The following is an 89,425-nucleotide window of genomic DNA, read 5'->3' on the forward strand; positions in this document are numbered from 1 at the left end:
TGCTCACCTCTTGATAGCTACGCTCGCCATTCCCGTAAAACTCAACAACAGACTGCTTGAAAGCCAGGCTGTATTTGGACATGCAAAACCCCCGAAGGTGGATGTCCAACTTTCGGGGGTCAGTTCAATCGCGGGGCAGGTCTTAAGTGGAAAGGCGGATGGGAACTAAGGAACCCGCATCCTCGCGTCGAACTCACCGCGTGGAAATAAGTTCGACCTTCACATGAGCAGCCGCATCAGAGCATCCTCGTCCTTCACGCCGTGCTGGAATGACTGAAGAATTCGATTGGCTAGTTCCTCGCGCTTCGCCTCCGAATGAATTCGCTTGGCAGCAACGAGGTGGTGGAACACCCTCTGGCACAAAGCCAGATCAGCGCTGTCGAGGGCATTTGCAGCTCGGGAATTATGCCACGGGAACATGATTAGCCTCATTATCCCTTCATCAAGGATAGACCTGCATGGCATCATCTTCAATCGGCTGGGTAAAAGGTCGCCTCCGGGTTGGCTTCATGGTGGTGATCGCTATTGCTTGGTTGATCTCGCGTTCAGGCCTGCTATGTTCTCTTTTTGTTTCGGACTCAATCTTGAGATGCCGATTCCATTGAGATCGCCGAAGCCGTCATGAATGAGATGAGTGCATCTTCCGTCCGAAAAATCGTCCACATCGACATGGATGCGTTTTATGCGTCGGTTGAGCAGCGAGACAATCCGGAATTGCGGGGCAAGCCGATTGCCGTCGGTGGATCAGCCGCCCGCGGCGTGGTGGCGGCGGCGAGCTATGAGGCGCGCAAATTCGGCGTGCACTCGGCGATGCCGTCGGTCACCGCCAAGCGGAAATGCCCGGAGCTGATATTCGTGGCACCGCGGTTCGACGTCTACAAGGCGGTGTCGCAGCAGATCCGTGAGATCTTCGCCGAATACACGGCCGTCATCGAGCCGCTTTCTCTCGATGAAGCCTATCTCGACGTTACCCATAATCTCAAGGGCATGGAAATCGCCACGGAGATCGCACTGGAGATCCGTGCCAAAATCAAGCAGGCCACTGGCCTCAATGCATCGGCGGGGATTTCCTACAACAAGTTCCTCGCCAAGATGGCGAGCGACCTCAACAAGCCGAATGGCCAGGCGGTCATCACCCCGAAGAACGGTCCGGCCTTCGTCGAGGCCCTCCCCGTCAAGAAATTTCATGGCGTCGGCCCGGCAACGGCCGACAAGATGCACCGGCTCGGAATCGATACCGGCGCCGACCTCAAGGGGAAGACACTGGAATTCCTGGTGGAGCATTTCGGGAAGTCAGGACCCTATTTCCATGGTATCGCGCGCGGCATCGATGAACGCCAGGTAAAGCCGAACCGAGTGCGTAAATCGGTCGGCGCCGAAGATACCTTCTCCCACGACCTCCATGCTTATGAACCGGCTCGCCAAGGTCTTCAGCCGCTGATCGAAAAGGTGTGGGCCTATTGCGAGGCCAATGGCATCGGCGCCAAGACGGTGACGCTCAAGGTCAAATATGCAGACTTCCATCAGATCACCCGCAGCAAGACAGTTCCGACCCTCTTGCGGGGGATCACGGAGCTTGAAGAGATAATCAGCCTGATGCTGGCGCCGATCTTTCCGCCCCGAAAGGGCATTCGGCTGCTCGGCATTACCCTGTCCTCGCTGGAACGGCGGGCCTCTGGGACGGAGCCACAGCTGCGGTTGGCCCTCTAGACGCCAGCATCGGCTGGAGGAGAAGCTTCGGACCCGATGTGACCCACCGCGCTCGTGTGTCACAACCGCTTCATTGGAAGGCTGGGAGCTCCGCGTCGACTGGGAAGCAAGCCGAGGAACTTCTTACTCTGCTGGAACAAAGCCCGAAGATCGCGGTTCGGCGCCCACGAACATTCCAAGTCAGGGAGGCCTCGATGGCTGACGAATTTTCCGCGCCGGAAGGAGAACGCAGCCGGTCTGCGAGCGCCTCTCCGACCACTGAGCTGAGAGATAAGATCCGCGACGATATCAGTTCGACCAGGAAGCTGGTGAAGGAGACATCCGCAGCCGGCCTGGAAGAGGCAAAGGAAGCGGTTTCCGAGCAGGCGCACTTTGCCGCTCGCCAGATGAGCGGTGTTGCAACGGCACTCGAAAAGGTCGGGGCGGAACTGGAGCGCTCAGACCAACGGCAGGTCGGCCGCTACGCTCGGCAGCTCGGCCGCAGCGTTGCCAGTGCGGCAAGGCGGGTAGAGGGCAAGAACCTCGACGAGATGGCTGTGCTGGCTGAGGATTTCGGCCGCAGGCAACCGATCGCATTTCTGGGGATTGCGGCCCTCGCTGGGCTGACCGCGAGCAGGTTTCTGACTGCCTCCGCGAAACGCGCCGAGAAAGCTCGGACGCCTGCTCCACCGGCACAGGCATTCGCTTCGGCAAGCAAGGATAACCAAAATGGCTAGGCCATCAGAAAACACACCATTGGCCGAACTGATCGGCGGCCTTTTGAATGACGTTGCTGGTCTTCTGCGCAAGGAGATCGACCTCGCCAAAACCGAAGCATCGGAGAAGCTGTCGGCTGCTTTGAGCGGCATCGAAATCCTCCTCATCGGAACGATCCTGGCGATCGGAGCCATCGGCGTGCTGTTGAGCGCCGTCGTCAGTGGTGTCGCCGCATTGTTTGTGGCGCAAGGATTCAGTGAACCTACGGCCAATGCGCTCGCTTCAATCATCGTCAGCGTGGTGATCGGTCTCATTGCATGGATCATGGTCAGGCGAGGCCTGGCCAGCTTCCGTCGCAGCAATCTGACGCTTGCACGCACAACGACGTCGCTTCGTCGAGACGTGCAAATTGTGAAGGACAAACTCTGATGAAAACGTCTTCTGACAAAACGTCGCTGGAGCTTCAGCGAGAAATTGATCAAGATCGCCAGCGTCTTGGGGAACGGATCAACGCGATCCAGGAGCGAATGTCGCCTGGCCAACTGGTGGATGAGGTTATTGCTTACGCCAAGAACAGCGGGGGCAGCGAGTTCGTCGGGAACCTCGGCCGAGCACTGAAGGAAAATCCGCTTCCGGTGGCGCTGATGGGCGTCAGTCTCGCTTGGCTGATGGCCAAAGGCAATCCTGCAGCAGCGATTGGACCAACGACGTCAACCGAGCCGGAATATGACCTCTATCCCGTTCAGGGGCCTGTGCGGCGTCTTGGGCCGCCGACTTCTGTCGAGGGCGTCCGCTACAGCCATTTTTCCGATAGCACCGGCAGGACACTGAAGGCCGTGACCGACGAAACCGGACGCCGGGCAGGTCATTTTGTCGATGAGACTGGCAAGACCTATCGCGGTTTCGTCGATGCCAGCGGCAAGCGGGTCGACCAGATTGTCGATGAGACGGGAGCTATGCTGGACGCTGCATCCGGTTGGGCCGCCGAAAAGTGGGAGCAAGCAAAGACTGCTGTGCAAGGCGCTTCCGATCGCGCGACTGGGACGGCGAATGCACTCGCCGACCAGGCCTCTTCTGCTGTGACGAACCTGCATGAACAGACAAACCGGCTCAATTCAATGATCCTCCACCAGTTTCGCGATCAGCCGCTGGTCGGCGGCGCATTGGCTTTTGCGGTCGGAGCCGCGATCGGCGCAGCGCTTCCGAGCACCGAAATTGAAGATGAACTGGCCGGCGAAGTTTCGGATGCTACCAAGGAAGCGATAAGCGCAGAGACTTCTGAACTTGTCGACCAAGGCGCCGCTATCGCTTCAAACGCCTACCAACGCGTGGTCACGGTCGCATCGGACGCTCACGACGACATCAAGGATCGCCTTTCTGAAGAGGTCGAGTCCCTACGCAAGCCAGGAGCAGCCCGAGATCCCATGGTATCCGGCTGACCCGCAAACCGGGACCCCTGGCCGGAGTTCGGCAGCCGGATCGAGCGGTCCGCCAACGGCGAGACGATTGCCCGTCATCATCTGTCCAGCCCAAGGCCTGCCGAAACTCTCGATAAGCGCGGCAGGCGGTCGGCGGATAAACAGACCGCTGCGGCGACGATCATCAGTACCATCCCGATGAACCTCTGCGGGTCAGCCGGCTCATTGGCGAAGATCACGCCGACTGATACCGCGATGGCAGGGGACACGAAAGCAAAGCTGCCCGCTCTTGCGGGGCCGATGTCCCGCAAGAGTTGCATATAGATATTGTAGCCGAGCAGCGAACCGAAGATGACGAGAAAGAGCCAGCCGGCAACCGCTTGCCATTCCCAGAGCGTGACCAGGCTCTCGGCCGAGCGAGGCTCTATTGCCAGCGAGGCAATCAGCAACACGGTACCGCCGACCGTCGTCGTGAACCCGGAAACAGGCGCGCTGCCGTAGTTTGATATCAGAGGTTTTGCCAGCACGGATCCCCAGGCCGACGAAATCGCCGCCCAGGCGATGGCGATGAGCCCGACCAATGGCATCCCTTTTCCAATCCCTGTCAGATCGACGGACGGCGCGAAAAGGAGACCAAGGCCAAAAGCTCCGAGCAGCATCGCCAGCGCGCGAAGGCCATTCCAACTCTCTTCGCCCATGGCAATTCCGAATGCGAGAAGCGCAAGTGGCGTGAGCGACATCTCGAGCACAGCCGCGGTTCCGGAAGGTACGAACTGCATGCCCCAGAACAAGGGCCCGTAGCAGAGCGTGATCATCAGCAGACTGACGATGACCAGGCGTATCGTATCCGCCTTGCTGAGGCCTTTCCTTTGACCTCTCGCCCACGCCAATGCGAGGAACACGCCACCCGCCACGATGAACCGCGTTGCTGCAAACATTATCGGTGGCACCGTCTCTACGCCAATTTTGACGGCAATCCAGGTCAGCCCCCAAACGAAGCATAAGACGAAAAATTTCAGTAGATTGCGCTTAGACGACATGTTCCGGCCTTGCTAATGTAACGGTTAAACCCATTTTATACCGTTACAACTTGTCTCTGAGGGAGTTGTTCCAGGCATGGCCACCTCGACAGCTGACATGCGCCTGAGCGGCGGTCATCCGGCCCTCGACTTCACTAATACCGTCGACAGCAGGCGTGGCCGCTGGGGGCCGGATTTTCTGCGGTCATTCGCAGACCTGGTTGTTCTGGCCGACCGGCTAGACCTTGTCGATCAGCAAGCGGTGGCGTGTCTTCGCAAGCAGGCGGAAGATAATCCGTCGAAGGCCGCCGCAGCGTTGGCAGACGCTCTCGCGCTGCGTGAATCGATGTACCGACTCTTCCTTTCAGAGGATGCCGCAGAGCCCCATCCGGTCGCAGATCTTCGCCTGGTGGAGGATTGGGCACGACGTGGCCGAGCCCAACAGGTCCTCGTCGCAAATGAAGCTGGTTATGCGTGGACCTCGCCCTTTGACGACCTTTCCCAGCTGGTTCAGCTCTTTGCGATCAAGGCGGTCGATCTGTTGATGGAGCGCGATCGGCGGCGAGCAGTGCGTGAGTGCAAGGGCAGTAATTGCGGGTGGCTATTCATTGATCATTCGAAGAGCGGGCGACGAGTGTGGTGCTCCGACGCGAGCTGTGGCAGCCGCGCTCGCATCAGACGCTTCCGATCCCGAGTGAAAGGCACGTAGTTCGTCCAGGTGCCGGACCTCGGCTCAAAGATAAGCCCGCGAAAAGAACACCGCAGTCGTCAACAGGGCGACCGCGAGTGTTAGCATCCGGACGATCGGTGATGGCAACCTGCGTCCGACGTGAGCTCCGATCCAGCCGCCAATAACGGCTCCGAACGTCATGGAAATGCACTGTTGCCAGACGATTGCCCCGGCCAGCACGAAGACCACTACGGCGACCGCGTTTGCGGCGGTTACCATCACCATTCTTGTCGGATTGAGGCTCTTGATCTCCCCGCCCCCAAGCACGCTCCATGCCGCCAGCATCATAAGGCCAACTGCGCCGCCAAAATAGCCGCCATAAAGACCGAGAAAAAACTGAACCGTTGCGAAGGCCAAAGCATTTGGGTGCGCTTGCGTCCGAAGCTTGACACTGAGCCTTGGACCTGCAGCCAGCATCATCGTCGCCACCAGCAAAAGCCATGGCAGGAGACCGTCGAAAATCCTGGATGGGGTCAGAAGCAATAAGACGCTTCCGGCCACGCCGCCCGACACCGTCACGATAGCAATGGCCGGGACATTGATGCCGCACACACTCTGAACGCCATCACGATAGACCCACGAGCTCGCCAGGCCGCCGGGAAACAAGGCTAAAGTGCTCGTCGCGTTTGCGGAAACCGACGGCACTCCGACCGATATCAGCGCAGGCAGGGACACGAAAGACCCGCCCCCCGCCAACGCGTTCATGCTGCCTGCCAACAAGCCGGCGAGGAAAAGAAGAACGATATCGTACATGTTCGGGTCGCCTTAGCACTCAAGCTTCGCTCAGAGACTTGTCTGCAATCGCGGCCTAAGGCAATCGCGCCAGTTTAAGTCCTGTGGAAAAGCCGGCGCGTTCGAGGGGAAGCAACTCACCCAGTGACCTTGGTCAACCGATGCAGTGCGAAGTCGGCAAAATATTCGCCGACGCCGCTCGCCTGAAATCGTTGCATGGCGGCACCCTCCATATGCGCGCGCCATTGCTGTTCGCTTGCCCAACTCTCGACGAAGACGCGAACGCGTCCATCATCGAGCGACTGATGCAACTCGTAACGAAGGCAGCCGTCCTCAATCAACGTCTCTGCGACGAGCTTTTCCTGGGCGGCACCCAGAGCCGCCTCCTTGCCGGGCTTTGCCGTGGTGATAGCAATGATGGTTAGAGGTACATTCGACATGGATACGCCTCTCTCAAGCGATGGTGTTGACGAGACCGCCCTCGGCGCGCAGAGCCGCGCCGTTCGTGGCGGATGAGCGGGGGCTGGCGAGGTAGGCGACGAGGTTTGCCACTTCTTCCGCTTCGACCATGCGCTGCAGGATCGAAGCCGAGCGAGCCGTGGCGAAGAATTCAGCCTCGATCTGCTTGATTGGCGCGGATGGATCGCTTGCCTGACTGCGCAGGAAGGTCTCGATGCCTTCCGAACGAGTCGGTCCCGGCAGCACGGAATTGACCGTGACATTGGTGCCGCGGGTCAGCTGCGCCAATCCACGCGAGACCGACAGCTGAGCCGTCTTGGTGGTCGCGTAGTGGATCATATCCTGGGGAATGGCGAGGCCCGATTCACTGGAAATGAAGACAATGCGGCCCCAGTTGCGTTCCAGCATCCCGGGAAGATACGCCCGTGACAGACGCACGCCGCTCATGACATTGACCTCGAACAGGTGGCTCCAGTCTGAATCCGTGATGTCGCCGAAGGCCTTGCTTTCGTAAATCCCGAGATTATTGACGAGGATATCGACCGAAGGTGCGGCCTCGGCGATGATCGCAGCACCCTCTGCGCTGGCGGCGTCGGCGAGAACGCCGCTGATCTCCCCTCCCCCCGATGTCCTGACGGCCGCGATCGCGCTGTCGAGCTTGGCGCGCTCGCGTCCTGTGATGATGACGCGCGCGCCTTCAAGCGCAAGCGCACGGGCGATTTCCAACCCAATGCCTGCCGTGGCGCCAGTAACGAGGGCGGTTTTTGCGGTGAGTTGCAGATCCATGTCTTTTCTCCAGATTGTTGCTGGAGAGAATTTATGATTAAGCAAGGCGAGGAACTATTGCCTGCGAGAGACATGCACCTGTGAATGAGGGTCATCAATGCCGCCTATTGTGATGGAGCGTTCCGGTGAGATGGAAGTGTTCGCGCGCGTTGTACAGGACGGTGGTTTCTCAGCCGCCGCCCGCAATCTCGACATCACTCCGTCGGCAGTCAGCAAACTGATTGCACGCCTGGAAGCGAGGCTGGGCACGCGCCTTCTGGTACGGACGACCCGCGCTCTGACACTGACGGAGGAGGGCGAGGCCTATCACCATGCCGCCCTGAAGATTCTGCAGGAGCTGAATGACGCCGATCAGGCGGCTGCTGGAGGAGCGGTTCGCGGCCGGCTGAGGATCAACACGACAATCCCCTTCGGGACCATGTTCGTCGCACCGGTTATTCCTGATTTCATCGCACGCAATCCGGATTTGATCGTCGATCTCAGCTTCACCGACGGCATTGTCGATCTGGTTGCGGAAAAAACCGACGTCGCCATCCGTATGGGCGACCTGCCGGACAGTGGGCTGATCGCTCGCAAGCTGGGGCAGAGTCGACGGGTGGTCTGCGCATCAGCCGACTACTTGGTGCGCTGCGGTTCCCCGATCACTCCGGCGGATCTTGAGCATCACGACTGCCTGACATTCAATTTCCGGCGCGCAAGACCTTCCTGGCCGTTTCGTTGCGGCGGCCAGGACGTCGCGCAACCCGTCAAGGGGAGCATTATCGTGAACAACGGCGAGACGATGAAACAGATGGCACTGGCTGGTGCCGGCATTGCCAGGCTCGGTCTGTTTCATGTGGCCGATGAGATTGCGACGGGACGGCTTGTTCCGCTGCTCGAAGAATATAATCCGGGCGATCTGGAACTGGTTCACGCCGTTTACGTCGGTGGCGGACCCTTGCCACACCGTGTTCGGGACTTCATCGAGTATATGGTCGTCACCTTGGGTGCATCACCGCTTTTGCGAGCGGATTCCTGATCGCGGCGGTGGAAAGGAAGCGAACTTCTGCGTCGCGGCGATCGTCCCCACCTCATCGTTTCTCCTTCCCCAAATTCTCTGCCGGCATCGGAACTCCAGCTTTGGCGGAACTCCTCACTTTCAATGAAGTTGGTTTCGGAGAAGGAGGACATCCAATGTCGAAAATTGCGGACCGAGTCGGCGACCGAGCCAAGGACGAAACCATCGATCGCTCGGGAAGCGGCAATCCCGACGGATCCGGCACGCCGATCAATGCATCCGACGATGAAATCGCAGCCATACGAAACAAACGTGGCGCCGTCGACGGGGAGAAGAAGAGAGACCTGGAGAGGCAGCTCGCACGTCCGAAGCATGGCACCGCATGACCCTTTTGCGAGGCGCTTCATGAGCTATCTGGTCAAGGTGCTTCTCCCCGTTGGGAACGATGCCGGTTCTATCCTGGAGCCGATCAGCCACAAATTGACCGAAATCTTTGGCGGCGTCACGATGCATGTCAACGCCCCTGCGGAGGGTCTCTGGAAAAACGAAGGCGACGTCGATTGGGACAGGATTGTCGTCGTTGAAGTGATGACCAACAATCTTGATCGGGCGTGGTGGGCGGCTTTTCGGAAGGAGCTGGAACTCGCGCTCGAGCAGGAAGAGATCGTGATCAGGGCGAGCGAAGTTGAGCGCCTCTAGCGCGGTCGCCGCGGAATCGGCCGAGACTGCCTCAGCCTGATTCCTACGCTACTCCTCGAGCCATCTCCGGTGTACTTCGAGGGCGGCCGTTTGATTCTGGTTTCGTCCGCGTCTAGCAGTAGCCGACCAGCTTCCTGGATTTCGGTCATCTGAAAACGGACGCCGATTCCAGAAATCCCACCAATCACTGATGGTGCCAGACATTCGTCGCAGATGCCGCAGCCGTCGTCGTCGAAGGCCTGAGCGGGTCGCCCACAGCACAGACATTGGAAGCCGGCCCGTTTGTTGTCTTCCCGCTCGGGCGGCAGGATTTCGACGTCATGGACAGCGATCCGTGCTATTGGCAGATTTTCCATCTCGAGTTCTCCAGGTTCGAGGACATAACTGAGATAGTGAGGCCGGGGAGCCAGACAAGATCCCCGGCGGACCTCTTCGATCACTTCTGAAGGGGTTATTGGTCGCGAAAACCTCGACTGGAACACGGGATGACAGGGCGGTATTCGGGACACTCGGGCCGCGGACAGCGATCTGAGTGCTCAAGCTGCCCGTCCGTCATGAGAACAAGCGGTTTGGTCTCTGCCTAGTTGCGCCTAAACAAGCGACGTCTTGACGACGGACAGCGCTTTCCGGGCGCCGGCGGCAAGTTCCACTAGCCATTGGCTTTCGTCCGATAATCTGAATACTAATTTGCAAAGTTTTGTTGGAGCTTGTGATGACGCTTTCCGGTTTTTTGGCCTATTCCGGCGCGTTGGCCATTGCCGCGATCATACCGGGACCGCAGATCGTTGCCATCGTCGCGCAGGCGCTGCACTCAGGCTATCGCAAGGCTGCATGGATGACTGCCGGCATGGTGGTTGGCGACGTGATCTATCTTTCGGCCGCACTGGCAGGGCTTGCCTATATCGCAGCAACCTTCACTACGTTGCTAGTCGTCATCAAATGGGCTGGCGTCGTCTATCTCTGCTGGCTCGCCTATCAATTTTGGATCGCTCCCAACTCGCTGCAGCCGCAGCATGGACCCTCCACCGCAGGCGGCGTGTTCGCCTCCGGCATTCTGGTGACACTGGGCAATCCAAAATCGGTGTTGTTCTACGTGTCCATTCTGCCGACAGTCGTGGACGTGAACGCGCTATCAGGCTTGGATATCACCCTGCTGCTTGTCATGACCGCCGTGATCCTCGCCGTTGCCCAGTACCCCTTCGCTCTCGCGGGCACCCGGGTGCGAATGGCCCTGAGATCGCCGAGGGCGATGACTATGATTAACCGGAGTGCTGCTTTTTGCATGGGAGGCGCAGCGGTGGCTATCGCGACCCGCAGCTAGTCCTTGAACGGGGGACTCGAAGCTATGTCGCAACGACATCCATAGGCTAGCCATCCGATCGTCCCGCGTCTAACAGTTCGCCCTCAGGAAACGCGGACGTTCCAATCTCGCACGGCGTCGCAGACGTCGGCTCTGGTCGGCGCGCCGGTACGTCCCCCGAAGACTTGGCATTTGAGAGCTGCGGCCATCGACGACAAGCGCATCGTTTCTTCGATCGTCAGGCCTTCGGCGATCGCCAGAGCGAAAGCGCCGTGGAAGATGTCTCCTGCTGCAAGTGTGTCGACCGCTCTCACCTTCGGCGCGGCAAGATGACGGATGTTGCCGCTTGGTTCATCGAACCACAGGCAGCCGGTTTCGCCGGCGGTCACGCTGATGAAAGCATGTTCGAATTTCCGCTTCAGCAGGCCGACGCTTTCGACGAGACCTGCCGTTCCGGCAAGTCGCTCGGCGGCCGGCTGCGAAAACACGATGTGACTGGCCGCCGGCGCAAGCATCTCGATGATGCCCCCGCCCGCAACATCGCCGTCGAGAATGGCCGGTATGCCCGCCTCTCGCGCTGCTGACAAAGTTGCCAATGCAAGCTTTGGCCATCGGACGTCGACGAGCACCGCGTCGAAGGATGAGACGTCGCGTTCGGTCACCTGCCTGACCGTATCGTGCAGCCGCGCATCGTAGAAGGGCACGATCAGCCGTTCGCCCTGATCATCGACGAGGATCGTCGAGACGGCCGATCGGGCGCCGTCTATCCGCAGCATCTCGCTCGTATCGATGCCGCTCTTGCCGAGGTCGGCAATGATGCGTTCGCCGGCGGCATCGTTGCCGACCGCACCCCAGAGGCTGGCAGCGCCGCCAAGCCGGACGATGGCATAGGCCGCACTCGACGCCATGCCTTCGGCAACCTGCAGCATCTCATAGGGCAGGATCTTGCCCTGGCCGGCGGGCAATGCACGGACACGAAATAGCGTGTCCAGAACCGCCGCGCCGACACACAGGACGCGGCGGGGCGGATTGAAGTCGGAAGAAGTGGTCAATCGTCGTCTCGCCCGTTCACTTGACGGCTCCGGCCGTCAGCCCTGCCACGATCTGCCGTTGCGCAAACACGGTCAAGATCAGCACGGGCAAGGTAACGATCAACGCCGCCGCTGCAAGCGGCCCCCAGCTGACCTGTTCGAAGGAGAGCATGTTATAGACGGCGACGGGAAGTGTGCGCGTCTCGCGACTGGCGAGCACGATGCCGAAGACGAAATTGTTCCACGAGAAGATCACCGACAGGATGAAGGCGACGACGATGCCGGGTCTTGCAATCGGCAAGGCGACCAGGCGGAAGACCTGCCAGGGTGTGGCGCCGTCGATGCTTGCCGCCTCTTCCAGCTCCATCGGCGTCGTTTCGAAATAGCCGATCATGATCCAGACGACGATCGGCACGGTGACCACGAGATGGATGATAATTTGCGGCATCAGCGTGCCGAGCAGGTTCAGCCATTGGAACAGCAGGAAGAGCGGGATCAGGAAGGACAGGCCCGGCGTCATGCGCGCGATCATGATGACCATCGCCGACTTCTCCGCCTTCAGGCGCGCAATGCCGTAGCCGGCGGGCACGCCGATCACGAGCGCCAGAAGTGTGGCACTGCCTGTCACCAGCAGCGAATTCCAGAGATAAAGGAAGAAGTTGTTCTCCTCGAAGACCTTCAGGTAGTTCGTCCAGGCGAAACGCTCCGGAATGAAGATCGGTGGATAGGCGCCATTGTCGATTTCATATTTCAGCGACAGCGAGATCATCCAGAGGAAAAACAGAATGACCGGCGAGATCATCACCAAAGCGACGAACAGCAGTCCGATGCGGTCGAGCGTCTTGCGCTTCATCAGCGTCCCTCCGCATTGGACCAGTTCGCTCGCTGCCGAACCATCAGAAGGACGAAGGAGAGCAGCACGATCAGGATGAAAAAGACGACCGCCATGGCCGAGCCATAGCCAATATCGTAGTAAGCGAAGGCGGTGTTGTAGAGGTAGATATTGATCGTTTCGGAGGCCGTGCCCGGGCCGCCCTGGGTCATGGCGTAGATAATGTCGAAGCTCTTCACCGCGTCAATGCTGCGGATGATCACCGCGATCATCAGAAATGGCGCAATCATCGGCAACGTCAGATAGCGGAATTTCTGCCAGACATTCGCACCGTCAATCTCAGCACTTTCATAGGGCTCGCGCGGAACCGCCGCTAGGCCGCCGAGCACGATCAGCATGACGAGCGGAGTCCATTGCCAGGTTTCGACCAGGACCAGCGAGGGGATGACGCTGCTCTGATTATAGATCCACTCCTGCGGTCCAATGCCGATGAAGGACAGGAGATAGTTGAGAACGCCGAGCTGCGGATGGAACATCATCGTCCACACCAGCGCGATGGCGACAGGCGTCGCCATCATCGGCATCACGAATATACCACGGAGGAGCCCGCGCAGCGGAAATTGGGCATCGAAGATCAGCGCGGCGAGCGTCCCCAGAAACAGGGGCGCCGCCACGGAGAGGACAGTATAGAGCACCGTGTGCCAGAGCGACTCCCAGAAACGCATATCGACTGCCAGGCGGGCATAATTGTCCAGCCCCGCAAAGATTTGCGATTGCCCGAGCGTCCAGCTGTTGACGCTCATCCACAGGGTAAAGACCCATGGAAAAACGATGACGGCTGATATGACGATCAGCGCCGGGATGACAAAGGGCCAGTAGTTGGGAGCAAACCGATCCGGTTTGCCCCTTCCTTTGGAGGCGGCCTTGGCCGCTGCGGCCGTTTCGATGCTCGCCGAAGCCATTATCCCTCGCTTTTCGCCAGCACGGGTTCGAACTGGGCCGTTGCCGCCTTCAGCTCGGTTTCCGGGTCGGCGCCGCCGATCATGTTGGTGAGACCGACGCCATAGATGTCGCGGAACTCGGTGACCGGAATGATGACCGGCAGCGCGAGCTGCGATATCTTGCCGGAGCCGGCGACCGCATCCAGCCATGCGCCGGGCATCTTGACACCTTCGCGGACCTTTGCATCCTCAAGAACGGACTGGCGGAAAGGAACGCCGGCGCCGGCCTGCAGCAGGCGAGCCCCCATGTCGTGCGAAATTGCCCATTGGCAGAAGAGGTAGGCTGCTTCCTTCTTCTGGCTTGCCGCGACGACACCAAGGCCGTCGCCGAAGGTTCCCGCGGCTTGCGCCTTCGGGCCTTTCGGCATGATGCCATAGCCGACCTGGCCGACGACACGCGATTTTTCCGGATTCTCGATCGGCGGCGCAAAGCCGACGCCATCCAGCCACATGCCGATCTTGCCCTGCAGGAAGGCCGACTGTGCTTCGGCCCAGTTGAAGCCGGAGACGCCGGGAGGGGCGGTCTTGGTCATCAGCTTCTGGTAAAGCTTTGCGGCATCGACTGCTTCCTGCGATGTCGTACGCAGCTTGCCGTCCGGGCCGAGCGGGCTCGAACCGTAGCCGAGCAGCAACGTCGTCCAGACCGGGGTGTTGGCGTTCTTCAGGCCGCGGGCGACGAAGCCGTAGGTGTTGGTCGAAGGATCGGTCAGCGCTTCGGCTGCACTTGCCAGCTCGTCGAAGGTCGATGGGTAGGCAAGTCCCTTCTTCTCGAACAGAGCCTTGTTCCAGTAGATGATCCAGTAGTCGACTGAAAAAGGCAGCGAACGCAGAACGCCGTCTGCATCCTTGGCGAAGGCGAGGCCAGCTTCCGCAAAATCGCTTTCAGTGAGCGACGGATCGGTCAGAGCCGGATCCTTCAGAAAGCCGCTGATATCGGCAAGCCAGCCGCCCTTTTCGAACTGGCGTTTCTGGACGTGGTAGCTCATGTGCACGACGTCGAAGCTCGGCTTGCCGGAGCTCAGCTCGATCGTCGTTTTCTGGCGCTGCTGCTGTTCAGGGGTTGCTTCCGCATTGACCTTGATGCCGGTGAGTTCCTCGAACTCGGGCAGGTACTTGGTCAGGATCTCACTGCGTGGGCTCTTGACCAGATTGACTTCGAGTGTGGTGCCGGCGAAGCGCTTCCAGTCGACGGCAGCAGCAGCCTGCCGCATGCCGAGCATGCTGCTGGCCCCAAGCGCGGCCGTCCCCGCCAGAAAACCGCGTCGCGTCGGATTGAAGAATGATGGCATGTTGATCCTCCTCGTTATGCCGGCGATCTCCTCATCCCCGGCTGTTCATTCCCGATTAGATCCTGAGCGCACGATCCCTTGCGTGATTGATGTGTGCGACAAGGCTGTTGACGGCATCCTCCGCCGATCGACGTTCGATTGCTTCGAGCACTTTCAGATGCTCACCCATGACGGGCCCGACGTGACCGTCGATGCGAAAGCGATCCTGGCTGATCAGCCGCATCTTGATTGAGTTCACGCGGTAGGCGTTCGAAATGATGGTATTTCCAAGGGCATCGATAAAGGAATCGTGCATGCCCCAGTCGACCGCCTGGGCGCGTAGCTCCAATTCGTGCGAGCCATCGCCGTTTCGAATGGCGTCGGCAATATCGCGATGCTGCTTCAACAACCCGGCGATCGTCTCGTCCGAGGCAGAGCGGGTGAAGAGCGCTACGGCCTCCTTCTCCAGGAACACACGCAGCTGGAACGCTTCGCGAATGAGGTTCAAGTCGATGTGGGCGATCTGCAAGCCCCGCTGCGGCACGGTCTTGATCAGCCCTTCGGCTTCGAGCCTCGGGATGAGCTCGCGGATGGCGCCGAGCGTCAATCCCGTCAATTCCACGAGACGGCGCTGCGAAACGAACTGGCCGGGACGCACGCCACGCGCAAGAAGGTGGCGCGTGAAACTTGCATAGGCCTTTTCCCGCAGCGTCGGCTGCTCGTCCGTACCGTCCATCGCCTCCTCCAGCACCATGTCCGACCTATGCTGCTTTCGACCGGAAAAGACTGTCGAAAGCGCGGGCGAGTTGGGCCTGCCCCTCGCCGGATATTGAAACGAGCGGCGGACGAACCGCAAGCCAGATTTCATCCGAGGTCTGGTGTGCCACCATGGCCTTCACGGCTGGCACGACCGGATATTTGAGCAGTTCGTCCACGAATGCCTCGATGCGGGGATCGTCCTTGCCGTCTTCGGCCATCAGCTTGACGTAGCGGGGTACAAAATTCGCCATGCCCGAGATCGCGCCTTGGCCGCCCAGCCGAACGCCCCTGGCGAGATGACGCTCGTCGCCGATCAGGATGATGAGGTCGCCATGTGTCTTGAGCAGGCTTTCCGTGAAGGGCCAGTCGCCGGAAGAATCCTTGACGCCTGTGACGATGTTCGGAAAGGCGGTCCGTAAGCGGCCGATCAGCGACACGGTCAGTGGAACCATTGTGATGGAGGGAATATTGTAGACGATGATGTCCCGCGCCCGATCGCCCAATATGGCGAAGACGGCCGCAAACCACTGGAAGACGCCGTCGTCACCGACATTTTTGAAATAGGACGGCGGAGCCAGCAGGATATTCCTCGCTCCGAGCGAAAGGGCATGACCCGCCTGCGTCGCCGCATCCTCGACCGAGTCGACCAGCACGCCGACGATGATCTCCTCTGCCGCGATCCCTGCATCCAGGAAGGCTGCGAGCACGCGCTCGCGTTCCCGGCTTCCGATGGAGGAGCCCTCGCCCGTGGTCCCGAACAATGTCACGCTGCCGCAGCCAGCCGCCAGGCACCGCCGCCCCTGAGCAATCATCGCATCGAGGGCGATCTCGCTGTTGCTGTCAAACGGCGTGGCAAGGGCGACAGAAAGCCCGAATTTTGGTGGCAAAATCATTCCTCCCCCATCTGGTGGATCAGATCTAGCAGACTAACATGTTAGCTGTAAAGACCTGGCGCGGGAAGTTCCTTCATCCGGGAGCAGCGCGGCGGCAAGGGGCAATAACTTCCCTCGCGGCCATGGCCCGCTTCCGCTGCGAGGTTCGCGATAGCTATTGCCGGCTATCTGGCAGTTATTCGGAACTTAAAGAGCAATGGCAAATCTTCTGGGGCGTTCTCCAAGGCATCCATGCTCCTCGCGTGCGCCAACTCGCTCATACGCATCTGCATGTCGGCCAACTGCGGGCCTAGGACTTTCTCTCGATTTCACAGTAGACAATGCTGCGGTTTGAACCGGACCAAACAGACACCTCCGCATCTGTCCCTCTCACGCTTTCATGGGCGATCGCGCCCATTTCGCGTTCTGACCGCAACAGCAGCGCCCAGTTCATGAACGTCTCCATATAACCATCGACGTCCGTTTCCGGGGAGAAGTTGGCGAACAGGAATGTCCCGCCGGGCTTAAGCATACCGAGGCACTTTCTGGTCAGTTTGACGGCGACCGCGTCCGGCAAATAGTCATAGAGCCCTGCCGCATAGACGAAATCGAACATTCCCAGCGCTTGCCTTCCCCCCAGCAGGGATTTGACCGAACCGTTCACAGCCTCGACGGACGTGCCGGCGAAATCGCGGGCCACGGTTCCAACGCTCATTGGGTCCTGATCCAAAGCTACCCAGCGTTTGATCGAACCGGTGCCGAGCGCGCGCGACAAAGGCCCTTCCCGAAGATGCCCCGACGCGATGGCCAGGATTTCGGTGGAACCAGGCTGAACCGAAGCGATTTGGTCGACGCGGCGCGCCAGAATATCTCGACGCTCCCTTACCGCCACGGATGACGAAGCATTTCGGGTATAGGCGTAAATCGAACGTCCCAAGTGGCTTGATGAGGCGACTGCGTCCTCGATCTCAGGCCTGCCGTAGATGAAGTCGAGAAGACGTGCGTCGCCGGAATAGCCGCGCGGCTTTTCGAACGACCAGCGGGTCAATGGATCCTGATGCAGATAGTGAGCAACCGGATGAGATTGCGCGATCGGAACGATGACGTCCCACACGTCGGCGTGAAAGCGGCGCCGCAACTGATGCAGGGCGTCGGTGAGACGCTCGATTATCACGCCAGGCTCGACGCCGGATTTGAATTGACGCATCGACACGTCAAGGCTGAGGGCAAGCTCGGCTTTGGCAACAACAAGCTCGCCGGGCTTCGGCGCAGCAAACCTCCTTGCCGCCCGACGAATTTCACCGGGCGCGACGAGACTTTCACCATCCAAGACAAGACTTCGTGCCATTTCGAGACCCCTTGACCTAGCGTTAAGCATAATCAACCTCGAAATAGGATGCGACTGGAATCTACACGGGATAAGGGTAATTCTACTGTTGCGGGTGGGAGCCTGCTTCTCTACGAATGTTAAATAACAAGACCAACCCGTTGCAGGTTGCCGAACGAAATTTTGGAGGGCGCCGAAGCATGGCTTGCAGTTTATTTTCGGTAGATCGTGGCCGGGCTGGCATCGTTACATGAGCGCGGCGTACCCTACTGTGCGGCGTGATGAATCAACCGACAGCTTTTCATTTTCCGAGGCTTGCAAATCTCTGGAAGTCGAAAATGATGCTATCAGAAGGCAAAGCTCACGGCATGGTCTTTGGATCGCAGTCTCCGTTTATGTGTCCTTCGCACTTCCCGACCGGTGGCTTATCCCCGACGTTGCGCCTGCGACGATCACCGCGCGATTCGTCGTCGCGGCGATGGCGCTGCTGGCTTTTGAAGTCTTGCGACTGGCGAAAGCGAAAACCGTCTGGCTGGACATCACATGCGCCCTTGCGCTGCTTGCGGGCTATTTGGCCTGGCTTTGCCCGGCGATCGGCACCCGTGACGTCACTGCCATGTCTTACTACATGATTTTCGGCGCCATCTTCATGATGGGCGCCAATCTCTTTTTCAGTTTCCCGTTTCGGCTGTCGGTGATCACGTCAAGCTTCGTGCTCTGCGCATTTTTCGTGACGATCGAGGCGTATTTTCCGTCAAGTCAAATCTACAAGCTTGCCTTCGGGATGTTCTACGTTTCCTGCTTTGTCTTCACGTCTTCCATCAATTGGCGATTGAATGTCGAGCGCCGAAACGTGTTACTGAACGCGGCGGAGGCCCGCTATCAGCACTGGGAAGCGTCCGAACGCGGAAGGTCGCTGCTCGAGCTTTCGAATACCGACTACCTGACAGGCATAAGCAACCGGCGTGCGCTCGATCGGCGACTCGACGAATGCTGGGCCGCCTGGAAGGACGAAGGCCGCGACTTTGTCGTGTTCCTCATCGACGTCGACTTCTTCAAACGCTTCAATGATCGCTACGGGCACCAGGAAGGCGACCGATGCCTGACTGTCGTCGCCAATGTGCTGAAGGCGGTGGTAGAATCGTCGGGTGGCATGATCGGCAGGTACGGCGGCGAGGAGTTTATCGTGGTCATGCCGGCCGAAACTCCCTCGATTGCAATGAGTCTCGCCGAAAAGATCAGAATGGAAGTCGAGTTTCTTGCGATTGCTCATGACGAGCGACCAGATGACAGCCCGATCGTCACCGTCAGCATTGGCGTCGCTTTCACCCGCGAGGACGTTGGAGAGAAAGTTGAGCGGATAGTGCGTGAAGCCGATCTTGCTCTCTACAATGCCAAAGCAAGCGGCCGAAACTGCATTCGTCGGTTTGATCCCTCGTTGCCTCGCCCCGACGACAACGCCGGTAAACTCGTCCCGCTGCTGACGGCCGCCATTGACCGCAAACTGGTCTCGCTCGTTTACCAACCGATCTTCGACCTGACGAATGAGAGAGCAAAAGCTGTCGAGGCTTTGATGCGCCTCAGGATGCCCGATGGCACCGCGGTTTCGCCGAGAACGTTCATTCCGGTTGCGGAGCGAACGGGCGCTATCCTCGAATTGGGTAAGTGGGCGATCGAGACGGCATGCCGCGATATACTGATGACAGATCGGATGGCTACCGTCAGCGTCAACGTGTCGCCGATACAGCTGCGCTCCCCCGGCTTCGCTGCGAGTGTCGGTGATATTCTTGCACGGTGCGGGGTCAGCGGGTCGCGGCTGGCCCTGGAAGTCACCGAAGGCCTGGACATGGATATGCAGTCGGAGGTGCTGAAATGCGTTGCCGACCTGCGGGCTCTCGGCGTCGAAATTTGGCTTGACGATTTCGGCTGCGGCTTCGCGGGGCTCTCTTGGCTGAGGGCGATCGAGTTTCAGACGGTCAAGGTCGATCGAACCTTCCTGCACGATTGCTCCGACCCACGCGGATTGACGATGCTTCAGGACATGATCTCTCTCATCCGCAATCGTGGGAATACGATCCTGGTGGAGGGCGTCGAAACTGCCGCACAATTGTCCCTGCTCAAGGATCTTCGCATTGATCGTGTCCAAGGCTTTCATATGGGCATGCCGGTGAGCGCCGAGCGGCTGAACGCGGCATAACTCGAGCTCAACTCTTCCGGAAGACGGCTATCTTTTGCCGATCGGTTGCGAATGTGTTGCCGACGCTTCGAAGGCGAAAGGGTCAGTTTCGCTGATCACTTTTGTTCAAGAAGCGTCGGGGAAAAACTGCTATATCCGCCCGATGCAGAGCATTTCACAGGAACAGGCGACCGAAGCCATGCCGCTCGCAGGAGCGGAGACGACGCGCTTTTGGCGCGATCCGCGCTTCGGCGGCATGGAATGCCTGAGCGCGACCTTCCTGACGCATGAGTTCGCGCCGCACGCCCATGATACGTTCAGCATCGGCGCCATCGAGAGCGGCAGCCAGATTGCCACGATCTGCGGCGCCCGCGAGGCCTCCGGCCCCGGCGATCTCTATTTGATCAATCCGGGCGAGACGCATGACGGCGCGCCGACCGATGGCGGCTATCGCTATCGCATGATCTATCCCGACCTGTCGCTGTTTCGCGAAATACTGGAGGATATCACCGGCCGCGTCTTTCACGGCACGCCGGCCTTCGGCAAGCAGATCCTGCATGATCCCAAACTGGCCGCGGCGTTTCTTGGTGCGCACCGGACCTTGGAGGCGGGAGCCGGGGCGCTGGAGACCAGCCAGAGCATGTTCCTGGTGCTTGACGCGATGTTTCGCCAGCATGGAAGTTCGATCATCGTGCCGACCGATACCGCGGAGCGTTCAGCGGTTCGGCGGGCGCGGGATTACCTGACGCAGCATTACGCGACCGATCTGGGTCTGGAGGAGCTCGCCGCGGTTGCCGGGCTCAGCCGCGCGCATCTGATCCGCGCCTTCCGCAAGGAATTCCATATCACGCCGCACGCCTTCCTTACCGATATCCGCATCAGGAGCGCGCGCCGCAGGCTGCAGGCCGGCGAGTTGCCGGCAGAGGTCGCATTGGAATGCGGTTTTGCCGACCAGGCGCATTTCACCAGGCACTTCAAGGCCCGTACCGGATTAACGCCCGGCCAGTATCGGGCGCGATAATCACTTTCGTTCAAGACGTCCGTTCGGCCCGGCTCTATGACCTCGGCATCAAGCGGAGGTTTGAACGTGCACAACAATGAAATCTGGGCGGAGTTTTCAGGCGGAATGCGGGCGATCGCGCCACTCGTTGCCGCCGTCATTCCGATTGGGCTTGTCTTCGGCGCCGTCGCCGCAACGAAGGGGCTCTCGCCGCTGGAAACCGGGCTGATGAGCGCGCTCGTCTTTGCCGGCGGTTCGCAATTCGTGGCGATGGATATCTGGACGCATCCCGCCTCCTGGACGAGCCTCGGTTTCGCAGCCCTTCTCGTCAATATCCGCCACGTATTGATGGGAGCATCGATCGTCACAAAGATGCAGGCGTTTTCACCGCGCGCCCGTTATCTCTCGGTGCTTTTTCTGGCCGACGAAATCTGGGCAATGGCGGAATTCCGCGCCGGTGTGGCGAGGCTGAAGGCGGCATGGTTTGCCGGGCTGGCAGCGCCCTTCTATCTGGCATGGGTTCTTTCCGGGCTGGCGGGCGCCACGCTCGGCGCTTTTCTCGGCGATCCCGCAGCGCTTGGGCTGGATTTTGCCTTTCCTGCCGTTTTCATCGTGCTCGTCATGGGATTCTGGAAAGGACGAGAGACTGGCGCCATTCTGCTTGCGAGCGCGGCAGCGGCCGTGCTGACCCACCACTTCGTACCCGGCGTCTGGTACGTCGCGGCCGGCGCTCTCGCCGGTGTCGCGGCCGCGACCTTCAGCGGTATGCGCCGCTTGGAGGTGACGCCATGACGTTCGACCTGCAGACCCTGCTCGCCATTCTGGCCATGGCGGCTGCGACGATCCTGACGCGTGTCAGCGGGCTCTTTCTGCTGCGGTATGTGTCGCTGGACGGCAGCAGGCGCAAGGCGATCGAATCCATACCGCCCGCCGTGCTCATGGCCGTGGTGGCGCCGACCGCTTTTGCGACAGGTATCGCAGAGAGCGCCGCCTGTGCGGTTACCGCACTAGCTGCCCTGCGTTTGCCGATGCTGGTCGCTGTCGCCACCGGCGTCGTCTGCGTGGCGCTGCTCAGGGCGATCGGCTTCGGCTGAGCCGATGCCGCCGCATCTGGCTACTCCTTCACCGCACCCGTCATCGAGGACACGTAATAATCCACGAAGAAGGAATAGAGGATGACGACCGGCAGCGAGCCGAACAGCGCGCCCGCCATCAGCGATCCCCATTCGAAGACGTCGCCGCGCACCAGTTCGGTCAAGACGCCGACCGGAATCGTCTTGTTCTCCGAGGACTGGATGAATGTCAGCGCGTAGATGAATTCGTTCCACGACAGCGTGAAGGCGAAGATGCCGGCCGAGATCAGGCCGGGCACGGCGAGCGGCAGGATGATCTTCACCAGGATCTGCCAGCGGTTGGCGCCGTCGACCAGCGCGCTCTCTTCCAGTTCGAAGGGGATCGAGCGGAAATAGCCCATCAGCAGCCAGGTGCAGAAGGGAATGAGGAACGTCGGATAAGTGAAGATCAGCGCCAGGCGCGAGTCGTAGATGCCGAGCTTGAAGACGATGAAGGCGAGCGGGATGAAGAGGATCGACGGCGGGATGAGATAGGCGAGAAAGATGACGAGGCCGATCTGCCGCGAGCCGGTGAAACGCACCCTTTCGATTGCATAGGCGCCGAACACCGAGGCTACCAGCGACAGCGCCGTCGAGCCGACCGCCACCAGCATCGTATTCCACAGCCAGCCCGGATAAGACGTCTCCAGGAACAGATATTTGATGTGATCGAGCGTTGGCTTGACCACCCAGAACGGGCTGAAATTGTTGTAGTCGGTCAGCTGCTCGTTCGGCTTCACCGCGGTGATTGCCATCCAGTAGAAAGGAAAGAGCAGCACGAAGACGAAGACCGCCATCGGCAGGTAGAGCATCACCACGCGGCGCGGCAGCCGGTTGAGATAGCTCATGCCCTCGGCATTGTCCGTCAGGACCTCATTGGCGGTTTTGAGATTGGTCGACATTGTTTTCCCCTAATCCTGGCCGCCCTGCTGCCATTTGCGGCGTTGCAGGCCGAAGAAGCTGAACATGATGGCGCCGAGCAGGAAGGGCACCATGGCGACGGCGATGGCCGCCCCCTCGCCCAGCTGGCCGCCCGGAATGCCGCGCTGGAAGGAGAGTGTCGCCATCAGATGCGTGGCGTTGACCGGGCCGCCCTTGGTCAGCACGTAGATCAGCTGGAAATCCGTGAAGGTGAAGAGCACCGAGAAGGTCATGACGACGGCGATGATCGGCGTCAGCATCGGCAGCGTCACATAGCGGAAGCGCTGCCAGCTGGTCGCGCCGTCGAGCGAGGCGGCCTCCTGCAGCGAGGCCGGAATGGTCTGCAGGCCGGCGAGCAGCGAGATCGCCACGAAAGGAATGCCGCGCCAGACATTGGCGACGATGACCGAGATGCGGGCATTGGTCGGATCGCCGAGGAAGTTGATCGGTCCGCTGATCAGCCCGAGTTTCATCAGTGACCAGGAAACGATCGAAAACTGGGAATCGTAGATCCACCAGAAGGCGAGCGCCGAAAGCACCGTCGGCACCACCCAAGGCAGGAGCACGATCGCCCGGAAGAAGGATTTGAACGGAAGGTGCTGGTTCAAAAGCAGCGCCAGCCAGAGACCGAGCGCGAATTTCAGCGCCGAAGCGATAACCGTATAGAGAATGGTATTGAAGACCGACAACCAGAAGACGGCGTCGTCGGCGAGGAACTGATAGTTTTCCAGGCCGATGAAGATGCCGTCGCGGCCGATCCGCGTATCGGTGAAGCCAAGCCAGACGCCCAGCCCCAGAGGGTAGGTCAGGAAGCAGACAAGGAACACCGCGGCCGGCAGCATGAACAGGAAGCCGAGCACATTGTTGTTCTGCATAAGCGAGGAGATCGGTCCACGCCTATCCCCGGATTTCAAGGTCGACATTGCTTGCCTCCAGATTGCATTCAGTTCTTGAGAGACGACGGCATGCCGGCTGCCGGCATGCCGTCTTCCTGACTCTGGATCAGACGCGGTAGTAGCGGTTCGCCCGGCGTTCGGCTTCCTTCATCGCATCCTCCGGCGACATCTGGCCGGTGACGGCGGCGGCATACATGTCGACCAGCACATAGTCGGCCATGGTCGCGGCCGAGGCATAACCGAGCGGGCCGGCATAGCCGTTCGGGCGCAGCCTTTCCGAGGCGCGGGCATAGGGCGCGTGGACCGGATCGGCGGTCCAGATCGGGTTGTTGGCGAAGGCCTTCAGCGGCTGGCAGCAATAGGCGCTGGAGCCCTGGATCCAGGCATTCATCTGGTCGGCCTCCATCATGAACTTGATATAGGCCTTGGCCGCTTCCGGATATTTGCTGTGTTTGAAGAGAAGCAGCGAGCTCGTCTGGAAAAGCTCGACGCTCTTGCCGACCGGTCCGATCGGGAAGTTCGTCGTGCGGATGTCCTTGGCGATCTCGGCGAGCTTCGGGTCGTTCTTCGCCGTGTAATAGACCGAGACGCCGTTGGCGATCAGCGATACCTGGCCGGCCAGGAAGGCGCGGTTGTTATTGACATCCTGCCAGCTTTCCGTGCCCGGAATGAAGGTCGCGTAAAGTTCCTTGGCATAGTTGATCGACGCCAGCGTCTCGGGGCTGTTGATCGTCACCTTGCCACCTTCGTCGACCATCTTGCCGCCATGGCTCCAGAGCAGCCAATGCGCATAGTTATTGCCGTCGCCGACCGCCTTGCCGTGCGGAAAGCCGGCGGGCGTGCCCTTTGCCTTCATCGCCTTGCAAAGCTCGAGGAAGCCTGCGGTATCGTTCGGGAATTCGTTGAAGCCGGCGGCTTTCACATGGGTGTCGCGATAGACGACGGCATTGCCGATCGCCGTCAGCGGCATGGCGATGAAGGTGTCGCCGCGGGTGGCATAGCCCTTCACGCCGTCGTACCAGCCCTCGTACTTGTTGCCGAGATAGTTGCCGAGTTCGGTGAGATCGACCAGCTTGTCGGGATATTGGTGGGCGTCGTCGAACCAGCACATGATGAGATCGGGTCCGGAGCCGACATTGGCGGCAACGGCTGCCTTCGGGCGGATGTCCTCCCAGCTTTCCTTGTCGATGCGCACTTCCACGCCTGTGGCTTCGGTGAACTTCTTGGTGTTGGCGATCCAGGCCTCCTCGTCGCCCTTCACGAAAGGCGTCCAGCGCAGCAGCCTGAGGCTTGCGCCGCTTTCCGGCGTGTAGGTCGGCTCGGCCTGCGCAAAGGATGGCTTGATGCCGAGACCGGCAACGCCGGCAACGGCTGCCGATGCGGCAAGAAATTCACGTCTCTTGATCCTCATGAGATTCCTCCTCATTGAAACAGCGGGAGCATTCTCCGACGTCCACCTCCCGCTTGGTGAACGGCGGTCTGGCATCCCGGGAGCGCTAGCTACCCCGATGCTTGCTGTCCGGCGGCAGGGAAGACTCCTCCTCTCCCGGGCCGCCGCCGGATGGCGTCAGTCGGTCAACCTCTTACCGCCTTCGGCATCGAAGAGGTGGACATGCGCGGCGTCGATCGCCACGCGGATGGCTTCCCCCGGGCGGGCATCGACACGCTCGCGGAAGACGCAGCTGACTTCGCTGCCGCCAAGTCGGACGGTCAGATGGGTCTCATAACCGGTCGGCTCGATCACCACGATTTCGGCAGGCAGGCCGTTCGGATCGAGCGAGATGTATTCGGGGCGCAGCCCGTAGACGAGGTCGCGGCCGACAGCACTTGCTGGCGGGTTGGCGACCGGCAGCCGCGTACCGTTGGCCGCAACGAATTGACCGGGATTTTCCGGATCGAGCCTGCCGTGGATCATGTTCATCGCCGGCGAGCCGATGAAGCCGCCGACGAAGAGATTGGCGGGACGGTCGTAAAGCTCGAGCGGCGAGCCGATCTGCTCGACGATGCCGTCATGCATGACGACAATCTTGTCGGCCATCGTCATCGCCTCGATCTGGTCATGGGTGACGTAGACGGTCGTCGTCTTCAGGCGCTGGTGCAGTTCCTTGATCTCGGCGCGCATGGCGACGCGCAATTTCGCATCGAGGTTGGAGAGCGGCTCGTCGAACAGGAAGACCTCGGGATCGCGCACGATGGCGCGGCCCATGGCGACGCGCTGGCGCTGGCCGCCGGAAAGCTGGCGCGGATAACGGTCGAGCAGCTTGTCGAGGCCGAGGATGCCGGCCGCATATTTCACCCGTTTCTCGGCTTCCGCTTTGGGCGCCTTGTTGAGCATGAGCGAAAAGCCCATGTTCTGCTCCACGGTCATGTGCGGATAGAGCGCATAGTTCTGGAAGACCATCGCGATGTCGCGGTCCTTGGGCGGCAGTGTGTTGACGACCCGCCCGCCGATCTTGATCTCGCCGCCGGAAATATTCTCGAGACCGGCCAGCATTCTCAGAAGGGTCGACTTACCGCAGCCTGACGGGCCGACGAGGATGACGAATTCGCCATCGGCAATATCGATATCCACCCCCTTGATGACGGGATGCGCGCCGAATGATTTCCGGACGTCTTCAAATTGAACGTTTGCCATACTCCCTCCTCCCAGATCATGAGCATTACGCAAGCAATATATCTATGTCGTTTTCAGCCGGCGGCAGCCCGCCTTCTCACCCCCGCCCGACGAAGGGCATCTTCGTCGCCATCACTGTCATGGTCAGCACATTGGCGCTGAGCGGCAGGCCCGCCATGTAGACGACGGCATCGGCAATATGCGCGGGGTCGATCGTCGCCTCCGCCGCGATACTGCCGTTTGCCTGCAGCACGCCGGCCGCGATCTTCGTCGTCATATCGCTTGCGGCATTGCCGATATCGATCTGGCCGCAGGCGATGTCGAATTCGCGCCCGTCGAGGGCGGTGGATTTCGTCAGCCCCGTGATGGCGTGTTTCGTCGCCGTGTAAGGCGCGGAATTCGGACGCGGCGTCGTGGCGGAGACGGAGCCGTTATTGATGATGCGCCCACCGCGCGGGTTCTGGCTCTTCATCAGCCGGAAGGCCTGCTGGGTGCAGAGAAAGGCGCCGGTGAGATTGGCGGCGACGATGGCGCTCCACTGCTCGAACGAGACCTCTTCCAGCGCCACGCCCGGCACAGTGACGCCGGCATTGTTGACCAGGAGGTCGAGCCGCCCGTATTTTTCGGAGATGGCGTCGAAGAGCCCGCGAACGGAGTCGGGATTGCCGACATCGGCGGAAACCGCGAAGAACTCCGCGCCGGTTTCGCGGCCAAGCTCGCTTGCGGCCTTTTCAAGCACGTCGGCCCGCCGTCCTGAAATGACGACCGTGTAGCCGGCAGCGCCGAGCCCCCGCGATATGGCCCGCCCGACGCCGGTGCCGCCGCCGGTGACAAGCGCGATCCTTGCCGCTCCGCTGGCCGATATGCTCATGCGATCCTCCCGTCGAGTTCATCCTCGATATGCACCTGCAGGATTTCGTCGAAGCTTGTCTCCGCCTTGAAGCCGAGCGAAGAAGCGCGCTCGGCATCAAACTGGGTCGGCCAGCCGGCGACGATGCGTTCGATGACAGGATCGGGCACGCGTTTGATGAGCGCGGCCGCCTTGTCGCCGGCCACGCGGCGCAGAGCTTCGATTTCTTCGGAGACCAGCGCCGAGAGGCCCGGCATGGTGAGATTTCGCCGCGCGCCGATCCGTGCCGTATCGATCGTCGCGGCATGGACGAAGAAGCCGACGGCGGCGCGCGGGCTTGCGAACCAGTGCCGCACGTTGTCGCTGACCGGCAGGATCGCTTCCTTGCCGACCAGCGGTTCGCGCAGGATGTTGGAGAAGAAGCCCGATGCCGCCTTGTTCGGTGCGCCGGGCCGCACGCAGATGGTCGGCAGCCGGATGCCGATGCCGTCGAAAATGCCGCGGCGGGAATAGTCGGCGAGCAGCAGTTCGGCGATCGCCTTCTGCGTGCCGTAGCTCGTCAGCGGCGTGGTGAAGAATTCGTCCGGAATGACCTCGGGGAACGGTGTGCCAAAGACGGCGATCGAGGACGCGAAGACGAGGCGCGGCACATAGTTGCTGGTGAGACCGGCCTGACGGACCGCATCGAACAAAGCGCGCGTGCCGTCGAGATTGACGGCGTAACCCTTGTCGAAATCCGCTTCCGCCTCACCCGATACGATGGCGGCGAGATGGAAGATCAGGTCCGGCCGGCCTTCGATCAGCCTGTCGGCGGCGCCGGCCCCGGCGAGGTCGACCGTCAGCGCCGTCGAGACCGGCCGGAGCGGTTCCGGCACCGGCGGCTGAAAGGCGTCCGCCAGCGTCAGCCGGGTGACGGGCCGGCCGAAAGCCAGCGGCTCGCGCGCGATCTTCTCAACCAGCTTGCGGCCGACCATACCGGCCGCGCCCAAAATCATCACATGCATAGCGGCTCTTCCTCCCGTTCGGCCGGCGTCTTCGGCAAGATCGCGCTGCTCGTCGCCTTCTGTGATGCAGCCGGCGGCGCGATCGGAATATGTCCGATCGAATTCAGATAGGTCTGCAACCTGCAGGTCAAGCCGGCTTGGCCGATCCGCAGATCTTCGCAGTCAAACATTCGTACGATGCGGGACGCCCGAAGCCTCGTCCGTCCCGTTTCTGCTCCAGAATTTTGTCGTTGGTATCGATACCGGTATCGGTAACAACGCCTATTTTGGTCGCATATGTCAAGTAGTGCGTGTTTTCCTTTTTTGGAAAAGAGCCTATGAATCTGGTGTTGGCCGCTGGCGAGGCAATTCGACTAAGGAATCGGTTCGATGCGTAAATCCACATTGGAAGAGGTTGCCGCCGCGGCCGGCGTCAGCAAGATGACGGCATCGCGTGCCCTTCGCGGTGCGGCCGACGTCTCCAACGAGACGCGCGAGAAAGTGCTCCAGCAGGCCGAGCGGCTGAGCTATGTCGGCAACCGGCTGGCGTTATCGCTGTCGTCACAGCGCACGAACCTCGTCGCCGTCGTCGTTCCGAGCATGTCCAACATCGTCTTTCCCGAGATGCTGGCGGGCATTTCGGCCGGATTGCGGGGATCCGGCATGCAGGCGGTGTTCGGCATCTCCGACTACGACATGGCGAAGGAGCGCGAGATCATCCGCGACATGCTCTCCTGGCGGCCTGCCGCCATCATCGTGACAGGCCTCGACCAGCCGGCAGAAACGGTCAAAATGCTGCGGAATGCGGAGATCCCGGTCATCCAGCTGATGGACCTCGACGGCACCCCCATCGATTTCAACGTCGGGCTGTCTCACGGGAAGGCGGGAGAGGAAATGGCAAAAGCGCTTTTGGCCGGCGGCCGGCGGCGGTTTGGCTATATCGGCAGCGCGATCGACAGGGACTTGCGGGCGGGCAAACGCAAGGCCGGTTTTGAGAAGGCCCTGCGCGAAAGCGGCCTTTCCTTCGTCGATGAGCGGTTCAACGCCGCCTTTTCCTCGGTGGCCCACGGCAAGCGGCTGACAATGTCCATGCTCGCGGAGACGCGCGATCTCGATTGCATTTACTATTCCAACGACGACATGGCGACCGGCGGCGTCTTCGCGTGCCTGGAACTCGGCGTTTCCAGCCCCGCCGACATTCTGATTGCCGGGTTTAACGGGCTTGACGTCGCCCGCGCCCTCCCCGTCAGGATTGCGACCTCGATCTCCCCGCGCCGTCAGATGGGCGAAGTCGCCGCCGCACTTCTGCTGGCTGCGAGCAGACGCGACGGAAATCCGCCTGCAGAAAAGATCATTGCTTTCGATCCCGAGATTACCGGCGTCGATTAGGCTCCGGGAATCCCGTCAACAAAGCCGCTCCACCCCGCTTGTGGAATGGCTGATGGCGTCGTCTTCGAAATCATTCGGCCGACTAAAGATAAATTCAAAAGCGATTTGCCTGTCCGCAGCGCCATTGTCGCGATCATGGGCGCGATGGCGATAATCACCGACCTGATCGGTGTGCACACGGTTCTCGGTGCCTTCGTCGCCGGCATCGGGATCAAAGTGTCACGAAACGCGCGCAAACACACTCATCGCAGCAGAAAGCTATCCGCCAGCCACCTTTTCGAGGGCGTACAGGCAAGGGCAGACCCAAAGGAAGACGCCCGCCGGAGAGAAGGCTTCGTTTACGGCTGGAAATACTGTCCGGGAGAGACCCCGAAGGCCGTCCTGAACACCGCAATGAAGGCGCTGGGGCCCGAGTAGCCGAGCGAGAAGGCGATATCGCTGACGCTTCGACCGGCGGCGAGCCACTCCACTGCTTTGAGGAGTTTCGCCTGCTGGCGCCAGGCGCGGAAACTCACGCCTGTCTCCGCTTGGAAATGGCGCTGGAAGCTTCGGGGGGACATGGCCGCCCGTGACGCAAGTTCATCGAGAGGCCAATCTGCACCCGGTTCGTTCCGGATATCCGAAGCGATTCTCCGGAGGCGTTCGGATGCCGGCGAGAGAAGGGACAGCGGCGCGACCGGACTCGTCTCAAGCTGGTCGAGAATGACGGCGACAAGCCGTTCGGCACGGGCACTGCCGGCGTCCGCACGAGGTATCTCGAGGAACGCCAGGATCAGTTCGCGCAGGAGCGGTGTCGTACCGATCACGCAGACCTGGGAGCTGAGGTTCACGACCGCGTCGGGGCGAAAGAAGAGGTAGCTGCGCTCCGTCTCCTGCAGGTATGTCACTTCGTGGAGGACGCCGGACGGCACGAATACGGCACGTTCAGGCGGAACGATGAAGTAGCCCCGCTCGGTCTCCAGTCTTAGCGATCCACGTACGATCTGGAAAAGCTGAGCGCGGTGGTGCGTGTGGAAAGAATAGGTTCGCCCGGCCGGCTCTGCTCCACCCTGGGCAACGGCCGTGTGCGGATAGTCCCCGAACTCGTCTTCCGGCAGATGAACATTGGTCAGGTTGTCACGGGCAATCATGGCGTCTCACAGACACAATTTGACAGACTGCCGATAACACGTCGGACGACATTTCACTAGATTGATATCACCGCAGAACAACTTGGACGTAAGTTATGACATTCGAACTCCGACAAACTGAATTTTCGGATCGCTTTGCTCCGAGCTTGTTGACGAAGCTGGCAGCTTTGCGAGCGCCCGTCATCTTTAGCTGGTGGCAACGGCGCGAGACGGAAGAGGCACTACAGTGGCTATCGGACCGTGATCTGGCCGATATAGGTGTCGCGCGCCATGAGATCCGCGAGGTGGCGCGGTCGCAAGCGCCAACTTTTGCGATGCCCGCGAAGCGGCGGGCAAGGTGATGGCGAAACCGGTCCTCAAGCAACCGCATTATCAGCGAGGTAAGCAAGATGCACGACGACGGGCTTTTTGACGAAGAGATTGCAGCAACCTATGACGACGAGGGTGGCATCTCGGCCCCGGAGGTCGTTGATCCGGCGGTCAATCTCCTGGCCGAGTTGGCAGGAGGTGGGCGGGTCCTGGAGTTCGCGATCGGTACGGGCCGCTTGGCGCTCCCTCTCGCGCGGAAAGGGGTTCAGGTGGAAGGCATCGAGCTTTCGAGAGCGATGGTGTCTCGCCTTCGCGCCAAAGAGGGCGGCGCGGAAATTCCGGTGGTGATCGGCGACATGGTCATGACCCGTGTCGAGCGGCGCTTTTCCCTCGTTTATCTGGCCTTCAACACGATCAACAACCTGACTTCGCAGGAAGCGCAGGTCGCTTGCTTTTTGAACGCGGCCGCGCATCTGGAAACTGGTGGGTACTTCCTGATCGAGGTTGGTGTACCGCCGCTTCAGCGGCTTCCGCTCGGTGAGGCGCTCCTGGCGTTCGACCGCTCCGAGACGCATTGGGGCATCGACGAATACGACGTGGTAAACCAAAACTTCTCGTCCCATCACATCTGGTTCCGGGACGGAAGCTATAGGCATTTCTCCGTCCCATTTCGTTATGCATGGCCAGCGGAATTCGATCTTATGGCGCGACTGGCCGGCTTGAAACTCAAAGACCGATGGGGTGGCTGGAAAAAGGAGCCGTTTACAAAGGTCAGCGATCGACATGTTTCCGTTTGGCAGAAGATCGCAAATAGGGAACACGCTCAAGGCCCTGGACCGTGACTTCTACTATGGTGACCCCCGCTGCATGCACCGACTTTCCGACGGCTTTGATCTGCACTTCTGCGATAGGTGCATCGGGAAAACTCTCGGTCCTGATAACGGATAAGGGTGCGGGAAACTCAAACCGGATTATGCCTTCCGACCGCAGCGTCCGAATCACCCCCATAAGTCCGATAATGGCCGAGGGGTTGGGACGCTTCAAAAGGCCGCGACGTATTCGCTGCCCCAGATGTAGATTTGACCAACGCTCATACGTCATGAAAGCGTAACCTTAACCGATCGGTCGCGGAGAACGAACATGACCAAGGTCGCTTTCAATATCAGCATGTCGCTCGACGGCTTCATTACCGCAGGAAACCAGACCAGGGAGGAACCACTCGGCAAGAACGGCGAATTTCTTCACGAATGGTTCTTCAGCAGCGGTGCAGAGGGCGATGCATATGTCCAGCGCCTCACCAGCAATATTGGCGCCGTGATCTGCGGGCGCAAATGCTATGACGACTCGATCCCATACTGGGACGAGAACGGGCCGACGGGTGCGCTAAGGCTGCCGCTTTTCGTCGTCACCCACCGGCCGTTACTCGCCTCGCACAGCACTGGAATCTATCACGCGGTTGGGACAATTCCCGACGCGGTGAAGCAGGCGACGTCGGCGGCCAGAGACAAGGATGTGAGCCTCATGGGCGGAGCCGATATCTTTCGTCAAGCTCTGGCCGGCGGGCTCGTCGACGAGATCGAGTTGCATATCGTGCCGGTGCTCTTTGGCGCTGGGACTCGCCTGTTTGACACGCTGCCCGAGCAAATCAAGCTTGAGCCCACCAGCATGCTCGAGACGCCGCTCGCTCGGCATATCGCGTATCGCGTTGTGAAGTAAGAGAAGGCAACTGCCATGCCACATTAGTAAATAGTCGTCAAAAGGATAGGTGCTGGAACAGCAGGGTCGCCGGTTCGAATACCACGCCTTGAACAGGATTGAACCATTGACCCCCACATAGCGCTTCTAAATTATACCGCGGTACAGATGCTGGTGACACCGCAGTCGCCGAATGGCAAGAGAACTGCTAAGACCCACGTAATGCGCGTAGACCGTCACTCACCTCTGCGCGTGGAGCGCACGAGAGACAGGGGGATTAGCTTTGAGTTTAGAGGGTCAGCTCCACGACCAAAAATCCATGCGCGCAGTTATTGGGAAAACTGCTGATTGGGGCGAAGTGGCGAAGGACTGCGTGGCGTTTGCCAATGCAGCGGGCGGCACACTAAGCATCGGAATTGAGGATGGCGAGAATCTGCCGCCACCCGAACAGCGAATTCCCCAAGATCTCCCGGATCTGATGCGGCGCAAGCTCACGGAGAGGACCGTTAACGTAACCGTGTTGCCAAATGTCGCAACCGCGGCAAACGGCGGCCAGTACATCAAGCTCACTGTTCCGCGGTCAACTGCAGTCGCCTCAACTACGGATGGACGTTATTACCTTCGCGTGGCTGACCAAAGCAAACCGGTAACAGGTGATGACGTTTTGCGTTTAGCATCCGAACGCGCGGCGCTGCCTTGGGAAACGCAAACATCCTTGAGTGTGCCTCGATCCGACGCCGAGCCCTCGAAACTCCAGGCCGTCGTAGCGGCTCTGCGAGGCTCAGACCGGGTCAAATCCTCGGTGAAGGAGAAGACCCCCGACGAGTTACTGGATCATTACCAAATGACCCGAGGGGCCCTTCTCACCAATCTTGGTATCCTTTGTGTGGGACAACAGTTTCAGCGAGCGCACTTGACAACCGCTCCTGTGGTTCAGTTCATTAAATACGACGAGCATGGGCAAAAGGTGAACAAGCTGGTCTGGGATGATCACCTTCTGAACCCCATGGAGCTTATTGAGGTGGTTTGGCAGGAAGTACCTGATTTCAAAGAGTCCTATGAACTGCCCGACGGGCTCTTTCGTCAGAATGTGCCGGCGTTTGACGAAGTGGTGGTGCGCGAACTGTTGGTCAATGCGCTAGTTCACCGACCCTATACGCAACGAGGCGACATATTCCTGAACTTGCATCCGGATCGACTGGAGGTCGTGAACCCGGGGCTGCTTCCTCTCGGCGTCACACCACAGAACGTGCTCCATACGACCGTACGACGCAATGAGCATTTAGCACGACTTTTCCACGATCTCAGGCTGATGGAGCGGGAAGGCAGCGGTTACGACAAGATTTTTGAGGTGCTGCTGTCTCATGGTCGCCCGGCACCCGAACTGCTCGAAGGTCACGATCGAGTGCAAGTCACCATACGCCGGCGTATCCTGAAGCCGGAGATTATCGACTTTATCGCCAAAGCAGACGATACTTTCCAACTCACACAACGCGAGCGCATTGCTCTCGGCCTGCTTGCCCAACATGATGCACTGACGGCTCGCGAGCTTGCCGCACAGCTTGAGCTTCCTTCAATCGAGGCGCTGCAGCCGTGGATCAAGCGGTTGTCAGAATGGCAATTGGTGCAAAGCGCCGGGCGAACCCAAGCGACCCGCTATTTTGTCGATCCAGCTCTGTTGCGCCGACATGATTTCATAGGGGACACGACCCTGAAACGTATCGAACCGCATAGGCTGCTTGCCCTTATCATTGAAGACGTCAGGCGGTATCCAGGGTCAAAGATTGGAGACATTCACAAACGGGTTGGCCTGGAAATCCCACGGTCCCGGATTCGAAGAAGTGTCGAACAGCTGGTAAGGGACGGCAATTTGCAGCCGAAGGGCATTCGGAGTGGTACACGTTACAGCCTCACGTAGTTTGGCGCAAAAAGGAGCCTATCCGGCAATCATGAGCCAAAATCTTGTGCCAAATCGCTCGACGTATCACACTAACGATCTGAAAAATCGATGCATTTTGTTTGGCTCAATCAGCTTCTTGAACCAAGAATTGAGCCAAACGCGGCAAGGCCGCAGCCTCCCGACCCGCGTTTCTACATGGAAAGTTGCAAAAGCTGGAGGAGTGACGACGCTGGGGCACCTTGAAGACACAGTTTTCCCTGTTCCTGACGATCCATTATGCGATCTTCTTCGCCCACAACGTGAACGCCACAGCAACAAGCAGGGCACTCGCAAGCGAACGTTCTAGTCAGATGGCTTCGTGAAGCAGCAGCTGAAGCCAGTTGACATGTACGGACACGTCCCACGCCTTGAACAGATCAGAACCAGCGGCCCCGGTACCTACTTGGAGCGTGCTGCCGCGGCGGGGAAAGAGAGCGCATGTGCAGTCATTCCAAAGGCGGAGGCCACCTGCCCATTAAACAATCCATTTATCGAGGGCTGCACAATTTTCGCGCAAATGCATTTGTCGGCGATTTCGAAAGCAAATGGCAATCACCGCCTCATGTAAAATCAACAAGTTACGATCTGGCACACCACTTGCTTTGATTCCTGCGAGTTGGTGGCTAGGGTTCCGGCGCTCTCTTTGGGAGCGTGCTGGTCCGAGAGCCACCACCGGCTGGGCGAGAAATCCCACCGGATGCACGGCGGGATAAAAGCCCGGGAGACCTCGTAAGCCAAGGGATTGGCGGCGCGATGGTCTTTGCCGATCCCTTTTTGAAAAAGCAAAAAGGGGAATTTCTATGCAGACTTTTTCGAAGATTCTTTCCATAGCGGCCCTTTCGGTATCGTTGGCTTTCGGGTTCGGCTCTGCCGCCGGGGCGGCGCCGAAAACCAGCTTCAAGGTCGCCTGGTCGATCTATGTCGGCTGGATGCCCTGGGGCTATGCGAGCGACCACGGCATCGTCAAGAAATGGGCCGATAAATATGGCATCAACATCGAAGTCACCCAGTTCAACGACTACGTCGAGTCGATGAACCAGTATACGGCGGGCGCCTTCGATGCCGTGACGCTCACCAATATGGACGGTCTCTCGATCCCGGCCGCCGGCGGGGTCGACACGACCGCCGTCATCGTCGGCGACTTTTCGAACGGCAACGACGCCGTGATTCTGAAGGACAAGGCGAGCCTCAGCGACATCAAGGGCCAGAACGTCAATCTCGTCGAGTTTTCCGTCTCGCATTATCTGCTTGCCCGTGCGCTAGAAAGCATCAAGCTCAGCGAGCGCGACGTGAAGGTGGTCAATACATCAGATGCCGACATGGTCGCGGCCTACAAGACGCCTGATGTCAGTGCCGTCGTCACCTGGAATCCACTCGTCTCCACGATTCTGGAGGATCCCAGCGCCAAGAAGGTTTTCGACAGTTCGCAGGTCCCGGGCGAGATCATCGACCTGATGGTCGCCAATACCGACGTGCTGAAGGACAATCCGAATTTCGGCAAGGCTCTCGCCGGCATCTGGTACGAGACGGCCGCGCTGCTGCGGGCCGATACCGCCGAGGGCAAAGCCGCCCGCGAAGCCATGGGCGCAGCATCCGGCACCGATCTCGCCGGCTTCGAGGCGCAGCTGGCCGCGACCAAGCTCTTCGATAAACCGGCCGACGCCGTTGCCTTCACCGCCTCGCCCAGCCTGCCGAAGACCATGGATCTCGTCCGCGGCTTCCTCTTCGAGAAGGGCCTGCTCGGCAATGGCGCGCCGTCTGCCGACGTCATCGGCATCGAAATGCCTGACGGCAAGGTGCTGGGCGATGCCGGCAACGTGAAGCTGCGATTCACCGAGACCTACATGAAGGCAGCGGCCGACGCCTCGCTCTGATCACAGCAGGGGCGCGGTTCGGCCGCGCCTCCTTTCTCTCCCAGCGGAGCAATTCCCATGCGTTGGATCAACACCAGGCCAAGCCGGGGCGCGCAGCTTGCCTTGACGCTGCTGCCCTTCGTGCTGCTCGCCCTTGCCTATGCTTTCGGCTCGGCTGCGCGATTGGCAGAAAACGCCAATGACAAGCTTCTGCCGAGCCTCGCGGGCTTCGCCGATGCGATCAACCGTCTTGCCTTCGTTGCCGACCAGCGCACGGGCGAATATCTGCTCTGGTCGGATACCGGAGCGAGCCTCATCCGGCTGCTCTCCGGACTCGGAATCTCGACGGCGATCGCGCTTCTCATCGGCATGCTGATCGGCATGCTGCCTTATCTCCGCGCGCTGCTCGCTCCTTTCATCGCCGTGATCTCCATGGTGCCGCCGCTCGCGCTTTTGCCGATCCTCTTCATTGTCATGGGGCTCGGCGAAACCTCGAAGATCGCCCTCATCTTTATCGGCGTTGCGCCGACGATGATCCGGGACCTGGCATTGAAAGCGCTGGAGCTGCCCCGCGAACAGATCGTCAAGGCTGAAACGCTCGGCGGCTCCTCCTGGCAGATCGGGCTGCGCATCGTGCTGCCGCAGATCCTGCCGCGGCTGATCACCTGCCTTCGACTGCAGCTCGGTCCCGCCTGGCTGTTCCTGATCGCCGCCGAAGCAATCTCGTCTGATTCCGGCCTCGGCTACCGTATCTTCCTCGTCCGCCGCTATCTCTCGATGGATATCATCTTTCCCTATGTCATCTGGATCACGCTGCTTGCCGTGGTCATGAACGCCCTGCTCGACCGCTTGCGGATCGCCGTCTTCCCCTGGTCGGACCTGGAGAAGCAGGCATGAGCGAACTGAAGATCGAACGGGTCTGGAAGGAATATGGCGACCAAATCGTATTGGAAGACGTGTCGCTTGCCGTCGCTTCGCGCGCATTCGTCGCCCTCGTCGGCCCCTCCGGCTGTGGCAAGACGACCTTTCTGCGCATGCTGCTCGGCCAGGAGCAGCCGACGAAGGGCAAGATCCTGCTCGACGGCGAACCTCTGCCGCCGGAGCCGGGGCCGGATCGCGGTGTCGTCTTCCAGCGCTACTCCGTCTTCCCGCATCTGACCGTGCTCGGCAATGTGCTGCTCGGCCGGGAGTTTTCCGCCGCCCGCTACAGGGCCAGGCTCTTCGGCGCGGCCCGCCGCAACGCGCTCGAGGAAGCGCGCCGGCTGATCGCCGAGGTCGGCCTTGGCGGTTCCGAAGGCAAATATCCGGCCCAGCTTTCGGGCGGCATGCAGCAGCGCCTTGCGCTCGCCCAGGCTCTGATCATGAAGCCGAAAGTGCTGCTGCTCGACGAACCCTTCGGCGCGCTCGATCCGGGCATTCGGGCCGAGATCCACACGCTGATGAAGCGGCTTTGGCACGAGACGCAGATGACCGTCGTCATGGTCACGCATGACATGCGCGAAGCCTTCACGCTTGCGAGCCGCGTCGTGGCTTTCGAACGCCGCCGCAACCGGCCGGAGGAAAGGGAGCGCTACGGCGCCACCATCACCAAGGATATTTCCATCTGGCCGCCGCGCCTTGCCGGCCAGCCGTCGATCTTCAGCCCCGACCGGGACGGCCCGGTCGCTTCCCTGGGGCACAGCCGGGACGACCTGGCACCGTCAGGAGAGATGCAATGATGCATGTGGGACGCTCACCCGAAGAAATCGCCGCCAACCGCGCACGATATGAGGAGCATCAGAAGAAGGGGCTGGAATTCGCCCCCAAGGCGCTGCCCGGCCCCAGCCCCTTGCCGGCGCCGGCGATCGACGCCGCCGCCGTCATCCACCAGGAAACCGTCCCCGGTGGCTGGTACTGGTCGACGAAAGTCTCGCGCGGCGAGGCGATCCGCATCGATCAGGCGGAGGGTAATTCCACCGTCGCGCTCGTCGCCTGGAGCGCCGCCGATACCAGCGAACGGATCAATCTCGTCGATACCGCCAAGATCCAGTGGACGACGGCGCTCGGCAAGGGGCGGGTGATCTTCTCCGACATGGGCCGTATCATGTTCTCGATCATCGAGGACAGTTCCGGCGCCCATGACTGCCTGATGGGCGGCTCGACTTCTGCCTCGAACGCAGCAAAATATCCGGGTGAAAAGACGCGCAACACCCGCGACAACCTGGTCCTCGTCGCCGGCAAGCTCGGTCTTATCCGTCGCGATATTCCCGGCATCCTCAATCTCTTCGCGCCCGTGCGCCTTGCCGAGGCCGGCGGCTTCGGCTGGCAGGCCAAGCGTTCCAACAGCGGCGATTATGTCGAACTGCGTGCCGAGATGGACATGCTGGTCGGCTTTTCCAATTGCCCGCATCCCCTCGATCCGGATCCGAACTACCCGCCGAAACCTGTTGTCATCACGCGCTACAAGGCGGCAGCCCCGGCTGCGGACGATCTTTGCCGCACGGCAACCGCCGAAGCGGTGCGCGGTTTCGAAAATAACGCCTTGATGCAGGCCTGAGGAGAAGACGATGTCCGATTTCATCCAGACCTCCCCTGCCCGCGCCGTGGAAAATGCCGCGCAGCATCACTTCATCGCAGCCGAAGCGCCCTGGTCCGGCATCGTGCGCAAGGGCCAGATCATCCGTATCGAGGATAGCTACGGCCAACAGGCGATCGACACGCTCTTCTATCGCGCCGATGATTTCTCCGAGCGCTATTCCAACCAGGACACGATGCGCATCCAAGGCGCCGCCTATGTCGGCATCGGCACGAAGATCATGTCGAGCGAAGGCAATGTCATGCTGACCATGACGGCCGACAGCTGCGGCCGTCACGATACCTCGGCCGGCGCCTGCTCCTGCGAGAGCAATACGGTGCGCTTCGGCCACGGCACGAAATACCTGCATGCCTGCCGCGACAACTTCCTGCTCGAAGTTTCGAAACACGGCATGGATAAGCGCGATATCGTGCCGAATATCAACTTTTTCATGAACGTGCCGATCCAGCCGACCGGTGAGATGACGATCGTCGACGGTATTTCCACAGCCGGGGACTATGTCGAACTCGTCGCCGAGATGGATGTGCTCTGCGTCATCTCCAATTGCCCGCAGGTCAACAATCCGTGCAACGGCTTCGATCCGACGCCGATCCGGGTGCTGATCTGGGATGGCGAGGCCTGATCATGTTCAAGAAAATCCTGATCGCGAACCGCGGCGAAATCGCCGTGCGGGTCATCAAGACGCTGCAGCGCATGGGCATTGCCTCGGTCGCCGTCTATTCCGATGCCGACCGTTTCGCCAAAGCGGTGATGATGGCCGGCGAAGCCGTTCGTCTCGGTCCGTCGCCGGCCGGCGAAAGTTACCTGAATGTCGATGGCGTCATCGCCGCGTGCAGGGCAACGGGAGCGGAAGCCGTCCATCCCGGCTATGGCTTCCTTTCCGAAAATATCGGTTTTGCCGAGCGGCTTGCCGCCGAAGGCATCGCCTTCATCGGTCCTCGGCCGGAGCATCTATCAGCCTTCGGCTTGAAGCATACCGCACGGGAGCTCGCCAAGGCGAGCGGCGTACCGCTTCTGCCCGGTTCGGGCCTGCTGTCTGGCGCCGATGAAGCGCTTTCCGCAGCCGAAGCGATCGGCTACCCGGTGATGCTGAAAAGTACGGCCGGCGGCGGCGGCATCGGCATGCAGCTCTGCGCCGATCCGGAAAGCCTGAAGGCTTCGTTCGAGAGCGTGCAGCGGACGGCCCGCGCAAGCTTCGGCGACGCACGCGTCTACATAGAGCGTTTCGTGGCGGATGCCCGGCACGTCGAAGTGCAGATCTTCGGCGACGGCAGAGGCAATGTCATCGCGCTCGGCGAGCGGGACTGCTCGTTGCAGCGGCGAAACCAGAAAGTGGTCGAGGAGACCCCTGCCCCCGGTCTTTCAGCTGCAACCCGTGGCCGCCTTCACAAGGCAGCCGTCGATCTCGGCGCTTCGGTTTCCTATGAATCGGCAGGCACGGTCGAATTCATCTACGATCCGCTGCGCCAGGAATTCTATTTCCTTGAGGTCAACACTCGCCTTCAGGTCGAGCATCCCGTCACGGAAGCCGTGTTCGGCATCGACCTCGTCGAATGGATGATCCGCCAGTCCGCGGGCGAAGACGTGCTCTCCGGCGCCAAAACACTGGAGCCGAAAGGTGCAGCGATCGAAGTCCGGATCTATGCCGAGATGCCGCATGCCGACTTCCGCCCGAGCGCCGGGCTGCTGACGGAGGTCGTCTTTCCCCAGGATGCGCGCATTGACTGCTGGATCGAATCCGGCACGGAGGTGACGCCCTTCTACGACCCGATGCTCGCCAAGATGATCGTCTCCGCCGCAGACCGCCCGACGGCAATCGAAAAGCTGAAGAAGGCTCTTGCGGAAACATCGATATCAGGGATCGAGACCAATCTCGATTATCTCAGCGCCATTGCTGGCTCCGAACTCCTCGCCGGCGGCAAGGTGGCGACGACGGCGCTGCGCGATTTTTCCTTCGTGCCTGACGTCATCGAGGTGATCGCGCCCGGCGCCCAATCGAGCATTCAGGAACTGCCGGGCCGGCTTGGCCTCTGGCATGTCGGCGTGCCGCCAAGCGGCCCGATGGACGAGCGCTCCTTCCGCCACGCCAATCGCCTCGTCGGCAACGGCGACACGGTTGCAGCACTGGAGCTGACGGTGTCCGGCCCGGTGCTGAAGTTCCATACCGATACGGTGGTCGCGCTTGCCGGCGCGAGGATGGCGATGAGCGTCGACGGCGAGACAATGCCGCATGACGTGGCCGTGATGATCCGCGCCGGTCAGATCCTCTCGATCGGCACCATCGATGGACCGGGGCAGCGCGCATACCTCGCCGTCGCGGGCGGTTTCGCCGCTCCGGTCGTCCTCGGCTCGCGCGCCACCTTCGGCCTCGGACAGTTCGGCGGCAACGCCACCGGCACGCTGAAGACCGGCCACGTTCTGCACCTTGCCCGCAAGGCCGCGGTCGAGCCGCCGATGCCGGCGACGGAGCCCGCTGAACTGACGCGGGAATGGGATGTCGGCGTTGTCTACGGTCCGCATGGGTCGCCGGATTTCTTTCAGGACAGCGACATAGAAACGCTGTTCTCGACGAGCTATGAGGTGCATTTCAACAGCGCCCGCACCGGGGTGCGCCTCATCGGCCCCGCGCCGAATTGGGCGCGTAGCGACGGCGGCGAGGCTGGCCTTCATCCCTCCAACCTGCATGACAATGCCTACGCCATCGGCGCGATCGACTTTACGGGCGACATGCCGATCATCCTCGGGCCCGACGGACCGAGCCTCGGCGGCTTCGTCTGCCCGGCAGTGATTGCCCGTGACGAGCAATGGAAGATGGGGCAGTTCAAGCCTGGCGACCGAATCCGCTTTCATCCCGCCGCGCGGCCCGGAGATCCGGTCGCCGGCCCAGTCGTGCATCGGGCCAGGGAGGAGGCGGGCTCGCCGATCATCGGCAAGCGCGACGACGGCCCGGTCTCCGTCGTCTATCGCCGCCAGGGCGACGACAATCTGCTCGTCGAATATGGACCGATGACGCTCGACATCGCCCTGCGGCTGAGGGTGCACCTGCTGATGCAAGCCGTATCGCAGGCACGACTACCAGGGATCATCGATCTCACGCCCGGCATCCGTTCGCTGCAGATCCACTATGACGGCACGTCGCTGACCCGCAAGCGCCTGCTCGGCCTCCTGGCAGAGATCGAGGCGGGCCTGCCGGCCGCGCAGGACGTCAAGGTGCCGAGCCGCATCGTCCATCTGCCGCTTTCCTGGAATGATCCGGATGCCGAGCTCGCCATGCGCAAATATCAGGAACTCGTGCGGCCAAACGCGCCCTGGTGCCCTGATAACATCGAGTTCATCCGCCGCATCAACGGCCTTCCCGATGAACAGGCGGTGCGCGATATCGTCTTCGACGCCAGCTATCTCGTGCTTGGGCTCGGCGATGTCTATCTCGGCGCACCGGTCGCGACACCGGTCGATCCGCGCCATCGGCTGGTGACGACAAAATACAATCCGGCCCGCACCTGGACGCCGGAAAATGCCGTCGGCATCGGCGGGGCCTACATGTGCATCTACGGCATGGAGGGCCCTGGCGGTTACCAGCTTTTCGGGCGTACCATCCAGGTCTGGAATACATGGAGGCAGACGCCGGTGTTTGCCAAGGACAAGCCGTGGCTGCTCGACTTCTTCGATCAGGTCCGCTTCTTCCCCGTCAGCCACGAAGAGCTGACCGAAGCCCGCGCCGCCTTTCCGCACGGAGGATATCCGGTCAGGATAGACGAAAGCGAGTTCTCCTATGGCGCCTATGAGACCGGGCTTGCCCGCGAGGCAGTCGCCATAGGCGCCTTTAAATCGAAGCAGCAGGCGGCCTTCGAAACGGAGCGGCAACGCTGGAAGCAACTCGGCCTCGACAGCTTCACCGTCGATGAAGGCGCCGGCGCCAGCCTTGCCGGCGACATACCGCAGGGTTGCTTCGGTGTCGAAAGCGCCGTGCCGGGCAACGTCTGGAAGGTCCTCGTCGAAGAAGGGCAGCCGGTGGCCGCCGGCGACACATTGGCCATCATCGAATCCATGAAGATGGAAATCAACGTCACCGCGCATGCCGACGGCCGCGTCCGCGATCTGCGCGCCGGCCCCGGTCGCAATGTCAAAGCCGGCGATGTGCTGGTCATTCTGGAGGAAATCTGATGCTCCCCACCATCCTTGATCTTGCCTCGCTGCGGTCCGCCTATGCGGCGGGCCTGTCCCCGTTCGAGCTGGTGGAAGAGATCATCGCAAGATGCAGTGCGTCCGACGATCCGGCCATCTTCATCACCACGACGCCCGAAGAGGAATTGCGCGCCGCTGCCCGCGAGCTGGTGGCCCGCGCGCCCGAACCGAACAGCCTGCCGCTCTGGGGCATTCCCTTCGCCGTCAAGGACAATATCGACGTCGCCGGTCTGCCGACGACGGCTGCCTGCCCGGCTTTCGCCTATCACCCGCAGGCGGATGCGGCAACGGTCGCGCGGTTGCGGGCGGCCGGCGCCATCGTGATCGGCAAGACCAATCTCGACCAGTTCGCAACGGGGCTGAACGGCACGCGCTCGCCGCATGGGGCGCCGCGTTCGGTTTTCGACCGCGACTATGTCTCCGGCGGCTCCAGCTCGGGTTCGGCGGTCGCCGTGGCGGCCGGCCTGGCAAGCTTCTCGCTCGGAACCGACACGGCCGGTTCCGGCCGCGTGCCGGCCGCTTTTAACAATCTCGTCGGCATCAAGCCGACGCCGGGGCTGGTGCCCAATGTCGGCGTGGTGCCGGCTTGCCGCAGCGTCGATGTCGTCACCGTCTTCGCCGCGACGGTCGGCGACGGCATTGCCATCCGCCGGATCATGGAAGGCTACGACGCCCGCGATCCGTTTTCACGGCAAGCCACACCCGCGAGCCTGCCCGCGACGCGCCCGCGCATCGGCGTCCTCGGTGGTGCGGAACGGGAATTTTACGGCAACAGGCAAGTGGAGGCCCTCTATGACGCGGCAATCGAAAGGGCGCGATCGCTGGGTGCGGTGATCGTGCCTTTCGACTACGCGCCATTCCGGCAGGCGGCCGAACTTCTCTACAACGGCCCCTGGGTCGCCGAGCGGCTGGCGGCGGTCAAGGAATTCCTGGCAACGAATGGCGGCGACTTCGACCCGACGGTGCGAGCCATCATCGAAGGGGCAAAGGCCTACGATGCCGTCGACGCTTTTGAGGGCCGCTACAGGCTGGAAGCATTGCGGCAGAAAACAAAAGCCGAATGGGAGAAGGTGGATTTCCTGATGCTGCCGACATCCCCCACCACCTACAGCGTCGAAGAAATGCAGGCGGACCCGATCGTCAAGAACAGCCATTTCGGCCGCTATACCAATTTTGCCAATCTGCTCGATTGCGCCGCGATCGCCATTCCCGCCGGTTTTGACGCAGACCGTCATCTGCCTGCAGGCGTGATGCTGGTCGGACCCGCCTTCACCGACGATGCGCTGGCGCCCTTTGCCGACGCCCTGCACCGCGCGGCGGAAGCGGGAATGGGCAAGGACCGCCACATGGCGCTGCCAGAGGAAAGCCGCGTTTCACCGCCGGCCGACGACTTCGTCCCGATCGTCGTCGTCGGTGCCCATCTGACTGACATGCCGCTGAACCACGAACTGACGCGGCCGGGCGGATACAGGTTGAGAACGGGACGAACGGATGGCAGCTACCGCCTCTTCGCCCTCAGCGGCACGATCCCGCCCAAGCCCGGGCTGGTGCGCGATCCGGCCTTTGCCGGCGAGGGCGTGGAGATCGAGGTCTGGGCGCTGCCACCGGCCGCGTTCGCCCGTTTTGTCCAGAACATTCCGGCGCCGCTTGGCGTCGGCAAGATCATGCTCGACGACGCGAGCTGCATCACGGGATTCCTGTGCGAGGCGCACGCGGTCAAGGATAGCCGGGAGATCACCGAATTCGGCGGCTGGCGCAACTATGTTCGCTCAATTAGTCCGGCGGCGTGAAGGACGAGAGGATGCGAGGATTTCTGTCGAAGGCAGCACAGCTTCTTCTGAGGGGTCTCATTGCCAGGACCTGCGCGATCTCGGCGAACAAGCCTCAAAAAGGCATCGGTCCGGCCGCAAATTGATGCTTTTCGCGCGCAATAATTTTCCCTACTCACTGCTTGAAAGCAACGAGAGGTGCGGCGATGGCGATGCCATTCTACTGGAACGAACTCAATACCGGCGATTTCGCCGGCCTTTCGCCCGACACGACCATTGCCATCCTTCCGATCGCCTCTACGGAACAGCACGGTCCGCACCTTCCGATCGCGACCGATGTTGCGATTGCCAATGGAATGCTGGCGGAGCTTCGAAAGCAGAAGCCCGCCGATCTCGATTTCCTTGTTCTGCCGACGCAGGAGATCGGCAAGGCGAATGAACATGTTTATGGGCCGGGAACGCTGTCGCTCAGCGCGGAACTCTTGATTCCGGTCTGGACGGCGATCGGCGCCAAGGTGGCCGAAGCCGGCATCCGCAAGATGGTGATCGTCAATTCGCACGGCGGCAACGTCGATATCATGAGCATCGTCGCGCGCGAACTGCGCGTGCTTCACCAGATGGCCGTCGTCTCCACGCAATGGGGCCGCTTTGGACACCCGGAGGGGATGATCGGCGAACACGAGCTGAAATACGGCATCCACGGCGGCGAGGTGGAAACTTCGCTCATGCTCCATTTCCGGCCTGACCTAGTGCGAATGGACAAGGCGGAGAACTTCACCTCGAAGGCGGAGTGGATGCGCGGGCAATCGAAATACATCCAGCCGCTGCCGCCGCATTCGCTCGCCTGGATCGCCCACGATCTCAATCCCAACGGCGTCGTCGGCGACGCGTCGCTCGGGACTGCCGAAAAGGGGGAAGCGATCTGCCGCCACCAGGTCACAGGGTTCATCGAACTGCTCCATGACCTGAAGCGCTACCCGCTGTCCAATCTCTATTCGAGATAGGTCTCCGCCGCGGCACGGCTCATATCGCTGCGGGTTTTTCCGCCGCGATGTGGCCTTTGGCCTGCAATTCCTCCACCAGGCCGGCGAGTTCAGCCAGGAGATATTCGACGAAGAGGCTGGTCGCGGAATCGAGCGGCGCGCGGGCGCGGGCAAAGAGCTTCATCGGCTGGTGGCGGGCATGCGGCTCCGCGATTGGCCGGAAGACCAGCTCGCCCTGGCGGCATTCGGTGATGACGTCGAGCGGATTGAGGATCGTCAGCCCCGCGCCCGACTTGACCAGCTTTTTCAGCATCTCCGAGGCATTGGTTTCGAGCACCGGCTCGACATGCACGTCGAGGCGCGCGAGCGCCAGGTTGATCACATCGCGCAGGCTGGTGCCTTGCTGCGCCAGCACCAGGCGCTCCTGGACGATATCCGCGAGGTTGATCGCGCCGGGCCCGATCAAATGATGGCCGGGTGGTAGGACGACGCCAATCGGGATATCGAAATTGCCGAGCGTGCGAATGCCTGGCGTTGCCGGAATATTGAAACCAAGGCCGATATCCACCTCGCCTGAGATCACCGGGTTGACCGTCATCGTGCCGGCGTCGTTGCGCAACTGCATGAAGACACGCGGATGCTCCGACTGGAACCGGGCAATGATGTCGGGCAGCGGACCTGCCGCCAGGCCGACCGTGGTGACGATGCGGACCTTGCCGGCCTGCTGCATCTTCAGGCTGCGGATGCGCCCTTCCAGCCGCTCGTAATTCTTCAGCACCTCGCGAATATGTTCGATGCAGAGTTCGCCGGCGGCCGTCAGCCGCAGACCGCGCGGCAGGCGCTCGAAGAGCGGCGCGCCCATCTCCTCCTCCAGCGCAAGAATTTGCCGGTTGATCGCCGACGACGCCACGTTCAGTCGCGCCGCCGCCTTGCGGATTGAGCCCGTGCGGGCGATCTCATTGATGTAGATAAGCTTTCTGGAATGCAGCATCGCAACCTCGTTGCACAAAAACAAAGCAGACGCACAAATTAGACACAGGCTTTCCCTGAGATGCCGAAAAGGCATCGTTGCGCACGAAATTTGATGCTTTTCAAAGAGCAACGCAACCGCTCCTATGAAGAAAATGGAACGTCGCGATGGGCGTTCCGCGCTCAGAAGGGGAACGCTGATCATGGCCGATGCACTGAAGAACTGGGGCCTCTCCGCACTTGCCGGTCTTGGCGGCACGCTTGCCGCCATGGCCTCCACCCATGCGGCCGACAAGGTGAGTTACGGCACGAACTGGCTGGCCCAGGCCGAACACGGTGGATTTTACCAGGCTGTCGCCGATGGGACCTATGCGAAACACGGCCTCGACGTCACCATCGTCCAGGGCGGCCCGAACGCGGCAAACAGCGCGCTTTTGATCTCGGGCAAGATCGACTTCTACATGGGCGGTCCGCAGGGCGAAATCTCAGCCGTCGAACAAGGCATTCCGCTCGTCGATGTCGCGGCGATCTTCCAAAAGGATCCGCAGGTGCTGATCGCCCACCCGGACGCCGGCATCGAGAAATTCGAAGATCTCGCCAAGCTGAAGACGCTGTTTCTCGGCAAGGACGGCTACCTCACCTATTTCGAATGGATGAAGGCGAACTTCAAAGGCTTCAAGGACGAGCAGTACAAGCCCTACAATTTCAGCCCGGCTCCGTTCCTCGCGGACAAGGAGTCCGCGCAGCAAGGCTACCTCACCTCGGAGCCCTATGAGATTGAGAAGCAGGCCGGCTTCGAACCGAAGGTCTTCCTGCTCGCCGACAACGGCTACTCTCCCTATTCGACGATGATCACCACGACGCAGGCGATGATCGACAGCAAGCCGGACGTGGTTCAGCGCTTCGTCGATGCCTCCATCGAGGGCTGGTACAACTATCTCTACGGCGACAACAGCAAGGCGAACGAACTGATCAAGAAGGACAATCCTGAAATGACGGATGGTCAGATCGCCTATTCGATCGCCAAGATGAAGGAATACGGCATCATCGAGTCCGGCGACAGCCTGGACAAGGGCATCGGCTGCATCACCGATGCCCATTACAAGGCGTTCTTCGAAGAGATGGTCGCGATCAAGGTCTTCAAGCCGGAGACGGATTACACTAAGGCGTTCACGACGAAATTCGTCTGCAAGAGCACCGGCATGGCGATGAAAAAGTAAGCCGGCCGCAAACCCTATCGTCCGCCGCGGGTCGCGGCGGATTGCATCTCCCCGCATGAACGAGACAGGCAATGGCGTTAGCAGAAGCCCAGGCCAAATCCCCGCAAGAGACGCGCAAGCGGCCATTGGTCGCCATGCGCTCGGTTTCGAAGGTCTTTTCCAGCGGAACCGTCGCACTTTCGGACATGTCGCTCACCGTCGAAAGCGGCGAATTCGTCAGCCTCCTCGGCCCGTCCGGCTGCGGCAAGTCGACGGCGCTACGCATCATCGCCGGCCTCGGCGACGTGACATCGGGGGCGATCGACTGGCCGAGTTCGCGCATCAATTCGAAAGGCCTGCCGGAGGGCGACATCGGCTTCGTCTTCCAGGAGCCGACGCTGATGCCCTGGAAGAACGTATTCGACAATGTCCACTTGCCGCTGAGGCTGAGGGGTGTTTCGAAAGCCGCGGCCGCCGACCGGATCATGGATGTACTGACGACGGTCGGTCTGCAGGATTTCGCCAAGGCCTATCCGCGCGAACTTTCCGGCGGCATGAGGATGCGGGTCTCGATCGCCCGCGCGCTGGTGACGAACCCGAAGCTTCTGCTGATGGACGAGCCCTTCGCCGCACTCGACGAAATCACCCGCCAGAAGCTCAACGACGACGTGCTGCAGCTCTGGAAGACGACCGGCATTACCGTCATCTTCGTCACTCATTCCGTCTTCGAGTCGGCCTATCTCTCGAACCGCATCGTGGTGATGAAGGCAAGGCCCGGCCGCGTCCACGCAGATGTCCCGCTAACGACCAGCCTGGAGCGCGATGCCTATTACCGCAGTTCCGAAGAATACAGGAAGGCCTGCGAGACGGTCTCCCATTCGCTCATCGGCGCAATCAATTCGGCGGGAGATCATTGATGAGTGACGAGACCGACGCATCGCCCCATCCGGACGCCGCCGGCGCCAAGCGCCGCGATCTTGCGTTGCGCATCGCCGTTCCCATGCTCGTCATCGCCCTCCTGGTGCTGATCTGGTACGCCTATGTGAAACTGTCAGGGGTGCCGTCCTATATCCTGCCGGGTCCGGCGGCTGTGGCGAACGCCTTCGTGACCGACTGGGCCACGCTTGCGCCCGCATTCTGGGTCACGACGAAAATCACCTTCCTGTCGCTGATGCTGGCGCTTGTCGGCGGCGTCGGCTTTGCGATCTTCCTCGTGCAGTCGCGCTGGATCGAACTCGCTTTCTATCCGCTCGCGGTCATTCTGCAGGTAACGCCGATCGTCGCGATCTCGCCGCTGATCCTGATCTATGCGCCCTCGACGCAGGTGGCGCTGCTGATCTGCGCCTTCCTCGTCGCCTTCTTTCCGATCCTGTCGAACATGGTCCAGGGGCTGAAGAGCGTCGACCACAATCTCATCAACCTCTTCGAACTCTACGGCGCCTCCCGCTGGCAGACACTGCTCTATCTCAAGCTGCCCGCCGCCCAGCCCTATTTCATGACAGGCCTCCGGATCGGCGGCGGCCTGGCGCTGATTGCCGCCGTCGTCGCGGAATTTGCGGCAGGATCGGCGGGTGCGGGATCCGGGCTCGCCTTCCGGCTTCTCGAAGCTCAGTACCGGCTCAACATCCCCCGCCTCTTCGCCGCGCTGCTGATGCTTTCGCTTCTCGGCGTCGCGATCTTTGCCGTCACCTCGTTCATTTCCTGGCTTGCCCTGCACCGCTGGCATGAGAGCAGCCTGAAACGGGAAAACTGATGACCTATCCCTTCATCTCCCCGCCCAATGCCGGCCGCTTCGCACTGTGCAACGCGACGCTTCCCGCCGCCGCCACCGTCGGATTTGACGCGCCTGCCGTCGAAGGTCTGGTCAACGCCGATATCGTCATCACCAATGGCGTCATCTCCGCACTGCTGCCGGCGGGCGAAACGCCGGCAGAATTCGCGAGATCCGACCTGAAGGGGGGCATGGTCTGGCCGTGTTTTGCCGACATGCACACGCACCTCGACAAGGGGCATATTTGGCCGCGCAACGCCAATGCGGACGGCACTTTCATGGGAGCGCTGGAGGCCGTGCGCACTGACCGCGAAGCGAACTGGTCAGCGGCAGATGTCTGGAAACGCATGGAATTTTCGCTGCGCTCGGCCTATGCGCACGGCACCAGCCTGATCCGCACGCATCTTGATTCGCTCGCGCCGCAGCACCGCATCTCCTTCGAGGTTTTTGCCGAGATGCGCGAGGCATGGAAGGACCGGATCGCGCTGCAGGCAGTCGCGCTCTTCCCGATGGAAAACATGGCGGATACGGCCTTTTTCGCCGACCTGGTTGCTGTCGTGCGCGAAAAAGGCGGACTGATCGGCGGCGTCACCCGGATGACCGCCGATCTCGACAGCCAGCTCGACGTGCTTTTCAGGGCTGCCGCCGACAACGGCCTCGATGTCGACCTCCACGTCGACGAGACCGACGATCCCGCTGCCGAGACCTTGAAGGCGATTGCCGAGGCCGTGCTGCGCAACCGGTTCGAAGGCCAGGTAACGGCCGGCCATTGCTGCTCGCTCGCCCGCCAGGACGAGGAGGCCGCAAAGCGCACGGTCGAGCTCGTTGCAAAGGCCGGCATTTCTATCGTCTCGCTGCCGATGTGCAACATGTATCTGCAGGACCGCTACCCCGGCCGCACGCCGCGCTGGCGCGGCATTACCCTTTTCAAGGAACTGGCCGCGGCCGGTGTGGCAACGGCGGTCGCCTCCGACAATACCCGCGACCCCTTCTACGCCTACGGCGATCTGGACCCGGTCGAGGTGTTCCGCGAGGCGGTGCGCATCCTGCATCTCGATCACCCATTGGATACGGCCGCGCGCATCGTCACCACTTCTCCCGCCGATATTCTCGGCCGGCCCGATATGGGCCGCATCGCCGTCGGAGCCCCGGCCGATCTCGTGCTCTTCAGCGCCCGGCGTTGGAGCGAATTTCTTTCCCGTCCGCAGTCAGACCGCATCGTCCTTCGCCGCGGCAAGGTGATTGACCGCAGCCTGCCGGACTATCGTGAACTCGACAGCGTCGTTGGAGCCTGACATGCCGGATTATCAGACGATCAAGAAGGAACTCGAAGGCATCGCCGTCGAGGACAATCCGGCGCTGGTGCGCCAGAAGAGCCGGGACTTCTACTGGTATTCGCCGATCCTGAAGGCGCAGCTCGACAATGTGACGGCCGACCTCGTGGTCACGCCGAAGACCGAGGAAGAGGTCATCCGCACGCTGAAGGTGGCCTTCGCCCATGGTGTGCCGGTAACGCCGCGCGGCGCCGGCACCGGCAATTACGGCCAGGCCATGCCGCTTTCCGGCGGCATCGTCCTGAACCTTGCCGGCATGGACAAGGTCAAGGAAATCCATCCCGGCCGGGTGATCTGCGAACCGGGCATCGTGATTGCGCAATTAGACAGGCAAACCAAGGCGCATTCCGGCCAGGAGCTGCGCTTCCATCCATCGACGGCGCAGACGGCGACTGTCGGCGGTTTCATCGCCGGCGGCTCCGGCGGCGTCGGCTCGATCACCTGGGGCGGCCTGCGCGATCTCGGCAATATTCTGCGCCTGCGCGTCGTCACCATGGAAGCCGAACCGCGCGTGCTCGACCTCACCGGCTGGGACCTGCAGAAGGTCAGCCATGCCTACGGCACCAACGGCATCATCACCGAGATCGAAATGCCGCTGGCGCCCGCCTATGGCTGGGTCGACGTGCTCGTCGGTTACGACGACTTCATGGCGGCCGTGCGCTTCTCGGATGCGCTGGCCAAATGCAACGGCATCCTCGTGAAGGAGATCGCGCCGATCGCCGCACCCATTCCGCATGATTATTTCACGCGCCACAAGCCCTATATTCGCAAGGGCCAGTCGGTGGTGGTGCTGATGATCGCGCCGCATTCCATGGACGCGTTCCTGGCCTTCGCCGCCGCGCACAAGGGCGAGGTCATCTTCCGCTCCGATACGGTCGAAAGCATGAAGGGCATTCCGCATGCTTATGAGCTTGCCTGGAACCACACGACGCTGCGTGCCCTGAAGGTTGAACCCAACTTCACCTATCTGCAGGTTCAATATCCGGGGCCGGATCACGTGGCCAAGGTCGCCAAGATGGTCGAGATCTTCGGGGACGAAGTGCCGGGCCATCTCGAATTCATCAGGTTCGACGGGCAGATCCAGTGCTCCGGTCTGCCGCTGGTGCGCTATACCTCGGAGGAACGCCTCGAGGAGATCATCAGGATCCACCAGGACCACGGCTGCCCGATCTTCAATCCGCACCGCTACACGCTCGAGGAAGGTGGCATGAAACGCACCGACAAGGTGCAGCTCGCCTTCAAGCACGAGACCGACCCGAGGGGGCTCCTGAACCCCGGCAAGATGATCGCCTGGGAGAACCCGGATTTCGATTTCGATGCCGGCAAGAACTATCTCTTCCCAGGACTTGCGAGCGTCATGGAGGCCTCATGAGAGTTCTCGTCCTTCACTCGCATCCGGTCGAGGAAAGCTACGGCAAGGCGCTTTACAAACAAACGCTGGAAAGCCTTCGCAAAGCCGGTCACGAGGTGGATGCCTGCGATCTCTATGCCGAGGAATTCGATCCCGTTCTCTCACGCCACGACCGGCTCGCCTATCACCACTATCCCGGCAATACCGCGCTGGTGAAGCCCTATGTCGATCGGCTGAAACAGGCCGAAGGGCTGGTGCTGGTGACGCCTGTCTGGAATTTTGGGTTCCCGGCAATCCTCAAAGGCTATTTCGATCGCGTCTGGCTCCCGGGCGTCTCTTTTGAACTTGTCGACGGCAAGGTGGAATCTAGGCTACGCCATATCACGAAGCTCGCCGCCGTACTGACCTACGGAGCAACCCCATTCCGCGCCTTCGTGGCCGGTAATCCACCGAAGAGGATCGTCAAGCGCGTGCTGCGAGCGCAGATCAATCCACTGCGGCCGGTCACCTTCCTTGCCCATTACGACATGAACAATTGCACGCCTGAAACGCGGGCCCGGTTTCTGGAAAAGGTGCAGATGGCGATGGAACGGTTCTGAAACGCGTCATCACAATATTTTGGCGGCGGTGACCTCGACTTCGACGAGGAATTCCGGCCGGGTGAACCCGCCGACGATGATCAACGTCGAAACCGGCTTCGGATCGAGCGTATAGCGATCGCGCACCGCCATATAGGCCGGAAAATCTTCACGCTTCGTCACGAACCCGGAAATGCGGATGACGTCCGCAAAACTCATCTGCGCATCCGCAAGAATGGCCTTGATCGCTTCGAAACAAAGCTCGGCCTGCGCGCTGATATCTTCCGGCACCTTCTCGTCTAGACCGATGCCGAGCTGGCCCGAGACGACGAGTAGCGAAGCGCCCGGCGGCACGAGCAGCCCGTGATTGTAATTTCCAAATGGACGGCGGACGGACGGCGGATTGAAAATCTTCTTCATCGGGACTTCCTGCTGAAGCGGAACACGACGCATCGTTCCATCTGATTGAATAACAAGGACAGGAAAGGATGCATAGCGCGGTTTCCCCCAGCTCCTGGGCAACCCCTGTCCGACTTCAGGCGCCGTGCTCTTTCCGCTCGGCGGCCGCAAAGACGGCGCTGGCGTCGCTGACGATTTCCACATGCGCATAGGCCGCGCGCGCGGCCGCCGCGCCATCCGCCCGCATGATCGCCGTCACGATCACGTCATGCTCGTCATAGGATTTCGCCAGCCGGCCGGACAGCCGGAACTGCGCGCGGCGAAAAGGTGCAAGCCGAGCCCTGCTCTGCGTTACCAGCTCATAGACGTGTTCGTTGTGCGCACCGCGATAGAGCCGGCTGTGAAATTCGGTGTTATAGGCAGCATATTCTTCGTCAGCGCCCTGACGCACGAGCCGGGCCGAGGCGCGATGCTCGATTTCCAACAGGCGCCGTTCCTCGATCGTCATCCGCTCGGCGGAAAGCCGCGCGCAAATGCCCTCGAGCTCCGCCATCGCCTCGAACATGGAATGCAGATAGGTTTCCGTCACATTGGTGACGACGGCGCTACGGTTCGGTTCGCGCTCGACAAGCCCCATCGCTCCGAGTTCCCGGAGCGCCTCGCGTACCGGAGTACGGGACACTTCGAAACGGGCAGCCAGCGAAATTTCGTCCAGCTTGTCACCCGGCAGCATCTGCCCGGTCACGATCATGTCGGCGATTGCCCGCACCATCTGCTCGACGGTCGTTCCTGCCCGGATGATCTCCCTGCGCCGGCTCTGCTTCGATGCGTCACTCTGGTCCTTGGTCATGCTGCATACACATGCATTGTCGGCGATGCAAAGTCAAACGTGGAAACAATTCCTTGTTTTCATTTGAACAATTTAATTCCTCCCCATCTGGAAACAAGGTTCCGTTCTTTAGAATGCAGAACCTTCGCCAACTTTATAGGCTTTGCATAAATTTTATACTTTAAACCGTTCAAATTGCATACACTTACGACACCCATCAGACGGCTTCAAAATTCCTATCGTGAAATCAAATATTTAATATTTGGCACGTCCATTGCATACACTTCCCCGTAACCAATGAACCGGCAGAACCGCCATAAGGGAGCATTCCAATGACCAAACTCCTTTCCATGAACCGCCGCAATTTTCTTCAGGCTTCTGCCGCTGCTGCCCTTGTCGGCGCCGCACCCGGCCTCCTCTCCTCGCGCGCCCTTGCCCAGAGCGCCCTTACCGTCGGCTTCATCTATGTCGGTCCGAAGGACGACTATGGCTACAACCAGGCGCATGCCGAGGGTGCAGCCGCCGTCAAGGCGCTGCCCGGCGTCATCGTCGTTGAGGAAGAGAACGTGCCGGAGACGGTGGACGTCCAGAAGACGATGGAATCGATGATCAACCTCGATGGCGCGGCTCTGCTTTTCCCGACCTCCTTCGGCTATTTCGATCCGCACATGCTGGCGATGGCCGCCAAATATCCCGATACCCAGTTCCGCCATTGCGGCGGCCTCTGGCAGGAGGGCAAGCACCCGGCCAATACCGGCTCTTATTTCGGTTACATCTTTCAGGGCCAGTATCTGAACGGCATCGCCGCCGGCCATACGACGAAAAGCAAGAAGATCGGCTTCGTCGCCGCCAAGCCGATCCCGCAGGTGCTGCAGAACATCAATGCCTTCCTGCTCGGTGCACGCACCGTCGATCCGACGATTACCTGCCAGGTGATCTTCACCGGCGAATGGTCGCTCGCCGTCAAGGAAGCCGAAGCCACCAACGCATTGGTCGATCAAGGCGCCGATGTCATCACCTGCCATGTCGACAGCCCGAAGGTCGTGGTCGAGACGGCCGCCGGCCGCGGCGCCTTCGTCTGCGGCTATCACGCCAACCAGAGCCCGCTCGCCCCCGAGAAATACCTGACCGGCGCCGAATGGGCCTGGGGCAATGTCTACAGCGATTTCGTCAAGAAGGCGCAGGCCGGCGAAAAGCTCGGCAACTTCGTGCGCGGCGGCCTGAAGGACGGGTTCGTCAAGATGAGCGCACTCGGTCCTGGTGTTTCCGACGGTGGCCGCAAGGCTTTCGAGGCCACCCATGCCGAGATGATGAAGGGCGGCTTCTCGGTCTTCAAGGGACCGCTCAAGGACAACAAGGGCAGCACGGTCGTGACCGCCGACAAGAGCTACGCCGAAGACGCGATCGAACTCGAAAGCATGAACTACCTGGTCGAGGGTGTTGTCGGGTCCACGGCGTAAACCGCGAAGGGAGAAGCGCCATGACCGTCCAGGCCAACGATCCCGCAATATCCATCGCCGAAACCCCGGCTTCGCTGCGCCACATCCTCGAATGGATCGCGCGAAAAGCCGAACCTCTTCTCATCGGCCTTGCCGCCATCCTGATCGGTCTTGCGCTCTTCTCCCTGTTCATCCTGGCGATCGGCAAATCGCCGGCAGTGCTTTTTGGGCTCATGTATACCGGCAGCTTCGGCAGCTGGTTTTCGGTGCAGAACAGCTTAAGCCGTGCCGCACCCCTGCTCCTGACGGCACTCTGCGTCGCCCTGCCCGCCCGCCTCGGCCTCGTCATCATCGGCGGGGAAGGAGCGGTCGTGCTGGGCGGCGTTGCCGCCGCGGCCATGGCCATGCCGCTCGCGGGTTCGGCGCCGGTCTTGCTGACGCTCATTCTCATGGGAATTGCCGCGATGGCGGTCGGCGGCATCTGGATCGGCCTTGCCGGTTTCCTGCGCCATTACCGCGGCGTCAACGAGACCATCTCGTCGCTGCTGCTCTCCTATATCGCCATCGCCTTGATGAACCAGTTCGTCGAAGGGCCGCTGCGCGATCCTGCAAGCCTCAACAAGCCGTCAACCAAACCGCTGCCGGCCGACTACATGCTCGGCAACATCCCCGGCATGGACGTGCATTGGGGCCTTGTCATCGGCGTTGTCGCCTGCATTCTCTCCTGGATTCTGATCGAAGTGACGAGCTACGGCTTTGCCGCCCGTATTGCCGGCGGCAATGTGCGCGCGGCACAGATTCAAGGATTGCCCGTGGGTCGGCTGATCGCCGGCTTCACCGCGATCGCCGGCAGCTTCGCCGGACTTGCCGGCATGATCGAGGTCGCAGCCGTCCAGGGCAGCGCTAATGCTTCGCTCGCCGCCGGCTACGGCTATACCGGCATCCTCGTCGCCTTCCTTGCACGCCACAATCCGCTGGCGATCATTCCGGTCGCGATCCTGCTCGGCGGCATCGACGCCTCGGGCGGCCTGATCCAGCGCCGCATGGGCCTGCCCGATGCCACGGTGCTGGTGCTGCAAGGCATGCTCTTCCTCGTCATCCTCTTCTGCGAGACCTTCTACGGCCGCTTCAAGATATTCAATCCCGACCTCTGGAAAAGGAGCCTCTGATGGAAGAGACCGGCATCGGCGCCTGGGGCGTGCCCCTCGCCATCCTTGCAGGCGCCATCCGCGTGTCCACCCCCTTCATCTTCGTCAGCCTGGGAGAGACGATCACCGAGCGCTCCGGCCGTATCAATCTCGGCCTCGAAGGCACGCTCGTCTTCGGCGCGATGACGGCCTATGCCGTCGCCGTGATGAGCAATTCCCCCTGGCTTGGCGTGCTTGCGGCCATGGCGACAGGCGCGATCTTCGGCCTCGTCCATGGCTGGATCTGCAAATGGCCGAAGGTCAACGATATCGCGATCGGCATCGCCATGATGCAGTTCGGCCTGGGGCTCGCCTTCTTTTTCGGCAAGCCGTTCATTCAGCCGGCAGCGCCGCATCTACCGGCAATTCCACTCGGCTTCTGGTCCAGCCTGCCGCAAATCCAGGCGGCGTTGAACATCAACGTGCTGTTCCTCCTCGGAGCCGCCCTCGCCTTCGTCCTCTGGTGGGCGTTCAGGAATACCCGCGTCGGTCTCGTCCTGCGCGTCGTCGGCGACAGTACGGATGCAGCGCGGGCAATGGGCATCGATCCGGATCACGTGCGACTGCTCGCCACCGCCGTCGGCGGTTCGCTGGCGGCGATCGGCGGCGCCTATCTGTCGCTCTATTATCCCGGCTCCTGGAACGAGGGCATTTCCTCCGGTCAAGGCCTGATGGCCGTGGCCCTCGTCATCTTCGCCAGATGGAATCCGATCGGCTGCTTCCTTGCCGCCCTGCTCTTCGGCGGCGCCGGCGCGCTCGGGCCGGCGCTGCAATCGGTCGGCGTGACCGAGGGGTATTATCTCTTCTACGCCGCACCCTACGTGCTGACCCTCGTCATCATGATCGCCACCTCCTCGCCCACCCGCTCACTATCGGGTGCGCCGGGCGCGCTGTCGCTGACGAAATGAGAGAGGAGCAGCGCATGTCCGGCACCGGCGCATCGGACCGATCGGAACAGCCGCACCACCACCGCGACACCTTCAAACTCGCAGGCGATTAGGAGACGAAGACGATGGACGCCATGGTCGAAACCAAAGGACATTATATCGATGCGGACCCCTATGCCTGGCCGTATAACGGCGATCTGAGACCGGAGAACACGGCCCTCATCATCATCGACATGCAGACGGATTTCTGCGGCAAGGGCGGCTATGTCGATCACATGGGTTATGACCTGTCGCTCGTCCAGGCGCCGATCGAGCCGATCAAACGCGTGCTGGCCGCCATGCGCGCCAAGGGCTATCACATCATCCACACGCGCGAGGGCCATCGGCCCGACCTTGCCGACCTGCCGGCCAACAAACGCTGGCGCTCGCAGCGGATCGGCGCCGGGATCGGCGATCCGGGTCCTTGCGGGCGTATCCTGACCCGCGGCGAACCCGGATGGGACATCATCCCCGAACTCTATCCGATCGAAGGCGAAACGATCATCGACAAGCCGGGCAAGGGTTCCTTCTGCGCCACCGACCTTGAATTGATCCTCAACCAGAAGCGCATCGCAAACATCATCCTGACCGGCATCACCACCGATGTCTGCGTCTCCACCACGATGCGCGAGGCCAATGACCGCGGTTTCGAATGCCTGCTGCTGGAAGATTGCTGCGGCGCGACCGATTACGGCAACCATCTTGCCGCCATCAAGATGGTGAAGATGCAGGGCGGCGTCTTCGGCTCTGTCTCCAATTCGCAAACGCTTGTGAGCCAGCTGCCATGAGCACCGTCCGCGACACGCCTCTCCCGCACGCCGGTAAAGCCGTCGGCATCGATACGCTCGACATGACGATGCGCTTCGGCAGCTTCACGGCCCTCGACCGCGTCTCGATCAAGGTGCCCGCCGGCAGCTTCCATGCGCTTCTCGGCGAAAACGGCGCCGGCAAATCGACCCTCGTCAAATGCATCATGGGCTTCTACCACGCCACGGCGGGCGCGCTTTCCGTCGACAGCCGCGAAGTGGCCATCGCCTCACCCAAGGACGCCGCGATCTATGGCCTCGGCATGGTCTATCAGCACTTCACACTCGTCCCGTCGCTGACCGGCGCCGAAAACCTTGTCATCAGCCGCGCCGAAGTGCCCGCCATCATCAACTGGGCGAAGGAGCGGACGGACCTTGCCGCCTTCATGGAGCGCATGCCGTTCAGGATCCCGCTGGACCGCCCCGTGAGCGAGCTTGCCGCCGGCGAGAAGCAGAAGCTGGAGATCGTCAAGCAGCTCTATCTCGGCCGCTCTTTTCTCGTTCTCGACGAACCGACCTCGGTGCTGACGCCTGCCGAAGCCGATGAGATGCTCGGTCTCATCAGGGGGATGACCGAGCGCGGCGAATTGACCGTGCTGATGATTTCGCACAAGTTCCACGAGGTGACGAAGTTCGCCGATGCCGTCTCGATCCTGCGGCGAGGCAGGCTGGTCGGCACCGGCAAGGTCGGCGATCTCTCGACATCGGATATGGCCGCGATGATGATCGGCGACGTGAAGCTTGCCGAGCTCGACAGCCGTGTTCCCATCTCCGAAAACGCCAGGCCCGTCCTTGCGGTGGAACAGGTCAAGGCGCCGGACCGCTCTGGCCTCAAGACCATCGCGATCGATAATCTCATGGTCCGATCCGGCGAGATCGTCGGCATTGCCGGCATTTCAGGCAACGGTCAGAAGGAGCTGACGGAAATTCTCGCCGGCCAGCGGCCGACCGACACCGGCCGCGTGAGCGTCAATGGCGAGGTCTATGGCGCGACGCGCTCCGAGACCCGCAGAAACAACGTCCGTTTCATCCCCGAGGAACCGCTGCAGAACGCCTGCGCCCCGCGCATGACGGTCAGCGAAAATCTCGCCTTCCGGACCTTCGACCTGAAGGCGGATGGCAAGGATGCGATCTGGCTGAACAAGGGCAAGATGAAAAAGCGGGCGGCGGCGCTGATTTCGGATTTCAAGGTGAAGACCGCCTCCTCATCCTCGCCGATCGCGGCACTTTCAGGCGGCAACGTGCAGCGCGCCGTGCTCGCCCGCGAACTGACCGGCGAAGTGGACCTGCTGATCGTCTCCAATCCCTGTTTCGGCCTCGACTTCTCGGCTGTCGCCGAAATCCGGGCCCGCATCATGAAGGCCCGCAATTCCGGCACGGCCGTGCTGCTGCTGTCCGAAGATCTCGACGAACTGCTCGAGATGTCCGACCGCATCATGGTCATTTCCGAAGGCAGGCTGGTCTACGAGACACCGGCGCGTGCGGCCGATATCGCCGTGATCGGCGCCCACATGGCGGGGCATCATTGATGGCCGAGATCAAGGCAGAACCCTTCGCTTTCCCGGTAAAGCACGACCAGCTCGCCCTTATCGTCATCGATATGCAGCGCGATTTTGCCGAGCCCGGCGGCTTCGGCGCAAGCCTCGGCAACGACGTCAGCCGCATCGGCAGGATCGTCCCAGATGTCAAACGCCTGATCCAGGGCTTCCGCTATGCCGGGCTGCCGGTCATCCATACGATGGAATGCCACAGACCCGACCTTTCGGATCTGCCGCCGTCAAAACGCGACCGCGGCAATCCCATGCTCAGGATCGGCGACGAAGGCCCCATGGGCCGCATCCTCATAGCTGGCGAGCCGGGAACGGCGATCCTGCCGGAGCTTGCTCCGATCGATGGCGAAGTGGTCATCGAAAAGCCCGGCAAGGGCGCCTTCTATGCCACCGGACTCGCGGAGGCGCTGCAGCGAAAGGGCATCAGGCAACTGGTCTTTGCTGGCGTGACCACCGAGGTCTGCGTTCAGACGACCATGCGCGAGGCGAACGACCGCGGCTATGAGTGCTTGCTCGCCGAGGAGGCGACGGAAAGCTACTTTCCCGAGTTCAAGGCCGCCGCCATCGCCATGATCCGCGCCCAGGGCGCGATCGTCGGCTGGACCGCCCATGTCGACGACATTCTGGAAAGCATTGCCCATGCCTGAAACCACCCGCGAACTTATGACATCCGGCGGCTGGAAGGAATTGGCATTCGGCCCCTTCCGCGATCAGGTGACCATCCATTGGATCCGTCCCTTCGAGGACGACCACCCGGGCGTGGCGCTTCTGAAATACGAGGCCGGCGCCAGCGTTCCGCGCCATCGGCATGAGGGACTGGAAACAATTCTCGTTCTTGATGGCGTACAATCCGACGAGGCGGGCGATTATGGTCGCGGCAGTTATATCGTCAACGCTCCCGGTACCGAACATTCGGTCTGGAGCGAAACCGGCTGCGTCGTGCTCATCCAATGGGATCGGCCGGTGAAAATACTGGAATAGGACGTCGCATAAAACCGGCGATTCCGGCCTTCGACATTGCCCCGTTGCGCCAGTCTGTCGCAATGACGTCAGCACGCCGCGATCGTTGCATTATTCCTGGCCGCGTGACCGATCCCGGCATGAAGCGGTAAGATCCACGTAGGTTTTTCAAATCGGTTGCCTTGATGAGATCCAAACCTACAACCTCCCACCGACAGTATAAAGCTTTTGTATTACAACGTCTCCAGCATGAAGCGGCGCTACACGGGCGGCGGCTAGTACTAGCAAGAGCCTGATGACTCGATGGGAATTATCATTCTCTTTGTTGATGCTGCGCGGTCGCATCTGCGAAGGGTAGATGAGCCTTAAATCTGGTAATGCATTATCGTTTCCGGCCCATCGCCCAAGCAACAGGCGGCCGCAGCCGCCCTGCGCCTTTATGAATCCGTTAGGCCACACTTGGCCGATCGATCGTCAGGAAGTGACGGACGACAGGCTTGTCCGCTCCGGCATGATAGGCGAGAACCTTGCCTTGGAGATCGGCGTCGGCGTTCGACACCCGCTTGTGCTGGCGAAGATGCTCGGCCCACGATTCCACCATGAACCACTCGACGATCTTCTCCGGATCGGCCGAGTCTTCGGTGACGCCCCAGCCATAGGCGCCGTCGCGGCGACGTTCCTGGGATAGCTGGTCGAGGGCGTTCAGGAAGGCAGTGCGGTGATGCTTCTCGACCTTGTATTCGATCAGGATCAGAACCGGTCCGCGGTCATGGGCGACGGGTTGGGCGACCAGCGGCTCCGGCCAGTGGTTCGAAGGGACGAGGTCGGCTTCGCCTGCCGGTAGCTTCACCCGGTGCATGATGAAGCCCGCGACAAGCAGACCTCCCGCGCCAATGAGCAAGGTGGACTGGACGCCAACGGCCTCGCCGACCGCGCCCCAGCCGAGGCTGCCGGCCGTCATAGCGCCATTGAACACGGTCAGATAGACGGCGAGACCGCGGCCGCGCACCCAGTTCGGCAGAACGGACTGCGCCGTGCCGTTCAGCGTCGTCAGGGCGGTGATCCACGCGGCGCCGAGGAACAGGAGGACGACGATGGCGACGATCTTCGGAGGCGCGAGCGCAAGGATTCCCATGACGACCGCGGCGACGATTGCCGCGCCGAGAAGCAGACCGTCGGAGCTCAGGCGTTCGCGCAGCTTCGGCATAACCAGGGCACCGCCGATGGCGCCGGCGCCGACTGCGCCAAGCAAGATGCCATAGAAGCTGGCGTCGCCGCCGAGCAGTTGCCGGGCCACGAGAGGCAGGAGCGACCAGACTGCGCTGGCGAAGGCGAAGAAGATCGTGGCGCGCAGAAGCACAACGTGGAGGGGTCTACTGGAGCGGGTGTATCGAAGTCCTGCACGGAAGGCGCCGAAGAAGTTCTCCTGAAGGGCATCGCTGGCGTTCCTTTCCCGCGGCCACCAGAGCAGCGCGGCGATGACCACGATGTAGCTGGCGACGTCCGCCCCGTAGGTGACCCCTGCTCCAAAAGCGGCGAGAAGCAGGCCGCCGGCGGCCGGGCCTATGGATCGGGCGATGTTGATGCCGAGCGAGTTCAGGGCGACCGCGCTCTTCACGTCTTCCCGCTTTACCAGTTCCGGAACGATCGCCTGCCACGTCGGGCCCATCAGGGCGGCCCCGATGCCACCCAGGAAGGTCAAGCCGACAAGTGCGCTGACCGAAAGCATGCCAGTCTGCGAAAGGACCATCAGGGAGATGCTCACCGATGCCAGCAGGAGCTGCACGGCGATCAGGAACTTGCGGCGGTCGAGGATGTCGGTGAGGACGCCCGCCGGAATCGCGAGCAGGAAGATCGGCAAAGTCCCTGCCGCCTGAACCATGGCAACCGCGGCCGGCGACGCCGAGAGATCCGTCATCAGCCAGGAGCTTGCGACGTCGCGCATGAAGCTTCCGGTATTGCCGAGGACGGTGGCCGCCCAAAGGACGGCAAAGACGGGCTGTGCAAGAGGCGCGAAGGTGCCTCCGGACGACTTGGTGGTGCTCATTTGCCTGCTCCTCTCGTGAGATCGTATGCGGCGACGAAGACGAATGCGCCGGCGAGGCCAAGGTGTTCGAAGAAGGCGTTGGTCGCCATTATGCGCTCCAAACCAGGAGCCATCTCCCAGAAGCGCAGCGCGATGAACGTCGCAAGGATGGTAAAGCCCGCAAGCGCCAGAGCGCCTGCCCAGCGCAGGAAGCCGGAGACGACCATCGTGGACGCCGTCAGTTCGAAGGCGATGACGGCCACCGCAAAGAAGGCTGCGGGGTGCAGACCAAAATGATCCATCTCGGCGAGCGCACCGTCGAAGTCGGCGATCTTCGTGAGAGGTCCCTGGATATAGGCGGCGCAGAGCGCAAGAAGTGCGGCCGTCCGCAGGGCAGGTGCCGATGCGATGTCGGCGAGAAGCCCGCGAGTTGTCGGATGTGAGTTGCTGGTCATTGTTGCTCCTGCAGTCTTGCCGGTCCGTTCGAGCGGCTTTGGTGTTCGTCTGATGGAGCGATTTTTACGGGAACGACTTGCTCTAACAATTGCATCAATAGTTTCGAGTTAATTGCGAATGCCGCAATTGTCACCGCTGGCGGAAACGGAGACGGGCAGCGGTCGCCACCGCTGCCCGTTTGTTCATTTATGATGAGATCGCCTCAGACTGACCAGCAGGAGCATCCAAGAGCGCCGAAGAATCCCTTGAGGTCCGATATCGGCAGCTTCGACGTCCAGGCGCCGGCATGGTCGTGACCATGCACGCCACAATCGCTGGCGCAGCCACATGTGGAGATCGCCGTGCGCTGCAAGGATCGCGCGCCTGCACCATCCGGCTCGCCCCACGCGGCATATCCGCCAAACCTGCGAACCGGCGACCAGTCCGGCATGGCAGGCGGGATATCGTTCTCATCAAGGGCCTTGAACTCGCCCGCTGCGTAGACGATCTTGCCGCCGACCATGGTCAGATCGGAGACGAGGAAGGAGATCTCGTCTTCAGGGCAGGAGAAGAAGTCCTTGTCCGGCACGATGAGGTCGGCGAACTGTCCCTTCTCGATGCGACCCTTCTTGCCTTCCTCGTTGGAGAACCATGTGACCTTCTCGGTCCACATGCGAAGCGCTGTCTCTCGGTCGAGGCAGTTGGCGCGCGGATAAAGCTGCATGCCGCCCACCGTCTTGCCTGTCACCATCCAGGACAGCGAGACCCATGGATTGTAGGAAGCAACACGCGTCGCATCGGTGCCGGCAGAGACATGCACGCCCTTGTCGAGCATCTTCCTGATCGGTGGCGTCGCCTCCGCCACGCCATGGCCGTAGCGCTCCACGAAGTACTCGCCCTGGTAGGCCATGCGATGCTGCGTGGCGATGCCGCCACCAAGCGCTGCGATCCGGTCGATGGAGCGGTCGGAGATCGTCTCGGCGTGGTCGAAGAACCAATTCAGTCCTTCGAGCGGCATGTCCTTGTTGACCTTCTCAAAGACATCAAGCGCGCGGCTGATGGTCTCGTCATAGGTGGCGTGCATGCGCCAAGGCCATCGGTTTTCCGCTAGGACTCGAACAACCTCCTCCAGTTCGCCTTCCATCTCCGGGGCCATCTCCGGACGCGGCTGGCGGAAATCCTCGAAGTCAGCGGCCGAGAAGACCAGCATCTCGCCGGCACCGTTATGACGGAAGTAGTCGTTGCCCTGCTTGTATTTGACCGAGGACGTCCATTTGAGAAAGTCCTCTTTCTCTCCCTTCGGCTTCTGGGTGAACAGGTTGTAGGCCAGACGAACCGTCATCTGGTTTTCGTCGGAGAGCTTCTGGATCACCTCGTAGTCGTCGGGGTAGTTCTGGTAGCCGCCGCCCGCGTCGATCACGCCCGTAACGCCTAGGCGATTGAGTTCGCGCATGAAGTGGCGGGTCGAATTAACCTGATAGTCGAGGGGCAGCTTGGGCCCCTTGGCGAGCGTCGAATAAAGAATGCCGGCATTCGGCTTGGCAAGCAGCAGGCCAGTGGGATTGCCGTTCGCATCACGGGTGATCTCGCCGCCCGGCGGGTTGGGCGTATCGCGCGTGTAGCCGACCGCCCGCAGCGCCGCCCCATTGAGGAGGGCGCGGTCATAGAGATGCAGAAGGAACACGGGCGTGTCGGGTGCGACCGCATTGATCTCCTCAATCGTCGGCAGGCGCTTCTCGGCGAACTGGTGTTCGGTGAAGCCGCCAACGACACGCACCCATTGAGGCGCCGGGGTGATCGCCACCTGGCGCTTCAGCATGTCCATCGCGTCGGCCAGCGAGCGGACGCCATCCCAGCGGAGTTCCATGTTGTAGTTCAGCCCGCCGCGCACGACATGGGTGTGGTTGTCGATCAAGCCCGGCAGAACGCGCTTGCCCTTAAGGTCGACGATCTTCGTATTCGATCCAGCGAGAGCCATGATCTCGGCATCTGTGCCGACTTCCAGAAACAGGCCGTCCTTGATGGCGATCGCGGTGGCGTTCGGATTGGTGCGGTCGAGCGTGGTCACGCGCCCGTTGTGGAGGATCAGGTCGGGATACATGGTGTCTACTCCGGTCTGCTTGGGATCGGCGGCTTTCGCCGGGGAGAAGAGATTCGAGAACGCCAGACTAGACGCTCCGCCCAGAAAGGATCGACGCGTCGTCATCAGCTCCGCCCCTCTCTATCCGCCGCTGCCCGACGGGCAACCTCGGCTTGCTCGCTGCCCTTGGGGAGGTGACCGAACATATGCGGCTTGATCTGGTTGATCCACGACACCGCCGCGGGCTCCTGCGCCAGCAGCGTCTTTGCGAACGGGATGAGCTGCTCTCCGACCAGAATGCCGAGCAGACCGACGAGCGCGATGACGGGTGGCGCCGGCGAGCGGACGTTCAGAAGGCTGTAGACGATGCCGACAATCAAGCCCGCGCCGAGCGACATGAGATACATTTTCATGGGACACCTTTGGGATCTGAAGCCGCTCCGACGGGTTGCCGGAGCGGCGGGGAGAACATTACTTCGCCGGGTTCGGGCCGATGCGCTTGCCATGTTTGACGCGTTCTTCCGCGCCATGAACCATCGTGTAGGCATAGTCGATGCCCATGCCGTAGGCGCCCGAATGCTCCTTCACCAGCGTGGTGACCGCGTCGTAGGTCTCCTTGCGTGCCCAGTCGCGCTGCCATTCGAGCAGGACCTGCTGCCAGGTGACCGGGATCACGCCTGCCTGCACCATGCGGTCCATGGCGCGGTTGTGGGCCTCCAGCGAGGTGCCGCCGGAAGCGTCGGCTACCATGTAGATCTCGTAGTCCGAAACGTCGTTGAGAGCGGAGAGAGCAAACGTGGTGTTGCAGACTTCCGTCCAGAGGCCGGAGACGACGATCTTCTTGCGGCCGGCGGCCGCATTCTTCGCCAGCGCGTCGCGGACGTTCTGGTCGTCCCAGGAATTCATCGAGGTCCGTTCGAGGATGTCGTTCTCAGGGAAGACTGCGAGCAGCTCGGGATATGTGTTGCCGGAGAAGGACAGCGTCTCGACCGTGGTGATGGTGGTCGGAATATCGAAGATCTTTGCTGCCTTGGCGAGGCCGACGACGTTGTTCTTCAGTGTCTGCCGGTCGATCGACTGGACGCCGAACGCCATCTGCGGCTGCTGGTCGATGAAGATGAGCTGGCTGTTTGCAGGGGTCAGGACTTCGAGCTTGGACATGGTTCTCTTCCTCTTGGTTGCGGCCCGCGAACGGTGCCAGAAATCGCTAGCGGCTGTCGGGAGCTTCCGGGCCTGCTTGCCGGTTTCGCTTGCCCTCTTGGCTGCTGAAATCAAACCTATCGCGACATGCGCCGACGAGGAATTGTAATAAATATGTCGAATGAATTACGGAAAACGAAATAGTCAGAGCTGCCAGGCGCGCCTCCCCGCACGGCAAGAAGGGCCGCAACCCTTTCGGATCGCGGCCCTTCTTCTGCAGTAGGTCTGCAGGCGCGGCTACGCAGCCAGCGGGACAAGGCTGGACTCGATCTCAGCGCGGAATTCCTCATACCGGCTCGGCAGCTTGAGCGCCTCTCCGAGGTGGGCGGTGTCCTCGTCGCGATCGAAGCCCGGCTCGTTGGTGGCGATCTCAAACAGCACACCGCCCGGCGTGCGGAAGTAGATGGCCCAGAAGTAGTCCCGGTCGATCACGGGCGTGACCTGGTAGCCGGTATCCATCAGCGCCTTGCGGACTTCGAGCTGCGTCTCGCGGTTGTCGACCGCGAAGGCAATATGGTGGACCGAACCCGCGCCCTGCCGGGCGAAGGGCCTGTTGGGCAAGAGCTGCAGATCGATCGTGTCGGCGCCGTTTCCGTTCGGAATGACGAAGCGCGTCACGTCGCCCTCCTTCTCGGCGCGCTGATAGCCCATGAAGCCGAGCAGTTCCTCGGTCGCGGCCGTTTCATGCAGACTGAAGCGGGCTCCTGCGAAACCGCGGATTGCCGCGTCGTCCGGGATGCCGCCGGCCAGCCAGGGAGACGAGCGGCGATCGTCGGCCGACTCGATCAGCGCGAGGCTGTCGCCGTCCGGCCCCATGAACCGAAGCCGGCCGGCGCCGAAGACGGTGTCGCCGTCCAGTCCGTCGACGCCTTGCGACGAGAGGTGGTCCTGCCAGAACTTGAGCGAACCCTTGGGCACGGAGAACTGCGTCTCGCCGACCTCGCCGACGCCCGGACGTCCGAGCATCATGTTCTGAAAGGGGAAGTAGGTCATCACCGTCCCCGCAGATCCCGTCTCGTCGCCGTAGTAGAGGTGATAGACGCTGGGATCGTCGAAGTTCACGGTCTGCTTGACGCGGCGCAGGCCGAGCGTCTCGGTGAAGAAGCGGTTGTTCTGCCGCGCGTCCGACGCCATCGACGTCACGTGGTGCAGTCCCTTGATGTCCTTGATCATGTCGATGCCTTTCAGTCAGCACTGGTCTTTGTTGTGTGAACTGAATGTAGACCGGTTGCTCACAGCGCTGAATTGCAATACTTCTTTCGACAGAATTGCAAGAAGTGAAATAATAGCCATGAACGACTATAAAGCTCTCCGCACTTTCCTCCTCGCCGCTGAGAAGCGGAACTTCGCGCAAGTCGCGCGCGAACTCGACATGACGCCTGCGGCCGTAACGCGAGCCATCGCTGCCCTTGAGGCGGAGCTCGGCGTCCAGCTCTTCGTGCGCACCACGAGGCAGGTGTCCCTGACGACGGACGGCGCGATCTTCGCGGCGCAGGTCCAGCCCGCGGTGAAGACGCTCGAGGACGCGCGGCGCGAGATGATGAACGCGCACAAGGCTGAGGAGGGGCGCCTCAGGATCAGCGCGCCAACCTGGTTTGGAAAGGTCGTGCTGCCGCCGATCCTGTCCGGCTTCAAGGAGAAGTATCCGAAGATGAGCTTCGAGATCTCCCTCTCTGATGGGCTGGTGAACATCGTTGACGACGACTACGATCTGGCGATCCGCATCTCCTCCCAGCCGTCCGATAAGTTCACCATCTGGAGAAAGATCCGCGTCGTGCCGCGCATTCTCGTCGCCGCGCCCGGCAGCCGCTTCGTCGACATGTCGCATCCTCACGAGCTGACGCCGGATGACTGCCTTGCCTATAGCGGGGAAAGCCGGCGGGAGAACTGGATCCTGTCGGATGGCGGATCGAGCATTGCGATCTCTGCCGGACGGGCGTTCAGTGCGAACAGTGGCGAGGTTCTGGCCGACATGGCCGCAGATGGAGCGGGCGTCGCCTTGTTGCCGGGGTTCAATATTGCCGAGCACATCCGTAGCGGTCGCCTTGTTCACGTCTTTCGTGGATGGGCGCCGCCGGATCTATGGCTGACGCTCTATTATCCACCATACCAAGCGCTACCGCCGCGGATCGCCTCGTTCTCCAAGTTCTTCGAGGAGCAGGTGGCAGCGCACATGGTCATGCTTGATTGACAGGCAGTGGACGGTCAACGTCGGCGCTTGATCGACTGTTTACAGTCATTGCTTGCAGCCTTGCGGCGACAAGCTTTTGCAACTGCCACAGGTTCCGATCGTAGATGTTTCGATCCGCCAGATCTGAGACCGTGCGATGCAGATATTCGGCACAGGACCCCGCAGGACCGCACGCCTGTGCGATCAGCAGTGCGGCTTCATCCAGAGGCACCTTCTCCGTGAGTGGAGATTGCTTCGGGCTTGCCCAAAAGGTCAGGGCACGGCGTGGCCCTGATGGCGTCTTTACCGAAACCCATCTGACCATGTCACAAACTTCGACATAGCGGATTTCTCGGGCGAGAAGCGTGCGAAGGTCTTGTTTCTTCGTCACGCAAGGAAGCTTCAGGACCAGACCGGAACAGCTGCCGCCAGGTTGAAGAGCAAGCATTAGCCCTGGCGCATCGGATGTCGCCCTAAGTCGTTCTATCCTAAGTGAGAATGCACGGTGCCACCCGTAGGCGACAGCATCTTCACTGGCCGTATAATCAAACCCCGGATTCCACATCAGGGAGCCATAGGCGAATATCCAGATCTCCCCGTCGCCCGCTTCCTCCTCGACATGGCTGACGAGTTGATCAAGCTGTGTGGTTGAGATCGGTGTCCAGTTCGGTTCCGGACCCTGCTCTTCGACAACCCTGAGGGATTTGGTCACGAGTTCGGCGGTCAGCTGCAACGAAGTCGGAAGGCGCGTCCTGATTTTTGAACGTCTTGGCATCTTCTGGTCCATTCAAAAGTTTGGCCGCCGGCGCCTTGTCGCATCCGATGGCCCTTGGCATGGCTGTTGCCGTATCAGGCAGCGTTGCGGTCGATGACGGCGCGGAACGTGATCTCGACGATCTGCTCCGGAAAGGCCAACGCGTTGACGCCAATCAGATTACTGGCGACCGGCGGCATGTCCGTGCCGTACATTTCCTTGCGGACCCTGGATCCCGCCGCAAAGGCGCTTGGAATGTCGAGAACAAAGAGTGTCTCTTCTACGACATCGTCAAGCGTGGCCCCAAATTCGGCGAGAAGCTTCTTGGCGTTGACGTAAGTCTGACGGATCTGTGCTTCCATCTGTGTGAAGTCGGCAGGCCGGCCTTTGCCGTCGAGTGTTGCGGGAGCAATAAGCTTACCTTCTTCATCATGGCTCAACTGGCCCGAGATATAGATGGTATCTTTCACCTGCAGGGCCTGCACGTATCCGAATGCGCCTTCCCAGGCGACGCCGTAGTTTGCAATCTTTTTGCTGTAGTTGGTGTTGGTCATGGTGATTTCCTGAATTCGAGACGCCCTATCGGCGCTGAGGACTGTTGCAACTAGCGAGGCGACGGAGGCCACACCCGCCGCCAATGCCGATCAAGCCTGGACGAAAGCCAAGAGGTCGGCGTTGAGGACATCGGCATTGATGGTCAGCATGCCGTGTGAGAAGCCCGGATAGGTCTTCAGCGTCCCGTTCTTCAGGAGCTTAACCGACTTGTGAGCCGAGTCGGCGATCGGAACGATCTGGTCGTCTTCACCGTGCAGAACAAGCGTCGGAACGCTGATGGCCTTGAGGTCCTCGGTCTGATCCGTTTCGGAGAAAGCCTTGATGCCATCGTAATGCGCCTTCGCGCCGCCCATCATGCCCTGCCGCCACCAGTTCTGGATAACGCCTTCATGCACTGTCGCACCATCGCGGTTGAAACCGTAGAACGGGCCGGCGGGCACATCGCGGAAGAACTGGGCGCGGTTTGCGGCAAGCGCGGAGCGGAAGCCGTCAAAAACCTCCATCGGCAGCCCTTCGGGATTGGCCTCGGTCTTGAGCATGAGCGGCGGTACGGCAGAAACGAGAACGGCCTTGGCAACACGCCCGGCCTTCTGGCCAAACTTCGCGACATAACGGGCAACTTCACCGCCGCCGGTGGAGTGGCCGATGTGAACGGCATTCTTCAGGTCGAGCGCTTCGACGACGGCAAAGGCGTCGGCGGCATAGTGGTCCATATCGTGACCATCGGCCACCTGGCTCGATCGGCCATGGCCACGGCGGTCATGGGCAATGACGCGATAACCCTTGGAGAGAAAAAACAACATCTGTGCATCCCAGTCGTCCGACGACAGCGGCCACCCATGGTGGAATACGATCGGCTGGGCATCCTTCGGACCCCAGTCCTTATAAAAGATTTCGACTGCATCCTGGGTGGTTACGTATGCCATGGTCTTGTTTCCTTCGGTTGGGTTGGCGGCGGGAGCGGCATTGCCTGCGACGCTGAAAGGAGGTGAAATCGCGACAACCGCTGCGGCGGCGCCTGCGGACAGCAGCGCAACTCTGCGTGTCATGGAAGAAAGGTTCAGGGTCATCTCGCATCCTGCGATTTCGTGAATGAAAACTTCAGGCGACGCTGTGTTCGTCTGACAGGGCGATATTGCAGTCACATGCATCCACTCACAATTGCGAGAATAATTTCGACTTTATTGCGAATTCTGAAATACTGGGCGTCGTAGAGCTGACGGCCTTGCCCGCATCAGCGGACTCGCAGGAACCCCGCAGATATCTGAGATGAGTTCGGCTCGGTGAGCGCTTTCGCCTTGAAAAGAATCGAACCGGCGACAGGTCTGTCAGATAGGTTAAGTGCCTGAAAAGCTATAACGACTTGTCTGGCGAACTCTGGCCAGCGAGGACGAAAAATTCGGTCCTGCCCCGCACGACATAGCCACCGGGCATCTGGCCGCCTTCAGGAAAACCGATGAGATAGCCAGCTATAGCGACATCTCGGCGCGCAGGGGCAGGTTCAACCTCATCATCCCTCGGGATCAGCCGACGGGCCGGCGAAACACTATCCTATGGGCTGATTGCCGATACCTTGCTTGAGGTCGCCGACTGCTCCTTCATTCGTGTCGAAACGGAGCGATCTCTCATCGGCCTCGGTCGAGCTGCCTTGCAAGATCTGCAACCATAGCGACCTGCCCCTTGACAAGCTTGATCTCAGCCTCGGCGGTGGGAAACCACTTTGCGCGGTCGACTTCGGGAAAATTCTGGAAACGGCCCGATCGCGGCGGCCATTCGAGCTGAAACTCTGAACTGCGCACCGTCTCGACATCAAGCTCCGCCTCCACCGACCAGACGACCACCATTTTTCCGCCGGGTTGGCGATATTCGCCGAGCGGCGCGAAGGCGCCCTCAATTTCCACGCCGAGCTCTTCGCGCGCCTCCCGGATTGCTGCCGACAGTTCGTCTACACCGGCTTCGATCAATCCCTTGGGGATCGACCAGGCGCCCTGGTCCTTCTTCGCCCAGAATGGACCACCGGGATGGACGAGCAGAACCTCAGGCCCCGTCTCGAAAAGACGATAGATGAGAAGTCCGGCGCTACGGACCGGCATCGGCAACTCCCGGCATGAGCTTGGCCTTGTCCTCGACGACAACTTTCCGCGGGATGGCGCGTTAGGGGTGACAGTCACATGGATGCGCGGAGTATATCATGCCCAAAGGATTTCGTTTCGACCTGCTTGCCAAGAGCGGCTATGTGGCGCGCGGCGTCGTCTTCCTGCTCGTCGCAGGCCTGGCCCTGTTCTCCGGTGTAGCCGGCGGAAGGCCTGAAACGAAGTCGGCGCTTTCGACGCTGCTCGCACAGCCTTTCGGCCGCGTCTGGGTGGGGCTGATCGGCATCGGCCTTCTCGGTTTCGTCGCCTGGCGGCTGGCCCAATCCCTAGCCGACTCCGACGGGCATGGCACCGGCGCCAAGGCAGTCGCCATCCGCACGGTTCTCTTCGGGAGCGCCGTCGTCTACCTGGGGCTTGCCGGATACGCGCTGGCCCACGCGTTGTTCAGCGGCGGGGGCAGCCAAGGCCCGGGTGAGAAGGGATTGGCTCAATGGATCATGTCGCAGCCGTTCGGCGCCTATCTCGCCGTTGCCGTCGGCCTCGGCTTCATCATCGGCGGTGTCGGGACCGCAGCCAAGGGCATCACCAGGAAATTCGAGCGCTATCTCAGGCTCGCCGACGCCAGCGGCGTGGTCGCCACGGTCTGCGTCTACGGCCTCGTCGCCCGCGGCGTCGTCTTCGTGATCACGGGAATCTTCTTTGCCTATGCGGGTTTTCGCGTCGACCCGCAGCAGGCAGGCAGCATGGCGGACGCGCTTGAATGGGTGAGACAGCTTCCTTTCGGCGCGATCCTTTATCTCGCCGTCGCGGTCGGACTGGCGGCCTTCGGGATCTATAACCTCGTCGAGGCACGCTATCGCATCGTGCGCAGTCCGTCCCTTGCCGATGTCAAACATTCGATCCCGACAGCTGGCCATTAGCAAAAACACCGGCTTTCCAACCAAGCGAGCTGCGCCATCTCTGTCAGATGATTTACTTCACCGGCGATACCCATTTTGCAGATCCGCGCGTCCTTCGCATCGACCGACGCCCCTTCCCCGACATGGCCGCGCATGACGTGACGCTGATCCGGAACTGGAACGAGATCGTTGGTCCGCAGGACGACATCTGGCACCTCGGCGACGTCATGTCTTTCCGTGGCGGGGATTGTGATCAGCTGCTTTCCATGCTGAACGGGCGCAAGCACCTGATCATAGGAAATAATGATCCGCCGACGACGACGGAGGCGAAAGGCTGGACAAGCGTTCAGCACTATCGGGAGATGACGCTGGATGATCATCTGCTGATCCTGTGCCACTACCCGTTCCGCACCTGGAACAAGATGGGCAAGAAATCGATCAATCTGCATGGACATTCGCATGGCCGTCTGAAGACCCTGCCCCGCCAGTACGATGTCGGCGTCGATGCGCAGGGTCTCAGGCCGGTGTCGCTGGACGCCTTGTTGTCAACGAAGCGCGGATTGTGATCCGCCGCATCAAGCACATTCGACGTCTGGGGCTCTTCTTGCGGCGGCGGCGCCATTGGTATTATTGCGGGCAGGAGGCTCGCCCGCGTAACTGGAAACGGGTGGACAGTATGGATCGGCAGGAGGAGATGAAGGCCTGGTTCTCTTCGCTGAAGCCTGTCCGACCGGTCGAGATGATCGGCTTGTGGAGGGGTGTGGGCATTCCCTCGGATCACCCGCTCGACGGCGTTCTGGAAAACCTTGGCTGGTTCGGCAAGCGGTTTCACGCGGACATGCGCGCGGACGCCCTTCTCTTTCAGTGGCGCGCGGATCGGCTGGTGGCCATAGAACCCGGCTTTTTGCCAATCAGATTGGCGATCAAAGCCGCGCCCTTCGGGCGCACAAGGGTCGCCCGTATATGGTTCTCCTATCTGCAAAAGGCATTGCGCGCGAGGGGCACGACCGCATCGCTTGCGCTTCAGCCTTCGGAAGACGGCGCCACCGCGGCAATGCGTTACGACAGGCAGCCGATCGTCGATTACTTTCGCTGGATGAATGCGCAGGAGCTGGCTGGCATGATGTGTATTGCAGGCGATGCCCGTCATTATTTCTTCCAGCTGCGAACAATCGACGCCGTCGCCGCGACGCAAGGATAGTCAGGAAGCGGGCCGCCCTTCAGGCGCGACAAAAACGATCTGACGGGGGGAACAATCTGCCATGCTGACCTGTTGTTCGGACACGCAAACCCGGGGGCTGCCATGCGTACGGTCCTGATCGCAACTTTGCTTTTGCTGCCTTGTCTCCCTGCCGGGGCAACGGCGTCGGAGGTCGGCTTTTTGCAGTCTTTGTCCGGCGACTGGAGTGGGACCGGAAAGGTGCTCACGCGAATTGGCGGCACGAACCTGAATGTCTCCTGCACCCTCCGATCCGATGCGAGCGCATCCACCGTTTCGATGAACGGGAAATGTCGCGGCCTTGCGGTTTTCACCAGATCCTTCTCGGCCACCGTGAAGGCCGCCGGAGAGCGTTATACCGGCAATTATGTCGGGCCGTCAGGGCTGCCGTCGAAGCTTGCGGGCAGCAGGAAAGGGACTGCCCTCAACCTGCGTGTGACCTGGGCACGACTGGTCAACGGTGATCGGGACGCAGTTTTGATGATCGAGAAAGTCGGGCAGGACCGCCTTAGACTGCAGACCGTCGACCAGGATCCTGCTTCCGGCCAGTCGGTCGTGACCAGTCGCATCGATTTGCAGCGGCCCTCGACGGCAGAAAGATAGCAGGCCGCACGCTGTTCTAGAGCATGATGCCGAAAACCGCTCGCACTTTTCAGTATCATGCTCTGGCGGCGCAACATCCGATCGCTGCCTTGGTTTCAGTGCTTTTTGGCGTGATGGTCGCCGCGATCGCCTTCTCCGGGCTTCGCATCATTCTTCGCCTTGCGCCGCTTGTCGGCCGAGAGCGAGCGGCCGACATCCGCCGACTCGCTGAAGCGGCCCTGGTCGTCGCGGCGGACGTAGCGCTTGTCGGTGCCTGTATCGATGAGCTCACGTTTGGACATGATATTCTCCTGCTGTGGAGCAGGGAAAACGCACGAGATTCCAAAAGGATGCATTGGCCGCGGCATTTCAGGCGGCCATTCTGATGAGCGCGTCGCAGAGCTGCCGGCTATCGTAAGGCTTGGGAAAGAAGATTCCACGTTCGGGCAATTCATCTTTGTCCGGCTGCTTCATGCCGGAGACGATGATGATTTCGACAGGCGGCCAGCGATTGCGGACGGCCTTTGCGAGTTTCAAGCCGTCCATGCTTCCCGGCATGTCGATGTCTGTGAACAGGATCCGAATGCCGGGAACGCTTTCTAGGAGCATGAGCGCCTCGTCAGCATTGTGTGCTTCGAGCGCCTCCAAGCCTGCATCCTCGACGATACCGACCGCCATCATCAGCAGCAGAGCTTCGTCCTCGACCACGACTACCTTGGTTTTCATGTTCCGCTCGCATGCATGTCATCCTTACCCAGAGGGTCAACTTCGCCTTTCGCAACCGGTTCCCCGATCAAAAATATAACTTCGAAGACGAGGCCGTCGGGCCTGTAGTCCGACCTGGAGCGCGCCTGCGCTTTCGACGGAAAGGCCCGTTCTATCAGCACCGACCCGAAGCCCTTCTTCGTCGGCGTCGAGACCGGCGGTCCACCCGCTTCCGTCCAGACGAGAAGGACGCGTCCGTCGTCGCGCTTCCACTCGATGGTGACCGTTCCGTTTTCGCTTCCGAGACTTCCATACTTGGTTGCGTTGGTCGCCAGCTCATGCACAACGAGCGAAAGCGGCAGGGCGATGTCGGCGGGAAGAACCACTTCCGGGCCATCCAGGCGAATGCGCTCGGCCTGGGAGGCGACGTGGGCGCGCAAGGCTGCGGAGACAATCTCCCTGACAGGCGAGGCCGATCCCTCGCGCGACAGGATGAGATCATAGGTGCCGGCGAGTGCCGCGAGCCGCTCGGCGAAGGAATTGTATCTTTCCGGATCGGAGCGCGAGAAGGTCTGCCGGGCGATCGCCTGAACGAGGGTAAAGCCATTCTTGACCCTGTGCGCCAGTTCGCGGACAAGCAGGCTGCGCTCCTCCTCCGCCTCCTGGCTCTGGCGTCGTCGTTCTTCGAGTTCGTCAAGCAGCCGGTCGAAGGTCGCGCCGACGACACTGAGCTCGTCCGCTCCTTTCATGCCGGTCCGCGCCGTCGTTTGACCGCTGCGCCACTTTTCCATCACATCCGCGATCCTGGAGATCGGCAGGAGGATGAAGCGGTTGCCGATGAAGATGGCGGCGAGGAAAGCGAAAAGCGCGCCGCCAATAATGGCGAACATATTCATGGTCGTCGCCCGGTTGATCGGCGCGAAAGCTTCCTCCTTGGAGAAGCCGGCGCTGACATAGAGGGGGCTTGAGGGCAGCGCGATCGGGCGATAGCCGAGGATGCGGTCGGTTCCGTCCTGGCTCATCGCTTCGATCACGTCGGGCTGCTCGGCATGGATCAGAGGCTGAAGGGCCTCGGGTATGACGGTGCCGACGAAGCGCTCGGGCGAGGGAACGTGTGCAACGATCGTGCCCTTGTCGTCGGCGATCGTCACCTCGTTACCCGGCGCGACGCCGCGCTCGGTAATGCGGTTCTGCAGCCAGTCCACCCGGATCCCGCTGACGATGACGGCCTTGGCAGCGTCGCCTTCCATCAGGGGCATGGCGAGCGGCAGCACGGGTTTGTCGACAAGCCGGCTCTGCGTATAGGTGCCGACGGCAAAACTCTTGGTCTTGAGCACCTGCTGGAAATAGTCCCGATCGGAGAAGATCACGCCTTCGGGAAAAGCCATGCTGCCGCAGACCGGCTGTCCGTCGAGCCCGACGACGAAGATGGTGCGGATATTCGGAATGTTTTCGGCGACCGATTTGAGAGCTTCATTGCAGCCTTGGACGTCGAGGTGCCGCACGGAGGGCATGGCGGCGACGGAGACGAGAAGAGCGTGCAGGCCCTCGATGATCCGCTCCACTTCGGACGAGGCTTGTCTGGCCGCTTGTGCCGCGGATGCGCGCACTTCTTCATTGCGCTGATGGCGGAGTGCGACTTCGTTGTAAACGAGCATCGCCACCACCGGCGCCAGCGCCGCGACCGCAACTGCGACCAGCTTAAGTCTCATCCTGCTCCCTCTCGGAATAAGCTAGTTAGCATGTCCGAAAGGGTCTGGCCCAGATCACCCGGCCAAACTTGTTTACAAAATATCAACGCAGGAATCCGGACGTCCGCGCGGCAGCCTTGTCGAGTTTCCGATCGCGGCTAGATAGAGCAAAGATGAATGATGCCAAAAGCACGTCTTTCGACCGCCCTGCCGCCGGGTCCTTCTCGCCGCAGCCGCTGACCGGCGCGATGGCCGATGAGGTCGAACGCCTTTTATCCGGGCGAACCCGCGATATTCGCCTGACGGGCGACCTGCGGCGCCGCTTCGATGAAAGGCTATGGCGCCAGAGGGCGAAAGTCATCCGTTCCTGGATGACATGGGTCGCCTTCGTCGACGTTCTGACACTGGCGCTGAATGCCATGCTGCTTCCCCGCGAGGTCGCCCTGTTGATGGTCGCCCCGGCCTGCCTGCTGCCACCGGCAGCGATCCTGACGGCGCTCGTCTGGACCAAACCGCGCCCGGCGGCGGTTGAACGTGCATCGCTCCTCGGCGGAATGTGCCTCATTCTGCTGTCGGTCGCACTCGTCGGCGTCTTTGCGGGAGGCGAATTCTACGAGCGCCATCTGACCATCATGCTGTTCGTCGCCACGAGCGCAATCACCATCTTCAGCGTGCCGCTCGCCTGGACGATCGCAATCGCCTGTTATGCCCTCTGCCTCTATTTCACCCTTCAATGGTACAACCCGCTGGTGGAAGCGGGCAGCGTCGTGGCCGGGACCCTGTTCTTTTCCTGCGGGATCATCGCGACCGTGGTCGCCAGGCGAACGATGAACATCCTGGCGCAGAAGACATTTCTCCTCGACTGCAGGGATCAGCGCCGCGTCGCGGAATTGGCCGATGCGAATGCCCGTTTGGAACGGCTGGCCAGAACCGATCCGCTGACGGGGATCGCCAACCGCCGTTGGATGATGGAAACGCTCGAGAGCCTCTGGCGCCACGGCCGTGAAACCGGCATCGTCGCCATGCTCATGTGCGACATCGACCACTTCAAGGCGCTGAACGACAAGCTCGGGCATGGCGAAGGCGACCGCTGCCTCGTCAAGGTCGCCGGTATCATCCAGAGCTGCGTGCGCGCCGATCGCGACCTCGTCTCACGACATGGCGGCGAGGAATTTCTCATCGTGCTTCCTGATGTCGAAGAAGAAGAGGCTGTCGCGGTGGCGAAGCGGATACGTGAAAGCGTGGAAGCCGCCGCCCTTCCGAACCCGTCTTCCAGCGTCGGCCCGTCGGTGACGCTGAGCGTCGGGGTGGCCTTCAAATCGGCGGCCGACACCGGCGTCACCCTGGCCAATCTCCAGCACGAAGCCGACGTGGCACTTTATCGCGCCAAGGAAGCAGGCCGCAACCAGGTCTGCGTCTTCCACCGTCCGCCACCCGCTGCCGAGCAGTTGGCCGCCCGCCGTTGAGGCGCAGCTGGGCCGGAGGTTTCGATCGGCGCGCATCGGCGCGGTCAGCGTCAGCGGCTCACCAGAACCGCCGCCATGGCGACTGCCGAGATGAAGCCGGCGGCGCTGAGCCCGAAGGTCAGATACTCTGTCGCTCTTTGTCGGTGGCCGGGCTCGACCTTTCCAAGGACGGCCGTAAGGCCGCCCGCTATCCAGCTCGCCAACGTCAGTGCGCCGAAGAATAGCGCCCACTGCGTTGCTGTGTCCATGATTTTGCTCCCGTTGCAGCTGCCTGCCCGGCAGGAACACGCCTGCACGGGTCTACGAGTAACAAAGCTCAGCCCGCTTTGTTTCCACAGGGCGTTGTACTTTTCCCAACCACTCCGACGGCCGCTGCGCGCAAATCGCAGCTTGTCAGGCTGTTGGCGCTGTGAAACGGCGGATTTGGCTTGACGCCGTCCATATTGTCTACTTAATGTCTTCCAAAAGAATTATATGGAGCTGCGACGAGATGAATGCCGAGACTGCCAGTCCTGATCGCAAAGCCAGCCTCGAACTCGCGCTACGCCGGCGCATCCTCACAATGGAGCTGCCGCCGGGTTCTGTGCTTGATGAAGTGGCGTTGAGCGAAGAGTTCGGGCTCTCCCGTCCGCCGGTGCGCGAGCTGATGCGGCAGATGGCCGGCGAGGGCTACATCGAACTCGAGACCAACCGCGCCGCCCGCGTCAGCTCGATGAGTTATCAGTCGTTGCGCGACTTCTTCCTGCTCGCGCCGATGATCTATATCACCGCCAACAAGCTCGCGGCCGAGAACCGGACCAAAGCCGAACTCGAGGTCCTCAAAAACATCCAGCGCTGCTTCCGCAAGGCGGTCGAGGATTGCGATGTCGAAAGCCGGGTCTTCTACAACGACCAGTTCCACCGCCAGATCGGCGAGATGGCCCACAACGTCTACGTCGTCCCGAGCCTGCGTCGCCTTCAGATCGACCACGCCCGCATCGGCAAGATTTTCTACCAGCATCCGAATACGCCGCGCATGCAGGAAGAGCTCGAGCTGGCCTCGGATCAGCACGAGCAGATGATCGAGGCGATCGAGCGGCGCGACGCAGAAGCCTCCGGTGAGCTGGCGCGTCTCCATATCGAGCTCTCCCGGCGGAACATGGCCATGTATGCGGCCCCGGAAGGGTTGGAGACGCCGACCCTTTAAGCGCCCGAGATCAATAAACGCAGCTCAAGGCAATCCGGCTCGACCTTTCGGCCTAAGACAACGGGATTTCAATCGATGACCAACTTTCCCTTTCCAGGACTCAATCTTGCCATCACCACGCCGTTCGACGATGCCGGCCGCATCGATTACGGGCGGCTCGAAGTCAATATCGAACGCTATCTCGCGGCCGGCGTCCGCAGCTTCCTGCTGAGCTCCGGCACCGGCATGCATGTCTATCTCTCCAAAGCCGAATCCGAGGAGCTGGTCCGCCGTGGCGCGGAGATCGTCAACGGCCGCGCCAAGGTGATCGCCCAGACTTCGGCGCTTCTGGTGGAAGATGTCGTGGAGCGGACCGCGCGCGCCCGTGACGCCGGCGCCGAAGGCGTCATGGTGCTGCCGCCCTTCTTCGAAGGGCCGACCGACGACGAGGGCATTGTCGATTTTTACGCCGAGGTCGCCAAATCAGGCCTGCCGGTCATCGGCTATAACGTGCCCCAGGCGGTCGGCGTCGCCATCACGCCGGAGCTTCTCGACAAGCTCAACGCAATCCCGGGCTTTTCAGCCGTCAAGGACAGCAGCGGGGATCTGGGAAAACAGGCGGCCCTCATCCGCACCGGCCGCTTCGTCATGAACGGCGCCGATCCGCTCGTTCCCTATGCGCTTTATGCCGGATGCGACGGACTGATCTGGGGTGGCGCGAACTTCGCTCCCCGCACCGCAGTCGCGCTCGTCGAGGCGGCCTCCCAGCGCAAATGGGATGAGGTGCGCGATCTCTGGAAAATCCTCGAGCCGGCGATGGGGCTGATCTGGGAAGGCGATTATGTGCAGTCGGTCTATGCCGCTGCCGATATGGTCGGCTATGGCGCCGGCTCGCCGCGAAAGCCGTTGCGCGCGCTTGCTGCCGAAAAGCTGCCGGCGCTGCGGCACTGCCTCGATGCGCTCATGGAGCGGGAGGCGATTTGACCGTGAGCCGGGCCGCAAAGAACGTCTTCGTCGCATCCAAGCTTCCCAAACGCGCTGGCGTTTCGGGTTGGGTGGCGACACTCCCCCCGCGCCGACCGCGGCCGGCGCTGAGTGAAGCGATCTTGGCCGACGTGGCGATCATCGGCGGCGGCTTTGCCGGCTTGTCGGCTGCCCACCGCCTCTCGCGGCTCGACCCGACGCTGCGGGTCGCGCTTTTCGAAGCGGGCATCGTTGGCGAGGGGCCGGCCGGCGCCAATTCCGGCTTCATCATCGACTTGCCCCATGAAGTTTCCTCCGACGATTTCAGCGGCGAGTCGGAGGGCAAGTTCCGCGACTCCGTGCTGCTGCAGCGTTCGGCAATCGCGCTCGCCAGCGAACTTGCTGCCGAGAACGGCTGGGGAGAGGATCTGTTCGATCCCTGTGGCCGCTATAGCATCGCAATGAGCGAGGAAGGCGACAGGCATCTCGAAGCCTATTCGCAGCAGCTGTCGAAGATGGGCGAAGCGCATCGCCTGCTGAAGGGGAAAGAGATCGAGGCCGTGACCGGATCGAAGGCCTTCACCTCCGGCCTATTCTCACCCGGCACGGTCATCATCCAGCCGGCGGCCTATGTAAGGAGCGCGGCCGACTGCCTGAAGGCGCCGGTGCGGCTTTACGAGCAGACGCCCGTTCTCTCCTTCGAGCGCTCCGGCGACGGTTGGCTGCTGAAGACGCCGCATGGATCGGTGCAGGCGGCAAAGATCATTCTCGCCAATAACGGCCACGCGGAAAGCTTCGGTTTCTTCCGCAGACGCCTCCTTCATGTCTTCACCTATGCGTCCATGACGGAAGAATTCGATCCGGCTGGGCTCGGCGGCGACAGGAAATGGGCGGCGACCCCGGCCCTGCCGATGGGAACGACGGTGCGGCGCATCAATACCGGCGGCGGTGACCGCATCCTCATACGTTCGCGCTACAGCTACAATCCCGGCATCGAGATCACCGATGCCGCCATCCGCAGCGCCGGCGGCCTGCATGACCGCAAATTCGCGCATCGCTTCCCCGCGCTTGCCGGCGTCGGCATGCAGTATCGCTGGGGCGGCGCGATGGCGCTGACGCATAACCATGTGCCGGCCTTCGGTGAGATCGAACGTGGCGTCTTCGCCGCTTGCGGCTGCAACGGATTGGGCGCGTCGAACTCCACCGCCGCCGGCATGGCGGCGGCCGAACGGGTGCTGGGGCACCAGTCCGAACTTGTCGGCGTTTACAGCCGCTTGGCGGCGCCGGTTTTGCTGCCGCCGCAGCCGCTGACGACGATCGGCGCGAAGATCCATCTCGCCTGGCGCGAATGGCGTGCCGGTACGGAGTAACCCCGCACCGGCGTCAGGCATAGAAGACGTAAGCCGCATCTTACGGTCGGCCGCCCTCTTTTGCCGGACAGGCTGCACCTAAAAGCGGGCCATGCCTCGACGCTGCCGGCTGGCGAATTCTCGAAGAACATTACTTGCGTCCGGCGACCTGCGATTACCGTTTCCTCGGCCAGATATTAGGCGCATGATCTGCCGCGGGAGGGAAAGGAGTTCGACATGGACCGGGCAATGGTGGAGAAGCATTTGCAGCAGGCGCGCGAGCATGTCGCATCGGGAGAACTGCACCTCGCTCGGCAGCGTGAAATCGTAGCTGAGCTGATCAGTCGTGGCGCGGACGTCATGGAAGCGAAGCGACTTCTGACGAATTTTGAAGAGTCTCAGATCATGCATGTTGCTCACGTTGAACGGCTCAGGGCAGAGCTGCTGGCGTTGACACAAGGGCATGAAGCGAGTGGATGAGCGGTCGGGCCGCTGCGGCGCTTATCGGCCAACCGGCGGCTTGCCCGGTCGATTGCTGCTATGAGGCCTATGCGCGCAATACGGCCTCGATTGCCGTTTGCAGCGTTAGCATGAGCTGCGGCATGTCGACAGGTTTCGAATAGCAGCTCGTCGAACTGAAGCGTTCCGGCAATGTTGAGGCGTCATAGCCGGTTGTGAACACGAAAGGAACATGGCGCTCCAGTAGCATGTCGGCAACCGCATATACCGATTTTCCATGCAGGTTGACGTCGAGGACTGCGGCATCGAGAACATCAGGCATCGCCATCAGTTCGAATGCACGCTCAAGAGATTGCGCGGGTCCGATCACGACCGCACCCGCATCGACCAGCTGCTGGGACATATCTTCCGCCAGCATGAACTCGTCCTCCACCACGAGCACGTGACGTCCCTGCAAGACTCCGTCAGTCATCGCCTTCGTCCTCAATCACATTGCTGAGCGAAACGGGAATCGCAATCGTGCAACGAACCCCGTCTTCACCGAGAACATAGGACGTCTTCGCATCCAGCTGATAGGGCAGCGCGCGCTCGATGAGCTCTCGTCCTTGTCCATTCCCTTGCGGTCCGGAATCGGCGGGAGGCATTTTAACCCGGCTTTCAAGCCAGTCGACATGCAGCCACGGCTTGCCTCCCTCGCCCGGTTGCTCGACGCGCCACGAAATGCTCAGATGCGCCTGCGGCTGACCGAGCGCTCCATATTTGGCCGCGTTGGTGCCGAGCTCGTGCATGGCCAGCGCCATTGTCTGCACCGTTGTTGAGCGAAGCCTGACGCCCTCGGGGCCCTGCAGGCTTATCTTGCCGTTTGCGCCATCCGGCATGCCATGCGCCTCCAATTCGGAGCGGATGAGCTGATCGAAAGTGATGCGATCTCCTTCCTGCAGTCGCGACAACAAGCCCTGCACCCGCGCCAGCACGTCCAGCCGATCCCGGAACCTTTCGTGGAAGTCTTCCAGGCTGGTGCTGGTCCGCATGGTCTTGTCGGCCATCGACCGGACCACGGCCATCAGGTTGCGCGTGCGGTGCTGAAGTTCGGCGACGAGGACTTTCATGCGCTCGGCCGAGGCTTTTTCCTCGGTGATATCACGGCCGATCCCGCCGATCTGCTTGACGTTTCCTTCCTCGCCGAACAGCGGGAAATCGGCATTTCTGAGCCAGCGAATTTCGTGATCGGAGGCCCGCCTGATACGGTACTCGAATTCCACGCGCTCGCCGTTTCGCACGCGCCCAATCTCCGAGAGCGCCTGCTCCCGATCTTCGGGAATGATCAGTTCCGCCCAGCTGCGGAAATTGTTGCCCGTCATCGCTTGCTCGCGATCGACGCCGTAGATAGTCTCGAAGGCCGGCGTCAGATAGACCCATTGCAGCGTCTCCGCATCGCGGATCCACAATACGTCGGAGGAGGCTTCGCCGAAGAGGCGGAACTGCTCCTCGCCCTGCCGCAGAGCTGCCTGCGCCTGTTTTCGGGCCGAGATATCGATGCAGAACTCGGCGATCGTGCCGTCGCCGAGGTCGCGACCGGCAAACAGCATCCAGCGACGCGACCCGTCGGCGAGGAAATATTCCTTCTCATAGGGTCCGATCTTGCCGGTCTCTTTGAGAGCTTCCATCTGCGCCGCGCTTTCGGCAAGGTGCTCCGGCGGGGTCAGCCGGCGCCAGTGCAACTCCGCTCGCTCCATTTGTGAGCGGGTGTAACCGGACATCTTCAGAAAGACTTCGTTGGCATCGAAGATAACGCCGTCCTGATTCAGAAAAATCACTCCGACCGCATCCGTCTCCAGAACGCGCTGCAGACGCTCTTCGCTGCGTCGAAGCGCAACTTCGGCTTCGTAGGTGGCCGTCAGATCGGTGAAGGTGACGACGGCGCCGCTGATGTAGTTGTCGACGCTGCGATAGGGGAGTGCACGTGCGGCGTAATGCCGTTGATCGGTGAAGTCGCTGACCTTTCGGTCGACAGGCACCAGAGTTCGAAGGACCAGGCGAACATCGTCCAGCAGTTCCGGATAGGCGACGCGTGAGACGACATGATCGAGTGGCCGACCGACGTCCGTGTCGAGCAGGTGGAATATTTCCGTTGCCGCCGGCGTGAAGCTCCTGACGCGCAGATCGTTGTCGAGGAAAACGGTGGCGATCTGGGTTGCCTCCAGGAGGTTCTTCAAGTCGGAATTGGTGCGGTCGAGTTCGGTAACGCGATGAGCAAGCTCGCCGTTGACCGTCTGCAGTTCCTCATTCACCGACTGCAGTTCTTCCTTCGAGGTTTCCATCTCCTCATTGGCAGACTGCAACTCTTCGTTGATCGACTGATATTCTTCGTTGGAAGATTTCAGTTCCTCATTTGTCGATTCCAGTTCCTCGATGGTCGCCTGCAGCCGATCACGCGTCACGCGCAGATCCGTCTCGAGCCGTTGGACATGCTCTTCGCTTGTCAGCCTCCCACCATCGGGCGCCACTCCCTCGGCCACCTGGCCCGCGTCCTGAAACAGCACGATCAGCGAGGTGACGTCACCGCTGCCAAGCGGTTCGACGATGATATTGACCGCGTAGGTGCGATCGTCCTGGCGTAGCAGCACCCTCGGCACCTCGACCTTGATCGCTTCCGTCGTTGCCCGCTGGAGGGCGGAACGCATGTCGAGTCTGAGATCGCGATGGGCAAGGCTCAAGAGGTTGAGTGTCGCCGTACCCGACGCGGGTTCGAGATAACGCCCGGTGCGTCCGGAGAAGTGCAGCACGTCATAATGTGAGTCGACGACGACATAGGCCGGCGCGAAACGCTCGGCGACGACCTCCGCCTGCCGGCTGATCGTTGCCGAAAGCCGCCCCGTCTGCAGCGTGGGAGCAGGTGCTGCAAGCGGATTGTCGGGATTGCGCGGGCGCGGACTGAGCGGGAAATCCGGAATGATGCGGGTTGCCGTTTCCAGCCGTCGAAACAGGCGGTTCTTGCGATCGACCGGTGCAAAGAGCTTGCCGTGGCGGGTGACGTTTTCCGATGAGCCAAGGAAGAGTATTCCACTTGGCCTGAGGGCAAAGTGGAAGATCGGTATAACCCGGTTTTGCAGTTCACTGTCGAGGTAGATCAGCAGGTTCCGACAAGACAGGATGTCGATGCGGGAAAATGGCGCATCCTTGACGATGTTGTGCGGCGAGAAGATGCACATCTCCCGCAGTTCCTTGACGACGCAATAGGTGTCGCCTTCCCGCACGAACCAGCGGGCCAGCCGTTCCGGCGGGACCTGTGAGGTGATTGCCGCGGAATAACGGCCGGCGCGGGCGATGCCGAGGGCGCGGGCATCGAGATCCGTCGCGAATATCTGCACGTCGGGCGGGTAGTCCATGGTCGCCATATGTTCGCGCAGCAGCATGGCGATCGAGTAGGCTTCCTCGCCGGTGGCGCAGCCAAGCACCCAGACACGCAGTTGATCACCCGGCTCCTTGCCCTCGAACAGCCGTGGAATCTCGCGTTCAAGCGCCTCGAACTCGCCGGGATCCCTGAAGAACTGCGTCACCCCGATCAACAGGTCCTGAAACAGGTTTTGAACTTCATCCCGGCTGGCGCGCAGCCGTTCGATATATGTGTCGATGCTCCCGATCTGCAGCACCTGCATGCGCCGCTGCACGCGCCGCGTGAACGTGCCGCGCTTGTATCCATGGAAGTCATGGCTGGTGACATTGCGAAGAACCGTCGCGATCTGCGTGATCTGCGCCTCGAGGCCGCTCGGCGGCTCGTCCTCCAAGCCGATGTCTTCTTCCTCGGTAACATTGCCGGCATAAAGAGCGATATGGGTTGCAATGCCTTGGGCCGGCAGACGCAAGTCGGCGATGGCCGATGCCCCCAGCCCTTCCTCGGCAGATCCCTCTTCGTTTTCGCCGATTTCCGCAATCGACAGGCCACCGAATTTCTTGGTTGCCGCCACGCCGGCCGTGCCGTCGTTTTCCAGTCCTTTCAGGATCACGGCAATGGCGCGCTCCTGCGCATGTTCCGCGAGAGAGATCAGCATCGTATCGACGGTGCCGCGATGGCCGACGGGTTCCGAGGCCGCCCGGATGCGGATATGCCCGTCCTCCAAGGTCATCATATCGTCGGAGCCGCCGATATAGATATGATTGGGAAGGATCCGCTCGCCATCGGCTGCGACTGTCACCGCCAGGCGCCCCTGCCGCTGCAGCATATCATGGACGGCAGCGGCATCGAGTCCCTCCTGCTGGCGCACCGCCACGAGGTAGGATGCACCGAGGCCGACGCCGACCTCGGAAAAGATCCGCTCAAGCGAACTCAGCGATAGCGCGCACACCGCTATGCCAACGATCACCACGGGCTGTTCGTGTTGCTCCGGTTCAGGCGCACTTGCCTGTTGCTCGATATTCTCTTCGTAAGCCATTGTCGATCCAGCCTCTGTTGCGCCGACTCTAAACGTTCAGCACGGCAGAAGGATACAACTTTATCAAACGTCCTGGAAACGCGATGAGCGACCGAAATGCAAAGACGTCAGGGCTGCCTCACGCAGAGTGGCAGCGTATCGGCGGTATTCCAACGCCCTGGCCTCATAGAGTTCGGCGACGGCGGGCCGGCCGGTGTCACGTGCGTCTCGTGCCATCCGCTCGACAAGCGTCACCCGCTCCTCCATCACCCGCATGGCAATCCTGATCGCCTCATCAAGCTCGCCGCCATGCGCCGCCAGCGCCTCGGCAGTATAGGCGTGGCCGATCTGACAGCGGAATCGCAATGGCCGGGAGCCGCGCATCTCGGAAAGCACACCGTGACAGTCGGGGCAGGTGATTGCGGTCGGGGAGGCGATCTTGCGAAGCTCGGCGCTGCCGAGACGGGCGCCGGCCGCTATCTCCACCTCCAGCCGCAGGTCGTCGGATGGCTGGTCGCGATGCGGCCCTGCATCGCTTGCCGCGAGATTGGTCAGAAGCCTGCCGAGATCGGCTGCGGAAGCGACGTGATCAACCTCGACGGCCTCAAGCGCTGCCAGCGGCATCTGGTCGACCTCCGCGTCGATCGGGTGCTGCACCACGGTCGTCCCGCCATTCGATTTGATTGCATGCAGCCCTGCCGCGCCGTCGTTGAGCATCCCCGTGAGCACGAGGCCCACCACCCGCGGCCCGAATGACAGGGCAGCCGAGCGGAACATCGGATCGATGGAGGGCCTGACCATGTTTTCCCGTGGCCCGGCGCCGAACTGGATTGTTTCGCCCATAATCAACAGGTGTCGGTCGGGTGCAGCGATATAGATATGGCCGCGCTCGATCGGCTGCCCGTCAACCGCCTGCGTCACCGGGAGCCTTGATTTGGCCGCGAGAAATTCCGGCAAAATTCCGGGAGAGTGCGCAGGAATATGGGTACTGACGAAGATGCTTGCCGGAAGATCGGCGGGAAGATCGGCGACGAGCGTTCTGAGCACGGCGCCACTCCCCGCCGATCCGCCGATCGCAATAATATCCTTGGTCGCGCTTGAAGACATCGGCTTTGACCTTCCTGATCAGGCTCAACAGTCGGTGACCCCTAAGGTTCCCTTTTGAGCAGGATCCATGCCGAATCTGGCCTGTTCATACCGACGCAGCAGCGCAGGCCCTGCAATCTCCGCCCGAGATCGCCGTAATCATGTGACGGCACGAGACTTTTCAACAAGGAATGATCAGTTGAGCGGTTTCAAATCCGAACCAAAAAGGGCGACGGCAATATGTGCGAGTTCAGTCGGTTTTTCGCAGAGCGCAAAACCTTTGTACTTCACGGGGATGTCGTCCGGATCATAGCCGGTGGCAAAGACGAAGTTGATGTCTCGCGCCTCCAGCTTGTCGGCGACAGGAAACACCAATTCGTCGCCGAGATGGACGTCGAGGATTGCCGCATCGATGTGCTCCCGGTCGATGAGGTCGAGCGCGCGGCCAACGTTTGCTGTCGGCCCCACGACGACCGCGCCGAACTCTTCCAGCCTGCGGCGGGTCTCGTCGGCCAGGAAATATTCGTCCTCCACGATCAGGACGCGCTTCCCCGAGAAGAGTTTCGTGTGATTGCTTTTTTCCACCGGGCACCTTTTTCAACGCCGAACTGTCGCTGAAGGCAAAAGTTGCGCCGGTGAACAGAATAAAACGCTGGCACGAGATCCCGACGTCTGCTGTGAGCTTCCAATAGGTTGTCCATTCGATCCGGACCGGGAAAGCTGAGGTTGTCGAAGCTTCAGTGATTCTCGGGGGACCGAATGGACATCCATATGAATGCCCGCCTCACGCCGCTCAGTCGAGC

At 61.2% G+C, this 89,425-nt stretch carries 91 protein-coding genes and 1 riboswitch; of the genes, 51 read left to right on the plus strand and 40 right to left on the minus strand.

The window, feature by feature from the left end:
- Nucleotides 1–219 precede the first annotated feature (219 nt).
- Entirely contained in the window at nucleotides 220–420 is a 201-nt protein-coding gene (locus EFD56_RS26515) for a hypothetical protein (RefSeq protein WP_012489716.1), read from the minus strand.
- A 201-nt stretch (nucleotides 421–621) separates the two neighbouring features.
- Between EFD56_RS26515 and dinB the strand changes: the two genes are divergently transcribed.
- From dinB to EFD56_RS26535, 4 genes are all read left to right on the plus strand, one after another.
- A complete protein-coding gene (gene dinB / locus EFD56_RS26520) occupies nucleotides 622–1,710 on the plus strand; it encodes a DNA polymerase IV (protein WP_126906700.1) in 1,089 nt (362 codons plus the stop codon).
- A gap of 194 nt (nucleotides 1,711–1,904) precedes the next feature.
- Complete coding sequence (locus EFD56_RS26525) at nucleotides 1,905–2,426, plus strand: hypothetical protein (protein ID WP_064829815.1); 522 nt, start codon at nucleotides 1,905–1,907, stop codon at nucleotides 2,424–2,426.
- Entirely contained in the window at nucleotides 2,419–2,835 is a 417-nt protein-coding gene (locus EFD56_RS26530) for a phage holin family protein (protein ID WP_126906701.1), read from the plus strand. The genes EFD56_RS26525 and EFD56_RS26530 overlap by 8 nt, the downstream gene beginning before the upstream one ends.
- Nucleotides 2,835–3,845 (plus strand): DUF3618 domain-containing protein, encoded by a 1,011-nt coding sequence (locus EFD56_RS26535; protein ID WP_126906702.1) that lies wholly within the window; start codon nucleotides 2,835–2,837, stop codon nucleotides 3,843–3,845. Before EFD56_RS26530 ends, EFD56_RS26535 begins: the two co-directional genes overlap by 1 nt.
- Nucleotides 3,846–3,922: 77 nt before the next feature.
- Here the strand turns inward: EFD56_RS26535 and EFD56_RS26540 are convergent, their stop codons facing one another.
- A complete protein-coding gene (locus EFD56_RS26540) occupies nucleotides 3,923–4,864 on the minus strand; it encodes a DMT family transporter (protein WP_004680318.1) in 942 nt (313 codons plus the stop codon).
- Nucleotides 4,865–4,940: 76 nt separating this feature from the next.
- Here EFD56_RS26540 and EFD56_RS26545 point away from each other — a divergent pair, with 76 nt between their 5' ends.
- Nucleotides 4,941–5,552, plus strand: a complete 612-nt coding sequence (locus tag EFD56_RS26545; protein ID WP_126906703.1) for a CGNR zinc finger domain-containing protein — start codon at nucleotides 4,941–4,943, stop codon at nucleotides 5,550–5,552.
- A 24-nt stretch (nucleotides 5,553–5,576) separates the two neighbouring features.
- On the opposite strand, the gene EFD56_RS26550 is transcribed toward EFD56_RS26545, so the two are convergent.
- The 3 genes from EFD56_RS26550 to EFD56_RS26560 all read right to left on the minus strand — a co-directional run bounded on the left by EFD56_RS26550 (nucleotide 5,577) and on the right by EFD56_RS26560 (nucleotide 7,550).
- Nucleotides 5,577–6,326 carry a sulfite exporter TauE/SafE family protein gene (locus EFD56_RS26550; protein ID WP_126906704.1) on the minus strand — a complete coding sequence of 250 codons (750 nt, stop codon included), beginning with the start codon at nucleotides 6,324–6,326 and terminating at the stop codon, nucleotides 5,577–5,579.
- Nucleotides 6,327–6,442: 116 nt separating this feature from the next.
- Nucleotides 6,443–6,745, minus strand: coding sequence for a putative quinol monooxygenase (locus EFD56_RS26555; RefSeq protein WP_010003757.1), 303 nt, complete (start codon nucleotides 6,743–6,745; stop codon nucleotides 6,443–6,445).
- 13 nt (nucleotides 6,746–6,758) lie between these two features.
- A complete protein-coding gene (locus EFD56_RS26560; protein ID WP_037118724.1) occupies nucleotides 6,759–7,550 on the minus strand; it encodes an SDR family NAD(P)-dependent oxidoreductase in 792 nt (263 codons plus the stop codon).
- A gap of 97 nt (nucleotides 7,551–7,647) precedes the next feature.
- Here EFD56_RS26560 and EFD56_RS26565 point away from each other — a divergent pair, with 97 nt between their 5' ends.
- The 4 genes from EFD56_RS26565 (at nucleotide 7,648) to EFD56_RS26585 (ending at nucleotide 10,567) form a co-directional block, all read left to right on the plus strand.
- Nucleotides 7,648–8,568, plus strand: a complete 921-nt coding sequence (locus EFD56_RS26565) for a LysR family transcriptional regulator (RefSeq protein ID WP_126906705.1) — start codon at nucleotides 7,648–7,650, stop codon at nucleotides 8,566–8,568.
- A 101-nt stretch (nucleotides 8,569–8,669) separates the two neighbouring features.
- Nucleotides 8,670–8,933 (plus strand): hypothetical protein, encoded by a 264-nt coding sequence (locus EFD56_RS26570; RefSeq protein ID WP_225883825.1) that lies wholly within the window; start codon nucleotides 8,670–8,672, stop codon nucleotides 8,931–8,933.
- Nucleotides 8,934–8,952: 19 nt separating this feature from the next.
- Complete coding sequence (locus EFD56_RS26575; protein WP_010002425.1) at nucleotides 8,953–9,246, plus strand: hypothetical protein; 294 nt, start codon at nucleotides 8,953–8,955, stop codon at nucleotides 9,244–9,246.
- 712 nt (nucleotides 9,247–9,958) lie between these two features.
- Complete coding sequence (locus EFD56_RS26585; RefSeq protein WP_126906707.1) at nucleotides 9,959–10,567, plus strand: LysE family translocator; 609 nt, start codon at nucleotides 9,959–9,961, stop codon at nucleotides 10,565–10,567.
- 83 nt (nucleotides 10,568–10,650) lie between these two features.
- On the opposite strand, the gene EFD56_RS26590 is transcribed toward EFD56_RS26585, so the two are convergent.
- From EFD56_RS26590 to EFD56_RS26620, 7 genes are all read right to left on the minus strand, one after another.
- The gene (locus EFD56_RS26590) at nucleotides 10,651–11,598 is read right to left on the minus strand and encodes a sugar kinase (protein ID WP_126906708.1); all 948 of its coding nucleotides are present in this window, start codon (nucleotides 11,596–11,598) and stop codon (nucleotides 10,651–10,653) included.
- A gap of 16 nt (nucleotides 11,599–11,614) precedes the next feature.
- Complete coding sequence (locus EFD56_RS26595) at nucleotides 11,615–12,430, minus strand: carbohydrate ABC transporter permease (protein ID WP_004680329.1); 816 nt, start codon at nucleotides 12,428–12,430, stop codon at nucleotides 11,615–11,617.
- Nucleotides 12,430–13,371 carry a carbohydrate ABC transporter permease gene (locus tag EFD56_RS26600; RefSeq protein ID WP_016735480.1) on the minus strand — a complete coding sequence of 314 codons (942 nt, stop codon included), beginning with the start codon at nucleotides 13,369–13,371 and terminating at the stop codon, nucleotides 12,430–12,432. Before EFD56_RS26600 ends, EFD56_RS26595 begins: the two co-directional genes overlap by 1 nt.
- Nucleotides 13,371–14,699 carry an ABC transporter substrate-binding protein gene (locus EFD56_RS26605; RefSeq protein ID WP_012489706.1) on the minus strand — a complete coding sequence of 443 codons (1,329 nt, stop codon included), beginning with the start codon at nucleotides 14,697–14,699 and terminating at the stop codon, nucleotides 13,371–13,373. The genes EFD56_RS26600 and EFD56_RS26605 overlap by 1 nt, the downstream gene beginning before the upstream one ends.
- Before the next feature lie 55 nt (nucleotides 14,700–14,754).
- On the minus strand, nucleotides 14,755–15,432 hold the full coding sequence (locus tag EFD56_RS26610; RefSeq protein WP_206513425.1) for a GntR family transcriptional regulator: 678 nt from the start codon (nucleotides 15,430–15,432) through the stop codon (nucleotides 14,755–14,757).
- A gap of 7 nt (nucleotides 15,433–15,439) precedes the next feature.
- Nucleotides 15,440–16,324, minus strand: coding sequence for a dihydrodipicolinate synthase family protein (locus EFD56_RS26615; protein WP_097541809.1), 885 nt, complete (start codon nucleotides 16,322–16,324; stop codon nucleotides 15,440–15,442).
- Nucleotides 16,325–16,619: 295 nt separating this feature from the next.
- A complete protein-coding gene (locus tag EFD56_RS26620) occupies nucleotides 16,620–17,657 on the minus strand; it encodes a class I SAM-dependent methyltransferase (RefSeq protein WP_012489703.1) in 1,038 nt (345 codons plus the stop codon).
- Between the two features lie 229 nt (nucleotides 17,658–17,886).
- Here EFD56_RS26620 and EFD56_RS26625 point away from each other — a divergent pair, with 229 nt between their 5' ends.
- From EFD56_RS26625 to EFD56_RS26640, 4 genes are all read left to right on the plus strand, one after another.
- On the plus strand, nucleotides 17,887–19,833 hold the full coding sequence (locus EFD56_RS26625; RefSeq protein WP_126906710.1) for a putative bifunctional diguanylate cyclase/phosphodiesterase: 1,947 nt from the start codon (nucleotides 17,887–17,889) through the stop codon (nucleotides 19,831–19,833).
- 142 nt (nucleotides 19,834–19,975) lie between these two features.
- A complete protein-coding gene (locus EFD56_RS26630; protein WP_004680339.1) occupies nucleotides 19,976–20,833 on the plus strand; it encodes an AraC family transcriptional regulator in 858 nt (285 codons plus the stop codon).
- Nucleotides 20,834–20,869: 36 nt separating this feature from the next.
- The gene (locus EFD56_RS26635) at nucleotides 20,870–21,604 is read left to right on the plus strand and encodes an AzlC family ABC transporter permease (protein ID WP_004680340.1); all 735 of its coding nucleotides are present in this window, start codon (nucleotides 20,870–20,872) and stop codon (nucleotides 21,602–21,604) included.
- A complete protein-coding gene (locus EFD56_RS26640; RefSeq protein ID WP_004680341.1) occupies nucleotides 21,601–21,906 on the plus strand; it encodes an AzlD family protein in 306 nt (101 codons plus the stop codon). The genes EFD56_RS26635 and EFD56_RS26640 overlap by 4 nt, the downstream gene beginning before the upstream one ends.
- A 20-nt stretch (nucleotides 21,907–21,926) precedes the next feature.
- On the opposite strand, the gene EFD56_RS26645 is transcribed toward EFD56_RS26640, so the two are convergent.
- The 6 genes from EFD56_RS26645 to denD all read right to left on the minus strand — a co-directional run bounded on the left by EFD56_RS26645 (nucleotide 21,927) and on the right by denD (nucleotide 28,209).
- On the minus strand, nucleotides 21,927–22,826 hold the full coding sequence (locus EFD56_RS26645) for a carbohydrate ABC transporter permease (protein ID WP_010006529.1): 900 nt from the start codon (nucleotides 22,824–22,826) through the stop codon (nucleotides 21,927–21,929).
- A 9-nt stretch (nucleotides 22,827–22,835) separates the two neighbouring features.
- Complete coding sequence (locus EFD56_RS26650) at nucleotides 22,836–23,768, minus strand: carbohydrate ABC transporter permease (RefSeq protein WP_004680343.1); 933 nt, start codon at nucleotides 23,766–23,768, stop codon at nucleotides 22,836–22,838.
- A 79-nt stretch (nucleotides 23,769–23,847) separates the two neighbouring features.
- Nucleotides 23,848–25,152 (minus strand): ABC transporter substrate-binding protein, encoded by a 1,305-nt coding sequence (locus EFD56_RS26655; RefSeq protein WP_012489699.1) that lies wholly within the window; start codon nucleotides 25,150–25,152, stop codon nucleotides 23,848–23,850.
- 156 nt (nucleotides 25,153–25,308) lie between these two features.
- A complete protein-coding gene (locus EFD56_RS26660; protein ID WP_012489698.1) occupies nucleotides 25,309–26,376 on the minus strand; it encodes an ABC transporter ATP-binding protein in 1,068 nt (355 codons plus the stop codon).
- 76 nt (nucleotides 26,377–26,452) lie between these two features.
- Nucleotides 26,453–27,226, minus strand: coding sequence for an SDR family oxidoreductase (locus EFD56_RS26665; protein ID WP_010023924.1), 774 nt, complete (start codon nucleotides 27,224–27,226; stop codon nucleotides 26,453–26,455).
- A complete protein-coding gene (gene denD, locus EFD56_RS26670) occupies nucleotides 27,223–28,209 on the minus strand; it encodes a D-erythronate dehydrogenase (RefSeq protein ID WP_037146199.1) in 987 nt (328 codons plus the stop codon). The genes EFD56_RS26665 and denD overlap by 4 nt, the downstream gene beginning before the upstream one ends.
- A gap of 369 nt (nucleotides 28,210–28,578) precedes the next feature.
- Between denD and EFD56_RS26680 the strand changes: the two genes are divergently transcribed.
- Nucleotides 28,579–29,577, plus strand: coding sequence for a LacI family DNA-binding transcriptional regulator (locus tag EFD56_RS26680; RefSeq protein ID WP_126906711.1), 999 nt, complete (start codon nucleotides 28,579–28,581; stop codon nucleotides 29,575–29,577).
- Between the two features lie 45 nt (nucleotides 29,578–29,622).
- On the plus strand, nucleotides 29,623–29,994 hold the full coding sequence (locus tag EFD56_RS26685) for a hypothetical protein (protein WP_097602818.1): 372 nt from the start codon (nucleotides 29,623–29,625) through the stop codon (nucleotides 29,992–29,994).
- Here EFD56_RS26685 and EFD56_RS26690 read toward each other — a convergent pair.
- Nucleotides 29,916–30,707 carry an AraC family transcriptional regulator gene (locus tag EFD56_RS26690; protein WP_037146204.1) on the minus strand — a complete coding sequence of 264 codons (792 nt, stop codon included), beginning with the start codon at nucleotides 30,705–30,707 and terminating at the stop codon, nucleotides 29,916–29,918. The genes EFD56_RS26685 and EFD56_RS26690 overlap by 79 nt on opposite strands.
- A gap of 95 nt (nucleotides 30,708–30,802) precedes the next feature.
- Between EFD56_RS26690 and EFD56_RS26695 the strand changes: the two genes are divergently transcribed.
- The 13 genes from EFD56_RS26695 to EFD56_RS26755 all read left to right on the plus strand — a co-directional run bounded on the left by EFD56_RS26695 (nucleotide 30,803) and on the right by EFD56_RS26755 (nucleotide 46,036).
- On the plus strand, nucleotides 30,803–31,048 hold the full coding sequence (locus tag EFD56_RS26695) for a DUF1127 domain-containing protein (protein WP_010678589.1): 246 nt from the start codon (nucleotides 30,803–30,805) through the stop codon (nucleotides 31,046–31,048).
- 48 nt (nucleotides 31,049–31,096) lie between these two features.
- A complete protein-coding gene (locus EFD56_RS26700) occupies nucleotides 31,097–31,858 on the plus strand; it encodes a class I SAM-dependent DNA methyltransferase (RefSeq protein WP_126906712.1) in 762 nt (253 codons plus the stop codon).
- 298 nt (nucleotides 31,859–32,156) lie between these two features.
- Complete coding sequence (locus EFD56_RS26705) at nucleotides 32,157–32,732, plus strand: dihydrofolate reductase family protein (protein ID WP_012489691.1); 576 nt, start codon at nucleotides 32,157–32,159, stop codon at nucleotides 32,730–32,732.
- A 262-nt stretch (nucleotides 32,733–32,994) separates the two neighbouring features.
- The gene (locus EFD56_RS26710; protein ID WP_126906713.1) at nucleotides 32,995–34,629 is read left to right on the plus strand and encodes an ATP-binding protein; all 1,635 of its coding nucleotides are present in this window, start codon (nucleotides 32,995–32,997) and stop codon (nucleotides 34,627–34,629) included.
- A 31-nt stretch (nucleotides 34,630–34,660) separates the two neighbouring features.
- Nucleotides 34,661–34,957, plus strand: coding sequence for a hypothetical protein (locus tag EFD56_RS26715; RefSeq protein ID WP_126906714.1), 297 nt, complete (start codon nucleotides 34,661–34,663; stop codon nucleotides 34,955–34,957).
- Nucleotides 34,958–35,262: 305 nt separating this feature from the next.
- Nucleotides 35,263–35,376: riboswitch (guanidine-I (ykkC/yxkD leader) on the plus strand.
- A gap of 74 nt (nucleotides 35,377–35,450) precedes the next feature.
- Nucleotides 35,451–36,524, plus strand: coding sequence for a putative urea ABC transporter substrate-binding protein (locus tag EFD56_RS26720; RefSeq protein ID WP_012489689.1), 1,074 nt, complete (start codon nucleotides 35,451–35,453; stop codon nucleotides 36,522–36,524).
- Between the two features lie 57 nt (nucleotides 36,525–36,581).
- The gene (locus tag EFD56_RS26725) at nucleotides 36,582–37,400 is read left to right on the plus strand and encodes an ABC transporter permease (RefSeq protein ID WP_010008708.1); all 819 of its coding nucleotides are present in this window, start codon (nucleotides 36,582–36,584) and stop codon (nucleotides 37,398–37,400) included.
- Nucleotides 37,397–38,221 carry an ABC transporter ATP-binding protein gene (locus tag EFD56_RS26730; protein WP_016735461.1) on the plus strand — a complete coding sequence of 275 codons (825 nt, stop codon included), beginning with the start codon at nucleotides 37,397–37,399 and terminating at the stop codon, nucleotides 38,219–38,221. The genes EFD56_RS26725 and EFD56_RS26730 overlap by 4 nt, the downstream gene beginning before the upstream one ends.
- Entirely contained in the window at nucleotides 38,218–39,039 is an 822-nt protein-coding gene (locus tag EFD56_RS26735) for an urea amidolyase associated protein UAAP1 (protein ID WP_126906715.1), read from the plus strand. Before EFD56_RS26730 ends, EFD56_RS26735 begins: the two co-directional genes overlap by 4 nt.
- Nucleotides 39,040–39,049: 10 nt before the next feature.
- Nucleotides 39,050–39,700, plus strand: coding sequence for an urea amidolyase associated protein UAAP2 (locus tag EFD56_RS26740; RefSeq protein WP_004680368.1), 651 nt, complete (start codon nucleotides 39,050–39,052; stop codon nucleotides 39,698–39,700).
- 2 nt (nucleotides 39,701–39,702) lie between these two features.
- Nucleotides 39,703–43,242 carry an urea carboxylase gene (gene uca / locus EFD56_RS26745; protein WP_126906716.1) on the plus strand — a complete coding sequence of 1,180 codons (3,540 nt, stop codon included), beginning with the start codon at nucleotides 39,703–39,705 and terminating at the stop codon, nucleotides 43,240–43,242.
- A complete protein-coding gene (atzF, locus tag EFD56_RS26750) occupies nucleotides 43,242–45,053 on the plus strand; it encodes an allophanate hydrolase (RefSeq protein ID WP_126906717.1) in 1,812 nt (603 codons plus the stop codon). The genes uca and atzF overlap by 1 nt, the downstream gene beginning before the upstream one ends.
- A 185-nt stretch (nucleotides 45,054–45,238) precedes the next feature.
- Nucleotides 45,239–46,036, plus strand: a complete 798-nt coding sequence (locus EFD56_RS26755; RefSeq protein WP_012489683.1) for a creatininase family protein — start codon at nucleotides 45,239–45,241, stop codon at nucleotides 46,034–46,036.
- 19 nt (nucleotides 46,037–46,055) lie between these two features.
- On the opposite strand, the gene EFD56_RS26760 is transcribed toward EFD56_RS26755, so the two are convergent.
- The gene (locus EFD56_RS26760; RefSeq protein ID WP_126906718.1) at nucleotides 46,056–47,006 is read right to left on the minus strand and encodes a LysR family transcriptional regulator; all 951 of its coding nucleotides are present in this window, start codon (nucleotides 47,004–47,006) and stop codon (nucleotides 46,056–46,058) included.
- A 181-nt stretch (nucleotides 47,007–47,187) separates the two neighbouring features.
- Here EFD56_RS26760 and EFD56_RS26765 point away from each other — a divergent pair, with 181 nt between their 5' ends.
- From EFD56_RS26765 to EFD56_RS26790, 6 genes are all read left to right on the plus strand, one after another.
- A complete protein-coding gene (locus EFD56_RS26765) occupies nucleotides 47,188–48,204 on the plus strand; it encodes an ABC transporter substrate-binding protein (RefSeq protein ID WP_126906719.1) in 1,017 nt (338 codons plus the stop codon).
- A gap of 71 nt (nucleotides 48,205–48,275) precedes the next feature.
- On the plus strand, nucleotides 48,276–49,100 hold the full coding sequence (locus tag EFD56_RS26770) for an ABC transporter ATP-binding protein (RefSeq protein ID WP_126906720.1): 825 nt from the start codon (nucleotides 48,276–48,278) through the stop codon (nucleotides 49,098–49,100).
- On the plus strand, nucleotides 49,100–49,936 hold the full coding sequence (locus EFD56_RS26775; protein WP_126906721.1) for an ABC transporter permease: 837 nt from the start codon (nucleotides 49,100–49,102) through the stop codon (nucleotides 49,934–49,936). Before EFD56_RS26770 ends, EFD56_RS26775 begins: the two co-directional genes overlap by 1 nt.
- Nucleotides 49,936–51,249 (plus strand): cytosine deaminase, encoded by a 1,314-nt coding sequence (locus tag EFD56_RS26780; protein ID WP_126906722.1) that lies wholly within the window; start codon nucleotides 49,936–49,938, stop codon nucleotides 51,247–51,249. The genes EFD56_RS26775 and EFD56_RS26780 overlap by 1 nt, the downstream gene beginning before the upstream one ends.
- A gap of 1 nt (nucleotide 51,250) precedes the next feature.
- Nucleotides 51,251–52,660, plus strand: a complete 1,410-nt coding sequence (locus EFD56_RS26785) for an FAD-binding oxidoreductase (protein ID WP_012489677.1) — start codon at nucleotides 51,251–51,253, stop codon at nucleotides 52,658–52,660.
- Nucleotides 52,657–53,238, plus strand: a complete 582-nt coding sequence (locus EFD56_RS26790; RefSeq protein ID WP_096478100.1) for an NAD(P)H-dependent oxidoreductase — start codon at nucleotides 52,657–52,659, stop codon at nucleotides 53,236–53,238. The genes EFD56_RS26785 and EFD56_RS26790 overlap by 4 nt, the downstream gene beginning before the upstream one ends.
- A 9-nt stretch (nucleotides 53,239–53,247) precedes the next feature.
- Here the strand turns inward: EFD56_RS26790 and EFD56_RS26795 are convergent, their stop codons facing one another.
- Nucleotides 53,248–53,637: a RidA family protein gene (locus EFD56_RS26795; RefSeq protein WP_010022697.1), complete on the minus strand. Its 390-nt coding sequence runs from the start codon at nucleotides 53,635–53,637 to the stop codon at nucleotides 53,248–53,250.
- 115 nt (nucleotides 53,638–53,752) lie between these two features.
- Nucleotides 53,753–54,466 carry a GntR family transcriptional regulator gene (locus tag EFD56_RS26800; protein ID WP_010022699.1) on the minus strand — a complete coding sequence of 238 codons (714 nt, stop codon included), beginning with the start codon at nucleotides 54,464–54,466 and terminating at the stop codon, nucleotides 53,753–53,755.
- A gap of 311 nt (nucleotides 54,467–54,777) precedes the next feature.
- Between EFD56_RS26800 and EFD56_RS26805 the strand changes: the two genes are divergently transcribed.
- From EFD56_RS26805 to EFD56_RS26835, 7 genes are all read left to right on the plus strand, one after another.
- A complete protein-coding gene (locus EFD56_RS26805) occupies nucleotides 54,778–55,905 on the plus strand; it encodes a BMP family ABC transporter substrate-binding protein (RefSeq protein ID WP_126906723.1) in 1,128 nt (375 codons plus the stop codon).
- A 20-nt stretch (nucleotides 55,906–55,925) separates the two neighbouring features.
- On the plus strand, nucleotides 55,926–57,053 hold the full coding sequence (locus EFD56_RS26810) for an ABC transporter permease (protein ID WP_126906724.1): 1,128 nt from the start codon (nucleotides 55,926–55,928) through the stop codon (nucleotides 57,051–57,053).
- A complete protein-coding gene (locus tag EFD56_RS26815; RefSeq protein ID WP_012489673.1) occupies nucleotides 57,053–57,979 on the plus strand; it encodes an ABC transporter permease in 927 nt (308 codons plus the stop codon). The genes EFD56_RS26810 and EFD56_RS26815 overlap by 1 nt, the downstream gene beginning before the upstream one ends.
- A gap of 104 nt (nucleotides 57,980–58,083) precedes the next feature.
- Nucleotides 58,084–58,785 (plus strand): biuret amidohydrolase, encoded by a 702-nt coding sequence (biuH, locus tag EFD56_RS26820; RefSeq protein WP_012489672.1) that lies wholly within the window; start codon nucleotides 58,084–58,086, stop codon nucleotides 58,783–58,785.
- Complete coding sequence (locus tag EFD56_RS26825) at nucleotides 58,782–60,332, plus strand: ABC transporter ATP-binding protein (protein WP_037146237.1); 1,551 nt, start codon at nucleotides 58,782–58,784, stop codon at nucleotides 60,330–60,332. The genes biuH and EFD56_RS26825 overlap by 4 nt, the downstream gene beginning before the upstream one ends.
- A complete protein-coding gene (locus tag EFD56_RS26830) occupies nucleotides 60,332–61,000 on the plus strand; it encodes a cysteine hydrolase family protein (protein ID WP_010025761.1) in 669 nt (222 codons plus the stop codon). Before EFD56_RS26825 ends, EFD56_RS26830 begins: the two co-directional genes overlap by 1 nt.
- Nucleotides 60,993–61,334 carry a cupin domain-containing protein gene (locus EFD56_RS26835; protein ID WP_041684061.1) on the plus strand — a complete coding sequence of 114 codons (342 nt, stop codon included), beginning with the start codon at nucleotides 60,993–60,995 and terminating at the stop codon, nucleotides 61,332–61,334. Before EFD56_RS26830 ends, EFD56_RS26835 begins: the two co-directional genes overlap by 8 nt.
- A gap of 427 nt (nucleotides 61,335–61,761) precedes the next feature.
- On the opposite strand, the gene EFD56_RS26840 is transcribed toward EFD56_RS26835, so the two are convergent.
- The 6 genes from EFD56_RS26840 to EFD56_RS26865 all read right to left on the minus strand — a co-directional run bounded on the left by EFD56_RS26840 (nucleotide 61,762) and on the right by EFD56_RS26865 (nucleotide 68,227).
- Entirely contained in the window at nucleotides 61,762–63,360 is a 1,599-nt protein-coding gene (locus EFD56_RS26840; RefSeq protein ID WP_010025760.1) for an MFS transporter, read from the minus strand.
- The gene (locus tag EFD56_RS26845; protein ID WP_085744390.1) at nucleotides 63,357–63,794 is read right to left on the minus strand and encodes a DoxX family protein; all 438 of its coding nucleotides are present in this window, start codon (nucleotides 63,792–63,794) and stop codon (nucleotides 63,357–63,359) included. Before EFD56_RS26845 ends, EFD56_RS26840 begins: the two co-directional genes overlap by 4 nt.
- Nucleotides 63,795–63,997: 203 nt before the next feature.
- A complete protein-coding gene (locus EFD56_RS26850) occupies nucleotides 63,998–65,980 on the minus strand; it encodes an amidohydrolase (protein WP_089152676.1) in 1,983 nt (660 codons plus the stop codon).
- Nucleotides 65,980–66,267 (minus strand): XapX domain-containing protein, encoded by a 288-nt coding sequence (locus EFD56_RS26855; RefSeq protein ID WP_126906725.1) that lies wholly within the window; start codon nucleotides 66,265–66,267, stop codon nucleotides 65,980–65,982. Before EFD56_RS26855 ends, EFD56_RS26850 begins: the two co-directional genes overlap by 1 nt.
- A gap of 58 nt (nucleotides 66,268–66,325) precedes the next feature.
- Nucleotides 66,326–67,015 carry a hydrolase gene (locus EFD56_RS26860; protein ID WP_004674003.1) on the minus strand — a complete coding sequence of 230 codons (690 nt, stop codon included), beginning with the start codon at nucleotides 67,013–67,015 and terminating at the stop codon, nucleotides 66,326–66,328.
- Nucleotides 67,016–67,291: 276 nt separating this feature from the next.
- A complete protein-coding gene (locus tag EFD56_RS26865; RefSeq protein ID WP_012489665.1) occupies nucleotides 67,292–68,227 on the minus strand; it encodes a VOC family protein in 936 nt (311 codons plus the stop codon).
- A 118-nt stretch (nucleotides 68,228–68,345) separates the two neighbouring features.
- On the opposite strand from EFD56_RS26865, the gene EFD56_RS26870 reads away from it, so the two are divergent.
- Nucleotides 68,346–69,245, plus strand: coding sequence for a LysR family transcriptional regulator (locus EFD56_RS26870; RefSeq protein ID WP_004674004.1), 900 nt, complete (start codon nucleotides 68,346–68,348; stop codon nucleotides 69,243–69,245).
- Here the strand turns inward: EFD56_RS26870 and EFD56_RS26875 are convergent.
- The 4 genes from EFD56_RS26875 to EFD56_RS26890 all read right to left on the minus strand — a co-directional run bounded on the left by EFD56_RS26875 (nucleotide 69,232) and on the right by EFD56_RS26890 (nucleotide 72,626).
- Complete coding sequence (locus tag EFD56_RS26875) at nucleotides 69,232–70,011, minus strand: gamma-glutamylcyclotransferase (RefSeq protein ID WP_010025037.1); 780 nt, start codon at nucleotides 70,009–70,011, stop codon at nucleotides 69,232–69,234. The two genes, EFD56_RS26870 and EFD56_RS26875, sit on opposite strands and share 14 nt — an antisense overlap.
- Nucleotides 70,012–70,073: 62 nt before the next feature.
- On the minus strand, nucleotides 70,074–70,532 hold the full coding sequence (locus tag EFD56_RS26880; RefSeq protein ID WP_004674006.1) for a Rid family hydrolase: 459 nt from the start codon (nucleotides 70,530–70,532) through the stop codon (nucleotides 70,074–70,076).
- 90 nt (nucleotides 70,533–70,622) lie between these two features.
- Nucleotides 70,623–71,459 carry an alpha/beta fold hydrolase gene (locus tag EFD56_RS26885; protein WP_318656758.1) on the minus strand — a complete coding sequence of 279 codons (837 nt, stop codon included), beginning with the start codon at nucleotides 71,457–71,459 and terminating at the stop codon, nucleotides 70,623–70,625.
- 699 nt (nucleotides 71,460–72,158) lie between these two features.
- Complete coding sequence (locus EFD56_RS26890; protein ID WP_126906726.1) at nucleotides 72,159–72,626, minus strand: NUDIX hydrolase; 468 nt, start codon at nucleotides 72,624–72,626, stop codon at nucleotides 72,159–72,161.
- A gap of 98 nt (nucleotides 72,627–72,724) precedes the next feature.
- Here EFD56_RS26890 and EFD56_RS26895 point away from each other — a divergent pair, with 98 nt between their 5' ends.
- The 4 genes from EFD56_RS26895 to EFD56_RS26910 all read left to right on the plus strand — a co-directional run bounded on the left by EFD56_RS26895 (nucleotide 72,725) and on the right by EFD56_RS26910 (nucleotide 75,347).
- A complete protein-coding gene (locus EFD56_RS26895; protein ID WP_126906727.1) occupies nucleotides 72,725–73,546 on the plus strand; it encodes a DUF1206 domain-containing protein in 822 nt (273 codons plus the stop codon).
- 47 nt (nucleotides 73,547–73,593) lie between these two features.
- Entirely contained in the window at nucleotides 73,594–74,091 is a 498-nt protein-coding gene (locus EFD56_RS26900; RefSeq protein ID WP_126906728.1) for a metallophosphoesterase family protein, read from the plus strand.
- A gap of 110 nt (nucleotides 74,092–74,201) precedes the next feature.
- The gene (locus EFD56_RS26905; RefSeq protein WP_126906735.1) at nucleotides 74,202–74,726 is read left to right on the plus strand and encodes a GXWXG domain-containing protein; all 525 of its coding nucleotides are present in this window, start codon (nucleotides 74,202–74,204) and stop codon (nucleotides 74,724–74,726) included.
- A gap of 102 nt (nucleotides 74,727–74,828) precedes the next feature.
- Nucleotides 74,829–75,347: a hypothetical protein gene (locus tag EFD56_RS26910; protein WP_010024836.1), complete on the plus strand. Its 519-nt coding sequence runs from the start codon at nucleotides 74,829–74,831 to the stop codon at nucleotides 75,345–75,347.
- A gap of 95 nt (nucleotides 75,348–75,442) precedes the next feature.
- On the opposite strand, the gene EFD56_RS26915 is transcribed toward EFD56_RS26910, so the two are convergent.
- From EFD56_RS26915 to EFD56_RS26925, 3 genes are all read right to left on the minus strand, one after another.
- On the minus strand, nucleotides 75,443–75,628 hold the full coding sequence (locus EFD56_RS26915; RefSeq protein WP_004674013.1) for a hypothetical protein: 186 nt from the start codon (nucleotides 75,626–75,628) through the stop codon (nucleotides 75,443–75,445).
- 67 nt (nucleotides 75,629–75,695) lie between these two features.
- Nucleotides 75,696–76,052, minus strand: coding sequence for a response regulator (locus EFD56_RS26920; RefSeq protein WP_037139127.1), 357 nt, complete (start codon nucleotides 76,050–76,052; stop codon nucleotides 75,696–75,698).
- The gene (locus tag EFD56_RS26925; RefSeq protein ID WP_126906729.1) at nucleotides 76,049–77,743 is read right to left on the minus strand and encodes a sensor histidine kinase; all 1,695 of its coding nucleotides are present in this window, start codon (nucleotides 77,741–77,743) and stop codon (nucleotides 76,049–76,051) included. The genes EFD56_RS26920 and EFD56_RS26925 overlap by 4 nt, the downstream gene beginning before the upstream one ends.
- A 152-nt stretch (nucleotides 77,744–77,895) precedes the next feature.
- Here EFD56_RS26925 and EFD56_RS26930 point away from each other — a divergent pair, with 152 nt between their 5' ends.
- Nucleotides 77,896–79,188, plus strand: coding sequence for a GGDEF domain-containing protein (locus EFD56_RS26930; protein ID WP_064823833.1), 1,293 nt, complete (start codon nucleotides 77,896–77,898; stop codon nucleotides 79,186–79,188).
- 50 nt (nucleotides 79,189–79,238) lie between these two features.
- Here the strand turns inward: EFD56_RS26930 and EFD56_RS26935 are convergent, their stop codons facing one another.
- Entirely contained in the window at nucleotides 79,239–79,436 is a 198-nt protein-coding gene (locus EFD56_RS26935; RefSeq protein ID WP_085744397.1) for a hypothetical protein, read from the minus strand.
- Between the two features lie 242 nt (nucleotides 79,437–79,678).
- Between EFD56_RS26935 and EFD56_RS26940 the strand changes: the two genes are divergently transcribed.
- The 4 genes from EFD56_RS26940 to EFD56_RS26955 all read left to right on the plus strand — a co-directional run bounded on the left by EFD56_RS26940 (nucleotide 79,679) and on the right by EFD56_RS26955 (nucleotide 83,145).
- A complete protein-coding gene (locus EFD56_RS26940; RefSeq protein ID WP_126906730.1) occupies nucleotides 79,679–80,374 on the plus strand; it encodes a GntR family transcriptional regulator in 696 nt (231 codons plus the stop codon).
- Between the two features lie 75 nt (nucleotides 80,375–80,449).
- A complete protein-coding gene (locus tag EFD56_RS26945) occupies nucleotides 80,450–81,337 on the plus strand; it encodes a dihydrodipicolinate synthase family protein (RefSeq protein WP_126906731.1) in 888 nt (295 codons plus the stop codon).
- A gap of 2 nt (nucleotides 81,338–81,339) precedes the next feature.
- Nucleotides 81,340–82,686: an NAD(P)/FAD-dependent oxidoreductase gene (locus EFD56_RS26950; RefSeq protein WP_126906732.1), complete on the plus strand. Its 1,347-nt coding sequence runs from the start codon at nucleotides 81,340–81,342 to the stop codon at nucleotides 82,684–82,686.
- 216 nt (nucleotides 82,687–82,902) lie between these two features.
- Complete coding sequence (locus EFD56_RS26955) at nucleotides 82,903–83,145, plus strand: hypothetical protein (protein WP_085744399.1); 243 nt, start codon at nucleotides 82,903–82,905, stop codon at nucleotides 83,143–83,145.
- Between the two features lie 67 nt (nucleotides 83,146–83,212).
- Here EFD56_RS26955 and EFD56_RS26960 read toward each other — a convergent pair whose 3' ends face one another.
- From EFD56_RS26960 to EFD56_RS26975, 4 genes are all read right to left on the minus strand, one after another.
- Entirely contained in the window at nucleotides 83,213–83,596 is a 384-nt protein-coding gene (locus EFD56_RS26960; protein WP_126906733.1) for a response regulator, read from the minus strand.
- Complete coding sequence (locus EFD56_RS26965; RefSeq protein WP_126906734.1) at nucleotides 83,589–87,557, minus strand: CheR family methyltransferase; 3,969 nt, start codon at nucleotides 87,555–87,557, stop codon at nucleotides 83,589–83,591. The genes EFD56_RS26960 and EFD56_RS26965 overlap by 8 nt, the downstream gene beginning before the upstream one ends.
- A 63-nt stretch (nucleotides 87,558–87,620) precedes the next feature.
- On the minus strand, nucleotides 87,621–88,643 hold the full coding sequence (locus EFD56_RS26970; RefSeq protein ID WP_085744402.1) for a chemotaxis protein CheB: 1,023 nt from the start codon (nucleotides 88,641–88,643) through the stop codon (nucleotides 87,621–87,623).
- 174 nt (nucleotides 88,644–88,817) lie between these two features.
- Nucleotides 88,818–89,207 (minus strand): response regulator, encoded by a 390-nt coding sequence (locus tag EFD56_RS26975; protein ID WP_085744403.1) that lies wholly within the window; start codon nucleotides 89,205–89,207, stop codon nucleotides 88,818–88,820.
- Between the last annotated feature and the right edge of the window lie 218 nt (nucleotides 89,208–89,425).

It is taken from the genome of Rhizobium phaseoli (genome assembly GCF_003985125.1).
Classification (GTDB): domain Bacteria; phylum Pseudomonadota; class Alphaproteobacteria; order Rhizobiales; family Rhizobiaceae; genus Rhizobium; species Rhizobium phaseoli.

Bases quoted from the DNA above. Each gene is read 5' to 3' on its own strand.
- EFD56_RS26515 (WP_012489716.1), bottom strand. From the start codon at position 420: ATGTTCCCGTGGCATAATTCCCGAGCTGCAAATGCCCTCGACAGCGCT.
- dinB (WP_126906700.1), top strand. From the start codon at position 622: ATGAATGAGATGAGTGCATCTTCCGTCCGAAAAATCGTCCACATCGAC.
- EFD56_RS26525 (WP_064829815.1), top strand. From the start codon at position 1,905: ATGGCTGACGAATTTTCCGCGCCGGAAGGAGAACGCAGCCGGTCTGCG.
- EFD56_RS26530 (WP_126906701.1), top strand. From the start codon at position 2,419: ATGGCTAGGCCATCAGAAAACACACCATTGGCCGAACTGATCGGCGGC.
- EFD56_RS26535 (WP_126906702.1), top strand. From the start codon at position 2,835: ATGAAAACGTCTTCTGACAAAACGTCGCTGGAGCTTCAGCGAGAAATT.
- EFD56_RS26540 (WP_004680318.1), bottom strand. From the start codon at position 4,864: ATGTCGTCTAAGCGCAATCTACTGAAATTTTTCGTCTTATGCTTCGTT.
- EFD56_RS26545 (WP_126906703.1), top strand. From the start codon at position 4,941: ATGGCCACCTCGACAGCTGACATGCGCCTGAGCGGCGGTCATCCGGCC.
- EFD56_RS26550 (WP_126906704.1), bottom strand. From the start codon at position 6,326: ATGTACGATATCGTTCTTCTTTTCCTCGCCGGCTTGTTGGCAGGCAGC.
- EFD56_RS26555 (WP_010003757.1), bottom strand. From the start codon at position 6,745: ATGTCGAATGTACCTCTAACCATCATTGCTATCACCACGGCAAAGCCC.
- EFD56_RS26560 (WP_037118724.1), bottom strand. From the start codon at position 7,550: ATGGATCTGCAACTCACCGCAAAAACCGCCCTCGTTACTGGCGCCACG.
- EFD56_RS26565 (WP_126906705.1), top strand. From the start codon at position 7,648: ATGCCGCCTATTGTGATGGAGCGTTCCGGTGAGATGGAAGTGTTCGCG.
- EFD56_RS26575 (WP_010002425.1), top strand. From the start codon at position 8,953: ATGAGCTATCTGGTCAAGGTGCTTCTCCCCGTTGGGAACGATGCCGGT.
- EFD56_RS26585 (WP_126906707.1), top strand. From the start codon at position 9,959: ATGACGCTTTCCGGTTTTTTGGCCTATTCCGGCGCGTTGGCCATTGCC.
- EFD56_RS26595 (WP_004680329.1), bottom strand. From the start codon at position 12,430: ATGAAGCGCAAGACGCTCGACCGCATCGGACTGCTGTTCGTCGCTTTG.
- EFD56_RS26600 (WP_016735480.1), bottom strand. From the start codon at position 13,371: ATGGCTTCGGCGAGCATCGAAACGGCCGCAGCGGCCAAGGCCGCCTCC.
- EFD56_RS26605 (WP_012489706.1), bottom strand. From the start codon at position 14,699: ATGCCATCATTCTTCAATCCGACGCGACGCGGTTTTCTGGCGGGGACG.
- EFD56_RS26610 (WP_206513425.1), bottom strand. From the start codon at position 15,432: ATGGTGCTGGAGGAGGCGATGGACGGTACGGACGAGCAGCCGACGCTG.
- EFD56_RS26620 (WP_012489703.1), bottom strand. From the start codon at position 17,657: ATGGCACGAAGTCTTGTCTTGGATGGTGAAAGTCTCGTCGCGCCCGGT.
- EFD56_RS26625 (WP_126906710.1), top strand. From the start codon at position 17,887: ATGAGCGCGGCGTACCCTACTGTGCGGCGTGATGAATCAACCGACAGC.
- EFD56_RS26630 (WP_004680339.1), top strand. From the start codon at position 19,976: ATGCAGAGCATTTCACAGGAACAGGCGACCGAAGCCATGCCGCTCGCA.
- EFD56_RS26635 (WP_004680340.1), top strand. From the start codon at position 20,870: ATGACCTCGGCATCAAGCGGAGGTTTGAACGTGCACAACAATGAAATC.
- EFD56_RS26640 (WP_004680341.1), top strand. From the start codon at position 21,601: ATGACGTTCGACCTGCAGACCCTGCTCGCCATTCTGGCCATGGCGGCT.
- EFD56_RS26645 (WP_010006529.1), bottom strand. From the start codon at position 22,826: ATGTCGACCAATCTCAAAACCGCCAATGAGGTCCTGACGGACAATGCC.
- EFD56_RS26650 (WP_004680343.1), bottom strand. From the start codon at position 23,768: ATGTCGACCTTGAAATCCGGGGATAGGCGTGGACCGATCTCCTCGCTT.
- EFD56_RS26655 (WP_012489699.1), bottom strand. From the start codon at position 25,152: ATGAGGATCAAGAGACGTGAATTTCTTGCCGCATCGGCAGCCGTTGCC.
- EFD56_RS26660 (WP_012489698.1), bottom strand. From the start codon at position 26,376: ATGGCAAACGTTCAATTTGAAGACGTCCGGAAATCATTCGGCGCGCAT.
- EFD56_RS26665 (WP_010023924.1), bottom strand. From the start codon at position 27,226: ATGAGCATATCGGCCAGCGGAGCGGCAAGGATCGCGCTTGTCACCGGC.
- denD (WP_037146199.1), bottom strand. From the start codon at position 28,209: ATGCATGTGATGATTTTGGGCGCGGCCGGTATGGTCGGCCGCAAGCTG.
- EFD56_RS26680 (WP_126906711.1), top strand. From the start codon at position 28,579: ATGCGTAAATCCACATTGGAAGAGGTTGCCGCCGCGGCCGGCGTCAGC.
- EFD56_RS26685 (WP_097602818.1), top strand. From the start codon at position 29,623: ATGGCTGATGGCGTCGTCTTCGAAATCATTCGGCCGACTAAAGATAAA.
- EFD56_RS26690 (WP_037146204.1), bottom strand. From the start codon at position 30,707: ATGATTGCCCGTGACAACCTGACCAATGTTCATCTGCCGGAAGACGAG.
- EFD56_RS26695 (WP_010678589.1), top strand. From the start codon at position 30,803: ATGACATTCGAACTCCGACAAACTGAATTTTCGGATCGCTTTGCTCCG.
- EFD56_RS26700 (WP_126906712.1), top strand. From the start codon at position 31,097: ATGCACGACGACGGGCTTTTTGACGAAGAGATTGCAGCAACCTATGAC.
- EFD56_RS26705 (WP_012489691.1), top strand. From the start codon at position 32,157: ATGACCAAGGTCGCTTTCAATATCAGCATGTCGCTCGACGGCTTCATT.
- EFD56_RS26715 (WP_126906714.1), top strand. From the start codon at position 34,661: ATGAGCCAAAATCTTGTGCCAAATCGCTCGACGTATCACACTAACGAT.
- EFD56_RS26720 (WP_012489689.1), top strand. From the start codon at position 35,451: ATGCAGACTTTTTCGAAGATTCTTTCCATAGCGGCCCTTTCGGTATCG.
- EFD56_RS26725 (WP_010008708.1), top strand. From the start codon at position 36,582: ATGCGTTGGATCAACACCAGGCCAAGCCGGGGCGCGCAGCTTGCCTTG.
- EFD56_RS26730 (WP_016735461.1), top strand. From the start codon at position 37,397: ATGAGCGAACTGAAGATCGAACGGGTCTGGAAGGAATATGGCGACCAA.
- EFD56_RS26735 (WP_126906715.1), top strand. From the start codon at position 38,218: ATGATGCATGTGGGACGCTCACCCGAAGAAATCGCCGCCAACCGCGCA.
- EFD56_RS26740 (WP_004680368.1), top strand. From the start codon at position 39,050: ATGTCCGATTTCATCCAGACCTCCCCTGCCCGCGCCGTGGAAAATGCC.
- uca (WP_126906716.1), top strand. From the start codon at position 39,703: ATGTTCAAGAAAATCCTGATCGCGAACCGCGGCGAAATCGCCGTGCGG.
- atzF (WP_126906717.1), top strand. From the start codon at position 43,242: ATGCTCCCCACCATCCTTGATCTTGCCTCGCTGCGGTCCGCCTATGCG.
- EFD56_RS26755 (WP_012489683.1), top strand. From the start codon at position 45,239: ATGGCGATGCCATTCTACTGGAACGAACTCAATACCGGCGATTTCGCC.
- EFD56_RS26760 (WP_126906718.1), bottom strand. From the start codon at position 47,006: ATGCTGCATTCCAGAAAGCTTATCTACATCAATGAGATCGCCCGCACG.
- EFD56_RS26765 (WP_126906719.1), top strand. From the start codon at position 47,188: ATGGCCGATGCACTGAAGAACTGGGGCCTCTCCGCACTTGCCGGTCTT.
- EFD56_RS26770 (WP_126906720.1), top strand. From the start codon at position 48,276: ATGGCGTTAGCAGAAGCCCAGGCCAAATCCCCGCAAGAGACGCGCAAG.
- EFD56_RS26775 (WP_126906721.1), top strand. From the start codon at position 49,100: ATGAGTGACGAGACCGACGCATCGCCCCATCCGGACGCCGCCGGCGCC.
- EFD56_RS26780 (WP_126906722.1), top strand. From the start codon at position 49,936: ATGACCTATCCCTTCATCTCCCCGCCCAATGCCGGCCGCTTCGCACTG.
- EFD56_RS26785 (WP_012489677.1), top strand. From the start codon at position 51,251: ATGCCGGATTATCAGACGATCAAGAAGGAACTCGAAGGCATCGCCGTC.
- EFD56_RS26790 (WP_096478100.1), top strand. From the start codon at position 52,657: ATGAGAGTTCTCGTCCTTCACTCGCATCCGGTCGAGGAAAGCTACGGC.
- EFD56_RS26795 (WP_010022697.1), bottom strand. From the start codon at position 53,637: ATGAAGAAGATTTTCAATCCGCCGTCCGTCCGCCGTCCATTTGGAAAT.
- EFD56_RS26800 (WP_010022699.1), bottom strand. From the start codon at position 54,466: ATGACCAAGGACCAGAGTGACGCATCGAAGCAGAGCCGGCGCAGGGAG.
- EFD56_RS26805 (WP_126906723.1), top strand. From the start codon at position 54,778: ATGACCAAACTCCTTTCCATGAACCGCCGCAATTTTCTTCAGGCTTCT.
- EFD56_RS26810 (WP_126906724.1), top strand. From the start codon at position 55,926: ATGACCGTCCAGGCCAACGATCCCGCAATATCCATCGCCGAAACCCCG.
- EFD56_RS26815 (WP_012489673.1), top strand. From the start codon at position 57,053: ATGGAAGAGACCGGCATCGGCGCCTGGGGCGTGCCCCTCGCCATCCTT.
- biuH (WP_012489672.1), top strand. From the start codon at position 58,084: ATGGACGCCATGGTCGAAACCAAAGGACATTATATCGATGCGGACCCC.
- EFD56_RS26825 (WP_037146237.1), top strand. From the start codon at position 58,782: ATGAGCACCGTCCGCGACACGCCTCTCCCGCACGCCGGTAAAGCCGTC.
- EFD56_RS26830 (WP_010025761.1), top strand. From the start codon at position 60,332: ATGGCCGAGATCAAGGCAGAACCCTTCGCTTTCCCGGTAAAGCACGAC.
- EFD56_RS26835 (WP_041684061.1), top strand. From the start codon at position 60,993: ATGCCTGAAACCACCCGCGAACTTATGACATCCGGCGGCTGGAAGGAA.
- EFD56_RS26840 (WP_010025760.1), bottom strand. From the start codon at position 63,360: ATGAGCACCACCAAGTCGTCCGGAGGCACCTTCGCGCCTCTTGCACAG.
- EFD56_RS26845 (WP_085744390.1), bottom strand. From the start codon at position 63,794: ATGACCAGCAACTCACATCCGACAACTCGCGGGCTTCTCGCCGACATC.
- EFD56_RS26850 (WP_089152676.1), bottom strand. From the start codon at position 65,980: ATGACGACGCGTCGATCCTTTCTGGGCGGAGCGTCTAGTCTGGCGTTC.
- EFD56_RS26855 (WP_126906725.1), bottom strand. From the start codon at position 66,267: ATGAAAATGTATCTCATGTCGCTCGGCGCGGGCTTGATTGTCGGCATC.
- EFD56_RS26860 (WP_004674003.1), bottom strand. From the start codon at position 67,015: ATGTCCAAGCTCGAAGTCCTGACCCCTGCAAACAGCCAGCTCATCTTC.
- EFD56_RS26865 (WP_012489665.1), bottom strand. From the start codon at position 68,227: ATGATCAAGGACATCAAGGGACTGCACCACGTGACGTCGATGGCGTCG.
- EFD56_RS26870 (WP_004674004.1), top strand. From the start codon at position 68,346: ATGAACGACTATAAAGCTCTCCGCACTTTCCTCCTCGCCGCTGAGAAG.
- EFD56_RS26875 (WP_010025037.1), bottom strand. From the start codon at position 70,011: ATGGACCAGAAGATGCCAAGACGTTCAAAAATCAGGACGCGCCTTCCG.
- EFD56_RS26880 (WP_004674006.1), bottom strand. From the start codon at position 70,532: ATGACCAACACCAACTACAGCAAAAAGATTGCAAACTACGGCGTCGCC.
- EFD56_RS26885 (WP_318656758.1), bottom strand. From the start codon at position 71,459: ATGGCATACGTAACCACCCAGGATGCAGTCGAAATCTTTTATAAGGAC.
- EFD56_RS26890 (WP_126906726.1), bottom strand. From the start codon at position 72,626: ATGCCGGTCCGTAGCGCCGGACTTCTCATCTATCGTCTTTTCGAGACG.
- EFD56_RS26895 (WP_126906727.1), top strand. From the start codon at position 72,725: ATGCCCAAAGGATTTCGTTTCGACCTGCTTGCCAAGAGCGGCTATGTG.
- EFD56_RS26900 (WP_126906728.1), top strand. From the start codon at position 73,594: ATGATTTACTTCACCGGCGATACCCATTTTGCAGATCCGCGCGTCCTT.
- EFD56_RS26905 (WP_126906735.1), top strand. From the start codon at position 74,202: ATGGATCGGCAGGAGGAGATGAAGGCCTGGTTCTCTTCGCTGAAGCCT.
- EFD56_RS26910 (WP_010024836.1), top strand. From the start codon at position 74,829: ATGCGTACGGTCCTGATCGCAACTTTGCTTTTGCTGCCTTGTCTCCCT.
- EFD56_RS26915 (WP_004674013.1), bottom strand. From the start codon at position 75,628: ATGTCCAAACGTGAGCTCATCGATACAGGCACCGACAAGCGCTACGTC.
- EFD56_RS26920 (WP_037139127.1), bottom strand. From the start codon at position 76,052: ATGAAAACCAAGGTAGTCGTGGTCGAGGACGAAGCTCTGCTGCTGATG.
- EFD56_RS26925 (WP_126906729.1), bottom strand. From the start codon at position 77,743: ATGAGACTTAAGCTGGTCGCAGTTGCGGTCGCGGCGCTGGCGCCGGTG.
- EFD56_RS26930 (WP_064823833.1), top strand. From the start codon at position 77,896: ATGAATGATGCCAAAAGCACGTCTTTCGACCGCCCTGCCGCCGGGTCC.
- EFD56_RS26935 (WP_085744397.1), bottom strand. From the start codon at position 79,436: ATGGACACAGCAACGCAGTGGGCGCTATTCTTCGGCGCACTGACGTTG.
- EFD56_RS26940 (WP_126906730.1), top strand. From the start codon at position 79,679: ATGAATGCCGAGACTGCCAGTCCTGATCGCAAAGCCAGCCTCGAACTC.
- EFD56_RS26945 (WP_126906731.1), top strand. From the start codon at position 80,450: ATGACCAACTTTCCCTTTCCAGGACTCAATCTTGCCATCACCACGCCG.
- EFD56_RS26955 (WP_085744399.1), top strand. From the start codon at position 82,903: ATGGACCGGGCAATGGTGGAGAAGCATTTGCAGCAGGCGCGCGAGCAT.
- EFD56_RS26960 (WP_126906733.1), bottom strand. From the start codon at position 83,596: ATGACTGACGGAGTCTTGCAGGGACGTCACGTGCTCGTGGTGGAGGAC.
- EFD56_RS26965 (WP_126906734.1), bottom strand. From the start codon at position 87,557: ATGGCTTACGAAGAGAATATCGAGCAACAGGCAAGTGCGCCTGAACCG.
- EFD56_RS26970 (WP_085744402.1), bottom strand. From the start codon at position 88,643: ATGTCTTCAAGCGCGACCAAGGATATTATTGCGATCGGCGGATCGGCG.